The sequence below is a fragment of the Acinetobacter sp. ACZLY 512 genome, assembly GCF_023614015.1.
Lineage (GTDB): Bacteria > Pseudomonadota > Gammaproteobacteria > Pseudomonadales > Moraxellaceae > Acinetobacter > Acinetobacter soli.
On the sequence record NZ_JAKIVI010000009.1, the window covers coordinates 1 to 115,343 of the forward strand.

A 115,343-nucleotide genomic window follows, 5' to 3' on the forward strand; every position below is an offset into this window, starting at 1 on the left:
ATTCTCTTAATGATCTTCTCGATGATTCGTCATCATCAAGCTAGGTCGGCTATGTTACTCTAAATCTCTTCAAAGTCAACAGGTAATTTCGATATTTTTAAAACTTTATCTTCAAACCCACAACCTAACCACTCAAGCCAAGTTACTGTTTTTCAACAAGTTTCTATCTGCATCACCGCCGATGGATGTGCATTCTACACTATTTCTCACCCCTTGCAAGCTTGTTGGACTAAAGTTTTGATTGCATGGCTATATTTTGAACCAAAAATAATATAAGTTATTATTTTATATAGTTTATTTATTTTAAATGTTTTTTCTCACATTTAATTTTGTTTCAGATAGGCCAAAATCATCTGGCATAATTCCTGTTTAAGCTTTTGTTCTTCAATTAAAAAGTCGTTACTACTGACATAACGCATCATGGTAAATAAGGTGCTGTTGATGATCACAAAGGATTTATGCTTGAGTCTTTCAAAATCCCATTCGGGATAAAGCCGATTAAACACATAAAGACCGACTTCGAAAAAATGCTGTTCTAATATCTGAGCAGCTTTTGAATGGTTGTATTGATGCCAGTGTTTAAGTACCTCGATAAAAAATCCCTGATCGGCGTTCATTTTATCGAATCCAAATTGAATACTCAGTGGAATCAGGTATTCAATTTCTAATTGCTCTTGTGCAACTACCAGTTTTTTGAAGGTCTGCCCCAGTTGTTCACTTTTACGTAATAGTAGCTCTTGAATAATTTCTTCTTTGTTCTCAAAGTATTGGTAAATTGATCCGACACTGATACCAGAGCGCTCTGCAATTTTAGGTGTCGTGACTTGATGTAGGCCGTATTCTGCAATACATAATTGGGTAGCCTCCAAGACAGTATCGACCAGATAAATCGCGCGTTGCTGCTGGGGTTGTTTTCTCATAAATCGCCTGTCTCAAATGCGAATTGAATGCGAATAATTATTCGTATTAGAGTTGATTAAACATTAATCAGGCTGAATGTTCAATGCAAACTCTTGTACCGTCCAGATTAGCTTCATTTGATCATATGTCGAAATCACGCTGGCTGGGGCATGTTTTATCCTATATTTGTAAGCGCCCCATTCAACCCAACGTAAAAGAGTATAGAGAACTCGCGGAAGCGTTAGTGACGGGTGATCCCGCCATGGACAAGGTGATCGATTGGCTGATGCAAAATCCTGCCGAACACCGACAGCTTTTTGAGACGGCGCTCTTTGAAGGCCTTGATGCGCTAGCTGAGCCCATTCCAGAACTGATTGAGTTTTTTGAGCAGATTATGCATCCGCCTGCATGGTTCGATGAAAGCCGTCTAAATGATGCAGTGATTTTCACGCATCGACTGGGCGTCAATAACGGCTTTATTCTGCGCGATTTGTCTTTGATGGTGGGCTACTTATATCCTGGATTTAACCGTCCGTTGATTCTCACTGGGGCATTGAAAAAACATGCCGGTAAACGCTTGGCGGAAACCACAAAATGGTGGGTTGAAATTACCGAGATTGATGGTTTAAAGCGCTTTGGATCAGGTTTTACCTCGACCATTTACGTGCGCTTTATTCATGCCCTGGTTCGGCATCAATTGTCGCGCTCAGAAGAATGGGATACAAAAAAATGGGGATTACCGCTCAATCAGTTTGATCTGGCCATGACCAATATCGCCTTTAGTGGTGTGGTGTTATTGGGTATTCGGGCGCTGGCTGTATTTCCGAATAAGCATGAGGTAGCACAATTTTTACATTTCTGGAAATATGTAGGCTGGCTGATGGGGGTCGATGAAAAATGGCTGGTCGATAACGAGCGCGATGCTTGGCGTTTATTGTACTGGATGCAAGATGCTCACCCAGAATCGGACGAATCGAGCTTGGCACTTGGACAAAGCCTTTCAAAGGAACCTTTTGAACGTCGTTATCAGCGTATGCGTAGTTTTCAGCAAAAGCTGGCGTATCATATGCATCTTGAAATAACGCAGTTTTTTATTGGGCGTAAACGCATGCACAAACTGGGCTTGGAAGAGCGCCCTGCGGCATGGTTTGCTTACTTCTTAATTGTGCGAAATCTGATTTTACATACCAGTGCGAAGTACCTGCCCAAAGTGGACCGTTTTTTACTTCGACGCGGTCGAATTGTACAAAAGTTTGGTATGCATTTATACCAAAACGAAGTCCAGTCACTCAGTGATATGCACAGTTAAAAAAGGGAGCCATGCTCCCTTTCTTTTCATCTGTTATTGATGGGCTGCACCACCCGAATGAGATGAATGATCCATATTCATATCTTTCATGTCCATATGCATTTCCTCATGTGAAGTAGTAGCTGAGGCTGCTGCATTTTGCTCAGTTGCTGGCGCCATGGCAGGTGCTGTTTTAAAAGCATGCTGCTGGGTGTGCATTTTCTGCTGACTCGGCATGTAATCTGGCTCATTGTTCACCGCCAGATAAAAAACGCCCATAAATATTAGACTCAAGATAAAGGCCACGATCAGCAGCTTCCATCCCCACACTGATTTTTCGGGTGACAGTTTTTCACTCATGTTCATCTCCTATAAGAAGAGGCTGATCTCACGTTTTCATCCTCTTCTATATTTAGTCTATAAAAAATGCAAATCTTAGAATTTCATACTCACGCGCGCCCAATAATTACGCCCGCTGTTGTTAAACTGTTCGTTAGCAGCATAGCCAAATAAGGCTGCTCCCGATTTATTCAGATGTTCGGCATAGGCTTTATCGAGCAGATTATCAATCCCCACAGCAAAATCGAGTGTTGGACTGTATTGATAAGCTGCATTAATCGCCAGCGTACTAAAGCCCTTACTTTTACCGATATCATAACCTACGATATTGCCTTCATTGAGACTAATTCGGTTTTGCTTGGCGACTGCGCGCCACAATAGCCCTAGACTATAGCGATCTTGCACATAACGCAGATTGAATCGGCCTTCGAGCGGTGCAATTTGAGGCAAAGGCTTACCGTCGCTGGTATTTTTGCCCCATGCGTACATGGCAGATAGATCGGTTTGAAGATGATCGGTCAGATGATAACCGATTCCTGCTTCTGCCCCTGCAATGGTGGCATCGATACTACGTGCTGGTAAAATGCTGACACTGCCGTTTGGATTGGATTGATACGGCACCAAAATAAAATCATCGATCAATCCAGCATAGGCCGATGCCCACGACGTTAAGGCACCCTGTTCAAATTCAAAGCCTAAATCAAGCTGTGTGGTCTTTTCGGTATCAAGATAGTTCAGTAGCCCCTTTGATACGCGAGAGATTTCCCAATAGTCTGGACTACGCTCAACATACCCAATGCCTGCATAGGTTTTAAGCCCGTGTTCTGGCAATGCATGTTCAATTCGCACAAAGGCACTTGGATTGGTGTCTTTACGCTGTTGATCATTCGCAGCATGATTCACTTTTACTTGATCGATACGACCACCCGCAACCCATTTTGTCTCTGGCGACAAGGTATACGTCCACTCGGTAAATGCACCATAGCTTTGATATTCTAGGTCACGCTTTAAAGGTGGAATTGGGTTGGCATCGCGCATATACATATTGCCTGCGTGCTGATTATGCTGAGAATCCACACCAGAAATAGCACTAAAATTGCCCCATTCGGTGGTCACAGCCGTACGTGCATTAATCGTGCGGCGCGTCACTTCCATAGCCATCGGCATCATTGGCGGTGTGCGCAGTTTAAAGTTGTCCATCACATGATCGTTGTAGCTATAATCGATCTGCGCTTCAACTTTCTTGATCACATCAGTGATATTTTTTTGCTCGGCATGCAGCCCTAGGCTTTCACGTCTAAATTGTGTGCCATCCATAGTTCGGCCAGCATAGGCTGACTCCCCATCGCTTGCGCCTCCCCGTAGCTCAAGCCAAGTATCTTGAGTCGGTTTCCAGCCTAAAGCTAAATCGGTGCTCCAGCGCTCCCATTGGGATTGCACTGTTTTACCGTGGCCATCTTGATAATTTCCGGCTACTGAACGATTGGCATTCAAGCGTGCATATTTGCTTTCGTCACCTACGGCAGCTTCAATATTGTGATCAAGCCGACCAAAGGAGCCAATCAGTACACTGGCCTGTCCACGATAAGGTTTATCAGCACTTAACTGCTCAGGTTCGCGTTCAAAAAGGACTGTTGCCGCCGAGCCAGGGGTGGCATACAACACAGTTTGCGGGCCTTTAATCACGGTAATTCGATCATAACTTTCAGGATTAATGTAGGAGGTTGGAGAGTCCATCCGCGCTGGACAAGCCCCCAAGTTTTCGGTGCCATCGGTTAGCATTTTAATACGTGAACCAAACATGCCCCGAAAGGTCACATCACCGTTAGTACCGCCATTTTTAATAGCGTTAAAGCCCAGAATACTTTGTAGATAATCTGCACCATCAGTGGCCGGAACGGGCTGAATGGGCTGTTTGGGATCTGCCTGAACAATCAAACCATTTGAACGCGTTGTTTCTTGTGCAGTTACCACAATTGGCGGCATCTGTGTCGTATCAGTTGCAGATTGCGTTTCGGCAAATGCAGATGTGGTGGCAAGTAGCATCGCAGCCGTAATCGGCTGTAATAAAAATTGAGGCTGAGTCATGTCTGTATCTCAAAAACATAAATACGCGCTATGCCTGATACGTCTTATGCGTATTAGGCCAGAAAAACATACGAGGGATAAAACCCCGCAACGAAGCGTGATTTATGCAAATACAGGCGGTGCCCGACCTTGAGGAAGTAAAAATAGACGTTGAAGCGCGTAATAGACGTGTCGAAATGCTTGCTGGAACGCCAGCAAACGCACTTGAATGCGAACCAGTATTTCTTTTACATCCAGTTCGGGCGGTAAAATTAAATGGCCATAGACGGTGCAATATTGACACTGATGATTGAGATCATGATGATCATGAGCTGGCGCCGATTGCGCTTTTTCGAGCATGCTGGGCATATGCTGCATGTGTGAATCTGCATGCGACATGGCCTTATGATGCTGAAGCGCCGACAGATCAAAAGTTTGGGCAATGGTTTCACAGACCGGAGCAATCTGATACTGCTTCGGCAATAACGGCTGTAAAAAAACCGCAATCTGTAATAACACTGCGGTGAATCCCAGCAGCAGCCCAATTTTAAACAAGTCCAGCCTTCTCAGAAATTTTACCGTTACAGTATAACAAAACCCAATCGAAATTGGGTTTTATTGGTGCATTTTGAGCGATTAACGTTTGACAGCGACCTTCTCTTTCTGGCGTGTCAGTTTTTCTACTTTCTCACGCGCTCGCTGACGTTTAAGTGGAGATAGATAATCGACAAACAGCTTTCCGCTCAAATGATCCATTTCGTGCTGAATACAGACAGCGAGCAAACCATCGGCCTCGATTTCAAATGCCTCACCATCAAGATTCAACGCTTCAATCTTGACGCGTGACGGACGGTTGACTTTGTCGTATATTTGAGGAACAGACAGACAGCCTTCTTCATAAGCCTGTGTTTCGTCTGTTAATGGGGTGATTTTGGGGTTGATGAAAACCATTGGCTGATCTTTTTCTTCAGATAAGTCCATGACAATCAGCTGAATATGACGATCAACCTGAGATGCAGCCAAGCCAATGCCGGGTGCTTCATACATGGTTTCTAGCATGTCTGATGCCAGTTGGCGGATTTCATCTGTCACTTCTTCGACAGGTTTTGCAACGGTGCGCAGGCGTGGATCAGGAAAACTCAAGATCGGTAATAAGGCCATAGTGTCTCCTCATTCGTGCCATTGATTAGAAAACCCAAAGAAAGGCAACTCGAAATAAAAATGTATGTATTGCCGTTATTATAACGCAAATACAGACCTAATTTTTAGGAATTATGATAATGAACATGGTTTTAAACGGCTTACGCACGTTTTCTCATTTGGGGCTTAAACAATACGGTTTCGCGCTGGCCATCTGTGGTGTAGTGGGCATATCGAATGCCGAAGCTGCAACGCGCAATCACAATCCACCCTCACTCAAGGCAGGTGCACCGCATGTCTATGTGGTCAAAAAAGGGGATACGCTTTGGGATATTTCTGGAAAATTTTTAAAAAAACCATGGCGATGGCCAGAGATCTGGGCCAGTAACAAACATGTGAAGAATCCACACTGGATTTATCCAGGCGACCGATTGCTGCTGTGTACGCTCAATGGTCGACCGCTCGTTGGACGAGATATGGGGGATGGCTGTGAAGGAATTATTCGTCGTTATACAGGCCGCACCACCTTACCCCCACAAGTTCGCATTGAAGAATTAAAAAATAGTATTCCCGTCATTCCGCTAAGCCAAATTCAGCAATGGCTGGAGCGCTCGACACTTGTATCGGCGGACGCTATTGAGTCTGTGCCTTATGTTGTGGGCACCACTGATCAACGTGTACTGGCTGCCAAAGGTCAAAAAATCTTTGTGCGGGGTCAGGGCCTACAAAATGGTCAGCGTTATGCGATCTATCATGAGGGTGAGCCTTACACCACCCTAGATGAACACGGCAAAAAGCGCATTCTGGCCGTCGAACTGATTCAGGTGGCTTCGGGTATTGCAGTGCAATCTGAACAAGAGATCACCACGCTCGAACTCACCGACACCTATAACGCAGAAACACGTCGTGGCGATTTGGTCATGCCAGAGCAAGATGCCATGTTACCAACATTGTTTTATCCAACCGAAGGCAATGAAATGGTGGCAGGTGGCAAGATTGTTCGTGTTATGGGCTCCATTGCCACAGCAGCACGCAATAGTGTCGTGACGCTTAATCGAGGCTTGAACCAAGGTGCCAAAGTAGGACAAGTACTCGATATTTATGCGCAAGGCGAAAGCGTCAAAGACCCGAAAACGCATGAACTGATCAAACTTCCGAATCAAAATATTGGAAGTTTGATGATATTTAAAACCTTTGATGAATTCAGTTACGCTTACGTACTCGAGAGCAACTTACCCATTAAAGTCGGGGCAGAAATTCGCCCTCCTCAAGATGAAGAATAAAACAATATTATTAATAGACTTATGATGAAACAATTTTCTGCGCACCATCGCCATACCATTGCAGTATGGTCATTGGTGCAACACTCACTCTCAAGTTTTAATACCTTAGTTCGTCATTTTGGCGATTGTGAAACGGCGCTTGAACCTCAGAATCTGGCCAAGTGGCAACAGTTAAAGCTACATGCCAATCATCTAAAGCGAGCTGCGGAATACGCAACACCAGCGGGGCAATCGGCATTTTCAAACTTGCTTGCGCACATTCAGCAACACACTGATTTTATTGTTACGCCAGAAGATCCACTATATCCGGCCCAGTTGATGCCCTATACCGACAAGCCTCCAATTTTATTTGGTCGTGGTTCGGCTCAGCCCTTATTACAGCCACAAATTGCCGTGGTGGGCAGTCGTAAACCCAGCCCACATGGTCGGCAAGTGGCCTATGACTTTGCCTATTACCTCAGTGAAAAAGGATTTTATATCACCAGTGGGCTTGCACACGGCATTGATGAAGCAGCCCATCAAGGCAGTGTCATGCAGCAACGGGCGATTGCAGTGGTCGGAACTGGATTGGATCGATGTTATCCGGCAGGGAATCGTACATTATACGAGAGTATTGCTTCGCAAGGCGGTGCAGTCGTCAGCGAGTTTTTGCCGGGCACACCACCGTTAAAGGCCAATTTTCCACGGCGCAACCGTATTGTGAGTGGCTTAAGTTTAGGCGTGTTGGTGGTAGAAGCCAAAAAAGAAAGTGGCTCACTGATTACCGCGAATCGAGCTGCTGAGCAAGGTAAAACGGTCTTCGCGATTCCGGGACATATTTATAGTGAGTTTCATCAAGGCTGCCATCAATTGATTCGAGAAGGAGCAATTTTGGTGGATCATCCAGAGCAAATTCTGGAAGATTTAGCGCTTCCCACACATTGGCATGCTCAATCTACGGCAGCAGTCTCGGCCACCTCTACCCCTGAAGATGTATCCGATGCCTTGGCTGTTCCCGAAGAGCTGATTCCGCTTTATCAGCGCTTAGACTGGACGGGACAAGACCTCGATCAGTTGGCACAGCAGTTTGAAGGCTCGACCGCAGAGCTGACCGGTCAACTCATGGAACTTGAACTGTTGGGACTGTGCATTCAACGGTCGGGACGTTATCTACGTTGTACTGGCGGGTTTTAAGGTTCACAATAGCGTTATTTTTAAATTTGGAGATGAATTATGCTGACCACCTCCGTTACGGAAGCAGCCCAATACCTGACACAGGGCGATGTGCTGGCCTATCCGACCGAGGCAGTCTGGGGCTTGGGCTGTGATCCCTTCAATGAGCAGGCATTTCATGAAATTCTGCGTTTAAAGCAGCGCCCTATTGAAAAAGGCGTGATTTTACTGGCCGGAGATATTTCACAGGTCGAGCATCTACTGGATGAACTTGATCCAGATATTCGCCAGCAAGTTATTCAAAGCTGGACACAGCGCGGCGTCGATGAGCGCGCCACGACATGGTTATTGCCGATCCATTCACAGCAAATTCCCGCTTGGATTACAGGTCAACATCATCAGGTGGCTGTTCGGGTGTCTAATCACCCACTTTGTATGGCACTGTGTCATGCCTTTGGCGGCTTTATTGTCTCGACCAGTGCCAATCCGGCAGGACTTGAACCTGCGCGCTCACTACAGGAAGCTTCCGCCTATTTTGGGCAGCAATTACATTATTTAAATGGTGATTTGGGTTTAAGCCAGCAGCCAAGTCGGATTCTCGATGCCAAAACTGGCGATGTGATTCGCAACTAAATGAATGAACACTCAAATGTAAATAATTATCTTTAATTTATATTATACAGATCTGTCTATCTAGCTACCTAGATAAATGGACAGACAAAAAAAAGCTCAGTCATATGAGGATGACTGAGCATAAAAAGGGATGTGTATCAATCACATCCAGAGGGTTCAACAATCTGGAAGTAGCAACAGTACACTTAAAAAGTGACTGTTTTTACAGTGCGCGTAGTATGAAAGAAACAACTCATTAATACAAATATATTATTTATCTTACATATAATTAGAATAAGTTCGAATCAATTTGAATATTTGTTTAAAAAGTTAATTTATATTGATCTTTTTATTCAAATTTTATAGAAAACTGATAATTGTTTAATTTTTAAACACATCCTGTAATCATAGTGGAATTCGATAAGTCATCACATCGTGTCAGAATATTTTTTACTTAAATTTATTCAGACAAAAGAGAGCACATAAAAACCCTGTTCATATGCTCCCACCCTGCCCTTAGCACTTAAAAGTGATAATCCACTCTTACCATAGGTGTGCTCGCAGTGGCCCCCTTTCCGGCAAAACCATCAGTATCGTTACCGAATTTGTTTTTCCAGTATTCGTAACCTGCACCCGCACGTAATTTGCTGTCTTTTAGCCCGATCAATCCGCTCATGTCATACATAATGCGTGCATCGATGTGGGTTTCCGCTTTGGTATCGCCACCAGATTCATTTTTTCCTTTAGCATCAATCCACAGTGCATAGCCTTCAAAGGACAGCGGTGTTTTTGCAATCGGAATGCCCCACGTAAACTGTGCTGCCATATGTGTATCGTAAGTATAACGACCCGTTGAGTAACCAAATCGTGGCGTATCAGAAGACGGATCATTACTTTCAAATAGTGCCAGCACACTAAAATCTAAAAAGCCCGGTACATCAAAGCGAACCGTTGGGCCTACCACCCACATGCGCTTTTTCGAGCCATAACTGTCATTTTTGGTATTCCAGTCTAACCCCGCGGTCAAACCTGCGCCACGTATATAGCCGGGTACCGCCAAATCCTTTTTAAACAGTGCACCTGCATCCAGATAACGGCGTATTACCACATAGGCTTCTTGGGCACCTTTACCACTTGACTGGGTACTGTTGGGCTCATCATCTGACTGAAGTAAATCGACATTAAAAAAGTTGGAGCCATATTTATCACCACTGGCATGGGTGAGATTAAAAATCTGCTTGGTAATATCAATTCGATCGCCTGCGGCATCATTTTTATAAGGTTCTGCAAATTGAGTACCGTAGCGCCAGCCAATTGAGGTATCACTCCAGATGGCTGCATCTGCGACTTGCATGGCGCCCATTCCCCCCAGAATAGTCGCGAGGCTTCCCATCAGTTTTTTTAATGATCTGCCTTGTTGTACTGCGTTCATTACACACTTCCCCTGATCCACTTCCTTAAGTAAAAGCACTGGCTATTTATCTGAAGATGCATAGCGATGGCTGTTTGACATTCGCTTAAATGGCTTGCAAAACGATGTCGCCCGCTGATAAAGGCAAGTTTCCTACCAAAGAAATGATTATTGAGAATCTGCAATGTTGCTTATGCAAAAAATGCCATAACACATGTCTATCACGCATCCATATTGGCCATGATAAATAAGAAAAGAAGCGCCAGCAGATGATGATCTGATGCTCGCGCCTGATCAGGGATGCGCATTATGATGATACAAAGGAATTTAGTTTAAGACGTGACTGTCGTTTCGAAGTACCGAAATAATCAGCTCACGAAACCAGCGCTGTTCTTGTGAACGATGTAAACGCTCATGCCAGAGCAAGAAATACGGAATCTTGGGGAACTTGACTGGCGCATCGACCACTTTGAGTGGCAGCAATGCACTATAATGGCGAGAGAATGAACGCGGTGCTGAAAAAATCGCGTCAAATTGCAGCAGCATATAGGGAATCATGCCGAAGTATGGCACATAGGCCACGATATTACGTTTGATTCGTTCTTTGGCCAAGTACAGGTCAATCACGCCACGCTGACCAACGGTATATGGCGTTGGGGCAATATGGTCGGCTTGTAGATAATCGTCAAGTGTTAACGGCCGTGCAGCCATTGGATGCGATTTACGCATCAGGCACACCACTTCATCTTCAAACAGTGGTGCAAGGCGCAAATATTCGGGTGGCTGCGGCCAGTTACCAATCACGGCATCATACATCCCGCTTTCTAGTGCATGGGTATAATCTACATCGTGCGCCATCGAGTGCATGATCACGGTGCAATGCGGCGCTTCTTGTCGTACACGACGCAACACTTCACCCAGCGCAATTGCGTTGAGGTAATCCGGCGCGGCAATATTAAAGACTTGACGCGACTCGGCCGGATGAAAATGCACCTGCTGTGTGGCAATCAGTTCCATTTGCGCCAGTGCTTGACGCACAGGTTCAAGTAGCGCTTCACCACGTTCGGTCGGGGTCATGCCATTACGACTACGAACCAAAAGCTGATCGCCGGTAATGTCTCTGAGTTTTTTGAGTGCGGTACTGATGGCAGGTTGGGATTGATTGAGCCGCTTGGCCGCATTGGAGACGCTTTTTTCAGTTAATAGCACATGCAACACCTGCAAAAGATGTGCATCTAAAGCTTCCCATTTGTTGGCTGGATTAATCACCGCTGCGTCCTGATTTTATTCGTTACATGTTTAGCGTATTCAAGTTTTATACCAAATGGACAATTCTAAAACTCATCCAGACGATCAACCACACGCCCTCAATCAGTACACTACCATTTACTGCATGTTTTGCCTATTCTGCCATCGTATTGAATACACTGCCACACCACGCTGTCCATTCAGATACTCGCCCGCATAAGTTGAAGATACAGTTAAATTAAAAAGAAAGCGGATCTTTTAAGACGAGGTATTTTGTACGATGACAGGCGCATTTTTCTTTTGTGCCATCACAATGCCGACCAAAATCATCATGCCACCAATAGTATGAAATAAAGTCCATTGCTCGGCTAACCATAAACTGGCAATAATTGCAGTAAACACTGGCATTAAATTCATAAAAATACTGGTACGATTTGGCCCGATGTGTTGTACCGCCAGCATCCACAGCAACGGCGCCAGCAATGAAGGAAAAATACCCGCATAAAGTAAGCTCGGTGCATTTCGTGCATTAATTGCATCTAGACCAAAATACATTAAAAACGGGATGTGATAGAGCAAGGCAAAACCGATTTGCACATATAGACTAATCAGTAATGGAATTTTGAGCTGCCATTTTTTTAAGAATACACCATAAAAGGCATAGAAAAAGACAGCCACGACCATGAGTAAATCACCCGAATGACCGCCCATATTGAGTAGCGTAGTAAAATCACCTTTGCCTAAAATATACAGCAGACCTAAAAACGAAATGATACTGCCCACAATCGCAAATCGATTGGGAATATCTTTTAAAATCAGCATTGAAACAAAGATGGTAAACACGGGAATGAATGCATTGACAATTCCCATGTTGGTGGCGGTAGTATAATGCGCGGCGGTATAAGATAAGCCCTGATACAGCACCATCCCGAAGGCACTCAGTATGGCAAGCTGGCCCAAATGCCGGCGGACCAAAGCACGTTGCGCCCAGACTTTGAATAGCATGAAAGGCGTCAGCACAATAAAGGCTATGAGCCAGCGGTAAAAACTGATGCTGGCCGGCTCAATCAGATCGACCGCATAACGCGTAACGGCAATATTCATCGACCAAATCAGTACTGCAATTAAGGGCAATAAAAAAGCCCACCACTGGGTTTTTGCGATCTGATTCATGCTGCTCTCTGTATCCTGAAGATACGATTATTGTCGATAATGACGGATGAAATTGAAATATCGCATTTCAGACATTTATATCGCGTGATCGCCATGCGACTGTACAAACAAACACCAGCTCTGCATAGCGTACTTTACTACCGCTGTGAGTTGCGCTAGATCTGCACCATCACGTGCCTGTAGCGTAAGACCCTGAAGCAGCGTGGCATAAAAATCGGTCATGGTTTCAATCGGAGCATTGGCGGGTAAATCACCATCGATGATGCCCTGTTGCAAGCGCTCCAATAATTTGTGTTTGGTTTTCAACCGTTTTGACAACAAGGTGTGCTGAACTTGCTGGGTCGATTCGGAACAGTTCATGGTCGCCACCACCAACATACAACCGGAAGGCTTATTGGGTTGCAGCAAACGGTTCAGATTGTCATAAAAATACAATTCAAAGGCAATTTTGGCAGTTTTGGCTTGTTCAAAAATACGCTCGATGGGACATGCCTCATGCGCTAAATAATAATCGATGCTTTTATAAAACAAAGTCGCCTTATCGCCAAAGGTACTATACAAGCTCGGGGCAGTCACATTTAATGCCTGAGTCAGATCATTGATTGAGGTCGCCTCGTAGCCATGTGCCCAAAACAGCAGCATCGCTTTTTCAAGCGCTTGCTGCTCATCAAAGCATTTTGGGCGCCCGCGTTTTTTTTTGCACGGCACGTCTTGATCCTGCTGCTCAAAGCCATTTGCTACATCTGTCATAAACGCCACGTTTATTTTTATAACAATCACTATTAAATTACTTGACGCTGGTGAATTGTTCAACTATTTTATTTTCATAATGATCACTATTAAATTATAAATTAGATCGATCACACGCTTTGCATCTCCCAAAATTAGGATATTCATCATGAATGCGCTTCATGCTCAAGAGGCTACGCCCTCTCGTCCCACTGGTGGCAGTTGGCTCGCCATACTCGCTGTTTCAATTGCGGCATTTGCACTGGTGACCAGTGAGTTTTTACCTGTCGGGGTACTCAATGACGTGGCCACTGATTTGAATATCTCGGTGGGTACTGCCGGATTGATCATCACGCTCCCCGGCGTCATGGCGGCGCTGGCGGCACCATCACTGCCGGTTATTTTTAAACAGCTCGATCGTCGTTATGTACTGATTGTATTGACCGCCATTATGGTACTGGCCAATGCCTTGACTGCCTTTGCAGACGATTTTAACGTGCTGCTTATCAGCCGGATGATTCTGGGCATTGCCATTGGCGGGTTCTGGGCCACGGCAATTGCATTGAGTGGTAAATTGGCGCCTGCCCATTTACCAATTGCCAAAGCTACCGCCGTAGTGATGGCCGGTGTGACCTTAGCCACGGTACTGGGCGTTCCCATTGGCACGTGGTTAAGCGAATTTTATGGCTGGCGTAGTGCTTTTGGTATTACTGCCATCATTGGTTTTGTGGTGCTGCTGTTACAGCTACGTTTTTTACCGGTGCTGGTTCCTGAATCATCGATTCGACTTCAAGACCTACCAGTCTTATTGCGAGTGCCTAAAGCACGTAACGGCATGTTAATTGTGCTATTGATGGGTTTGGCACACTTTTGTGCTTATAGTTACCTCGCACCTTTTTTTAAACATATTGCAGGATTCGACGGCACCACCATCAGTAGTCTGCTTTTGCTATACGGTATTGCGGGAGTATTTGGTAATGCCTTTGCAGGCTATAGTGGTAATTTGAATATTCGCTACACCATGGCTTTTGTGGGCGTATGTTTTGCGGTTGTTTTCTTTAGCTTTCCCGTCTTTGCCATTCATGAAGCCGGCGCGATGATTTTAACTGCGTTATGGGGCTTTGCCTTTGGTGCATTTCCAACTTCGGCCAATATCTGGATGTTTGTTCATGCGCCTAAAGCCGTCGAAAAAGGCATGCCACTGTTCGTCGGGATGTTTCAGGTCATGATTGCGACAGGCTCTTTGATCGGCGGCTATGTAGTTGACCATTTTAATGAAAATATCTTAATTTATGGTGTGCTCAATTTTGTTGTATTGGCCTTAATTGGTTTATTTACCTTAGTTAAAGGTTTAAGCAATCCAAAGCTTCACTGCGAACAGTAAATTTTTTCGGATTTCTCATATGGATTTATCTTCCGTATCATCTGCCGCAGCGATGCTCAAAGAGCAGATTGATATCCATGAGTTTTTCTTTCACCCCCACGATGAAGTGCTTACACATTCATCGCTTTGGGGGGATTTTAATTTTAGCTTGAATGGACTGCTGCAAATTCAGGTCGAGCAACGGACATTTTTCGCACCACCCAATTACGGTGTGTGGCTACCACCACGGACCACACATTGTTGTCTTAATATCGATCAGCCGACACATTTTGTGTGTATTCGGCTACATCCTCAGCTTTCCGCGAAATTGAGTGATTGCCCAAAAACACTCGAGATCCAGCCATTTTTTCATGTCTTGGTAAAAGAGATTCTAGATCCGACACGTGATCATTCCGAGCAAAGCCGTCTGCACTTATTACAGGTATTGCTGGATCAGCTCCTGACAGCCAAACAATATGATCATTATTTACCAGCGTCAGCGCATCCCGTACTGGCACCGATTTTAAATGCTTTGGCCGATGCCAAACGCTTTGCTCAAAGCCTACAGCAAATTCTTGATGATTTTGAGATTAGCGAGCGACATGCGCTGCGCTTATGTCAGCAAGAGTTAAACATGGGGCTCTCTGAATGGCGCAATCGAGCCAAAGTGGTATACGCAGTTGCAAAAATTCGTCAGGGTGATTCAGTCAAACGTATTGCGCTTGAGCTGGGCTATCATCAAAGCTCGAGCTTCATCGCATTTTTTAAACGTTACACCGGACACACACCCGTACAGCTTAGAACGGGTTAATCCCAAATCTTAACGATCTGTTTCATCACAAAATTATGCTATACATCGCATTTAAACATGTCATCGTATGATATGCCTGAGCGCCCTCAATACATGCTCTTGTAAGCTTATTTTTACTCTTTCTTTTGCATAAGGATTCGATATGAGTCAGTCGGTTTATCATATTCCTGTTCAAGACATTCAAGGCCAAGCGGTCGATCTTGAACAATACCATGGCCAAGTACTCTTGATTGTGAACGTTGCATCAAAATGTGGCCTCACGCCGCAGTACGAAGGACTCGAAGCACTGTATCAAGCTAAAAAAGATCAAGGTTTAACCATTTTAGGCTTTCCGGCCAATAACTTTTTGGAACAAGAGCCTGGAACGAATGAAGAAATTCAGCAGTTCTGCTCTTTAAATTTTGATGTGAAATTTCCATTGTTTGCAAAAATTTCGGTTGCTGGTGAAGACAAGCATCCGCTTTATCAAACTCTTATTCAAGCACAGCCCGAACGTATTGGAGAAGGCCCGTGGTGGAAAGACTTGGTTGAATATGGTCTGACCCCAAATGAACCACCAGAAGTGCTATGGAATTTTGAAAAATTTTTAGTCAGTAAAACAGGCGAAGTCGTTGCCCGTTTTGCACCCGACATTACCGCAGATGATCCTCGCCTGATTGATGCCATTAATCAAGAATTAGCCAAATAAGCCATTCTATATGAGGCATGCCGCAGGTATGCCTCATGCATTCTATCCTCTAAAAACAATACTTTTACAACATGACCTTCATATTCTGCTAAATCGGGCATGCTCTAATTGTAGAATTAACAATATGGCGCCATTTGAAGTTTCTGTTTGATAATGTGGATGTCATATGGCTTTGGATGGAAAAAATGATGATGCCTACACCTTTCGCTGCTAAATTTTCTTTGCTTGTGCTGAGCTGTAGCATATTGTTTGTGGGGTGTGATCAACCACCCGACGCGGAAAGTACAGCGCGTGAGCGAAGCATGACATCGGCCAATCAAGACAACATGCCTATCGATAATCAAGGTAGTGATGATGCCCTCAACAATGAAGAACGCTCATCGACCACGAATCTATTTTACTTGCTTCGCGACGCGGCAGATTTGCAGCTTAAAGTAGGTCAAGACATGCAAAAGTTACAAGCGACGCAAAGCCAGCTTGAAACTGCACTTCAAGAACAAGACCCGCAGGCCGCACAGCAAACATTATCTCACTTTAAAACCCAGTTGACCCAATTCAATGACAATCTCAATCAGTTACAACTGAAGAGCCCAGAAGTTGAAAAATTACGTCAACAGCTGATCAATACCAATGAGCAGCTGTTACAGAGCGATCTGTTTCAACAGACATTGAACTGGAAAAAACAGGATATTGTGGCTATTCAGCATCAGCTCAATACGCTACAAACTGAAATGCTGAAACTGGCTGCCCTAATTGTTAATCCAAACTCGACGGCTTCAAGCACAGACTCTAAATCTTAAAGCGCCCTAGAGATCGTTCAGACTAAGACAAAGTTGATAACTGAGTTGCTGCTCAGGCAATAGTGTTTGTTGCTCGGTGGCCACCTGTGCAGCCTCAACACAAACAAATTCTTGCCAGCTTTGAGGTGCTAAATCGGCCATGCGCTTGGTTTTTTCAATCCATGGGTTCCACACCACCGCACTTTGTGCAGATGTCTCAATCACAATTTGTGTTGTAGACGAGTCATCTAAGCGAAATTTTCCTTTCGTGAGCGGATAGATCTGATCGGTTTCACAATGAAACTCAAGCGAAGCAGTATCCTGCTGCTTGATCTGATGACCATCTAGTTGATCGATGTAAGAACACCCTTCAACGCCATACAGTCGGGTACGTTGAGTCTTGACAGCAAAATAACTGTGCCAAGCAAAACCGAAGCTGATCGGATGGAGATCTAAGTTATTCAATCGAAAGTTGAGTTCAAGGGTTTGCCCCAACCGGATGTGCATTTCAAGACAAAATGCGGCATCCCAATAACGACGAGTCGCAGCATGATCACGAAGTTCAAAGGTCAAGCTGTGTCCTTGACCCTGTTGATATTGAGCATCTTTGAATTGCCACTGCATATTTCTGGCAAAGCCATGTGCAGGATAGTCTGTTTCAATTGCATGCGCACCAAACCATGGAAAACATAGCGGAATGCCACCACGAATAGCCTTTCCTGCTACAAATGAATTACGATCTGAGAGCCAGAGTACATCACGCTGATGTTGCTTAGAATAAAATTGTAGAACTTGCGCACCCTGTAGAGCCACTTGAGCCGTACAAAATTCATTGTCGATCTGCAAGACCTGAAGCGCATCTGGTCCCAACGATGCCCACTGAAGGCCCGTGATGTTTTGAAACGCCATATCTGTCATGTCCTCTGCTGCACCTATTTGCAACAGAGCTTAGCGCAAAGCTTGGCTAAACAACAGACATAAAAAAAGCCACCTGACGGTGGCTTCTTCAATCCAAAATCGTGGCTTAAAGCGCGCGATTCTTGATTTTACGAATCGTTTCAAGCTGAGCTGCAGTTTCTGCAAGCGCAGCAAGTGCAGCAGCAGAATCCAGATCACTCTTCTGATTGGCAAGCAATTGCTCGGCGTGCTTACGCGCTTCAACAATTGCTGCTTCATCTAGGTTGTCAGCACGGATTGCAGTATCTGCAAGCACGGTCACAACGTGAGGCTGAACTTCTAACACACCGCCTGATACATAAACGATTTCTTCTGTACCATTTTCCAACTGAACGCGGATCGGTCCTGGTTGGAGCAAGGTTACCAGTGGCGCGTGTCCAGGTAAAATACCCAACTCACCACCTGCACCTTTAGCGATCAACATCGTAACTTGTCCAGAGTAAATTGACTCTTTCACACTTACGACATCACATTGCATCGTCGCCATGAGAACCTCCTAAATTAGAGTTGCTAATTAAAGTTTCTCAGCTTTAGCAATTACTTCGTCAATACCACCCACCATGTAGAACGCTTGTTCTGGGATGTGATCGTATTCACCAGCTAAAAGACCTTTAAAGCCACGAATCGTTTCTTTAAGTGGTACTAATTTACCAGGTGCACCCGTAAATACTTCAGCAACGTGGAATGGTTGAGAGAAGAAACGTTGGATTTTACGCGCACGGTAAACAACCAACTTATCTTCTTCTGCCAATTCATCCATACCCAAGATCGCGATGATGTCTTTAAGCTCTTTATAACGTTGCAATACGTTCTGTACAGAACGTGCAATTTCATAATGCTCAGCACCAACAACCAATGGATCTAGCTGACGTGAAGTTGAGTCAAGTGGATCGATCGCTGGATAAATACCAGAAGATGCGATGTCACGGCTCAATACAACAGTTGCATCTAAGTGAGCAAACGTTGTTGCAGGCGATGGGTCAGTCAAGTCATCCGCAGGTACGTATACCGCTTGGATCGATGTGATCGAACCAGACTTAGTCGACGTAATACGTTCTTGAAGTACACCCATTTCCTCTGCAAGTGTAGGCTGGTAACCTACTGCAGATGGCATACGGCCTAACAATGCTGATACTTCAGTACCTGCAAGTGTGTAACGATAGATGTTGTCAACAAACAACAATACGTCACGGCCTTTACCGTTTTCATCTTTTTCATCACGGAAATATTCCGCCATGGTCAAACCAGTCAACGCTACGCGTAAACGGTTACCTGGTGGCTCGTTCATCTGACCATAGACCATTGCTACTTTGTCAAGAACGTTAGAATCTTTCATTTCGTGATAGAAGTCGTTCCCTTCACGGGTACGCTCACCAACACCAGCAAACACAGATAAACCTGAGTGAGCTTTCGCGATGTTGTTGATCAACTCCATCATGTTAACGGTTTTACCAACACCAGCACCACCGAACAGACCAACTTTACCACCTTTAGCAAACGGGCAAAGTAAGTCGATGACTTTAATACCAGTTTCTAAAAGATCAGTAGAAGCTGCTTGTTCAGCATATGAAGGTGCTTGACGGTGAATTGGCAAACGCGCTTCAGTCGCAACTGGACCTGCTTCATCAATTGGGCGACCCAAAACGTCCATGATACGGCCAAGTGTAGCCGGACCTACTGGAACAGAAATCGGTGCATTTGTGCTGGTTACGTTAAGGCCACGTTTAAGACCTTCTGTAGAACCCATTGCGATGGTACGAACAACACCATCGCCAAGCTGTTGCTGAACTTCTAATGTAGTTTCAGTACCGTCAACTTGGAGAGCGTCATAGATCTTAGGAACGCTATTGCGCTCAAACTCGACGTCGATTACCGCGCCGATGATCTGAATGATACGACCGCTACTCATTGCTGTCTCCTCAATTCAAACTTAATAATGTTAAACGGCAGCGGCACCGCCAACGATCTCGGAAATTTCCTGAGTAATCGCGGCTTGACGCAGCTTGTTGTAAATGAGTTGTAGGTCTTTAATCAATTGTCCTGCGTTGTCTGTCGCTGCTTTCATTGCGACCATACGAGCTGATTGCTCACATGCAACGTTTTCAATTACACCTTGATAAACCATCGACTCGATATAGCGAACCAACAAACCATTTAACAATTGTTCTGCTTCTGGTTCGTAGATATAGTCCCAACCATAAGTACGGTTGAGGTTATCGCTTTCTTCTGCTGGTGCTAAAGGAACAAGTTGTTCAACTTTAGGCTGCTGAGTCATTGCATTGACGAAGCCATTTGACACAAGGTAGATACGATCTAACTCGCCTTTGTCAAATGCATCAAGCATGACCTGTACTGAGCCTGTCAACTGTTCAAGACTTGGCGCATCGCCAAGCTGGGTCGTTGCACCAAGCACTTTACCGCCGTAATTCTTAAAAAACGAAACCGCTTTTTGACCAATCAAAGCAAATTCAACTTCAATTGACTGCTGTTGTTGTGCTTTGACATGCTGCACAACTTTCTTGAACAAGTTAATGTTCAAGCCACCTGCCAAACCACGATCTGAAGACACCACGATATAGCCAACACGCTTAACAGGGCGATCAACCATATAACGATGTTTGTATTCAGGGTTTGCTTGGACCAAGTGAGCAATTACACGGCGCATATTATCGGCATACGGACGGCCTTGGGCCATGCGCTCTTGCGCACGACGCATTTTAGAAGCAGCCACCATTTGCATCGCGCGAGTAATCTTTTGCGTGCTCTTGATACTGGCTACTTTGGCGCGAATTTCTTTTAAATTTGCCATACGCTTAACCTAGTAGTCGAAAGCTCTTTCGAGCCTTCGAAGGTTGATCCGTGAACCAAACTTAACTAAAGATAAACTTAGTAAGTTTGAATCGCTTTGAAGCTCTCAATACCTGATTTGATTGCTGCTTCGATGTCTTTGTTGTAATCACCAGTTTCATCGATCTGTTGCATCAAAGGCGCATATTCAGAACGGAAGTAAGAAATGAGCGCAGCATCAAAGTCTACGATTTTCTTCACTTCTACGTCAGCCATGTAGCCTTCGTTAGATGCATAAACAGAAACAGCTTGGTCTGCAATTGAGTAAGGAGCATATTGTTTCTGCTTCATTAACTCAGTTACACGTTGACCATGCTCAAGTTGTTTACGCGTTGCTTCGTCAAGATCAGAAGCAAACTGAGCAAACGCAGCCAATTCACGATATTGTGCAAGAGCGGTACGGATACCACCAGACAATTTCTTGATGATCTTGGTTTGAGCTGAACCACCAACACGCGATACCGAAATACCCGCGTTCACAGCAGGACGAATACCCGCGTTGAACAATGATGTTTCAAGGAAGATCTGACCGTCAGTAATCGAAATTACGTTGGTTGGTACGAATGCAGATACGTCACCCGCTTGAGTTTCAATGATTGGCAATGCAGTCAAAGAACCGGTTTGACCCGTTACTGCGCCATTCGTGAATTTCTCAACGTAGTCAGCTGAAACGCGCGAAGCACGCTCAAGAAGACGAGAGTGAAGATAGAATACGTCACCTGGATATGCTTCACGACCTGGTGGACGACGAAGAAGCAATGAGATTTGACGGTAAGCAACAGCTTGCTTAGACAAATCATCATAAATGATCAACGCATCTTCACCGCGGTCACGGAAGTATTCACCCATTGTACAGCCTGAGTACGGTGCCAAGTACTGCATAGCAGCAGGATCAGCAGCCGCAGCAGCGACAACAGTGGTGTACGCCATAGCGCCAGTTTCTTCAAGCTTACGCACTACGTTTGCGATGGTCGATTGTTTTTGACCAATTGCAACGTATACGCATTTAATGCCTGAATGTTTCTGAGCGATGATCGCATCGATCGCCATTGCTGTTTTACCAGTTTGACGGTCACCAATGATCAACTCACGCTGGCCACGACCTACAGGGATCATGGTATCAACTGATTTATAACCAGTTTGAACAGGTTCGTCGACCGATTGACGCCAAATTACGCCCGGTGCTACTTTTTCAACAGCATCAGTTAATTTCGCATCAATTGGGCCTTTACCATCAATTGGGTTACCCAAAGCATCTACGACACGGCCAAGAAGTTCAGGACCAACTGGCACTTCAAGTACACGACCGGTACAACGAGCTTTTTGACCTTCTTGAAGGCTTAGGTAGTTACCTAAAACAACGGCACCCACTGAATCCTGTTCTAGGTTCAGTGCCATACCAAATAAGCCGCCGTCAAATTCGATCATTTCACCGTACATTGCGTCAGCAAGACCGTGAATGCGCACGATACCGTCAGATACCATGACGATGGTACCTTCGTTCTTCGCGGTCGCGCTGGTGTCCAGATCGCCTATACGCTGTTTAATGAGCGCACTGATCTCGGATGGATTCAGTTGTTGCATTGCGCTATTCCTCAATCTTTTTAAAGTTCAGTCTTCTTTTATGCATTATGCAAGAAGACGAGTCCGCATTTTTTCAAGCTTGTTCAGCGCAGAATCATCTATCACTTGATCGCCTGCACGAATAACAACACCTGCAATTAATGCAGGCTTCACTTCTACTGCGATCGTCACAGAGCTGTTATAACGCTTTTCGAGAGCAGTTTTTAACAGTTGTTCTTGTTCAGCAGACAATGGAAATGCCGATTCAATCACGACATCTACCACGTTGTTATTCTGTGATTTAAGCTCTTCGTATTCTTCTGCGATTTCTGGCAAAAGAATCAAACGATCATTATCAGCAAGAAGCGTCAAAAAATTTGACACTGCTTGTGATTGATCTTCACCTAAAATTTTAGCGAAAAGCTCAACTTGCTCTGAAGGAGTAAGTTCAGGACGATTCAAATAAGCGGAAAATGCTTCGTCTTGCACCGCTGCACTGAGCACTTGTAATGCTGTGGACCAGTTATCTGTCGCACCCTGCTCAGAAGCGTAAGCAAAAGCTGCTTTAGCGTACGGGCGTGCCAACGTCAAGAGTTCAGCCATACTTCCCTCGCTTAAAGTTTAGCAGCCAGCTGTTCAAGCATGGCAGCATGAGCTTGTTGATCAACTTGCTGGCTCAGAATTTTTTCTGCACCATCAACTGCCAAAGCAGCCACTTGTTGACGTAATTCTTCGCGAGCAGCATTGATTTCTTGATCAACAGTCTCTTTTGACTGTTGACGAATACGTTCACCTTCAGCAGTTGCTTGGGTGCGCGCTTCTTCAATCAATTGTGCTGCACGACGGTTCGCTTGTTCGATCAATTGAGCCGCTTGTGCTTTAGCAGCATCAAGCTCTTGCTTAACTTGCGCCTGAGCATCAGCGAGATCCGCCTTTGCTTTTTCAGCAGCATTTAAGCCATCAGCGATTTTGCGCTGACGCTCACTAATCGCATTGATTAGTGGTGGCCAAACGAATTTCATGCAGAATGCGACGAAAATCGCAAATGCAATCGCTTGACCAATCAATGTGAGGTTAATATTCATAGCAATTCCTCAAAATGGTGGATTTCGGAATTAAGATGATTAACCTACAAACGGATTAGCGAAGATGAAGAACAAGCCAATACCAACACCGATCATAGGCACAGCATCAAGAAGACCTGCGATTAAGAACATACGAGTTTGAAGTTGTGGAGCAAGTTCTGGTTGACGAGCAACAGCTTCTAAAAAGCGACCACCTAAAAGACCAAAACCAATCGCAGTACCTAAAGCACCGAAAGCGATCAAGATAGCAGATGCAATTGCAACTAGACCTAAAGTGAGTTCCATGAAAAATTCCTCAGAGGTTAGGTTATTACCAAATTAAACTAAAAATTGTACCTAGCTATCCCTATGATAACTAGGGATAAACCATTAATGCTTTTCGCTTGCCATGCTCAAGTATACGATGGTCAGCATCATGAAAATGAATGCCTGCAACGTGATGACGAGAATGTGGAAGATTGCCCAAGGCACGGACAATGCCCATTGAATCCAAAACGGTAAAAGTGCGATCAAGATGAAAATCAACTCACCCGCATACATGTTACCGAAAAGTCGTAGAGCCAATGAAATTGGTCGTGCAAGGAAAGTTACCAATTCCAGAATTAAGTTCACTGGAATCAACAACGCTTTTGCAACTGGGTTACTTGGGTTAAATGGGTTAAGTGCCAATTCACCAACAAATCCGCCAATGCCTTTCTCACGAATGCTGTAAAACAAAATCAGCACAAATACAGACAGCGACATACCTAGGGTAATGTTCGGGTCAGTAGATGGTACGATTTTGAAATAAACATGGTGAGGGTCCATGCCAAACACGTGTGCACCAATAATTTGAGCCAACATCGGCACCCAATCCACAGGGATAAGGTCCATCAAGTTCATGAGGAAAATCCACACAAAAATGGTCAAAGCAAGAGGCGCAATCAGACGTGATTTACCATGGAAGGTATCGCGAACGCTGGAATCAACAAACTCGATAATCATTTCGATTGCAGATTGGAATTTTGATGGCACATCCGCTTTTGCAGCTTTTGCAGCACACCAGAAAACCAAACAGAAAATGATACCAAGGCCGATTGACCAACCCATCGAGTCCAAGTGAATAGCAGAAAACCCCATTTCTTGAGCTTCTTTTGCATTCTCAGCCAATTTCCAAGTTCCGTCCGGCATTTTGCCATAGGTCAAATTGGTCAAGTGATGCTTGATATACTCTGTCGAAGTAAGGGCATGTTCTTCAGCAGCCATAAATCACACCTGGTCAATGTCAATTACTAAAAAGAGTAGACGAATCTCGCAAGCTGCTTGATATCTCGTCACACTCAAAAAATTTTTCAACTTTTGATGTGCCTAAACTCGTTTTTGTAGACGTGACACCCAAAACGGAGCGACCCACGACATGGCTTGAACGAGAATAAAACCACAAAACAATGCCACCGGTGATAACGGTTTGACGTTGCTTAAAATTAAAATAAATCCAACGATCACGATTGCAAATTTTCCCAATATGCCTCGATACATATTGGAGAGAACCTGTCTAGATGCTCTAGCTCCAGCTGCACGGAATGACTGCCAACAAAAATATACGTGTGCAATCCAGCATACAAAAGCCCCCAAAGCAGCACTTAGTGCAGCAGTTGAGTCTTTCACTCCCCATGCAATCAAGCTAGAAACAGGGATCATTAATGCTTGTAAGAAGACCATTGCTTTCGCTAATCGTCGGTCAATCAAGCGACTAGGTCGGCTCATTGTTTATCCACTCACAGCATGAATGCTTGACAAGTTTCGCAGTTGATCGTTTTTAATCGCAGGCATTATAGAGCCCACCCCCTAAACATGCAATCATTTCCCGACCTAAGTCATGTTTTTTTCTAAGATTGCTTCGCGCTTCAAGAGTGGGAAGCGCTTCACAATAATGTGCTTATTTGCTTGCTGTTTGCACACATTTCACGGTTTGACTGGCCAGTTTCTGCCAAGCGACGACAAAGTCATTTTCACCTGTCAGACTTTCGTCTACCGACTCAAAGACAATTGGGCTAAGTTTTTGATATTGGTTTTTGCTGGCATGTGCTTCGGCCATGAGGCACATTCTCTCACTTGGACGATTGTCATTTAAGTATTTGATTTGACCTACTGTTGGTGCTACATGTGGATCATCCGTCAGTGCACCGGCAAATTTAAGATTCAGTGAGCGCTCTAGATATTGGTAGGCATCGTGATACGACCAGTAAGGTTTTGGAGCGGCAGTACTGTTGTACTTTTGCGCAGCCTGTAGCATGTCTCGGGCAAACAAGCGTGCGTTATTCCAGTATTTGGTTTTGTTTTCTGGCATTTGCTGCGAGCGTAATGCCGCAATAAAGAAGCCAATACGTACCGCATTATTAGGATCGAGCCATACATGCGTATCGATGGTATTGGCAATGGGTACCCCACGCGTGGTTCGTTGCGGGAGTGATGTGCCAATCTGGGAGTTAATGATGGAAACTGCTTTTGCGTTATTGTCGAGCAATTTAGCCAAAGGTGCTTCATGCGCCTTACCCAACCAGATCACCAAAGACGCATCTTGTATGGCTTTGCGGTGTGCAGGCGTCAACTGAACGTCATGCCCGGATTGATTGCTTAATAATAGTTGTGGTTCTTCCACGCCTGCCGTAATTTTTTGGGCAATCAAATATAAAGGATGAGTAGATACCACCAAGGGACCTTGTGCCCAACTGGCAGCACTTAAAAGAGTCAAACAACAAATCAGCACAAAACGCAACATGAGCAAATTAAAACCTAGATCTGGAACTGTGTTATATTATAACAAAATTGCAAAAATTCCTAAGCCTAATCGTAACATCTATGAGTTCATGTTAATATTTGATAAAACTACGAGGTTGTCTTATGAGCTCCTGTTCCCACGAACATCACAATGCATTACATGGTGTCCATGACCATCACAATGTAGCTGCGCGTCTGGCTGAAGCAGAAAGCTTATGTGCCGCAGCGGGAGCACGCTTAACACCATTACGTAAAGAAGTTCTGGAACTGATCTTAAATGCATCGGGTCCGATGGGTGCCTACGACTTGCTTGCGAAAATTAAAAGCGATTCTGACCGCCCTGCTGCCCCGCCGACAGTTTACCGAACGTTGGATTTTTTACTTGAAAAAGGTCTAATCCATCGTTTGACGTCAATCAATGCCTATATTCCTTGTTGTCATCCACGTGAAGGGCATCAGGCTGCATTCCTGATTTGTACCGAATGTCATGTGGTAAAAGAAGCATCTTCTCAAGGCCTTACCAGCCAACTCAATCAGCTGGCCGCCTCTGATCAGTTCAGTGCGCAGCATACGATTATTGAAATTTCTGGAAAATGTCAGCAGTGCACCCAGCCGCGTTAACCTCTGAGCTTATTCGCTTAGATGGAATTTTTGTTCATCGCGATGACAGAGATATCCTTAAAAATATTGACTTTGCCTTGCATCAAAATGAAATTGTGACCTTGATTGGTCCCAACGGTGCAGGAAAGTCGACTTTAATTAAAGTATTACTGGGCATTACCAAGCCCACGCAAGGCAAAATCCGCACCGCCAAAAAACTCAAGATGGCCTATGTGCCACAGAAATTCAATCCTTCACACAGTTTACCGCTGCGGGTAAAAGATCTGCTCGACCTAGAAAAGTGCAGTAAGTCGTTGCGGGATGAAATTGTCCAAGATACGGGCATTGCCAAATTGCTTTTAGCTAAAGTACAGCAATTGTCTGGCGGTGAACGACAACGTGTGCTGTTAGCACGTGCGTTATTGCGTCAACCGGATATTTTAGTTCTGGATGAACCAATGCAAGGTCTCGATATTCAGTCAGAGGCCGAGCTTTATGATTACGTACGTAGTCTTCCCGAGCGCTATGGCTGCGCTATTTTGATGGTGTCGCATGACTTACAATGGGTCATGCAAGGTACACAGCGCGTGATCTGCCTTAATAAACATATTTGTTGTAGCGGCTTGCCTGAAAGTGTTCAGCAACATCCTGAATACTTGGCAATTTTTGGCGGTCAGCGCGTGCCCTATCAACATCATCACGATCATTGTGCTCATGGCGACCATGTGGAGCCTTGTACGCATCTCGATCACCCTCATATTCATCCCGAACCGGAAGCTTAATCCATGACCGAGTGGCTACAACTCCTCCTTCCCGCATGGACGATGGGCACTTTACTGGTATTTTTGACCGCGCCGTTGGGCTGTCTGATGCTGTGGCGCAGAATGTCCTTTTTTGCAGACACCATGGCCCACGGCACGTTACTCGGTGTTGCGGTGGCAGGTGCTCTGAGTTTACCGTTATGGTTTGGCGTCACCCTGCTGGCTTTGTTGCTGGTGGGTATTTTATGGGTCTTACATGATCCACGCTTACCCAACGATGCTTTACTGGCATTGTGTTCAGCGACGCTACTCTGCTCAGGATTATTGTTTATTCAATATTTACCTAGCTTACGCCCTGAATTGCTCAGCTACTTATTTGGCGACCTGCTCACCATTAGCTGGGATGAGTTACCAATCTTTGTAATCGTGATTGGTTTTGCGCTGTGCACTTTGTATCGGTATTGGCAAGCACAAATCCAGATCGCGATTGATCCAGATATCGCCATTAGTGAAGGTGTAAATGCCAAATGGCAACGCTTGATTTTCATGTTGCTGTTGGCCTTATTTACAGTGCTTGCGCTACGTGCTGTAGGTTCTCTGCTGATGGGCGCTTTACTGGTTATTCCAGCCTTGACGGCACGTCTGGTGGCGCACTCCCCTAAACAAATGGTGATCTGGACATTTGTGTTTGCTCAACTGGGTGTGAGTATTGGACTCTGGTCCAGCGCGGGCTTAAACATTGCCACAGGCTTAAGTATTGTAATTTGTATGTCGATGTTGTTTATCGCAATTTTTCTGGTTCAAAAAATTAAGGCGCGCCGTCAGCAACCTAAGTATTTATAAGTATTAGTTTAGTGCGTTTGATTGACCATGCTCAGCAAGAGCGCTGCGCCACTAAACATCACCGCAAAGCTGCGATTCATATATTTTTGCTGTCGCGGTGAGCGCAATAAGCGCAGCACCTTGGCAGCCAATCCGGTGTATCCCGCCATTACAATCAAATCGATCAGCACCATGGTTAGGGCCATAATGCCGTACTGTGGTGCTTGCGGGCGCGCTAGATCAATAAATTGTGGCAATACCGCGAGTAAGAACACGATCGCTTTTGGATTACTGATATTGACAACAAAACCCTTGAGAATCAGACGCTGACGAGAAATTTCAAGTTGCTCGGAATGAATCTGAATCGATTGAACAGGCGCCGTCCATTGCAAATAGGCCAAATAGAGTAAATAACCGATTCCAAACCATTTCACCAGTAAAAAAGCCCACGGTGTTGTGGTAAATAGTACGCCCACACCGGCTGCAACAATTCCAATTTGCACCAAAAGTGCTAACTGTAGGCCAAGTGCGTTCCAATAGCCACGACGAAAGCCATAATTCAAACCACTCGACATTGAGGCGATCGCACCTGCGCCGGGAGATAGACTAATCACCCAACACGCCAGCATATAGCCTATCCAAACTTGAAATGACATAACCTGAACATAAAGCAAAAATGGGATTATACCTGTTGTATGAATCCGATTCTAATCATCGATAAAAATATCGCTACCGCGTATTTAATATGCAGCAAAGATACGGCACAATAGAGAAATATTGAATTTAAATAATGCTTTAGGAGTCACTGGTGACTGCACAATCTGTCATTCTTCCCCTACCCTCAGATCATGCGCGTTTTATTGTTTTGAACTTGGGCAACTTGTCGGTAGAAGGCTTAAAGAAACAATTACAGGCTTTATTGACAACCCGCGATCGATTGATCACACAACATCCCAATGCGCAGATCAAAACAGGTGTAGCATTTGGTGCAGCTTTGTGGAAACAGCTTTATACACAGACTCCTGAAGGGTTTAAGACACTTGAACCGATTCACGGTGCTTTTCATATGCCCGCAGTGCCCACCGATGTGCTCATTCATATTGCCAGTACTCGAGCAGATATCTGTTTTGCTTTAAGTCAGGCTTTTTTTGAAGGCATACAGGATCAAGTAGAAGTTTTGGATGAACGTGTATGCTTTAGATACTTCGATGGTCGCGATATCACGGGCTTTATAGATGGCACTGAAAATCCACAGTTTTCAGACGATCGTGCAGAAACAGCATTACTGGGTGATGAACATACAATTTTTACAGATGGAAGTTTTGTTTTCGCACAGCGTTATGCGCATGACCTTGAAAAGTGGAAAAAACTCAAAGTTGATGCGCAAGAACAGGTGATGGGACGCACCAAACTGGAATCTATTGAACTTGATGACGATGTAAAACCAGATAATGCCCATGTTGCACGAACAGTGGTAGAAGATGAGGAAGGTGAAGAATTAGAAATTCTGCGCCATAGCCTGCCTTATGGCGATGGAAAAGGCGATCAAGGTTTATTTTTTATTGCCTATACCAAAGACCTGAGCAGAATTGATCAAATGCTAGAGCGTATGTTTGGAACCAGTGGCGATGGTATTCATGACCGACTGCTGCATTTTGTGACACCACTGGATGGTGCGTATTATTTTGCACCGAGTGAAGAGGTGTTGGAGGGTGTTTTGGAGGATAAATAGTTATCTTTCATCCAGTCTGAATCATAGTCTTGAAACAATTAAGAAAAACCTCGTTTGTTTTAATTAAGGTTTTTCTTAATTTTAACAAGCTAATTAATTCTATATTTAAATATAACAAATCATATATATTACTTAATAATTCTTTAAGAATACAATTCGCTCTTTTGTCATTTTTGTTTGGCATGCTAATGCCTCGAAATGACTTTCTCGTCCGTACTCTTCTTCATTTGCAACACATAAATTTTCTTTCTTCTTAATCCAATTTCTTTGAGATATTTTCAATTTGATTCTATCTTTTTCAGATAATTTTTCCATTTTTTTCTGATAAATAAAATTTAAATCTTTATCGACTTTTTTAAAATCAATAAGAAAACAATTTAATATATCATTAAAAACCACACTATTAGGTTTACATGTCACAATATCTTGATCTGCATAGACACACGAAGACATCAAAACTGATAAAATTAAAATTTTTACTTTCTTATTCAAATTTAGCATATTCTTAATCTTATAATTTTGATAATATTAAAAAACTTAGAACCATCCAATTCAAGAAAATTACTTAATAAATAATTACAATCAACATAAATAAGATTCAAAAATAATTAAGAAAAAATATTTATTTTTTTCAAAACCTCATATATATTTAAGTAAATATAATTACAGAAAATTTATATTTTTTAAATTTATTTCATAATTATAAATTCTAGAAAATTCAGTAATCTTTTTACTCTTAAAGTTTAAGTAATCAACGCTATACAAAACATAACCTTGGGGCATAAATACATACTTACCAGTATTTTTTCCATTAATCAATTCATTCATAGTATAATAAACCTCTGGCTTTTCTCCAGTATCATCGCCATATTCTTTCTTTATAATTTACGAAATTTTTATAGCTTTCAAATAAGGATAGTATTTAACTTCACTAATATTTGGATAATTTTTAGAAACTAATAAAATTGAATTTTTTCAATTTGACAAACAAAAATAGTTGTCTTTCGAGTTGGCATTAAAACTAAGAAAAAAGCAAGTAAAAATAAATACTTAAATTTCATAAATTTTCAATCCTTAGCTTTGCAAATCCTTTTGCTCTATCTGCACCATACCCATCTATTTCTATATCTAATTTTTCTCTTTCTGAGTTAATCCAAAGAAAATTTTTAAATATTTTCATTTACCAAATATTAAAATTATGATTTTCAATAGTTTTTATCCAACCATTTTTTTATTGAAGCAATATTTTTATAATTGTAATAAACTTTCCCCTCAGCCATACCTTCAAATCCTTCTGATTTTTCATCAAATATATGAGTTATATTTTCCAATAAAACCTGATTGTTTGAATCAATTTTATAAAAATTAACCTTATAAACAAAACCTTCCATTTGTGGACTACAGCAATAATATGCAGAATTAAGAGTTATTAATAATGGCTGTTTATTTTTTTTCGACTTATATATACTAACAGCTAAAAGCTGAGGATCTTCCTTAGCAGCAAAATCATAATATTCATTCAAAAATTTTGTCTTTTTTGAATTCCCAATATAACTTTTTAAATATATACCTTTATCAGATTTACACGTATAATTATAAAATTTATAGTCATTTTTCTTAAAAACACTCAAATTTATTGTTTCTTTCTTATCACACTTATCACCCGCAATTAAATTAGAAGAATATATTATTGAAAATACAATCAAAAGAACACTTATTAGTTTTTTTTTCATCTTGTAAAAACTCCTAGTTAAATAAAAATCTTGATTGCCAGAGCAAAATGTGTACGACGTTGAGAGTATGAGTCTGTAGCTTTATTAATTACTTTTGTAATAGCATCCACTTGTGCTCCAGTAGCTCCTTTATCAGCTATCTCATATAACTTATATTTTAACCAAAATCTAATAGCTGATCTAACTGCATATTTTGGCTGTTCAATTAATTTTGGGTTCTTTACAAAATCTACTTTTTCATCCGACCATATTGTCGAGTACATATTAGTTAAATCTTGATAATTATTTTTCCCTGTTAACTGTTTCAACCCCCTGCCCAGATATTTCCAACCATCACCAGGCGATGTATTACCTAACTTATATTGTGCATCTCGATAGTTATCATCATACATACGATTTGCAATTACTTCGCCATTTGCGGGTCCTTTTCCTTTTTATACCCATCAATTTCAGCTTGTTTCGGGTGCGTTTTATAATATCCAATTTGCTTCAATGCCGTAGCACCCATATATTCAACTTGTTCTCTCAATGAGAAAGATGCTCCTACCTCTTGTCTAACTTGCGCCATAAAATGAGCTTGTCTTAAACGAGTATTCAATTTATAGCCTATTAAATCTCTATTCAATTCATCTAAAATTGGTTGCATTTTAGATGAAGAAACACCTAACCACTGCCAGAGCGTATGTTTGGGACCAGTGGCGATGGTATTCATGACCGACTGCTGCATTTTGTGACACCACTGAATGGTGCGTATTATTTTGCACCAAGTGAAGAGGTTTTGGAGGATATTTTGGAGGGTTAGAAAAATTAAGGAGAAGTTGATGGTTTCAATTTCTCCTTAATCACATTAATTTTCTTTCTTAGCCTTTAAAACACCTATAGTCTCACAACCTAATGTAGATGAAATACATTTAAGATTAGCATTCAAAGTAACCTTGAATGGTGAAGTTTTTCCATCTTTATAAGTTTTAACATTTGCAAGATACGTATACAGTCCTTTCTTAGCATCATATGTTACCTGATCACCCATGAGTAGATCTGTTTTCTCATTACCTTCATCACTATTAGAGAGTATTACTGGTATTTCAGTGAAATTATTATCTTTTATATTATATAGATAAGTTGTGACCTGAAATTTTTTAAAAGGAACTCTAACATAATCGATAGTACCGATTTCTTTTACTCTAAAAGCAACGATACTTTTATCATAATATAGCAAACTAAAATCAACATTAGACTTCAAAGGAGTTGTTGTTTCAAATAAATTATATACATATTTTCCATTTAAAACTTGCACCCCATATTTCTTTAATGTGTAGGTAATATTTTTCTTTGTTTTTTTAATATTTCCAAAATCAGTTAATTTTATTTTAAAATTGGGGCTAATAACAGAATATTTATTATACGTATCTATATATTCGACAGGTGAATTAATTTGAGTAGCATCTTGTAAATAATCACTCCATGAAGGATTTTCTTTTGCATAACCGATATTAAAACAAACACTACCAGCAATTATAATATTCAAAAAATATAATTTATTCATCACAATAAATTCAGATAAAACTATAAAAATAGTGATGATAAAACACCACTATATTTTATTAAAAAATTAATTTAAAATGACTTTAATACCATTAAAATATACATTCTGACTACTATCTATTTTAAACGACTTAACTTCACCCAATGCCTTGGTTTTAAATAGACCATCTAAAAAGTAGGATAAATATATATTTTGTTGCTCACTATCGCCTTCACTATATTTCAAAACATATAAAATTTTATTACCAGTAGAAGCATTAATGTAAGTTGTATCAAATCCTTTTTCATTTACAAGAAAGCGAAGGTCACTATTTTTATCATTCTTTGATATTTCTTTTAGCCTATCAACTGTTAGGATATTTTCTTTACACTTTAATCCATTACACATAAATTTTTTCTTGTCAAATGAAATTGGAAGATTTTCATTTTCATATTTTATGATTTTTTCTTTTTGTACCTTTTTAAAAAAACTGTTATCATTTGGATTGAACGTATAACATTCATTTTCAACATTTACATTATTATCTTGATATGAGAATGTTGTACCTGACAGACAAACTTTATTATTATTTTGATTAAATTTAATAATTGAAGGCTCAGTGGCGATTTCTTCCAATCTATCATTAACAAAATAACCAACAGATTGCTCTAATGGATATACTCTTTTAGTTGTTGGATCTAATACAACAAAGTATTTAATTTTCCTAGGTACACCTTTTCCAGTATCTCTTTCCTTATCAATTATTAAAGCGAATTTATTTTGATCAAAGTTTGCTTTTTTGTTCAGTGAATCATTATAAAGCTTTAGATAATTATTTGAGCAAAAATCAATATAACCTTGCTCAAAATTACATTTTAAAACTTTTTCTCTTGTAATAACTTTGGTAGGAACTATTTTCTTTTCACTGTCAAAATCTTGATTATTTTCTTTAGAAAATCCACAACTTGACACTACTAAACCAATAGAAAATATCATTACTGTTTTCAAAAATCTCATTTCACATTTCCTATTTGCTTAAATGAACTGATTTAATTTTTTCAAAAATGGCTCTTACTTTAGCCGTAGAATGGCTATTGGCTTTATTTGTAGCGGATTGATGATATCCTATAGTGCCGTCTGATACATTACCGAATTTATTCTTTTCACCGCTAGGGAGAGCAATTGAGGCCCACTCTTTTGAAGCATCAGTCATTGCCTGATCGACTGTGACACTACCATTTTCAATAAGTGCTTTAATTGAACGTCGATTCAACAATAAATATTCCCTAAACACCTTCTCTTGCATATCAATGTCATATAATTCTTCACCAGACAATCCTAACGCTTTTTTAGCAGCTAAAAGTGTCTTTGGGATTGTCTGATATTTTCCAGTCGCAAAACGCCTACGCTCATCCTCCCACGTATAATTTTTTGAAGCATCTAGTAATTGATTAATAGTCTTTTCTGTTATTGTTCCAGCTCTATCATTCATTTTACCGAATTTAACTCTTTTACCTTCTGGTGCTCCAGCATTCCAAGCTTCGTAGCTTCCTTCACCACTTGCGATAGCATCCCCTAGCTCTTTTACCAATTCCATTATACTTTGATTATTGCTTACTGAAGAGCTCGGATTAAGTATTTTTCCACTGCAATTTAGAATGTTAACTTTATTTTTTCTACAAAACTCACTCAGAGTACCATTTACTATTTTTTCAACATTCGTGCCATAATGAGCCAAATCTTGTATATTTAAGTTCTCATACCATAAAATATCAAAATGTACCCAACCTGTTGCTCCTTGTCCCCTTGATTCTAAAAAAATACGATTACCAGCTCTTGTTCCTGTAGGAGCTGCATTCATATATTTCATAAATATTTTTTCTCTGACCAGATTAAGCTTACTACTATCACTGATGAGTACATCAATAGCAGCACCACTCATATGATTTACTGTCTGTCGAGATTGCCTACTTGAGTTATGCCCTGCATTATTCTCAATGCATCGATAACCTGAACTTATACCTGTAATTCTTACACCTAAATCTTTTTCTTTTTCTAAATAGAAATGAACAGCTTTTAAAATCCACATTGTAGATCTATGCATTCCTGGTGCCTCGACACCTAAAACTTTATACTGTTTTTTTCTACCAGCACCAAAACCTTTACATTGAGCACCACCACCAAATTTTGCACAAGGACAAGCTATGGCTTGCATATATTTTTGAATAGGATACTTCTGATTAAATTCATCTAAAGCAGAGATGACAGTTCCACAAATTTTTCCCGTCTCTGGTACTCCCATATAGTCACGTTGGAATTGCTTAATACATTCTGCAGTAAGATCGGTAAACTCATCCGTAGGTAAAGCGCCCCCAAAGCCTGCCAGACGTATATTCACCTCTCGAATAAGGTCACTCTTACCACTTGAAATACATTGCGGATTGGTTTTACATAAATTTGAAGCATCTGCCTTAGGAGTTCCACCATCCTGACTACGATCGTCAACCGTCAATATCTTGGAAGTAGAGTTTGTAGTTTCATTCAGCTTTTTCTTGGCTTCTTCATAGAGCTCATTTACCTGATCGAGGATTTTACTGCCAAAATTTGTTCCAAAAGCTTCTTGTTCCTGCTCTATCTGAGGTGTTGTATTAGAAGGCTTAGTAGGTGGAGTCTGTGATGGTTTCGATTTAGTACTGGCCGAAGGTTGTGATTTCTGCTGAGTAGCTGGTTTAGACTTGTCTTGATGTGTATGATTTCCAGTAGCAGGAATATTTACAGGTAACTTAATAACTTGACCTATACTAATCTTATTTGGATCATCTATTTTATTCAGCCGCTCTAATGCTCGGACAGTCGTATGATTTTTTTGAGCTATTTCAAATAAAGTTTCACCCTTTTTTACAACATGTGTTTTTCTTTTATATTGTCCACTATTACCCTGATTTTTTAATGTTTTTAAATCTAACATTATCTTTGGGCTTGTAATTTTTACGATCATACGGTCTTTAGACATTACAAAGCTTTGTACTTTAACCATCAAGCCATTAAACATACTTTTAATATAAACATCTAAAGTCGTACCTTTATCTCGGCTAATTTCGACAATACATCCTGAAGAGTTTGTTGCTCCAGCAGCAATAACCTGTCCTGTTCTCTGATTTTTTACTTCATATTGTGCCTTTGAGATGGGACGACCAAATAAGTCTAAGATTTGTATGGTAACTAGTGATTTTTTGCTCACTTCCAATCCCTTCTTTCTATATTGTTATCTGAATCTGAATCATTCAAATTTTGATCAATCATGAGATCTTCCTCATCAAAACCATCAATGACCAATCCCCATTCATCATTAGAGCCAACAAGTACCTGAACTTTTTCTGGATCTGGAGTGCTGATTTTGCCTGTACGCCCATGTTCGTCTATTGATCCTGAAGTAAATGAGCTTGTTTCAGGAACAAAAGCTTTATAACTGAGTTGACTAAAATCATTCGCCCAGAACAAATCATAAATATCTAAACGGTTACTAAAAATTGGAGTATTTGGCAACTCGGGTACTTCATATGAAACTTTTTCACCACTGGTAAACACATGCTGTCCTGATTTAACCTCAAACTTACCACCTGTCTTGATAAAAACTCCATTTCCATTGACGATCAACTGAGAACCGCCAGCTTTAATATCAATTTCTTTAGTACTGGTTAGTTCGATCTTATCTTCGGTAGAAATCAGCTTAATCACTTTTTTGGCAATAATATCGACTAAATCATCTTGCGCTTGTATTTTAACTGCGCCTTTTGCTGCATAAGCACTCAGTCCCTTTTGTGCAGCAAACAAACTTACTTTATCTTGTGCATGACCAATAATATTTTTCTGTGCGCTCAAATTAATTGAGCCACTGGCACTCTCAGCAATATCCTGAGAGGCTTGTAAAATAATATTTTCAGGGGTGGTTAATGCAATACCGTTTGGTGATGCCAGCAACATAAGTGCTTGTCTAAAAATTTTGCCCTGCTCTTTTTGTTTGGTATCGGCGCTACTTTCTAAGCCTCGTGTATATCCTTCCATAAAACCTTGCAAAGTACTCAAAGCTTTAGATGGCGTGACTTCTAATTTTGTGCCTTTAGTAAAAGTTCCACACTCGCTCATCAAATCAAAATCCCTGATATCAGCATGAGCAAGCACTTTTCCAACATCTTGGATACTTTCAAATGGATTTTTCTGGATTTTATCTTTAATCCCTACCAATTGGCCTTTGATGAGATCCGTTCCATGCTCTTCCACATTTTCAATAAAGGCTTTTAGATTTTCTAATGCATCCTCATTACTCGCCAAGAATGTATCAAGCTCTTCTATAACGCCTTTTGAGTCGCTTCCCAAACGTCCAATATCTTCAATAAAACCACCACACCCCTTTAATGCTTGAATGGGATCTTTATTCAAATCATCTTTAAACAAATTTAAGGTACGCTCTAAAGCCTGACCTGTAGTTTTTAACTCAAGCGATTGAATAAACTTAGGTAAGCGATCAATGACATTTAGTGCGTCAGTTTGCTGTTTGAGGGCAATATCACTCAGCATTTTCATACTTTCATGACCCTGAACCAGTAACGACTGTACCTGAGCAGCTTCTAAATGATCAGCAATGGCTTGTTCCTGCGCATAAGTACTAATAAGCATACCCTTACCAGCACGAACCGCCCCATAATGATCAGTTCTCAGTTCAAAACCTTCCCCACGTCCCTGACTGGTTTCTTCGTTCTTTGGGTGGCTCAGATTTCCCAAATTTAGTTGGCTGGTACCATGACTGCTTTGTAGTTGTGCACTAATCTGACCCGTTGTGTCATCAAAACGTAACTGATTAAATCCATTTCCTGCGACTTCTTTGGAGCGAATTCCACTCAGGTTTCGCGTGGCAGGCAACTGGCCTTTTACATCAAATTTTGTAGGCGAGCGTTGTCCTTCATGGATACGCCCAATCACAAATGGCCGATCGACGTGACCATCAAAGAAATCGATGACCACCAATTCGCCTACACGCGGTAAAAATCTGGCGCCATATTGCTCACCAGCCCATGGTGTGAGCACATCGACCCAAGCCGAATCTGTATCATTTTCGTTGGAGCCCGCACCAGTATCATGCGCATGGTCTTCTGCTCGGGTAAATAAAAACCGAACCTTAATGCGCCCCCATTCATCCACGTGAATTTCTTCATTTTCCGATCCGACCACTCTTGCTCGCTGTGGATATACAGCGGGACGATGCACCAAAGGCTGATAATCGGGCACTAACTTGATTTGACGACGAATCAAGGACAACTGATTACCTTGACGCTCCTGATTTTGTAAAAAATTTAATGTTGAAGTAGGTTGAAGCCGTTCAACCTGCTGTTGCAGTGCTTTGGGCAAATTATTCTGATTGTAAAATTGCTTTTCATAAATCAAAAATTGTCGGTCTGCGCGCTCATGCGTATCTATTTCGGGATGTCCCGTCAGCTCAAACCAGTATCCGACCTGCGCGTCACGTACGCTGCTATGTGCAGTAAAATATTTGGCCTGAAACTCTTGATAGGCGGTCATATTCTGATTCAGTTTTTCGATTTGCTGCGCACTAGAAATGGTTGCTTGATCGGCACCTGTTAAATCGGTTGTCCATGCAGGTTCGATCGACCAAGCCTGTTCTAGACTTAAACTTTCGTTACTGTGCTGTTCACTGTGCAGATGCGCACTTTGAATCGATCCGTTTCCTTCATCTTGAATCAAGGCATCGGCTTGCCAGCGTTGTAGATATGTCGCGGTAGATTGTAATTGGCGATGCGCAACAAGCTGTGTCATGCTGTCAAAATATTCGGTGGCATGGCTGCGATGAAAACGAATCACTCCACGCTCAAGGGCTAAAAATGGCTGATTGTGATCAATCAATCGGAGTTTTTGAGGCGCCATTTCTTGCAAAGCATGTGCAACCACAATATGTTTTTCATCCACCAACCAGTTTATCCCTTCACTTCGCCATAAACGTGTGAGAAATTCATAGTCAGTTTCATTCATTTGTATACTGAGCGGGCGAATATCGTAGTCTTGGCTCAGACCGCTCAAATCAAGCGTTAAACTTGCTGCAAACAAGCGACTTTTACTTTGCCATTCTTTAAACAGAATTTCGCTGATTTCGGGTACACTTTTATTGATAAATACACGGCTGTTCCGCCGTTTATGCCAAAGTGCAGTCGGATCTTGTAAAGTCAGCGTGTAAATAGTTAGTGCACCATCACTTTGCCCTTGTGTTGCACGGGTAATAATGCCAGATGTTCTGGCGAGCGCACCGCTATCGGTCACTTGATCGACCGCCACCCGACATCCAATAAATTGTTTTAATGCGATGTGCGCATTGGTGGAAAGACAAGTCAGCTCAACACTTAAGCCATCATTTAGGGCATGTTTTCCCTCAATCCGCTGTAAAAAAACCTGCGCATTTAAGGCAGCATGACTAAATTGTACATGCACAGCACGTTTTAATGCCCCCAGCCCGAGCTGTTCTAACACCCCATTCATATTGCTTAACATGATATAAATTCGTTTTTTAGTTTTATTGATATCAATTGCAAGCCATTCTAAAAAATACAGACCGTTTCGTCTATAGTTATTCTATACGGCCCAATAAAAACCCCACATTCGACTTGGCAAATGTGGGGTTCAGGCTTGATCTATATTCGATTAGAACGGTACGCGTTTATAAGTACGGTATTCAGGCTTCCAAAATTCTTTTTCGATATTGGCAAGCAAGACCTCATCGGGGATATTCAGTGCAACACCGTCTTCAATTGCCGCTTGAGCAACCTTAAATGCAATACGCTTCGATACCGCCTGAATCTCTGAAATCGCAGGCAAAAGATCGGCGTTTGGATCATTTAACAACGGCGAACAATCGGCCAAGGCATTGCTGGATGCCATCAACATATTGTCAGTCACCCGTTTGGCGCCAGAAGCAATCACCCCCAGACCAATCCCTGGGAAGATATACGAGTTATTACACTGTGAAATATTGTAGAGCTTGCCTTGATAATTTACAGGTGCAAACGGACTGCCGGTTGCAATGAGGGCTTTGCCATCTGTCCACTGAATAATATCTGCTGGCACGGCTTCAACACGTGACGTCGGATTCGACAAAGGCATCACGATTGGGCGCTCTGAATTTTCATTTAGTGCACGGATCACTTCTTCAGTGAAAAGTCCCGGCTGCCCCGAAACACCAATTAACACCGTCGGTTTAGCATTTTGAACCACATCGAGGAGTGATATCACCTCTTCCACATTACCCCAAGCCGAGACAGTGTCCGCTTTTTGTGCCAGCTTGCGCTGGAAGTCGAGTAAGTTGGGTTGGTTTTCTGTGATTAAACCAAAACGATCCACCATAAAGACACGTGCACGAGCCTCATCATCGCTTAGACCTTCAGCCACCATTTGTGCCACAATCTGCTCGGCAATACCACAGCCTGCAGACCCAGCGCCCAAAAAGGCAATTTTCTGATCTTTCAGCTCTTTACCTGCCGCACGACTTGCTGCAATCAGGCTGCCGACTGAAACCGCAGCAGTGCCTTGAATATCGTCGTTGAAGCAGCAGAATTTATCTCGGTACTTGGTCAACAATGGCATTGCATTTTTTTGTGCAAAATCTTCAAACTGAATTAAAGCATCTGGCCAACGACGGCGAATAGCAGTCAGAATCTGATCCACAAACTCATAGTATTCATCGCCACTGATACGTGGTTGACGCCAGCCCATATAAATTGGGTCGTTTAGCAATTGTTGATTGTTGGTTCCCACATCAATGGTAATCGGCAACGTATAAGCAGGACTGATACCACCACATGCCGTATACAGCGACAGTTTTCCAATCGGAATCCCCATACCGCCAATACCTTGGTCACCTAGACCCAAAATTCGTTCGCCGTCAGTGATCACAATCACCTTCACATTGCGTTTATTGACGTTTTGCAAAATATCGTCGATATGCTCACGGTCTGGATAAGAAATGAAGACACCACGATGACGACGGTAAATATCCGAAAACTCCTGACACGCCTCGCCTACGGTTGGCGTATAGATAATTGGCATCATTTCTTCCAGATGATCGTTGATCAAACGGTAAAAAAGTGTCTCGTTGGTGTCTTGAATATTTCGTAAATAAATATGCTTGTTGATCGCGTCGTTAAATGTTTCATATTGTTGGTACGAGCGCTGGCTTTGTTCTTCGATAGTTTCGATCACATGAGGAACTAAACCGTGCAAATTAAAATGGCTACGCTCTTCCTGAGTAAAAGCCGATCCCTTATTGAGAAGTGGGAGTTCGAGGAGGGTATATCCTGCATAAGGAATATAGAGGGGGTGTTTATTCGTATTGGTTTCAGCTGTCATTGCCTATCTCGTGTTTAGGGACTATTGCCCTAAAGGTTACTCGTCTATTTATCTACTGCTATAGCTTAAGCTTTTTTTAGGCAAAACAGGTATTTCGAAAATTTATAATGATATCGTTTACATTCAGCGCTCAAATAAGATTTACTTCATAATCCAATTTTATTGTTTTTATTGCCTGAAAAATCCAAATTGATCGGTCTATGGCAAAGCGTCCACTTTGATTGTCGGGAAATACAAGAATCCGAACAAGACCCTCACCTAAATCAGTCAAAATTTGCTATATTGGGCGTTTTTCTGCGACACATTCCTTTTAGATCGATATGAATACCGCCATACAAGCCGCTTTGGATCATGCAGTGCAGTCTCTTCAACACGAAGGGATTCTTCCATCAGATTGGATCAACAACAGTATTTTGACGCGTACCAAAGACCGAAGTCACGGTGACTTTGCATCCAATATTGCAATGGTTGGCGCAAAGGCGGCAGGAATGAAACCACGTGATCTTGCAGAAAAGATCATGGCAGCATTGCCAGAAGTGGCGGACATCAGTAAAGCCGAAATCGCAGGCCCAGGATTTATTAATTTCTTTTTAAATGCTGATCAACGCTTTGCTGTGCTGGATCAAATTCAAGCGCAAGGGTCGAAGTTTGGTCAGACTCAAGTCAATGCCGCGAAAAAAGTACAAGTCGAGTTTGTATCGGCAAACCCAACCTCAAGCCTGCATGTGGGCCACGGCCGTGGTGCAGCCTACGGCATGACTGTTGCGAATTTGCTTGAAGCAACAGGTGCCCAAGTTGATCGTGAATATTACGTCAACGATGCGGGCCGTCAGATGGACATTTTGGCGACATCGACCTACTTACGTTATTTAGAATTACTTGGTCAATCTCTGGTTTTCCCTAAAAACGCCTATCAAGGCGACTACGTTAAAGAAATCGCGCAAAGCATTATCGATCAAGACGGCGATGCTTACGTGCACCCTGTTGCAGCGGTGTACCATGATGTGCCTGAAGATGTTCAGTTCGCAGCAGAACTCGATGCAGAGGGCAATAAAGTCGTTGTTTCTGGGGACAAAGAAAAACATATTGATGGCTTAATTGCCAATGCACAGCGCCTGACAGGTGAAGGCTATCGCGTGTTTCATCAAGCGGCACTCAAAGCCATCTTAGATGACATTAAAGATGACCTTGAAGAGTTCGGTGTGACCTTTAATCAATGGTTTAGTGAAGCATCACTGAATCAAAAAATTGATGAAGCGTTACAAACACTTGATCAACGCGGCTTTTTATACGAAAAAGACGGCAACATCTGGTTTAAATCGACTGAATTTGGCGACGAGAAAGATCGTGTTGTCAAACGTCGTAACGGTCAAACCACCTACTTTGCTTCAGACATTGCTTATCATCTCGATAAATTACAACGTGGCTATACCGATATTGTCGATATCTGGGGTTCAGATCACCACGGCTATATCGCACGTGTGAAAGCTGCAATTGATGCCATGGGCTTTGATTCATCTAAACTGACCGTATTGCTGGTGCAGTTTGTGAGCTTATGGCGTGGCGGTGAAATGGTACAGATGTCATCACGTTCTGGACAATTTGTGACCTTGCGTGAACTGCGTGAAGAAGTCGGTAACGATGCCGCACGCTTTTACTATGTAATGCGCAAATCGGAACAACACATCGACTTCGATTTGGATTTGGCCGTATCGCAAAGCAAAGACAATGCCGTATATTACATCCAGTATGCGCACGCCCGTATTTGCCGCATGTTGGAAAAAGCACACAGCAACCAGATCGCGTTTGACCGCACACAAGCTCGTCCATTGGCAGAGCGTTTAAACCTCGATGCCGAAACGGAAATTCTGGCCAAACTGGCTGCTTATCCAGACATTTTGGTACGTGCTGCAAATGCCTACGAACCGCATCAGATTGGCAACTATTTAAAAGAATTGGCAGCGCTGTTCCATGGCTGGTACAACGAGCACAAAGTCTTGAATGACGACGATCAAACGCTTACACAAGCACGTTTATTGCTTTCAGTAAACGTACAGCAAGTTTTACGCAACGGCTTAGAATTGCTGGGTGTATCTGCACCAGAGAGTATGTAAGTTCGTTGATTGAAAGCGATCTGAGACGCTGTATTACAAAGAAGCCAAACAATAGTGTTTTGGTTGTTTAGGCTTCTATGTTATTGGTTATGTGGTAGAAATTATAAAGAGGATGTCCACGTGTTTGGAAAAACGCAACGCGGTGTATCTGAACGACCGAACAAGCCCAAGAAACCGTTAGTGCCTCGCTGGTTAGGTATGGTGGTGGCGATCTTGGTGCTGATGTGCATTGCTGTCATGCTGATGCTGTGGAAGCCGTGGAAACCTGTTTCGACCAAAAATGAAGTTACTTCGACCCATTATCAAGAAGAAGACACCAATCACGATTATCGCTTCTATGATCTGTTGCCTCAACAGCAAATGACGCCGATTCCGGATCAGGCTGTTCCAGAGACCAAAGATCAAAATGCTGCGGTGATTGTAGAAGCACCGCGAGAAAGTGCGGCCAGTGCGCCAACTGCATCGGGTAGTACAGCAAATGTGACTGCGGCGCCTGCGCCACAGCCTGCCAGCTTTATTTTGCAGGTGCGTAGCTATGCAGATCCTGACAGTGCTGATGCTCGTCGTGCTGAAATTATTTTAAATGGACTGTCTGCGGATGTGGTCAAAACAGTCGAAAACGGAAAAACATGGTACCGTGTGATTTCAGGGCCATATGAAACACAAGAAGCAGCTTTAGGTGCTCAACAAACCTTGCAACACAGCGGCATCGACTCGATTGTCGTGAAACGCTAAGACTGAACATGCTTTACATCCAAAGAACGCTTTACGCGTTCTTTTTTTATCGCAATTTCACTTTCAAAGCTTAGGCCCGTTGATTGGATCGGATAAATGGCAATCCTTTGGGCTGGATAAACAGAATTAAATTACCAAGTAAAATCAGCATCACCCCGAATACTGCACTCCACGTCCACTGATAACCTTCAAAAAAAGTTGAAATGGTCAGTGCCACCAAGGGAAACAGCAAGGTGCTATATGCCGCAGGCCCTGCCCCGATCCGCCGGATCAGCATAAAATAAATTGAAAACCCCAGTACAGATCCAATCAGCGCAAGATACATCAAGGCAGACCAACCGACCACTGAACTCTCAGGTAAATATGATTGGCCGGTGAGCGCAATGATGACAGCCATCACGATGGCACCGTAGAGCATGGCATAGGTATTGGTGGTCAGGACATCACAGCCTTGTTTCTGATGACGCAAACTAATCATATTCCCCAAAGAAAAACCATAAGTCCCCAATACACACAGTAAAATTGCGCTCACGGTTTGCCAGTCGTTTTGCGTCGTTGCTAGGTCGTGCCAAAATAAAGCGATCATACCCAACAAACCACAGATAAACGCAGGCAGGAAATAGGCTGAAATTGGCTGACGGAAAAAGAAATAGCTATTGAGTGTGTTAAAAAGAACCGCAATAGAAAAAATAACGGATTCCAGACCGCTGCTGATGTAACGCACGGCGATGTAAAAGCAGATAAAATTTAAACTAAAAATACATAAGCCTTGTAACAAGCAGAACAGGTGATCATTGAGTTTCAGGCGAGTCAATCGTCTTGAAATCAGGAGCGCCACCATCAAGAGTGCACCCGCAATAAAAAACCGCCAAAATACCGCAACAACCGGCGCGATTTCAGCACTTTGCAAGGTAATTGCGATCCATGTCGTTCCAAAAATCAGCACCACCAAGGCATATAACACCGCGTTCATTACAATCTCTTTTTATCCAGTGTGCTCAACAGTATCCGCAGTGCTCATTTTGAACGCTTTCGCATATTTGCGGCCACTTGCCTAATCTTGCGTTTTTTTACGAGACAACTTTTATCAAATGATGAAAAAAAGGATAAAATCACAGCATTATTATTTTTAATTCGCTACCGCATTTGGCATGAACTATCAAACCCTGTCGCAGTTGCAACAGCATAAAACCAAGTTACTCGATAGCCTGCAACTGGGCTCGGGTATGCAGTTGGCTGCTTGGCAAAACCAGCATGACCGGGTAAGTGTATGCAGTGATCACCATACCTTGAGTTTATATATCAAGGGCGGCTATGAAAGTTATAAAAAGACCCCACAGGGATGGCGTAATGGTGGTGGGCCAGATCGCTTTTGTTTAATGCCTGAGGGACAAGCCTCGACGTGGGACATTCGTGATCATCTGCGTTTTGTGCATCTGTACTATACCGATCAACATTTAAAGCATGTCGCAGCACAAATTTGGGACAAAGAACCCGCGCACATCGAATTGGCAGAACAAAGTTTTGTCGAGGATGTCCAAATCAGTAGCTTATATCGGCATTTTTTGCTCAATTGTGATTGGCAAGATCGCAGCAATCATTTACAGCTTAGCCATAGCGCCAGCTTACTGCTGATCTCTCTATTACAGCGTTATAGCAACGTAGAATGGCAATTACCGCGAGTGAGCGGTGGGCTGGCGCCGTTTATGCTTCATCGGCTAAAAGCGTGGATAGACGAGCACCTTGCAGAAGCCATGACCTTGGCAGACATGGCAGCACAGACCGAACTGAGCGAATATCACTTTGCCCACATGTTTAAGCAGTCGACAGGCGTCTCACCGCATCAATATGTATTACAACAACGCTTGCAACGCGCGCATGACTTGGCGCTTCACTCAACCCAACCGCTTACCAACATTGCCCTGCAATGTGGTTTTAGTTCTGCCAGCCATTTTAGTACACGTTTCAAACAGTACTATGGCTATCGCCCTTCCGAATTACGGCTTGGGCGAGCCATCCCCGATTAATAATCCCCTTTCTCTTTGGCACGCTGATAAGCCGGGCGCGTTTCAATTCGCTTCAAAAATGCCCGAATATTTGGAAACTGCCCAGTTGTTCGGGTTAGCAACGCATTCAGCGGAAAGCTCATTTGAATATCGGCAAAGCTAAATTCTCCAGCAAAGTAATCGTGTTTAGATAAATACTGCTCGATAAAGGCAATATGATCTTTTAACCGTGGGCCAATAAATCCGGCTTTAACGCCATCGGTAATTTTATTGGCGACCGGTCGAATAAAAAATGGAACATTTTTACCCACATTATTCATCACCAGTTGAAACACCAGCAACGGCATCAGTGAACCTTCGGCATAGTGCATCCAGTAGAGATATTGAAATGCATCGTCATCTTGTTGTGGTTTAAAACGTTGTGCCGTATCAAATTTGGTTTGCAAGTACTCCAGAATTACAGCCGATTCTGCAATGGTACGTCCGGCATCTTCTAAAATAGGCGCTTTGCCAAGCGGATGTACGCGTTTGAGCTCAGGTGGTGCTGCAAAACTTGGCAGTCGTTTGTAAAGCTTGATCTGATATTGCTGCTGGAGCTCTTCAAGTGCCCATACAATACGAAATGAGCGTGATTTTTCTAGATGGTGAATCGTCAGCATGAGATTTTCTTTTAGTCCTGATGTGTCTGATCTGTACTCTCAGTTATAGCATTAAGCCCATGACAATGGCATGGACTTAACTGTAAAGTCATTTCATTGAAACATCATGATGGAATGATGATTCTCATCTCAACACTGCGCTGCAAGGTTTTAATCACTAATCTATTAACTGCACTTCGGGCAATACAACTTATTTGGATGCTCTCATCTGATCTGGAAAGGCAGGCGCTTCTAGTCGCGGACCATCATAATCTGGAATTTCACCAAAACGTGAGTCGTGATTGATCCATTGGTCACGGGCTTCACGTAATTCCTCGGTGGTACGTCCAACCAGATTCCACCACAATAAAATCGGTGTTTTAAATGGCTCTCCCCCGATCAGTAACACCCGATGACCTTGTGACAATTCAATCTCAATTTCGCTAGCACCAGATTCGAGGACCAGCAGATTGTCTTGAGTGAGTTCGTGGCCATTGATCCATGCATGACCATCCAATGCCAAAAAACCATATTCGAATGTTGGATTCAGTGAAATACGTGTTTTGGTGTCTGCCTGTGCAGTCATGTCGACGCCTACCAGAGGTGTATGCACAGCCACAGGTGACTGTTTCTCCAGAAACTCGCCCACCAGTACCGTAAACTTGATCTGATCTTGTTCTGTGTGCGGCAGATTCGGATAATGATCAAATTGTGGCGCCATATTGCGTTTTTCATCAGGCAAGGCAATCCATAGCTGAGCCGCATGCATTTTGGTCTCATGCTCTGGTGCTACCTCGGTATGCGAAATACCGTGCCCGGCTGTCATTAAATTAACCTGATACGGACGGATTAACTGTTTCGTTCCCAGACTATCGGTATGCATAATGGTGCCTTCGATCATCCAGGTAAAGGTTTGCAGGCCAATATGCGGGTGTGGCCCCACATCCAAGCCATCGCCTTGCGGAAAATGTACAGGCCCTGCATGATCTAAAAAGCACCATGCACCTATCATGCGTTTGTGACGGCTGGGTAAGGCACGTTTGATGACCGTGCCTTGACCGATTTCTGCACGACGAATGGGAAATTCCTGAATTGATTGAGGGGCGGATGATTCGCATTGTTGTGAATCAGAGATGTCCGTGTCATGGTTGGTGGTCATAGTTTTTTATCCTTTATGATCTTTAATCATATTTTTTCTTTTCATCGGTGCTGAAAAATGAGAAGTATCTTTGAGCATAGCCTGTCTGGTCCATCGGGTCTTTGGTGGTTAAGTAACTATTTGAGGGCTTGGCTTGAATCACAAATATCGATTCTTTCAAGCCATTTTTAGCTCATCTCTTGACGTACTCTCGCCTCTCATTTTTCTATCAGTTTCTTCTTCTATCTCGACATAAAGCGCATAAAAATAAATTCATTCTTTGCTATTTTTCAATTAAATTGAAGAGCCAAAATTTTTAATTAGATTTTCTAATTGATCCACTCTGTACTTTTTTATTGAAGCGTCAAGCCTTATGACTCGTCGAAATGTGTTGGTTTTACTTTGGGTGCTTCTTCCTGCGTTGCTTACAGCATGCATTTTATCCATTGCTGGAAATCCTTCCGATGGTATTCGCCTCGGCTTACTCTCACTTCCAGGAGCATGGCTGATTTATCGTGCGATATCACGCACTCGGTTGGGTTGGAAAGTGGCAGCTATTTGTTGGTGGCTGGTTTTTCTCGGCGATGCCAGTTTGCGTTCATTGAGCTGGTTTGTGTATCAAAGTGATACCGATGCTTATTTTATTGTGCAAGCGATTGCCAACACCACAGCGCAAGAAGCGCTTGAATTTCTTCAATTGCATGCTCAAACGCTACTCTTGGCGAGTTTGGCATTTAGTATCGGTTTTATCAGTTATTTCTGGATCTGTTTTAAACCTACTTTCCGCAACTTATCAGCGCATGTGTTTCAGGTTCGACTCAATCGTTATTTGTGTTCATTTTTAGGTGTATTGGCGCTAGCCAGTTATCTGATCGAGCCATCGCGTGCCCAGCATCCGATGCTCTATTGGACAGACTATTATTCTAAAATTCAAAATTTTAAGCAGCAGATCGAGACTCATCAGCAGATACACGATGTATGGCTGGAAACTGCCAAACATAAGTTGGTGCTCGATAACCAGCAGCCTCAGTCGCAAACGCATACCCTATTGATCACCGATAGTGTCACTAGCAAAAATTTTGGTGTGTGTGGTTATCCGCGTAATACCACGCCAGAGCTAGAAAAATATAGCAGCTCTTTTAAAATTTTCTGTCAGGCCTTTTCACCAGCGGCATCCACTATTGGCGCACTGAAAATGAAACTGACCGAGGCTCGTCACGTCGAGCAAAGCCAGTATGCCACCGAAAGTGTGCTGGCTTATGCCAAGACTGCAGGCTTTAAGGTGTACTGGATCAGTAATCAAAATGACAGCTATATTTCCTCGCTTTTTGGTTCTTTTGTTGATGAGCAAATTTATACCAATCATCGCTCAGGACGTAGCAGTCATTCTTTTGATGAAAAGATTTTGCCAGTGTACCAAGAAATCTTAACGCGTCCAGAACCCAAAAAACTGATTATTGTGCACATGCTCGGTGCACATCCAAATTATCAGCTCCGCTATCCGCAGCAGTTTGATCGCTTTTCATCAGAAAGTACCGACGCTGTGGAATCACAGCTAGAACAAAATGATATTGGGATGCTGGTTCAACAGCAGCGCAATTATTACGACAACAGTATTTTATATCAGGACTGGTTGATTGGTCGTTTCTTCCAGACCTTACAAAAAAATGATCACGCACAGCGGCGCTCATTTGTTTTTGTATCCGATCATGGCAACGAAGTGGGTCATGAGATCGATTTTGCTGGCCATAGTCCAAATACGCAAGCAGGCTATCAAGTGCCTTTAGTTGTTTGGCACAATGGAATAAAAGACACGGGCGTCAATTTAAACTCACCCATCAATACTGCCGATGTGGATCAAATGATGATGGAGCTAATGGGCTTACATGAGCGCAATCCACACACGCATGATTCATTGCTCAGCCATAATTATTTATTTCATCCCTCTTCGAACTGGCCCTACTGGAAAGCGACAGCGTCGTCTTAAAATTACCACCGACTTAAAAGAAAAAAGAGCGCCAATTGGCGCTCTTTTTTTTAAACTTTAAGGGATTTCAACTTCACTACCACAAGCAAAGCTCTTGTCGTAAATTTGGCAAAATGCGATGCATTTTGAAAGCCCAAATTTACTCCCATTCAATGGTTGCAGGGGGTTTAGACGACACGTCGTAGACAACACGTGAAACGTCTTTAATTTCATTCATGATACGCGTTGAGATCTTATCGACCAATTCGTATGGCAGGTGTGCAAAACGCGCGGTCATGAAATCGACTGTTTCTACAGCACGTAACGCAATCACCCATGCATAACGACGACCGTCTCCGACCACGCCCACAGATTTTACAGGTTGGAACACAGCAAATGCTTGTGCTGTTTTATCGTACCAACCGCTGGCACGTAATTCCTGCATAAAGATGTCATCGGCAAGGCGAAGAATATCGGCATATTCTTTTTTCACTTCACCCAAAATACGCACACCCAAACCAGGACCTGGGAATGGATGACGATAAATCATGCTATGTGGCAAGCCCAATGTGGTGCCCAGTTTACGCACTTCATCTTTAAACAAGTCGCGTAATGGCTCAACCAAATCAAACGCCAAGTCTTCTGGTAAACCGCCCACATTATGGTGCGATTTAATCACATGCGCTTTACCTTGTTTGCTGGCGGCAGATTCAATCACATCAGGATAAATTGTGCCTTGCGCCAAGAATTTCACACCGTCAAGTTTACGTGCTTCTTCTGCAAACACTTCAATAAACTCACGGCCAATAATTTTACGTTTTTTCTCTGGATCAACTTCACCAGCCAACGCAGTCAAGAAACGCTCTTCAGCATCGGCACGGATCACACGGATGCCCATGTTGTCTGCAAACATTTGCATAACTTGATCGCCTTCGTTTAAACGAAGTAAACCGTTGTCGACAAATACGCAGGTCAGTTGATCGCCAATTGCCTTGTGCAGCAATGCTGCCACCACAGATGAATCGACACCACCAGATAAACCGAGCAATACTTTTTCATCACCAATTTGCTGACGCAGTTGCTCTACACGCAAATCGATAATGTGTTCAGGTGTCCAGAGGCCGCCACATCCACAAATTTTGTGAACAAAGTTAGACAATAATTCTGCACCTTTAGCGGTATGTGTCACTTCCGGATGGAACTGCACGCCATAAAAACGGCGCGTTTCATCAGACGCAGCCGCAAACGGACAGCTTGGTGTACTTGCAGTAGTCACGAAACCTTCTGGTAAACGACCGACTTTGTCGCCATGGCTCATCCAGACATGCAGCTGGTTCTCACGATCTTGTAAATTACCGATCAGTGGATCACGGTGCTGGATATCCACTTCGGCATAACCAAATTCATGCACAGTACCCGGTACTACTTGACCGCCCAGTTGCTCTGACATGGTTTGGAAACCATAACAAATCCCCAATACCGGTACACCAAGCTCAAAAACAACTTGAGGCGCACGTGGACTACCTTCCACATGTACACTTTCAGGTCCACCCGACAAGATAATGCCGTTCGGATTAAATGCACGAATGTCTTCTTCAGACATATCAAAAGCATACATTTCAGAATATACGCCGGCTTCACGTACACGACGCGCAATCAGCTGGCTGTATTGAGAACCGAAATCCAAAATTAAGATACGATCATCAGTAATGTGAGTATTGGTTGTCATGATTACACAACTATGCAAGGCAACGAGAGAAGCGCAGTATTCTAACATTTTTCACTGTACCGCGCACGCTCTTTCCTTCAACAATCAAACTCGCTAAAAGAGTCGATGAAATACAAGGATTTACTTAATTAATGTGCGTGCGTATAACGCTCGATTTGAATCACCTCAATATCGGTCGGTTTATAGCGATGTGTATCGACTTCACCCACCACACGAACATGATCACCGACCTTCAAATTGGCCTGTCGCCATAGATCATCGTCAATCTCCACACCAATGCGACCGGTCGCATCTTGAAACTGATAATGATCGCCTTTGAGGTGCTGGGTAATCTGTCCAATCAGAGTAATGCCTGTTTCGTCTTTAAGCTGAGCGATTTGTTGCACATTCACTTTATTTTTAGCCGCTTCTTGAATAATCACATGATCATCCTTACCCGCAAAGGCCATCGATGAGGCCGCTAAACCGACCATAAGCGACAATAACGTCGTTGTTTTTTTCACAGATCATCTCCTTTTATTATTCAACTCGTTGTGATCTAAACAGAATTTCACGAGATTGTCGGGTAGAGATTTGTAAGAGGCAAATCAAGTCGCTTGATCAATGTTACTTTTCAATTGCGGTATCGATACTAAACTTGCCTGCGCCATGTAGCATCAAGAAAAATAACCCACCTGCCATCGCAAAGTTTTTCATAAAGTTAATGGCTTGTGCACTATCGGCGCCTTCATGAAAAATAAATGCCGTGATGATGCTAAAAATTCCTAGACCAAACGCTGCAAAGCGGGCCTGAAATCCAAACAGCAACGCCAGACCACCACCAAGCTCTACCAGAATCGTTAGAGGTAATAATGCTCCCGGCACTCCCATAGACTCCATATAGCCTACTGTTGCAGTATAAGCAGTCAGTTTGCCCCAACCCGCTACGATAAAAATATAAGCCATCAATACGCGGGCCACCAAGCTGACCACACCATTTACACCGTGATGAGCGACTGCATTTTTAACGATAACATTTGGATTAAACATCAGATATACCTCATTATTTGAACATGTTTTGGAATACTGAGATTCTAAGTAGAATTATTTTTGCAATAAACATTATTAAAAATACAAATTGTTCTATTTTGAGAACAATAAATCTCTTTCAGATTGTTACTTTATCGTACTGACTTTCCGGTACAGCACTGTTAGGATTTGGATACAATTTTGCACTTTGATGCCCCATGGAACTCTTCGATTTTATTTTACATGTTGATGACCACCTCCTTGAATTCATTCGAAATTATGGAGTCTGGATCTATGCCATCTTGTTTCTGATTATTTTTGTAGAAACTGGTTTGGTGGTCATGCCGTTTTTACCAGGTGACAGTTTATTATTTGCAGCCGGTGCGCTGGCTGCCTCAACCGGTGCCATGGATCCTTGGCTACTGGGTTTGCTGTTATTTATTGCAGCGGTGCTGGGTGATACGTTGAATTATCACATCGGACGCTTTATCGGACCGCGTGTGTTTGAAATGAACTCTCGTTTTATCAACAAGTCACATTTGGTCAAAACCCATGCTTTTTTTGAGCGTCATGGCGGTAAAACCATTATTTTTGCACGCTTTATTCCGTTTGCTCGTACCTTTGCGCCGTTTGTAGCAGGCGCAGGCAGTATGAATTACAAATTTTTCCTAAGTTATAACGTCGTGGGTGCCTTTTTATGGATTGGCTCGTTTATTACGCTTGGGTATTTGTTTGGCAATATGCCTGTGGTCAAAGACAATTTCACGCATTTGATTTTTGGCATTATTATTTTAAGTATTTTGCCTGGCGTGATCGGGTTTGTACGCCAAAAATATCTAAATAGACGCCAAACCTTGCAAAAATAAACGCTTAAAAGAATCTAAAAATCACCGGAAGCATACAGACCACCAACAGCAAGGCAGAACCTTTATACAAATGTTCTGCCCGCACACCACGAACATTTCCTGCCAGCAAAGCACGCCCAAAACACATCCAAAAGAACGCAACAGGCAACAAAATCAGGCTAAACAATATAAAGACATGCACGGTATTGTAGAGCGACTCCCAAGTTTCGGGCGGGAAAATACCCGCAGCAAACAGTAAGGCTTTCGGATTTTTTAAACTGGCAAAAAAGATCTGACGTGGTTTAATCGAGATGTGTTGCTGACTATGACGCTCAAGATGTGAACTTTTCCATAAATTAAATGCCAGCCAAATGACATACATGGCACTAATGGTATGCAAAATCGGAATCAAAGCAGGCCAGATGGGTTCACCCAAGTGAATAAAAATGGCCCAGAGGCTAATGCCATAAATGTATCCCAGCCACTCTGCTGGCACCGCATAAGCTGTTTTTACAATACCTTGCTGGTGGGCAGCACTGGCCAGCAGGGCGTTGGTTGGCCCTGGAATCAGCAGTACCGCGATCATCGCGATGACAAAAAACCAACTCTCAATCATGCAGTATCCATAATGATGAAGAAGCAGCACACCTTATAGGAAAGTCATTTCATCTGACAAGTTTTATACACTGACCGCACAGAAAAATCGACACAAAAACAGCAGTACTATTTTATAAGATTTTAATTTTTATAAACAATTTTAATAATATTTTGAAAAACTTAATTTTCGGTTTTACACTAAACTTGTGCGTAAAACCGAAGGCTTACGATAAAATCCTTATCGTTTGCCGGTCATAATCGGGCAATTTTTAAACTGTGCAGCTTGAGCAATCGCCTGCTGCTGGCCCAAAACACGAGATAATTCCGTGTTTTTGGTTTCAGATGACTGACCAAGATTAACCGAAACCGACGGTCCAAAGCCCCAACCGCCACGTCCCCAACCACCACCGAGCCCTAAGCCAACACCGACACCTGTACGTTTGGGTGTTTGTACGCCGCTGTTAATATACGTCTGAATCCGATTGTATTCACTTTGCAATTGCGAGCAATTAAGTGATTGATACTGCGTAGGTGAAACGTAGGTGGGTTTTACAGTGGTTGCACATGCACCGAGCAGTAAACTAGCGGCCACTAAAGGCACAACATTTAAACCTTTCATATATGATTCCCTTTAAAGCGATTCGATTTCCCTGAACAACGCTTGATAGGCCAAGGTCAGTTTATGTTCAGGTGCCAAATGAACCAACGGCAAGTTCTTTAGATGTGATTCCTTCATCAATACTGAAGGCGGCAACATATGATTGAGTACAGGTAAGCCTTCATCTTTCAATTGTTGCACCACTTCGCGTGGAAGTTTGGCTTGTGCCTGAAACTGATTGACCACAATTCCTTCAATTTCGAGACGATCATTATGATCATCTTGGGTTTCGATCACATTTTCAATCAATGTTTGTAACGCACGTTTGGAAAATACATCACAATCAAAAGGGATCAGGACACGATCGGCCGCGATTAATGCCGATAAAGTAAAGAAATTGAATGCGGGCGGCGTATCAATATAAATCCGGTCATATTGACCAGCAAGTGAGATAATCGCGTCACGCAATTTATAAATTTTATGCTTGGACTCAAGCGCATGTTCAAGACTACCCAGTTTTGGGCTAGCCGGAAGCACATCTAATTGAGGAAACGCGGTTGGATGAATAAAACTGTCGAGCCCTTTGGCACGTGATTTCAAAAGTGAGCCGATGGCATTGCCAATCAAGCCCTTGGGCTGATTTCCACCGAGTACATCGTCGTAGAAATTTTCAATATTGGGCTCAAGTACGGGTTTGTCTGCCGCATAGGTGGCCGCTTCACCCAGCAAATACTGGGTGGAGTTGGCCTGTGGGTCAAGATCGATTACTAAGGTTTTAAAATGCTTGGCACTGATTGCGGCCAGATTTACCGTAATACTGGATTTTCCAACCCCACCTTTTTGATTGAATACCACTCTTGTCAGCATACTTCCCCCGCTTCGTGTTTATTTTTCTTTCGTACACAGTTTAACCCAGCATACGAAATAAAAGGAAAAGTATGTCAAACAATTAGTTAAAAACTGGTTTGATGATCACCAGACTCATGATTGCCACAAATGCAATCGCCCCCAAGAATAATCCGGCACGGCGTTGGACCAGCAAAATTTGATTATCCTTTTTAAAGGCTTTCATGAGCGATGACAACAGTACCAAAAACAGAACCATCTTGGCATAAAACCAAGGCTGAACCTGAAAATGCTTCATAAACAGCAATACAATACCCGTTATCAGCACAATGCTATAACTTAAATGTTGCAAGGCTGTGAGCGGCACACGGGCAATTGGATTGGGCTGCTGATTTTGCATACCGATAAATAAGGTGAAAGCACGAGCAACAAAGACGACCAGTGCGACGGTCACCGCAGTCATATGAATTATTTTAGTGATGAGATGCGCATCCATATTTTATCACCTCAACGTTTCGGTGCATGTGCACAATCTGGGCTATCAGGTGCCTGCCCTTGCCACTCTTGAGGAACATAAGCATGAATGGCCAAAGCGTGAATACGTGCCGGGCTCATTAAATCGGCAGCTAGCGCATAAACTTTCTGGTGACGCTGTACCAAACGTAATCCTTCAAATATCGGACTGACCACCACAACTTTAAAATGGCTTTCTTTTCCCGGAAAATATCCTCCATGACCGGCCGACTCATTGATGACCTCAAGATGAATAGGATTCAGTGACATCAATCGCTCTGTTAATTGCTGTTCAAGGCTCATGCGTTTTCCTTTTATAGATTCAACTTCTAGGCAGTATATCGTGTTCTCTCTGTTTTCATTGATCATTTATTGAATACCCGCCCAAGAAATCACATTCATTTTCGATCACCTCTTAGCCGATACGGGACGTTTTAAGCTTATACTGCCTTTATTTTATTCAATCAGTCGATTTATTTGCATAAAGGTGTTGACCCTTGTTTTTCTTAATGTATTATAGGCGGCACGCGGGAATAGCTCAGTTGGTAGAGCACAACCTTGCCAAGGTTGGGGTCGCGAGTTCGAGTCTCGTTTCCCGCTCCAGATATTTTTTGTGAAAGTTTTTGATTAAAACTGCTCATTTTGCGGGAATAGCTCAGTTGGTAGAGCACAACCTTGCCAAGGTTGGGGTCGCGAGTTCGAGTCTCGTTTCCCGCTCCAGATTCTAAAAAGCCCTCATCGAAAGATGAGGGCTTTTTTTATGCCGTTTATAACGATATGTAGTACTATGATTGTAAAGCAGACTCAAATCTAGAAAACGTTTAAAATTAATTACTCGATGGTTGTTTTAAAATAAAGAAGGGCCTAACAATATGACTAAAGTTAGGACCCTGAAGAATCAAATGTGAGGGTATTACTTCACAACAACAGAAATACCACCTGTGTTCACTGCACCCACTGCTGAAGTACTAATACCATTGATCCGGTTCACTAAGCCCGCGGTATTGACCGATGCATCAATTGAACCTGAGTTGTAGGCAATATTTGCAGCGCTATAATTGCTGAGTGTTTCATCGAGTGAGTTTTCAAAGTTAGAGCCATAAGCAGAGTTAAACGCACTGCCGTAAGAACTGCTATTTGAATACCAGCCCCAACCTGAAGATCTTGTAGCGCCTCTAGCTGCAGCCATTGATGCTGATTCTGCACCTGAACTAGCAGCACTCAAACTTCCTTGTTCCAAATAAATATCGCCAGTGTTGGCTGCACCTAAAGCAGATGTTTCAACTGCAATGGTACTTCCCACATTTTTGAGTGAGTTGAAGGCTCCCAAAGTATTGACAGATGCATCTACATCACCTGTATTCACAGCAACATTAAATGCGGTACTGGTCGTACGATCTGCATATCGTGCTAATGCGTTAATAATACTTGTTGCACCTGAATTAACGCTGATCTGCATAGGGGATGCATTCGCCATAGCTGCGGTTGAAAGGAAGGCTGCGGCTAAGGCAATTTTTGTGATAGTCGTTTTCATAGTTGTATTCCTTTTTTGTTTTGAAGTACTCCTCGCTGAGTACTTCTTTTTTATAATGGTAGCGAGCCCATTTACTGCAAATTCTTTAGTCGCGCTGACTGCTCGACCAGTAGTTGTCTTCAAAACCCGGTACCGCATCGGTCAGGAGTTTTTCTTGTTCAGCATCACTGTTTTCTGGAACCACTTTCGCTGGTGGCGTAACCGCTGGTTTCATGCTGATGTACTTGATCAGATCTTTCTTATTCAGTTCAGAATCGCCATCTGGATTACTAATCAAGTTCGATTCTTTTTCCTTCATGGGCTGTATATCTTTATTGGGTACATTGGCCGGTTTATTTTTTTCAGTCGACGGATTTGTTTTGGTCAGTGACGATTCTGTCACGCCACTGGTCACTGGTGTTTTTTGCTGCTGTGTCTCTTTATATTTGTAGAGTGCCACCGAACTCTGAGTGAGGCTTAAACGCCCAAATTCGGGTGGAATGGTGTTACGACAGCCTTCAAATGTGGATGGCGGCACGACCTGACTGAGCAGCTCAAATGTGGCCAGATTGAGCATTTGACGCAGTGCAAAATTGGTTGCTTCACGTTCACCTTTACCAATTTGAATGTTTAAAAGTGTTCGTCCTGCAAAACGACCCGCGCTAATCCCGTAATCTTGCGCGACGATTTGTTTTTGCAAAGATACATTCCCCACCACTTTACTGGTGCGTGCATCGGTTAAGGACAAATCAAGACCAACGATAATCCGGGTCTGACTGTAATTTGGCCCTACTCCACCAATTTGCATATCAAAACCACCACCTGGGATAAAATCCAAACTATTAATACTGCCTGTCACGTAGTAATTAGAAGCTTGAATCATACGCGGATCACGAATGCCCCATTTGGCTTCACTTTCAATAATGCGTGGGTCACGTCGGTTGAGTAAACTCACACCCGCGCGGAACAAGGCCGACTGCACCATATCTCCTGCACCTTGAGTGACCAATTTACCTGTGCCACCGTCAGTCACGACGTCCTTACCTGTCTGATCTAAAATGGCACCTACAGAAAAGTTGACGTCATTGCGTATTTGACCTTTTAAGCACGACAATGCCATGTCAAAAGGAGTAAAAATGTCTGTAATTGCTGGCCCTTGAACGAGACTTACAGGTTCTTTATTTGAAACCGCTAAGCCAGTACAACCGCTCAGGAAAGCGCTGAAAAATATCGTGGTACCCACCGAAGATATTTTGATTTTATTGGAAGTAAGATTCAGCATAGTGGTACGTCCGAGTGAGTGCTTAAATTAGGGCAATTCTGATTTTGTTGTTGTGTACTCGAATTGATTGACCCTTCATTAAAGGCAGAGGTTGAAAGTTTTATACCACTGTTATTTGAACCATTAATTGTGAGTGAGTTCGTCGAGGTATCGAGTGCTCCAATCGACGTTGAACTGGTATTGTTTTGCGTTTCAATATTATTGGTGGTATTTACATTGTTGGTGGTATTTAACGTTGTTTTTCCCAAGCCAGAATAATAATCAGAATCCATAAGCTCAATTAAATTGGCTTGATAAAGGTTTTCACTAGATCGTGTGCTTGATGCTTTCCAGCGGTAGCTCCAGTCATCGGTAGCATGTGTATTTCCTAGAAAACACAAACATATTAAAGCGACATTGATTGCTGATAGTTTCATAATCTTTACCGTCCTTTTTTATCTAGATCTTTTTCTAATTAGCTTCCTTCCACAGTTAATAATTCTAGAAAATAATTTTTTCAAATACAAAGCAAATAAAATAAAGCAACCTAAAAACACAATTTACCTTCAATCTATTTAAAGCATATATTATTGTTTTAAATAATATTAATATATTTTAAAAACAGTGTAACAAATTATTTTTAAAATAGATTCTCGTAAAATTAAAATATAATTATCAATAAAATAATTTGTAAAAAAATCATTAATCAAATTTAAAATTGATTAATTTTTTATTAAAAAAATATAATTTTAGAATTAAGTTTATGTTTTATATCAAATTTTTAAAAAAATGAAACTTAATAAATAACATTATTAATATATTTATTATTATCTAATTGTTACTTTTTGATAATGAATCTTATTTCTAATATTGTATGAATCAAATAATTATTAAGAAATCATTAGAAATTTATTTAATATAAAAATTAAATAACTAAAAATAAAATTTTTATATGAAGAATACTTTAATTATACTTTAAAATAAAATCAAAATTTTAATCACTAATAATTTAACCTATAAATATCAAAAAAGATATGTTATACCATAACAATTTAAATACTGACTTTTACTTGAATTGCCCTTTAGTTAATATTTTATTTAAAATACAATCAACTAGGAAATAAAGTTTATCAAAAGATAAAAATATTTTTATAGAATTGAACGCATCATTAACATCTTTAAAAAAATTATTATTTTGAATCTTAAAAATATTCTATATTTATTGTCTATATTTAAATGAAAGATACATTGATTTAAGTTTGAATCGTTTTAATTTATTAACGTAACGCTCATCAATTTCTTTTTGAAATTGGAGCAATCTCGATCTGGTTAGCTGTAATCTTCCATAAATGCTATTGATTATGATTACATTTTTAAACTTCATAAAATCAAATTTACCTGATTAGACATTGATCTGATAAAAGCTTAATTCAAGTTAAAGAGTTGAGTGCGTAGTTATTCAAATTAAATCGATCTCCATACAACTATAAGATTTAATTAATTTCTTTAACAATTTTGGATTCATATGAACAGAACTTAATCAAACCATCCAAACTGATAAAACATGTCAGCTTAACTTGTATTCTTATACCTTATATCTTTTCGATGCGATCATCAGTATAAAATTAAAATTAATCGATTAGCTTTGTATATCTTCTTGTTTAAGATTTTTTCTAAATTGTAAGGGTGTAATATTCATCCAAGATTTGAAAGCACGTTGAAAAGCACTTTGTTCAGAATATCCAAGCAGATCTGCGACTTGATTAATCGTAAGTTTCTCATTTTCAAGATATGTAATCGCTAATTTTTTTCTGACTTTATTTACACATACGTTAAAGTTTAACTTTCTTTGAAAAAGTTTATTTTTAAGTGTATGCGTTGAAATATTTAAATAATTTGCCACATTATTTAAGGTGATTTCTTTGATACAATGCATAATACATATTTCAAGTCTTTGCTCAAAATCGTGATTTGAAGGCAAATCTAAAATATGTCGATTTGCTTCCTGTTTAAGTATCTTATATAAAATCGGATCCTTTGTGGGTAAGCGTATACTTTCTAAATGGGAAGCTGACATCACAACAGAAATAATTGGGCTGTTGAAATGAACAGGACATCCTAATATTTTTTCATAAAAATCAGAATTTTCCGGCTTATCGTAATAAAATGAAATCTTTTCTAATTTTAATTCTTGTGGATCAATAATTTGTCTAGCAATCTCAATATAAGTAAAAACAATGACCTCATCGACTAAGAGACCAGCTTTTTCATGAAAATCAGACCATACAAACTCAATCAGGTCATTTTTAACTTTTAAACTACCCGAATTGTAATCTACAATTAAACGCTCATAGTAAATAAAATCCATAGCAGCTTGATATAAATTTTCCCGTGCAAGAATGAGATAACCTGTTAGCCCAGCACAGGAAATATTTGCATGCTTTGTAATTTTAATACTTAAATCAGGAACAGGATATTGTTCATAAAGTTCATAAATAATTTTTTGCCATGTCGAAAAGGGTACACGATCATAAATATTATTGAGTGATAAATAACGAGAATCATGAAAATAAGATCTACAGCTTTCTGGAACTTTTAAATGGTAAGATTTACAAAAATCCACAATCATGAGTAATAAAAGTACATTCACCGAAGTTTTTATCATTAAATTTCATTCTATTTGGGATTAAGTTCAATTAAAAAATGAGTAAGTTATACTTACATTAAGATTTATTTAAACTTATAGTAAAGATATTTAAATGAATATGCAAAGCCATCGTCTCCAATAAGGCTAAAATCGATCTGCTTCATTTGGTCAGGGATATGATCGATTGGGTAAACCTGTCGAGATTTTGGCGCAAGCATCTGTTCAAGGTTTGCCTGAACTGGTATTGAATGTTGGTCTGATCTTAATATCATTTCGGAAAAAGAAATAAAGTATGCACTCGGATTTTCACTGATCAAATACTGTTGACCATCTATTGTCTTAAAAGAAAATTTCAGCTGCGCTGCAACAGCTTGAAGATCCATTTTTGGAACTTTTTTAGGTCGATAAAAAAGTTTTAACTGCGTTTGCATGGTGAGATCAAGTTGGTTGTCGGTATTCGAACCGGTGAACACTGACGATTTTCCCGGTACCTCATATAAATTGAGCCAAAATTGTGATTCCTGATCTGTATCTTGTTTTTCACCTGTGTAGATAATCTTTAAAACCTGTACAGCTCCACTCTGCATTTTAAAGACAGGAGGATTGATCAAAAAAGGTGCCTGTTTTGTATTTGGATCTCCAGCACCATCATCCACCCATGCTTGTACCAATACTGGATAATGATTTTTATTGACCACAATAAATGATCGAGATGATTCAGAACTATTGTAAATCACACGTGTATTTTCAGGAAGCAATCCGGCTAGTGCGGCCTTACAGGTATACATACAGCAACTTATTAATATAAAACAGAAGATTTTCATTGTATCTTGACCAGTACTGTAGCAGTGGCATATACCCTTCCTGCTGTAGCGGCACCTTTGGGTAGTTTCTTCAAAACTGCACGATAAGGAATTCGGTATAACGTATGGTTGGCTACAGGCGAACCGATCACTTGAGCATTTTGCGTCAGTGAGTACCAGCCAGCCGAATTTCCGCTTGGATAATTAATTGCACTGTAACAGTATCCACTACATCCTGTTCCAAAGGTGGCTGGAAATGTACCCGTTAAGCCTGGCTGGCCCACAAAATTCATTGTGGTGTTATTGGCTGGGTTGGTCAGATAAATTCCGACATTTTGAGCTAAGCTCGGATCTTGTCCGTATTGGTTTGAGATTAAGGCACTCACTCCTGTAGAGGAATTGACCAAACCTAAGGTTTGCGCGGCATCGTAACTTGAAGAGGAGACCTGTATACCGATGGCATTTTGACCCGTTGAGGTTTCTCGTTGAGCATTATTATGACATTGTACCTGTACCTCAAAATCTGCTGAAACCTCTCCTCCATCGTTCAAAGCCTGCGTATTGGTTTTCGGAAAATTCACCACAGGTGTGGTAAAAGTAGTTAAGCATGAATTCGATGGCGGGCTCATACTTACTGCATTATATAATGTGTAACCAATACCATTATCCGCTCCCCAGAAAGCGAAGTTCGTTGTATGACTTTCTCCAATTTCATCGTGACCAAACGTGACAGGTTGTGGACCAATACCATTGGTTTTATTACTCAACTGAATATACGCTGCTGGGCCCAAGTAACTATATATTCCACTAGATAGCCAAGGCTTAACCACGCCTGTGTTGGTTTCAGGATTGGTTTGTATGCGTATTAGCTCTGCTTGTAAGTTTGGAATATGTTTGAGTCGAATACAAATTTTACCCACCGCACAGCCATTTGCACCTGAGCCAGTTTCGTAATTCACGGGAATATCCTGATAATATTGAGTAACGACCTTTCCCGCCATCGTTAATCTAAGACCAAGAAGCTGTGCCGCGGTATAAAATACACCAGATTGCCCACCTGCATCCGTTGCCGCAACTTCGGTACGACCACCGTAAAAATCATCTCCATTGGTTGAGACAAGAAAGGTGATGTAGTTCTGGTCGCCCTCATCGCATGTCCATAGAATAGACTCTGAATTGGCATTTCTTGCACGAAACTCTGTTGGTGCAACCACCGTACTGGCAATCACGCTACCTAATGGCTGTATCGCCTGATTCATTAGTTGCACATTACCAAATCGAATTTTTGCCGCACTCCAGTCATCTGTTTCCAGGTATTGAGGTGATCTATTCATTGTGCATTGTGCCCAGCCTTGACTAGACACTAGCAGTATCAATAGCGACACAAAACTTAAAACTATACGTTTAAAATGTGATTGAAGACCTGTATGAAGAAGGAACATTTATTTATTCTCCATATTGCACACAGCGCTCAATTTAATTAGTGGTTGGCTTAAATCGACATCGGAGATCGTATAGGGTAACGAACAACTTGAAGTTCCCTGCTGATCACTCCAACGCAAACGTAATATTCCTTTAGGCTGTGCAACACGCAGATACATTTGTCCGCCTTGACCGACCATACCAATAACCTCTTCTTCAGCATTGAATACATCTGTTCCCATTGGAATGATCTGTTGATTGTTCAAATGGCTTTGGATTAATACGTTGTATCCTGTCCGAGTCAGAAATTTGATTTTCACACTCGCGCCTGCATACGGTGCAACGCGCTGCTCTCCACCGATGAGCTCAATATTATTTGCAATACCTTGTGGATCTAAAATGATACTGTTATATCGATAGGGACTTAAACTTGGGATTAGTGCATAACCAAAGCGATCAATTTTACTATAAGGTGAGCTAATGACTTTGGCTCCTTGGGCCCCTTTCGCCTCAACCAAACCAAAGGTATCTGTTAAGTAAGGCCCTAAGGTCACTCCACCTGAATGTAATGCGACAGCGCCATTTGCACTGATTGAATTTTGCCAGTACTGATGACTATAGGCACTATTGACACCCACCTGAAGTGATGCAAAGCGTTTATAAAGGCCTGCAGAATAAGTGGTATCACTATGATCGGAAGCTCCGTTTACACCGATGGTATAGTTGAGGCTGTAATCGGGATCAAGCGCGCCATTCATAGCAAGCTGATAATTTTCATTGTTTTTGCTTTGATTATAATAGGCACTCAATGTTGGGCGTAACGGATTTCGGGCTTTACCTAAAGGAATATGAATACTAATGCCACCAAAATTATCTGAATATTCTTCTTTGACACGATCACCACGTACGGCATAGGTTTTTTGACGTGTATAGTTAAGATTGAAGCTCATAATACCGATACTTTTACTGAATCCAGCCTGAAACGATGTGTCACGTTTACGCTCATCACGATAGTTTTGAGTTGAACCTGCTAAATAAAAACTACCAAGTTGACCAAACTGCTGGCTTAAATTAATTTGAAAACGCGAGCGTTGTAGATATGTATTTGAAACCCAATCTCCCCCTTGCTTGGTCGCATATGCTAATCCGAGTATGTCTCCTAGCTCGCGATAACCTTCAGTTGAATATCGATATCCAGCTATTGCAATAGTCGTATTGGTCGGTTGAATGGTCTTACTGTAATTAATATTGGCCATCCAGCCATCTGTTGTATCTTTGCCTGAAGAGGTCGTGATATCAGCACGAGAATAGGTGATGTTAGTTCCGAGCGCGCCCAAAGTAGATCCCCATACGCCACCAAATAAAAGCGCTTGATAATCCTGACTTAAACGGAAACCTCCATTCACCGTGATGCTGTTATTTAAACCATATTCATAATTAAAATCTGAGAAGTAAGCCTGTTGTGCGTGATCCAGATCAGTTTTTCCCATTGAAAAGTTATAGTTATAAAGACCTGCACGTAAAGAGTTAGGAACGGCAGCATATGGAATGTCATGCACATGGACACTGCCATCGGCCTCTGTAACGACCGCCTTTAAATTTCCTTCAAAATTGGTCGGATACAAATCTTTAATTTCAAAAGGCCCCGGGGCAACATTTATCTGATAAATCTCGCGCCCGTTTTGTTGTATCGATACTTTTGCATTGGTCTGTGCGGTGCCACGAATCACGGGTGCATAACCTCGCATTGAATCTGGGCGCATCCGCTCATCTGTTTGCAGACTTAATCCCAAATAAGGTAATGTCGAGAAAAATTGTCCCGAGCCATATTGCTGGCCTAATGTCAGTACAGACGTCAATGAATTGATGGGTCGCTGTAGATAGCTTCGAATGTGATTCCATTGAGTATGATGGTCATTATCAATTGAAAAATTACTTTGCTGACGATACTGCCATTTTCCAATATTGGCACCCGCGTTTAAGCTTAAAAAACCTGACTCATAGTTTTGTTTGCTTTCAAATCTGTTTTCTGTGCGGTAGTAATTCGCAGAATAATTTAAAAATCCAATACTTTGTCCTGCATCAAGCTCTTCAGGATTGACATATCCTCTTGGAACACTTCTTAAATACTGCTGAGCAATATTTAAATCCAAGCGTAAATTGGCATAATCAAAATCGATTTGACTACCTGGTGCGATCTGAGCCAGTTTTAGACAATCTTCTTTGCTACTTGTATTTTGACCCCGAGTTCGGCTTTTCTGGAACTGAAGATCACCCACAATATTTGCCTGATCTAATAAGGCATCAGTCCAGCAGGCATCTACTTTGCCAGGCTGATCTGGGTCATCTATAAATCTGATTTCACGTCGACCAATCAAATGTTGATTGACATATAGATCGACTGTGTATGATCCAGCCTGTAATACACTAGACTGATTGAAACGATCGATTAACTCTTGATTTAGGCCTGTTCCCTTAAGTAACTTGGCATCGAAAGTATATAACTCTTGAGATGAGCTCAGCTCTGAAACAGGGGTATTGGCATATAACTGATTTGAATGAAAGAGCAATGAATGAATTGCAACCGATAAAACGGTATGCGCTGTTATAGCCGAGGTATGCTTCATCATCAACTGGCCTTATCGATCATGCTGAGCTGCGATTCGCTGATTGACAGGGGCTCCGTAGTCATTCACTAAGCGTAAGCTCACCTCAAGATCAGCACCGTTATCTATCGATCGATCCAACTTCCAACGAGCGGTCGTTTTAGGCGGAATCATCGCTATATCAAGTGCTTTTGCAGTCTGCGCGTTTTTTTTGACAGTGGCATGAGTTGGCGTGATGTAATAACCACTTGGATTATTCACTTCAAGCCATGTGGTATCTTGATCTTTCACCAATAAATAGGTCAGGGTGTTAAAAGAATCCTCTGGTTGCCCTACAATTGTTTTTGGACGATAAAAAACTTTTAAGCGACTTTTAACCAATAAGACCAGCATATTTTGATCAAGTTTGTTTTTTTCAAATGCAGGTATTTGCTTAAAATTTAAGTAAAAAATAGATTCTCTATCGGCAGGCAAATGTGTGTCGCCTGTGTAGACCATCCGTACCATTTGTCCGCGAGATGGATCAATACGGAAAACCTGAGGATTGACCATGAAAGGAGCATCTGCAGTTTCAGGCGTCGATTGAGGGTTGTTTTGATCTAACCAGATTTGAACAAGATAACTCTGATCTTTACTGTTACTAAATTGCAGCGTTTTTTCTTTTTGTTCAGCCGGGTAAATCACGCGAGTACCTGTCATCACCACATTGGCGTATACCAACGATGTATTGCACACGAAGCTTGCGATTAACATACTGAACCAAAGTTTAGAGGCTTTTTTCATGGTTTATCCTTTTCTTGTCTTTTTATCAAAAACGCCATGTCACCATAGTTATGGCACATGGCGGATCATTAAAAATCGATTAAGGATAGATCACTTCATAATCAGCAACTGCCGTGACCGAGCCGGCTGTCACCTTATCTTTTGCATAATATTGCGCGGTCATATTATAGGTAGTAGTACCTGATGATGTGGTTTGCTTCGCTGTAGTGGCAATTCCGTTATTAAAAACCAGTGGAGAACTGCCAGCACTTCCATTTAAAAGCTGAATTGAAATATTTGTTGCACTACCAGTTGCGCTTGAAACGCCTAAATTAGCACCATCAGGATTATGCGCGGTAAAAACGTACCGCAACGTCATCCGCAGTTTGGCTACACCCTTTAATATTGATACTAAAAGGCGTTGCACCTGCAGTTTTTCCAGCAGCAGTTAAACTTCCTGCACCAACAGTCGGTAGCGTAATCGTTGGCGAAGCAGAGCTTCCAACATCGACGGTACAGGTGTTTGAATCAACTGTGCCAGTAAAGGTAATTGTATCGGCAGCCACTGCTCCCTGCATAACACCAATTGTCATGAATGCGCCAATCAATAATTTCATTTTCATTTAAAGAGCCACCCTTTTTTAAAAAGTTAAATCGTTTTAAAAGTACATACCAAATTCACTTTCTAAACAAAAATGTGATGTGTTTGGTACGAGGGCTTAAGCTAACGAAAAAAAACAAAAAAATATTGACACTAAAAATTTAAAAATTGACATCAGTTATTTAAACAAATGAGATGCGAATACATCTTGATTCGCAGTAAGATCGACTTTCTTTTTGAAATATTTTCTGAGAAATCATGTTTTATTTTGCGTATTGAGCACGAGATTTAATACAATTTGAAGAGCATACGCCAGACGATGCTCTTCAATGGATCATTTCTTTTAATTTTGCATCAAACGTTTCACGCGAGGCTTATACATAAACTGATAAGTAAAGCCCAAAATAATCAACCAGAGCGGACTCACGTAAAGTGCTTTAAGGGTATCGGGCTCTAATGCCAGAATCACCAACGTAAACATCAAAAAGCCCAAAACCACATACGACATCAAAATACCGCCTGGCATCTTAAACGTCGATTGGGCATGCAACTCAGGGCGCAGCTTACGATAACGCAAGTAGCACACCATGATCATGCTCCATACGCTAATAAACAAGATCACGCAAAGTGAACTGGCCAGCGTAAAGGCCTCCATGGTATTGGGCACAAAATATTGCAACGCGGCACCTGCCATAATAAACAGGCAGGAAAACAGTAAGCCATTGGCCGGTACTGCACGGCGCGATAACTGTGCAAATGCCTTAGGGGCTTGACCATCACGTGATAAACCAAACAACATACGGCTGGTCGAAAACACACCGCTGTTCATCGAGGACATCACCGAAGACAACACCACCAGATTCATGATGATGGCAGAAGTCGGAATACCTGCGTACAAAAACAGCTCTACAAATGGGCTTTTATTGGCACTGATCTGATTCCAAGGCGTCACCGACATCACCACAAACAATGCCAATACGTAAAATAAAATAATGCGGATTGGGATGGCATTGATGGCTTTGGGAAGATTTTTTTCAGGATCTTTGGTTTCTGCGGCAGTCGTACCGACCAGCTCGACCCCAACAAAAGCAAAAACTGCAATTTGAAAGCCAGCCAAGAAACCTTCAACGCCTTTAGGAAACATTCCCCCTGCGGACCAGACATTACTGATCGATGCCACAGCGCCGGCAGGAGAATGAAAATGGCTAAACACCATGTAGCCACCGACGCCGATCAATCCGACAATCGCCAGAATCTTAATCAAGGCAAACCAGAATTCGATTTCACCGAACAGACGCACGGTTAACAGATTCAGCCCGAGCACCAAAAACACACATGCTGCGCTAATGAGTGCCTGCCCCATTGGCGTAAAGGTGGTGCCATCGGGTAACCAGAAACTTAAATAGTTGATAATGGCAGCCAGATCGGCGATTCCGACCAGTACCCAGCCTAACCAGTAGGTCCAGCCCAGATAATAACCAGCGCCCGGACCGAGCAGATCATGCGCCATATCGACAAAAGACTTATAATGCAGATTCGCCAGTAACAATTCGCCCATGGCACGCATTAAAAAAAAGAACATGACGCCAATGATCATGTAAATATATAAAATAGAAGGCCCTGCCAGCGAGATCGTTTTCCCTGATCCCATAAAGAGGCCTGTTCCAATGGCACCGCCAATCGCAATCAATTGTAAATGACGATTCGACAGTTTGCGCTGAAGCTCATGGGGTACATGCTCAGCGTCGCTATGACGTCCTGTAGTCATAAGGTCACATCCTTTTTGAATTTCCTCTTTTAAACCCAGCCATTTTTCCTTTTGTTTGGGATCGCCTCACAAAAATACTGAAAACAGCGGGATCTAACGCTCCTTGTGCCCGTCATTCACTTCAACATAAAGGGAAATACGGGTCTTAAATTGTCAACGCCAGCACACGAATGTACTGGCGGATATAAAATTAAGCTTGTGCCGCAATCACGGCAATTTCGATGAGCCAGTCTGGATTGACCAGATCGGCCTGAATGGTGGCCCGTGCGGGTGTGGCCAGTCCATCGAGCCATTCGGTCCAGATTGTATTCACCTGTTGAAAATCATCAAGATGCTTTAAAAACAGTTGCGCAGAAAGCAGACGGGATTTGTCGGTATGGGCTGCGGCCAACAAAGCATCGATAGTTGCCAGAATTTCTCGGGTTTGCCCTTCAATCCCTTGCTCGGTCTGCTTCGGAACCTGACCAGAGAGATACACTACGCCATTAAAAATGGTGACAGCACTCATTACCGCGGTGGTATTGATGCGCTGAATATCGTTGTTCGACATGCCTATATCCTTATGTTTGTATAATAAATGGAACGCGTGCCGTCACAGCACACATGAGTTCATAACCTACGGTGCCCGAAGCCACTGCCACTTCATCGATGGATAAAGTTGCACCAGTTTTAGACCTGCCCCACAGCACTACCTCACTTCCGACAGTAGCCTGTGGTACAGGCGTCAAATCGACTGCCAGCATGTCCATACTAACGCGACCAACGGTACGGGTACGCACGCCATCTACCAGAATAGGCGTACCTGTTGGCGATATACGTTGATAACCATCGGCATAACCACAAGCCACAATACCGATCTTGAGTGGGCGGTCTGCCATAAAGCTTGAGCCGTATCCCACAGTGTCATTGGGCTGTAAATCTTGAATGGCCAGCAACTCACTACGTAGGCTCATCGTGGGCTTGAGTGTCCAATGGTCGATTGAATGTGCCGGATAATCTGGTGCGCTGCCATAGAGCATGATGCCGCTACGGACAACATCGGAGTGCAGCGGATGGCGTAGAATCGCGGCACTGTTACTCACCGATCGTGGGCCCGCAAGCCCCTCAACCGTTTGTTCAAAAATACGTTGCTGATAGTTAATCCCAGATTCGCCAAAACGATTGCCATCTGCATCGGAAAAGTGCGTCATGTGCGTGATACTGGCCACCTGCGGTAATGCATGCAGGCGCTGCCACGCTTCGCGATACGCCGCAGGCTGAAAGCCCAAACGGTTCATGCCGCTGTTCATTTTTAAATAAACATGAAACTGCGCTGATGCAGGATGACGCTCGATCCATTCAATCTGGCTCAGGTGATGTACGGTAAAGCTGAGCTGATCTTGCGTGCAATCGTATAAATCTTGCGGTGAAAACACACCTTCCAGTAACAATATTGGCCCGGTCCAGCCCAACGCCCGAATGCGTTTGGCTTCGGCAAGATCAAGTAGTGCAAAACCATCGGCGGCGCTTAAGGCCGGATATACGCGTTCGATACCATGACCATAAGCATTGGCTTTAACCACGGCAAAGACCTGACTGTCTGGCGTGGCGTTTCGGGCAACCTCAAGATTGTGTGTTAAGGCATCCTGATGCACAACGGCATGAATGGGACGTGGCATAGTGAATCTTCCCTGAGGTTTAAGATTTAGGCTGCGCTAGAATAACGTTGCAGCGAGAGCCCTTCGGTACTGATATCGGTTTGATGGTTCAGCACAATGTCACTGATCAACTTGCCAGAGCCACAGGCCATGGTCCAACCCAAAGTGCCATGTCCGGTATTGAGAAATAAATTTTTAAAGCGGGTCGCACCAATAATCGGAGTGCTGTCTGGTGTCATTGGGCGTAAACCTGTCCAGAAAGACGCTTCTGCCATATTGCCGCCCGGGAATAAATCTTGAGTCACCATCTCAAGCGTGGCGCGTCGGTCTTGATTCAAGCCAAGATTAAAGCCACTCAGCTCGGCCATCCCTCCCACACGAATACGCTGGTCGAAACGGGTAATGGCGATCTTGTAGGTTTCATCGAGCACGGTCGACTGCGGCGCGAACTCAGGCTGCACAATCGGGATTGTGAGTGAATACCCTTTGACTGGATACACCGGCAGATTAAGTTCAAGCGGTTTTAAAAAGTCACGCGAATAACTACCAAATGCCAATACATAACGATCTGCTGTTAGAGTTTGACCATTAACGCGCACGCCTTTGATGCTATCGCCTTCGACCACCAAGCCTTCGACCTGCTGATTAAACCGAAAATCGACGCCTAGTGCTTTGGCTTTGTTGGCCAGCGCATTGGTAAACAAATAACAGTCGCCAGTTTCATCATTTGGCAAGTGCAAACCACCGACCAATTTATCCTGAGCATGTGCAAGTGCCGGCTCGACTTGAGCAAGTCCCTCGCGATCAAGTAGTGCATAACCAACGCCACATTCTTCTAGCACCTGAATGTCACGCTGCACTGCTTCTAATTGTGCTTCGCTACGAAAAATCTGCAAGGTTCCCTTAGCACGGTTCTCATATTCGATACCTGTGGTTTCACGCAATGCTTTGAGGCAGTCACGGCTGTATTCAGCCACACGCATCATGCGTTCTTTGTTGGTGGTATAGCTGGCTGGATTACAGTTTTTAAGCATTTGCGCCATCCACTGTAACTGCCACATGCTGCCATCGATATTAATTGCCAAGGGTGCATGATGTTGAAACATCCATTTTACCGCTTTAAACGGAATGCCCGGCGCTGCCCACGGGGTAGAGTAACCCGGTGAAATCTGACCGGCATTACCAAAACTGGTTTCTTCTGCTGGCCCCGCCTGACGGTCTAATACCGTAACCTGCGCGCCTTGTTGCGCAAGGTAATAAGCGCTAGCCACACCAATAACACCACTGCCCAAAACAATTACACGCATGTCCGTTCCTTCAATCCGTATTAGGTTATTTCACTAGTATATTTCTGGTTAGATAGTTAATTTCACTGATTTAAACGCTATAATTTAGGTAATTTTAAGAATTCGTCGTGCAAAAAAACGAAAAAAAGGAAATTTCTTATGCGTGCACTAGACCGGATTGATCGGCAGATTTTAGATATTCTGCAAAAGGAAGGGCGCATTGCCATCAGCGAACTGGCTTCACGGGTCAATTTATCGACCACGCCTTGCTCCGAGCGGGTTAAGCGGCTAGAGCGCGATGGCGTGATCACAGGCTACCATGCACGGCTGAATCCGGCGTATGTCGATCGGAATCTATTGGTCTTTCTGGAAATCAAGTTATCGGCAAAATCGGGAGATGTATTTGATCAGGTCGCACGTGACTTAGTGGCGATTCCTGAAGTGTTAGAATGTCATCTGATTTCGGGGGAATTTGATTATCTGGTCAAAGCACGCCTGAAGGAAATGAGTGCCTATCGCCGCTTGCTCGGCGATCTACTTAAAAAACTGCCCTCCTCGGCGTCTTCACACAGCTATATTGTGATGGAGGAAATTAAGGAAACCTTGTTTTTGGACGTTTCACGTCTGTAATCACACGACTTAATGAATTCTTAAAAAATCAAGCATCACTTTGCAAACCACACCCAGTCGTGTGGTTTTTTTAATTATCTCCAGTTAATATGCGTCTTTTTGGTGCAAAAGTATAAATACAGCCATCATTATTACAAAATTCATAATTTAATTATGTATTGCATAATTAAAATGAGTTTAGTATGCTCATTCATATAACGCAGTATCAGTTGGACGATACGTCGTTAAAAAAATGAAGCAGGACGGCGATTTTGAGTTTCAATAATTTCCTTTGAGCGCAATCGTCTTTTAAACCTAGAGTGCTACCCCGATACAATTTTAAATTGGTTGATTGTATTGGTGATGCCTATTCCTTAGCCCTTTATAGGCTCTGTAGCATTCTATGTTTAAAAATCTAAAGCGATCCAATGAGTGGATTCGGTAAAAATCGATAATGAGGACGGAATAAGATGGATATTTTAGATAACCCTTTGGAGCTATGCGGGTTTGCATTTATAGAGTTTGTTTCCAAAGAAAACGAACTTGATCTGATTTTTAAAACCATGGGGTTTACCCAAGTTGCACGTCATAAATCAAAGAAAGCATTCCTTTGGCGTCAGGGCAATATCAATATTATTTTGAATTATCAACCTGAATCTTACGCATCTTATTTCTTTAATGAACATGGTCCATCGGCCTGCGCAATGGGCTTTCGTACCCATGATGCCGCCAAAGCATTCAACAAAGCACTCGAACTGGGTGCCGAGCCCATGTACAGCAAAATCGGCCCGATGGAATTAAATATTCCAGCCATTAAAGGCATTGGTGGTATGCCAATCTTTTTGGTCGATCGTGACATTTATGAAAATGATTTTGAATTTATCGATGGTATCGAGGCAAATCCTGTCGGCACGGGTTTAAAAGAAATCGATCATCTGACGCACAATGTCTATAAAGGCCGCATGGACTACTGGGCTTCTTTTTATGAAAAGATTTTCAACTTTCAAGAAATCCGTTATTTCGATATCAAAGGCGAGTATACGGGCCTGACCTCTAAAGCCCTGACCGCGCCAGACGGTAAAATCCGCATTCCACTCAATGAAGATTCAGACAAAGGTAACGGTCAAATTGCAGAATTCTTAGCCGATTTTAACGGCGAAGGGATTCAGCATATTGCCTTTATTACAGATGATTTACTGGCCACATGGGATAAACTCAAGGCGCTCGGGCTGAACTTTATGACTCCACCGCCTGCCACCTACTACGAAATGCTGCCAGAGCGCTTGCCCGCCCATGGCGAACCGACTGAAGAGCTACAAAAACGCGGTATTCTACTCGATGGCAGCACGCAAAATGGCGAGAAAAAACTACTGCTTCAGATTTTCTCTGAAAATATGATTGGGCCGGTTTTCTTTGAATTTATTCAGCGTAAAGCAGATGACGGTTTTGGCGAGGGTAATTTTAAGGCGTTGTTTGAATCGATTGAGCGTGATCAGATTCGTCGTGGTGTACTTCAAGTATAAGCATTTAACACCCGAAATCACCTGATACTCCACTGCACTTTGAATGAAGCGCAGTGGATTTATTTTTTGTGTTTAGCGGTTTTGCAAAAAACGATTGATCGCCGTCACTGCGCTTTTCAGCTCAGCCAACTTTTCGCTTTGTGCATCTAGCGGCAAGAACATTTCAGTGTCGATGGCCACAATACAAAACTCCAATACACCCTGTGCATTAAAGACAGGCAGCCCCACAGCATTAATCCCCACCAGCAAATCGCCTTGTGCCAGTGCCATGTGTTGCTCAAGAATCGAGGTTTTGAGGGCTAAAAATTCATCCCAATTTTGTGGTTTAAGCGGATAGCTCGACTGTGCCGCGGCTTGCCATTCCAGTTCCATAAGTGGACGCACCACATGTTCGGGCATAAATGAGGCAAAGACTCGGCCCGATGCCGAATTCACCAATGGCATAATCGAGCCGACTTTGGTCACAATGGCAATGGGGTGATTCGACTCCATGGCTTGTACTACGAGCGGTCCACGCGGTGACCATTTACTAATTTGAATGCTACAGCCAATTTTGGCCTGCACATCATAAATCATCGACTGAACAAGTTGCAGCGCGTCGGTATGTTGAATACAATTCAGCCCCAATCGCCAAGCCTGATCGCCCAGTGCATACTGGCCATCTTCAAGCTGCTTGGCATAATCCATACGAATCAGGCTCACCAGATAACGGTGCACTTTTGCAGGATGCATGTCTAATTTGTGCGATAAGTCTTTTAAAATAATGGGATGCTGATGGTCGACCAATGCATTCAACACACTCAAACCCACTTCAAGCGATTGAACCCCACCCGATAATCTTTCTTCAACCATTGATGCACTCTTTTAAGATGAAATTCTCAAGCATATGCAGTGTTCCGATATTTTTACAAGACTGCATAAACGTGCTGACATCATGCCTGACATTGGTCAAAACTGAAATGCTCTTTTTTCATTTATGCCACGACTTTGCCCCGATTCCAGCAGATTTCACGACACAGTATGCCGCTATAGCACCTTTGAAAATCGGTTAATTATCGACAGATTTTGATTTTTTTTGGTTTAAATTTATGATATACGTAATTTGTTTTAAAAAAATTACACGACATGGATGAGAATAAGCATATGTCACAGCAAGAGCAAGGTCGCCTCAAACCCGGTTTATCCAATCGCCATATTCAATTAATTGCGCTGGGCGGTGCGATTGGTACGGGACTATTCCTCGGTATTTCACAATCGATCAAACTGGCAGGGCCTTCGGTTATTTTGGGTTATGCCATCGCGGGTCTGATTGCCTTTTTTATGATGCGTCAGCTTGGTGAAATGGTGGTACATGAGCCGGTCAGTGGCTCGTTTAGTTATTTTGCCAATAAATACTGGGGACGCTTTGCCGGGTTTATTTCGGGTTGGAATTATTGGGTGTTGAACGTGCTGGTCTGTATGGCCGAGCTGAGCGCGGTTGGCCTGTATGTACAGTACTGGTGGCCCGCCATTCCAACATGGGTTTCAGCACTGGGCTTTTTCATTCTGATTAACGTGATTAACCTGCTCCACGTGAAACTTTTTGGTGAAATGGAATTTTGGTTTTCAATCATCAAAATTGCCGCCATTTTGGCCATGATTGCCTTTGGTTCTTACTTGCTGGCCACTGGAAGCGCAGGACCTCAGGCACAGATCAGCAATCTCTGGGCACTGGGTGGCTTCTTTCCACATGGCGTAACCGGCCTACTGATGGCCATGGCCGCGATTGTATTTGCCTTCGGTGGAATCGAACTGTTTGGTATTACCGCAGCCGAGGCACGTGACCCGAAAAAAACACTCCCTAAAGCCGTCAATCAGATTATTTACCGGATTCTCATTTTTTATATTGCGACGTTGTGCGTGTTACTGGCACTGTTTCCATGGAATCAAATGGCACAAGGTGGCAGTCCATTTGTAATGGTATTTGCCTCACTCAATAGTCAAGGTGTCGCGACAGCCCTCAACTTTATTATCTTGACTGCGGCCGTATCGGTTTATAACGGTACCAGCTACTGTAGTAGCCGCATGTTGCTGGGTTTGGCCGAACAAGGCAATGCCCCTCAATTTTTGAAAAAAATTAATTCTCGCGGCATTCCAGTTTATGCAGTCCTACTCTCTGCCTTTGTCACTGCACTCTGTGTATTGCTCAATTATCTGTTCCCAGAAAAAGCCTTTGCATTTTTGATGATGCTGGTCGTGGCGGCTATTGTGATTAACTGGGTGGTGATTTCCTTTACCCATTTAAAATTTCGTCAGCAGCTTAAACGTACCCATGTGACATCGCATTTTCCAAGTTTGTTCTACCCCGTGACCAATTATTTATGTATGGCTTTTATGCTTGGCATTTTGGTGATCATGAGCCTCACGCCCGACATGCGTCTTGCCGTCTGGCTGATTCCAGCATGGCTCATTTGCTTAAGTCTGGCGTATTGGATTCAGCAACGAAAAGATGCCATGCGCAGTGCCGCATTGACATTTGAGTCTGAAAATTCATTTAAATAAACTCAATAGTGTATTTAGAAAAAGTCGAAAGGTTTTGTAAAAATAATTTTCAAGGCGGTCGTATTTCAGCATGGTGCTACTTGGCGCTTACTGATACATTAGTTCAGTTTAAGCGGAGATCCCGCTTAAGACTGTCACACTCCAATAACACACAGTTTGAGCTTAACTGTGGAATGAAAGGACTTTTTAATGTTTCAACATATCCCACCGTATGCAGGCGATCCAATTTTATCGCTTATGGAACAATTCAATGCCGACACGCGTGAAGGTAAAGTAAATTTAAGTATCGGGCTTTATTACAACGAAGATAGCATTGTGCCGCAACTTGATACCATCATGGAAGCACAAAAGCGTATCGAACCAAAGCAAAATAAAACCAAACTGTATTTGCCTATGGAAGGGTTCAAGCCTTACCGTGATGCAATTCAAGCCCTACTTTTTGGAAATAACAGCCCGGCGGTACAAAGTGGACGTGCCGTGACCATTCAAACGCTCGGTGGTTCAGGCGCATTGAAAGTGGGTGCAGATTTTCTTAAAAACTATTTCCCGAATTCTGAAGTATGGGTCAGCCAGCCAACTTGGGACAACCATGTGGCAATCTTTAATGGTGCCGGCCTTAAAACGCATTACTATCCATATTTTGATGCTGAAACACGTGGTGTTGACTTCGATGGTATGCTCTCTACCCTCAAACAGCTTCCGGCGCAAAGCATTGTGCTTTTACACCCATGCTGCCATAACCCAACCGGTGCAGATCTGACGCCAGCACAGTGGGATCAAGTGATTGAGGTTTTAAAATCAGGCAATCTGATTCCTTTCCTAGACATTGCCTACCAAGGTTTTGGCGAAGGTATGGAGCAAGATGCGTATGCCATTCGTGCGCTTGATCAATCGGGAATGAATTTTATTGTCAGCAATTCATTCTCTAAAATCTTCTCGTTGTATGGCGAGCGTGTTGGTGGTTTGACATTTGTATGTGACGATGCAGAAAGTGCGCAATGTACGTTTGGTCAGTTAAAAGCCACTGTACGCCGTATCTACTCAAACCCACCAACGACGGGTGCATGGCTGGTCGATCAGGTGCTAAATGATGCAGCGTTGAACCAACAATGGCAAAACGAAGTAAAAGATATGCGCGAGCGTATTCTTAAAATGCGTCAAATCTTGCGTGATGAGCTTACAAAAGCACTTCCTGAGCGTGACTTTAACTACCTGCTTGAGCAAAAAGGCATGTTTAGCTACACCGGTTTAACTGGTGAACAGGTCGATCAATTACGTGAAGACTATGCGATTTACCTCGTGCGTAGTGGTCGTATCTGTGTTGCAGGCCTCAACATGAGCAACGTATACATCGTGGCCAAAGCAATGGCAGAAGTTCTGGCCAAAGAAACTGCACAAGCTTAATCTGAATCGTCGCTGTGTTGCGTATGCAGCACAGCGGACGTCTATTTATACCGTCGTTGTTACAGCATTGAATTGTTTTTCATATAAAAATACTTATATAGTAAATTCATAACTCATTATCGTATGGACAATAATGCTTCAAGATCAACAAAAATTTATCCAGATTTTAGGTTGGGTGGCAACCTTTACGGCCATTTGTATGTACGTTTCGTATATTCCACAAATCATGAATAATCTGGCTGGACATAAAGGAAATCCGATTCAACCTTTTGTTGCAGCAATCAACTGTTTATTGTGGGTCATTTATGGACTCAAACGCAAAGACTATCCGCTTGCGGCGGCCAATGCACCTGGTATTTTGTTTGGTGCCGCAGCATGTTTCACTGCACTTTAATTTCACTATTATTTTGTATAAATATTTGAGTAAAAAAACACCCCTCCATGTGGAGAGGTGCTCAATACGTTTCAATTTTAGAAACGGAACTGTTTTAGATCGAGCGGAATTTCGATCCCAATCGATGCACCCGCATCGTTGCCGTGTACATCTGAATCACTTACCCAGCCATTAATCTTCAATGGCAAATCCGGCTTAATGTAATGCGTCCACGTTAAGTCGAGTGCTTTGACTTCGTCTTTTTCAGGGAAAGCACGGTTAATTGCGAGATTAGATTGATTGACTTTTGCCAGTAAGACGCGCCCGCTAATTCGGTTCATGACATCTACACGAATATCGCCGCCCACCGAGTACATCTGACCATCACCACCGATGGCATGACCTAGCGGATAACCATGCTGGTAATAGCCGTCTGTATATTGGTGATGGTTATAGCTATAACCCCATACATCACCATTAGTACGGGTATCTGCCCACTCCGCATACAACTGATAAGGCATATTACGTAGGCTAGAGGAATACTCTGCACCCGCCAGATATAGTTTTCTCGATGGCAAGAAACCAGATTCATCTTCACCCACATACTGACCATAAAGGCTGGCAGGAATATTGAGCAAAGGTTGTAAGTTTAGGCGCCCGTCAAAACCCGCCAACTGGTTAGAGGCATTACTGTCATTGACACATCCCCTATCGTTACATTCATTGTCCTTACCAATCAATGCATTCCAGTAAGCTTTAAAACTACTAGGTTGACCTTGACCACCAATTTGAATTGCTCTTGAAGCACCCAATTCTAAATAAGGTAACGGCTGCGCTGTCAGTCTCATACCGATAAGCTTGGCATCAGGTACAGCGGTGTATTTGTCGAGCTGACCGCCAAACACTTGGTACTGCCACGGCCCAATCCATGACAGCCATTTGGTTTCAAATGCTTTTTGTTCGGCACGTTGCACTGTCACGCCATAAACCGGGCGGCTGGCATCGCCTCGAATCAAGCTGCCGTCATGTCCTGGTCCCCACCATGTTGGAATCTGGCCTGCAATCACCCACTGGTTCCAGAGTTTGCCGGCCAAATACGAGCCTTCGACATTGACCTTACGGCCGTTATCGATTTGCTGATCTTTTTCGCCATTTACGCGTAATTTACCATCCCAGTTTTCACCACCGGCATTTACTTCCAATGATGCAACATATTGTGCTTTTTGCTGATCACCAAACGCTTGAGGTAAATTTTTCTGATCGGTTTCGGCAAATAATCCGAGTTTAACCGGTGTCTGATCGGCTTTTAGGGCATTGACGACCGAATTGAGTACGCGCTGTTGATTCTTGTTTTGCACCTTAGCATTTGCAAGGGCACGCTGGATTTCATCACCACTTAAAGGCCATGTCGATGTGCTGATTTGAATCACACCTTGCTGATTCAACCAGTTTAAATCCGTACGCAAATCTTCATTGTTCAGCACAATGCCTTGGGCAAAGCTAAGCGCTCCCCATCCCATTAACGCAGAAAATAAAATAGTTTTTCTAAACAACATGACCTGGTCTTTCTCTAGTTTATTATATCTCGTTCACCTTAATTTTTTTCTTTTGCTTTTGCAACCTTAAAAAAAATGGAAATGTAAGGGCACAGTGTGTGATAGCTGCATAAGACAGACCCGTTTAGATTTTTTTTGATTTCCCCCAATACTTTAGCTTGGAGGTATGACCAATACCGACATTAAAACTATTGGTCGGATCTAGATGCTGATAAAACTGTGCCAGCGCTGGCTTGGCGATATATAAATGACCCACGTTGTGCTCGGCAGGATACTCTGCCCGGCGCGCATCGAGTAAGGTCCACATTTCGTGCTCCATCGCTAAGGGATCTACGCCTTTTTTGACAATATAGTCCTGATGAAAAACATGACAGAAAAAATGACCGTAATAAAGTTTATGTAAGATTTTGGCTTCAAGATGGGCCGGCAACTGCTCCACCCAATCCCGATCATTGCGTCTTAAGGCAATATCTAAGGCAACAATATCCTCGACTTCATTTAAATGTGTATCGCGGTAGCGAATTGCTGCCCCTGCAATCGCAAAACGGTGCAAAAATGCTTTACGGCCTTCATCTTCATCACATAAGAAAAAAGCACCAGACGGATGTACAGCAAAATAGTCATGTAAAAATGTCTTTACAGCAGAAACCGATTGCTGCTCGATTCTTAAAATAAGGTGATGTTCATAACGATCTCGAAACTGATTCATGCGTTCAGGTAAATGATTGGGCAAACAATAGGTCACCGCCTGCAACAACTGATCAGTCCAACCTTTTAGCTTAAAACGCTCCAGAACCCCGTCTATTTTATCTTTTAAAGCAAAGGCCTTGGGTACATTGGCCGTTCCGAATTTTTCAATAAATAAGAAAGTGTCCTTGCCGTATTTTGCACCAATATCATAGGCATCACGATGAATATATTCACCTGCAATGGGAAGACTCGGTAGTGTGGTCAGCAACGCACGTCTGAGCGCGGTCAGATCATCGGCATCGTTGGTTCCGATATAAAACACCTGACTCTCGACTTTGGCGAAGGTATCTAGCCGTACCGCAAAGACGCAGATTTTTCCGGCAGAACCGGACGCTTCAAACAATCGCGATGGATCGGCATTAAAACGCGCCGGACTATCGGCATCGACTTGCGTTACATCGTGGCTATAATGCGGATCGGAGGCATGCCCCACATTGTCTTGAATATCTGAACCGCGATATTGCTGCGTTTCAAGCCGTGTCAGAATCTCTTCAGGTGTATCGCCAAGTGCAATCCCAAGATGATTCACTAACTGAAGCTCGCCATAAGCATCGACTTGTGCATATAACGCCAACTCGGTATAGGCCGGTCCGCGACGAACCAAAGCCCCTCCCGAATTGTTACATACACCGCCTAGCACCGAGGCTCCAATACACGATGAACCAATAACCGAGTGCGGCTCACGCTGAAAAGGTTTAAGGGTCTGTTCGAGTCGATCTAGTGTCGCACCCGGCAGACAGACCACCTGCTCACCATCACGAATGACCTGAATCCCTTGCAAACGTCGGGTACTTAAAAGCACCACAGGCCGGTCGTAATCTTCACCATATGGTGTAGAACCTCCCGTCAGGCCAGTATTGGCGGCCTGCATGATCACAATACAATCTGCATCGAGCACCGCCTGTAAAACACGCCATTGTTCGAGTAAACTTCCTGGACACACCACGCCCAACACCTTGCCTTCACCAAATCGTCGTCCCTGTCGATACTGACGGGTCTGCTGATCACCAGTCAAAACATAAGACTTGCCCACAATCTGTTGTAAGTGCTGAATCAGTGATGTCGTGCTGTGTGGCATGTGGAATATCCTTTTAGAAGCTCAATGCTTTGTTCATTTCGACCAAGCAAGATGAATCAATGTCGGCAATGCGCTTAACACCGGTCAGGGTCATGGCCACTCGCATTTCTTTTTCAAGTAAATCGAGTAAATTAGACACACCCTGCCCCCCTTGCGCCGCCAGTGCATAAACAAATGCACGTCCGATCATGACGCTATCTGCGCCAAGGGCCAGCATGCGCACAATATCCAAACCATTGCGAATACCTGAATCGGCCAAAATGGTTAAATCGCCTTTGACTGCATCGGCAATCGCAGGTAGGGCGTGTGCCGAAGACAGTACGCCATCGAGCTGGCGTCCACCATGATTAGACACCACGATCCCATCGGCACCAAATCGAACCGCATCTTTGGCATCTTCCGGGTCTAAAATGCCCTTAATAACCATCGGGCCATCCCAAAAATCACGAATCCATTCTAAATCTTTCCATGAAATAGACGGATCAAAATTATTGCCCAACCAGCCAATATAATCTTCAAGCCCGGTCGGTTTTCCTAAATATTTTGAAATATTGCCTAAATCATGCGGACGACCCAGCAATCCCACATCCCACGCCCAATGCGGATGCATGACCGACTGTAAATAACGGCGTATGGCTGCATTCGGGCCACTCATACCTGAATGGGCATCTCGATAACGTGCACCTGGCACTGGCATATCGACGGTAAAGACCAAGGTCGAGCAGCCTGCCGCTTTGGCACGCTCCAAGGCATTTTTCATAAAGCCACGATCACGCAGCACATAAAGCTGAAACCACATCGGACGCTGAATGGCGGGCGTCACCTCTTCAATCGGACACACCGAAACCGTCGAAAGGGTAAAAGGAATGCCCTTTTTATCTGCCGCCACGGCTGCTTGTACCTCGCCACGACGGGCATACATGCCTGTTAGCCCGACTGGAGACAATGCCAGCGGCATCGAAAGCGTTTCGTTAAATAATTGGGTTTCGAGGCTCAATGCCGACATATCTTTTAATACACGCTGGCGCAGTGCGACGTGAGCTAAATCTTCAACATTTCGTTTCAGCGTCGATTCACTATATGCGCCGCCATCGATGTAATGAAATAAAAACGGCGGCAAACGGCGTTGCGCCGCTTCGCGATAATCATTTGAAGATGAAATAATCATGCTGAATCAATCCTGTTTAAACGAGTAGCACGTTTCTGGCGAGCGTCGTCTTCGTCCAGTGCACGTACCTGATGGATGACAAATTCGATATGACCACATACCGCATCACGCGCAGCTTGCGCATCTTGGCGGTCGATGGCATCCATAACCTGAAAGTGCTGATCACTGAGTAAATCGGCGCTTACAGGATGGTTATAAACTTTTTTTCGGCCCAAAAAGACGTTGTATTGCAGCAGGTCAAACAGGCTGCGCATCATTTGAATCAGCACCGCATTGTGCGATGCTTCTGCAATGGCCAGATGAAAATTGGCATCGGCCACCGCTGCCGCCGCAGAATCGCCACGCGCCTGATGCTGTGCAATTTCATCAAAATACTGATGAATTTTGGCACGATCTTGTTCGGTGGCTCGCTGTGCGGCGTACCATGCCGTACCGCCTTCCAAAATAAGCCGTGACTCCTGCACATCGAATCGATACTGCGGATCTTCTTCAAGCAGTAGACTAATGGGCTCGACGATGTGCTGTTGTGGCCATGTTTCGGGCAAATGCACGATATAGGTACCATCTCCCCGACGGCTGGCCAGCACCCCCAAACTATTGAGCTGCTGGATGGCTTCGCGTAGTGAGGGTCGCGAAATTCCCAGACTGGTGGCCAGTACACGCTCGGCAGGCAAGCGGTCGCCTTGTTTCAGGTTACGTTGCTCAATGAGCGCCTGTAACTTTTGTACCACCTGGTCAGAGACTCGCATACTTTTTCCTTATATCGTGAGTTTAGGGAATCATCCACGGCACAATATACGCCTGTACCGTCACAATGATGCCCACAAAGATGGTAAATATGATGCTATGTTTTACCGTAAAACGGAACAAATCCGATTCTTTGCCCACTAAACCCACCGCAGCACAGGCAATCGCAATTGACTGAGGTGAAATCATTTTACCTGTCACGCCGCCACTGGTGTTGGCTGCTACCAACAGCACCTCAGGAATACCGATCTGCTGGGCGGTGGTGGCTTGTAATGCCGAAAACAAGGCATTCGATGAGGTATCCGAACCCGTTAAAAACACCCCTAACCAACCTAAAAATGGCGAGAAAAAGGTAAACGCATGGCCCGTATGCGATAAAGCAAGCGCCAAGGTGGCAGACAGTCCAGAATAGTTGGCAATAAATGCAAAAGCCAAGACCATCCCGATTGAATAGATCGGTACTTTTAGCTCATTTAAGGTTTCGCCAAAGGTCACCACGGCCTGCTTTGCATTCATTTTCAAGAAAATGATGGTGATCACTGCGGCAATAAAAATGGCTGTTCCGGTGGCAGAAAACCAGTCGAACTTATAAATTGCATCGTAGGGAGTATGCTCTGGCACAATCGGTGGAACTTTTTCGACCCATCGATGTAAGCCAGGTACTTCAATCTTAAAAATCCAGTGTTCCAATGCACCGCCTTTAGCAAACAATGCTTTAAATGGCTTGATGCTCCAGAGGGTGACCATGAGCGTCAGGATCATAAATGGCGACCACGCCTTGGCAATCTGACCTACGCGGTAATGTTGTACAGATTGGGGGGCAGTTTGAGTGTCTTCGGTCTGTTCGAATCTAAAAATATGCTTGGGTTGCCAGAATTTAAATAACACCGTCAAACTGACTAAGGATGCAATCGCAGCCGTAATGTCCGGTAGTTCAGGCCCCAAAAAGTTTGAGGTCAGATACTGCGCAATCGCAAATGCTCCACCGCCCACCAAAACCGCAGGCCATGTTTCTTTCACGCCACGCCAGCCATCCATAATGGCCATAATCCAAAACAGTACAATGATCACCAGAAAAGGCAGCTGACGCCCCACCATCTGGCTGATTTCCATGGTATCGACCCCAGAAACCTGCCCTGCCACAATAATTGGAATTCCCATCGCGCCAAAAGCCACTGGTGCGGTATTCACAATCAAACACAGGCCTGCGGCATAGAGCGGTTTAAACCCTAAACCCATCAGTAATGCCGCGGTAATGGCAACAGGGGCACCAAAGCCTGCTGCACCTTCTAAAAAGGTACCAAAGGCAAATCCGACCAACAGCATCTGAAGGCGCTGATCTGCGGTAATTGATAAAATACTGGAACGAATGATGTCGAACTGTCCGGTTTTGACCGAAACTTTATATAAAAATACCGCTCCCAGAATAATCCACGAGATCGGCCATAATCCGTAAAAAAAGCCATAAATCACTGCACCAAAAGCCATTGCTGCTGGCATTTGGTAAAAAAACAATGCAATTAAAAGCGCCAGCACCACCGTAATGGTCCCCGCAACACTGCCTTTTAAACGTAATACGGCAAGTGCGATAAAAAAGAAAATAATCGGAATCAGCGCGACCAAGCTGGATAGCCAGATATTATTTAGGGGGTCATAGGCTTGTTGCCAAACATGCAGCATTTTCATCTCCTTGAAATGCCGAGAATCATTTTGTTTTCAGGAAAAATGCTCCTGCAAACCAGTCAATACATTTAAATTGGTCATACCAATTTAGCTTTAAGCAAAAATATGCTAGGGGATTTCTATTTTTTGCATACTAAACCAGCTAAAATAGAATCTCAATGCTTATTTTAAATTTAAATTGGTCATACCAATATGAAGTAAAGGACATCGCTTGTCTTCTTGGTCATCACGAAACACTGATGTAGGCATGAGGCCAAGCATCCATCTACACGACAACTCCAGACGCAGATTGGTTGAAAATCCTAATCGATTGATTGGGTTCAATGTTATGATGAACACATGAATACTTTGCAAAGAGCCGTCGGTTTTCCCTTCTTTTATTTTGAATGGTTAAGGACAACACAACATGTTTGATCTTGATAGCCGATTACTCAATATTTTTTATCATGTTTATAAATCCAAGAGTGTTTCGACGGCAGCCGATGCGATTGGTGTGAGTCAACCGACCATCAGCAATGGCTTGATCAAAATTCGCCAGCATTTCGGCGACCCGTTGTTTTTACGTGTGGGCAATGAAATGATTCCCACCGAATTGTCCAAGCAAATTTTTCCGCTGATTAGTGAAGTGATCAACAAAGTTGAAAGTATTAATAATTTCAGTGTGAATTTCGATCCTTCCAAGTCGGATTTGCTGTATACCTTGGCCATGACCGATGTGTCGCATCTGGTGTTGTTGCCACAAATTACTCAGTTTTTAAATAAAAATGCGCCGTTTATCCGGCTGAATGTCCGTCCGATTAGCTCAGAAACCAGCTATCAAATGGCAAATGGTGAAATCGATCTGGCCATTGGCTTTCTGCCTCAGCTCGAAGATGGTTTTTATCAACAGAAATTGTTTTCACAGCGTTATGTGGTGATTTCCCGTAAAAATCATCCACGCCTGCAAAGTGACCGCATCAGTATTGATGATTATATTCGTGAAATGCACATCGATATTGATGCTGGTGCTGGGCATTATCACATCGAAAATGAGCTGCAAAACAAAGGCTTAAGACGCAACGTACTCATTCGATTACCCAGTTATCTAGGTGTAGGGCTGGTGGTCCAGGAAACCGATGCGATTGCCACCGTACCGTATTATTTGAGTCAGGTCTTACTGGCACGCGGTAACCTGCAAATTTACGATGCACCGCTTGAGTTTCCCACCTATAGCATCAAGCAGCATTGGCATATGTGTTGTCATCACAAGACCAGCCATCAATGGTTTCGTCAATCATGCTATGAAATTTTCAAAACCATTGCTTAAACATCAAATTGTGAATTCAAGCCGTTATATTTTGATGCAATTTACCGTATCAGGCTTTTAACGATCTGGTTTAAACGATCATATTCTTTTCATGTGGCTTGGGTATAATGGGCGCACATAATTTTTTTAATATCTAATTCAAGATGACAACACTCACCTGCTTTAAAGCCTACGATATTCGAGGCAAACTCGGTACAGAACTAAACGAAGAAATTGCTTACAAAATTGGCCGTGCCTATGGTCAGATTTACCAACCTAAAACTGTCGTGGTCGGATGCGATGTCCGTTTAAGCAGTGAAGACCTCAAACAAGCCACTATTCGCGGTTTAAACGATGCCGGTGTCAATGTACTTGATTTGGGGATGACCGGTACTGAAGAGGTCTACTTTGGCGCTTTTCATCTAGATGTTCAGGGTGGTATTGAAGTGACTGCAAGTCACAATCCGATGGACTACAACGGCATGAAGCTGGTGCGTGAAAATGCGCGCCCTATCAGTGCTGATACTGGTTTAAAAGAAATTCAGGCACTTGCTGAAAGCAATGAATTTCATGATGTTGCGGTCAAAGGCACCACACAAGCGTACAACATCTTGCCAGAATTTATTCAGCACTTACTGACTTATATTGATACCAACAAAATCCGCCCACTTAAATTGGTGGTCAATGCTGGTAACGGTGCGGCAGGCCACGTGATCGATACACTTGAGCAAGAATTTAAAAGCCTGAACGTGCCAGTTGAATTTATCAAGATTCATCATGAAGCTGATGGCAGCTTTCCAAATGGTATTCCGAACCCATTACTGGTTGAAAACCGTGACAGCACGCGCAATGCAGTGATTGAACATCAGGCAGACATGGGGATTGCATGGGATGGCGATTTTGACCGCTGTTTCTTATTCGATGAAAAAGGCCAGTTTATCGAAGGCTACTATATTGTTGGCTTGCTTGCACAAGCATTCTTGTTGAAACAATCAGGGGAAAAAATTGTCCACGATCCACGTTTGGTCTGGAACACCCTTGATATTGTCGATGCTCATGACGGCGTCACGGTTCAATCTAAATCGGGGCATGCATTTATTAAACAAGTGATGCGTGAACACAATGCTGTTTATGGCGGTGAGATGAGCGCGCATCATTACTTCCGTGATTTTGCTTACTGCGACAGCGGCATGATTCCTTGGTTATTGGTATTAACCTTATTGTCTGAAACACAGCAATCGTTATCGACATTGGTTGAAAACATGATTGCCAAGTTTCCATGCAGTGGTGAAATCAACTTTAAAGTGGCCGATACCCAAGCCACCATTCAAAAACTATTTGATCACTACAATGATCAAAATCCCGAGATTGACCGTACCGACGGTGTGAGCCTAGACTTCGGAACATGGCGTCTGAATGTCCGCGCCTCGAATACTGAGCCGCTATTGCGCCTGAATATCGAAAGTCGTGGTCATGATCAGGCAGCTCAACCGATTCAGCAGTATGTCGATGAAGTTACTGCACTGATTCAGGCCTAAGCCATATCCACAAAAAAGGCGATTCCAAGAATCGCCTTTTTTTATTTCTCAAACATTACCTTGCTTGCTTGAGCGCCGATGCATTGGCCTGCTCTAAATCATAGAGTGTGTAGTCTTTTTTATGCAAACGACTTAAATAGCCGACCTGCTCTCTGGCCTTATCGACTTGTCCATTTGCCAGCAATAATTGCGCGTACTTTTGCATATTGTAAGGTGTGGCTTTGTTGTAGACCATTTTTTCAATTTGATTCAGCTGTTGCAAACTCAACTGAGCCACCGGACTTAATTTTAACCAGTCTAAACGCTGATCAAACTCGGTGAGAACCAAGATCTTGGCACTGCCCCAAATCTCAACATTGGGCGGCTGCTTTTTGATAATTCTGACACTATTGAGTTTATATAGGCTGTAATCGCGCCAGATCAGTGCCAGCAGAATAAAACCTGCAAGCCAAACCACACGGGTGATACCACGCGGTAACGCGTACCATTTCTGATCGGGTGTCTGCGCTTGAATTAAGCCCATCAAAAAACCAACAGGCAATAAAAAATAAGCGTATTGCAGTGGATACTCCAACAAGGCATGAATCAACACGGCTGCCACCATTAAACTGGCCACAATCGACTCGATACGCTTGCTATGATAATTCAGCCAAATCATCCACAGTGTGAAATACACTAAAATGAGACCACCGAGTACTACACCATTCCAGACCAGAATATCCAGCACCACATTGTGCGAGCTATTAAACCAAACGTGAATTTTGTTGAATGGCATACTCGACAGTTCAGCCAGGCTGGTCTGATTCCATCCATACCCTGTCCATGGCTGCTGCTGAATGGCGTGCAGCATCTGTTCCCAGATGCCGATGCGTTCATGCCCAGCGCTGGCGCGCTGCATGATGCTTGAGGTCTTGACTACATCGGTCTGATTTAAACTCTGGATCCATCTGGTCAATCGCGGAAACGCCAGCCCCACAGCAAAAAATCCAACACCCCACAGCATGATCCAGCCACGGTTGATACGGGTTGGATAACGCCAAGATTTATACGCCCAGTAAACCAGAAAAAATAGTCCGAATACCCAAGCGGTACGTGACTGGCTTAAGGTAATAGCAAAAATGATTAAAGCTGCGACTGGCCAGAGATAACGCAGTTTCATGGCCTGCGTTTCTGCCAAATACAAACATGCCAAAAGCCCCATAATCAGAAAAGTCGACATATTATTGGGCTGGGCAAAATTTGCATAAGGCCGATGGCTATAAAGCGTCATCACGCCCGGCACATGGGCTTCTAAGTTCAGCCATTGCACACACGCGATCAGACTGGTGGTCAATGCAACGGCATAGAGTACATAACAGCATTGGCGTAAGGTCTGCTGCTGATCTGTATGGGTTAAGCTGAGGTTATACCCTAACAGCACTGCGTACCAAAACCCCAATAAATATGCGGTGGAGAGAAGTGCAGCGCTTAGATCGATGACTAAGCCAAAACCCCATTGTAACAATGGAATAAAGACAATCGGCAAGCCAAGCAACTGAATGCGTGGCAAGCGGAGCGGTTGTTTTAAAAAGACAGTGAGTAAGGTGAGCAAGGCAGCGAAACTGAGCATTTCACTGGCAAAAGTCAACCATGGATAGCTATGATCGGGCGAAAGCCAAGCGAGACTGATCAGAACGGCGGTCAGAAGAAACAGAACAAAGCGCATAATCGCCACTACAAATTCGGATTGAGGCTATTATACACACGCCATGAATGACCACCATCCTTCGGGGTCATTCAAAAAGCTGAATTAAAAACGAAGATTTAATAACCTTGAGGATTCTGTTTTTGCCAGTTCCAGCTGTCTTTAAGCATATCTTCAAGTGTGTATTTGGGTGCCCAGTCCAGTTCATTCATCGCACGCTGATTATCGGCGAACGATGTCGCCACATCACCTTCACGACGCGGTGCAAATTCAAATGCAATGGGCACGCCATTGACCTGTTCAAAGGTATTTTTCACCTCAAGTACCGAAGAGCCTTGCCCCGTTCCAATATTCCACGCTCGGCAACCTTGAGCATTCAAACGGTTATTGAGCGCACATAAATGCGCATTCGCCAGATCGACCACATGAATATAATCACGTACGCCTGTACCATCGGCCGTGTCATAATCCTGTCCAAAAATCGACAGTTTTTCACGTCGACCAACCGCCACTTGCGTGACATAAGGCATTAAATTGTTTGGAATCCCCTGCGGATCTTCACCAATACGGCCACTTGAGTGTGCCCCCACCGGATTAAAATACCGCAACAGGGCAATCGACCAGCGAGCATCGGCCAATGCTAGCTTTTGTAGCATTTGCTCAACAATCAATTTGGTATAGCCATAATTATTCGATGGCATGCCTGTTGGCATATCTTCGTTTAACGGCGAGCTATTGGCTTCATCATATACCGTTGCAGACGAGCTAAAGACCAGTTTAAATACACCTGCACGCGCCATAGCATCGACCAGGTGAATACTTCCAGCAATATTATTGTCAAAATAAGTCAGCGGAATTTGCTGGCTTTCACCGACGGCTTTGAGTCCGGCAAAATGAATCACGGCGTCGATTTGAAACTGTTTAAACACCTGATCCAGTATTTGACTGTCTCGGATATCTCCTTCAACAAACTCCAGCGATTTTCCTGCGAGCGCTTCTACACGTACCAACGCTTCACGTGAGCTGTTAGACAGATTATCCAATACCACAACATCGTGATGCGCCTGAAGCAGCTCCACACAGGTATGCGAGCCAATATAGCCCGCGCCACCCGTTACCAAAATTTTAGCCATCTGTTTTTTCCAACAAAAACTCGATCAACCCTTGTGTTGATGCATCCAAATGTGTGACTTCCGCCGTTTGCCCATTTAAAATCGGCAACAGTTCATTGGCAATTTCTTTGCCTTTTTCGACGCCCCATTGGTCAAATGGATTGATGTCCCAAATGACCGATTGTACAAATACTTTATGTTCATACAACGCAATCAATTTACCCATGGTTCGAGGTGACAGCTCTTTTAACAGCATGGTGGTACTTGGCTGATTACCTTCATACTGTTTATAGGCAGGAAGCTGTTCGAGTTCTTCAGGATTGAGCACCTGATTACCAAATGCCAGTAAGCGTGATTGCGCCAGACAGTTCGATAGCGCCAGTAAGTGCTGATCAATCAGCGTATCGGCAGTTTTGGCATAGGTAAAGTGGTTGGCATTATAACGTTTGATCGGCGCAATAAAGTCACAGCTCACCGAATGTGTGCCCTGATGCAGCAACTGATAAAAGGCATGTTGCGCATTCGGTCCAACTTCACCCCATACAATTGGACAAGTGGTATGTTCTACTTTATGGCCATTACGCTGAGTGGATTTACCGTTCGATTCCATTTCCAGCTGTTGCAGGTACGAAGTAAAGTATTTCAGGCGACCATCATAGGGTAAAACAGCATGGGTATTTAGCTTGAGATAATTGGTATTCCATACCCCAATTAATCCCATCAAAACCGGAAGATTTTGAGAAAATTCGGTGTTCTGAAAATGCTGATCAATATTGTGTGCACCGTCGAGGAACGCTTTAAAACCCTCAACGCCAATAGTCAGCGCAATCGGCAAACCAATACATGACCATAATGAATAACGTCCTCCAACCCAATCCCATAGTAGGAGTTGCTTGTCTGGATGAATACCCCATTCGGTCATTTTTTCAGGTTTGGTCGATACCCCGATAAAGTGGCTATTAAGTACCGCTTTTTCACGCCCGAGTGCTTTTTCCAGCCATTTACGCGCCGTATGTGCATTGGAAAGTGTATCAATGGTTCCAAACGATTTGGATGAAACAATAAATAAGGTGGTTTCAGGACGTAGCTGGTGCAGCATATCGGAGAGCTGACTACCATCCATGGTGGAAACAAAACGAATATTGAGTGGTTTTGCAGTTTTGACTTTAAAGTCGGAGAGCGCATGACTGACCATTAAAGGGCCAAGATCTGAACCACCAACCCCAATATTCACGACATCCTGAATGACTTCACCTGTTGCACCGCGGTACTGTCCTGCATGGATTTTATTGACCAGATCATACATCCGGTCAAGCTGCTCACCCACTTGTGCAGCAAGCTCTGGGTAAGTTTTATCATTTTCAGGTAAACGTAATGCCCAATGCATGGCTTCACGCTGCTCGGTATAATTGATTTTATTTTTTGAAAATAAGGTATCAATCCATTGCTTGAGCTGCTTTTCTTCAGCAAGCTCGACCAATGCATCGAGAATCGACGCATTAATCCGTTGTTTACTAAAATCGAAGACCAGATCGTCACAGCCTACACAATACTTGGTAAAACGATCCTGTTCCATTTCAAACAATTCATTTAAATGAACTGCTTCGTGCTGATCCATCAGCTGGGCAAGTTTTTGTTGAGGTGTTAACACTGTTTTCCTCGGAAAGTGCTCGATATTCTTATTCATAATCGACCTATACCCTCATAGGCAAACCCTTGTTGTTTTGTATAGATCGGATCGTAGACATTACGTCCGTCTAAAATAAACGGGTGAGCCATCAATTGTTGAAGTTTTTTATAATTTAAACTGAGATACTGTTTCCAGACCGTCAACACGCAAAGCGCATGTGCACCACGGGCTGCTTCATATTGATCTTCACACAAAATTAAATCGTCACGTTTTCCATATAGGCTTTGAATCACTTCAAGTGCCTGAGGATCATGCAATTTTACAGTTGCACCTTGCGCCCACAAAGCCAATAACATGCTATGAATAGGAGAATTATGAATATTAGAGGTATTCTCTTTAAACGCGGCACCCCAAATGGTAATCACTTTACCTTTTAGATCACAGTGATAATAATTCCAGAGTTTACGAAACAACACTTCTTTTTGTTGCTCATTGATCTCCCAAACCTGTTCGAGCAAGCGACTTCTCGCTCCACTGCCCGAAACCACGTTTGATAGCGTCAAAATGTCATGCGAAAAATTCTCGCCACCAAAACCAACACCAGCAGATAAATAGGCCGATCCAATCCGGGTATCTGCGCCCATACCTTCTTTTACGTTAGCAATATCAATGCCAAGCTTCTCAGCGACCATGGCTAGATCATTCATGTAACTGATACGAGTAGCTAACATGCCAGAAATACTCAGTTTGGTAAATTCGGCATCTAAAATCGGCATAAACAAATATTGGTGATTAAAGCGAAAAAAAGGTCGAAGCATTTCATGCATGATCGTTTTGCTGTAATCGGACTCTACCCCGACAATCACATGCTTGACGCTCAATACGCTATTGATCGCATTACCTTCCTGAATCATGTCGGGGAAATACACCCAATGATCTTTAGGAAGGTTTTGCTTGAGTTTTTCGGTACCATGTAAGCCAAAAGTTGAACCATTGACCATCAAACGCGGATGAATTATCGGGCGCGCATTAAGGCGCTGGGTCACCTCAAGGCCTTTTTCAAGTTCTGTTGGACTAAAGCAAAACAGGTAGGCCTCGATATCAAGCGGAATAGATGAAAATGAACAATCTTTTAAAAAACCGACTTGTCGTTGCTTGAGCAGCAGACGATTGACATCCTGCTCTTGGTAGGTCTGACAGACGAGTTGCTCTTCATGGCCCGTAAAATCATGATCGGTACACCAAAGGACTTCATTTCCGCGCTCTGCAAGTAATGCAGCCATAACGCCAGCATGAAGTGTGGTCCCAAAAATTGCTATTTTCATTCTCATCTACGCCGAAATTTCAAAGTGTTAAATATCGAGCTCTTGTATCAGTTTTTTAAAGTCTTGCCCGAGCTGTGGGTGTTTTATACCATAATTGAGTACTGCTTTCAGATAACCTAATTTACTCCCGCAATCGAAAGTTTGACCTTGCATACGGTATGCTTCAACAGTTTCCACCTTTTGTAACAAGGCAATTGCATCGGTCAACTGAATTTCATTGCCTGCACCTTTAGGCGTTTGTTCTAACAATTGCATAATCTTTGCCGGTAAAACGTAACGACCCACTACAGACAAATTTGATGGTGCAACATCTGGTTTTGGTTTTTCAACAATTCCTTTCATTACTTCACTCTGGCCCTCTTGAGGTGCCTGAGCTACGTCAACAATGCCATATTGATCTACCAAATGATCAGGCACTGCTTCAACCATAATTTGTGCCGCATGAACTGCATCGAAACGTGCGATCATTTGCGCCAAATCATTTTGATTATTTTTCGCTTCTACCAAAACATCTGGCAGTAGAACTGCAAAATCATCTTCACCCACAATACTTTTGGCACATAATACGGCATGTCCAAGACCTAAAGGTTGAGGCTGACGAACGCTGACAATACTTACACCTTCAGGAACAATATGACTAATTTCTGCCAACAAGTCATACTTTTTTTTCATCTCGAGCGTGGTTTCAAGCTCAAAGTTGCGATCGAAGTAATTTTCGATAGACGCTTTAGAGGAATGTGTCACTAAAATAATTTGCGTAATTCCAGCTTCAACTGCTTCGCGGACTACATATTCAATGGCAGGGCGGTCTACCACAGTCACCATTTCTTTGGGAATTGACTTACTTGCAGGTAAAAATCGAGTGCCTAGGCCTGCGACTGGAAGAATTGCTTTTTTGATCATTATGTTCACTTGTTTAAGTTAAAAAACTTTGATTCAGATAAATCGATACTTTAGATTTTAATGAAAAGATACATCAAATAATGATGTATCTTTTTCTAGTATGCTGCTTTATGGATAAAACCATGAAAAATCGTGAGAAAAATAATTCTGATGTCTAACCAGATACTCCATGTTCGAATGTATTCAAGATCACACTCAATACGACGTTCCATTTTATCTAATGTATCGGTTTCGCCGCGCCAGCCTCGAATCTGTGCCAATCCCGTAATCCCGGGTTTTACTTTATGGCGGAGCATATATCCTGGAATTAATTTACGATATTCCTCGTTATGCGCCACAGCATGAGGACGTGGTCCCACAATCGACATATTGCCTAAAATGACATTAAAAAACTGCGGCAATTCATCGAGCGATGTTCTACGTAAGAATTTACCTACTTTAGTCACACGTGGATCATCTTTAACGGCTTGTTTGACCACAGCACCATTTTCCATCACTTTCATGGTTCGAAATTTATAGACTAAAATCGGCTTACCATTTAGGCCATAGCGAATTTGCTTAAAGAAGACAGGACCTGAAGAATTCACTTTGATGGCCACTGAAACAACCAGAAGAATAGGCGAAATCAGCATTAAAATTAGTGAGCCGATCACGATATCTTCAATACGTTTGAGAAAGTCATTGATTCCGTCAATACGTGAATCAAATAAGGGAATTACAGGCGTTCCGTTGATATCTTCCACGCGAGAGTATAGAAAATCGTAAGAGAACAGATCGGGAATAATCACCGCAGAACAGGTCGAATCGGCCAACATTTCCAGCAAAGACTCAACCTGCTTCATGTTATGTTGATCAATCACGATATAGACTTTACGAATATCTCCGGTCTGAATTTTTTCAATTGCGTCTTGGATACCACCATGAAAATTGGTTTTATCAAAATCGATGTTAAAAGAAAATAGACCAATTGCATGATAGCCAATCCATTTCGACTGGCTTAAGTCTATAAAGAGTTTGCTGGCTTTAACTGAATCACCAATCACCAAAATATCTTTAGATTGATTAACAAGTTTATAATATATTGAATTTAAAAGACGAATTGAAGCACGTAAAAGTCCCATAAATACAATCAGAAGGAGCATAACTTCTAGAAAAATGACAGCTTTAACTTGGACAAATAGTGCACTAATGAGAAAAAATAAAATCACACTTAACGAGATATTTTTGACACATGAGATAAGTTCACTTGAAAAGCTCATCCCTCGCCAAGAGCGATAAAAATCGGTCACGCCACCCAGCAATTGAAAAATACTGACGATACTTAAGAATGCCAGTAATGTGTAATTTGTGATCGGAAGTCCATTAATTTTAAAGACAACATACAATCCAAGGTAAATGGACACGACATCGGAGAATCTTTGTAAAATTGAAACATAAGATGCATTTAATCTTGAAGCCATCTTGGACCTTTTAAGTAAGCTTATATTTTATTTCAAAAAAAAGCTGTATGCCGTAATCAAAAAAACAACTTACAGGAAAGTATGATCTTACTTTCTATTTATTAAAGACTTATCTACAAAAAAAATTTCTATACTTTTATAGATTCAGCTCGGCATAGGCTACATTTTCTAATACTTATATTCAATAGCGAAAATGGATTTATGCATCTTTAGATCTTAACAAATAACGCTCGTTCAAGCGTTATTTGCACTATCCCGGCACACTTTTAGTCACATAAATAGAGAGTTAATTATGGTTTGAGAATTTAATTCTTTAATTTGACTAAATGATTACAATAAGCTGCAACATATAGAATGATCTAGCTCACCACAACTTTATCGCTGCGTTTGTAACCATCCACATAGCATTCTAGCTGATCCAAAATGCCATCCAAATCATTTCGGTGCGTATAACTATGCTGAATCAGTTCCATTAGGCCCTTAATTTCATTTAATGCAAACTGCTTTTCAAATGACTTTACAATTCGCTCATGAGCAGTGGGCTGTACATTACTTCGCTCAATCAACAACTCTTCATAAAGCTTTTCGCCCGGGCGTAAACCGGTGTAGTGAATTTCGATATCGCCTTCATCATCGGCATGCTCTTTGAGTTTAAGGCCACTTAAGGCAATCATTTGTGCAGCCAAATCTCGGATTTTGACTGAATCACCCATTTCAAGCAAAAATACATCTCCCCCTTCACCCATGGCACCCGCCTGAATCACCAGAAGTGCCGCTTCGGGAATGGTCATAAAGTAGCGTGTTACCTCGGGATGCGTCACAGTAATCGGGCCACCCGCTGCAATTTGCTTTTTAAAAAGTGGCACCACCGAACCCGAAGAGCCCAATACATTACCAAAACGCACAATACTGATGCGGGTTTTTGGCTGTGTGGCAGCAACTGCCTGACAATACAACTCAGCAAGACGCTTGGATGCGCCCATCACATTGGTCGGGCGAACCGCCTTATCGGTCGAGATTAGTACAAAGGTTTCTACCTGTGCAGCAACGGCTGCATTTAAACTTTTAGCAGTCCCGACACTGTTATTGCGTAGACCTTCTATCGGATTGGCCTCAACCAAGGGCACATGCTTATAAGCCGCGGCATGATAGACCGTCTGTACCTGATACTGCTGCATAATTCGGGTCAGTTTTTTTTCATTAAATACCGAGCCCAAAATCGGCAGCACATTGCTGGCAATCTGCTGTAATTCCTGATGAATGCTATACAGTGAAAATTCGGACTGCTCAAACAAAATCAATAATGCTGGTTGGCGCTGTAAAATCTGCCGACACAGTTCTGAGCCAATTGAGCCTCCTGCTCCTGTCACCAGCACGACTTTAGCGCGAATATTTTTATCGAGCAGTTCGACGTTGGGAGGAACAGGCTCTCGCCCCAGCAAACTCTCGATATCCACTTCGCGAATATCCGAAATTCTCAGTTGTCCGTCGATAATCTGCTCAACACTCGGAATTTCCCGCACCGGTAATGCCAGCGACTCCAGCTTTTGAATAATTTTCATTTTTTGCTGACGTCCAATCGAAGGAATCGCCAGCAAAATCTCATGCAAATGAAAGCGCTGTTTGAGTTGTAGCAACTCATCTGGCGCATACACTTTCAGCCCTTGAACCATCTGGCCTTGTAAGCCCGGTTGGTCGTCTAAAAAGAGTACCGGAATATGATTTGAAGAGCGCTCTAGCACCAGCGCCATTTGTTGGCCCGCATTGCCCGCACCATAAATGGCAACACGGGTTTTTTCAATATGACTGTATAAGGTATTGTTAATAACAATACGGATACAGGCCCGACTACACCAGACCCATGCAAACAATAGCGACCCAAAAATGATGGGAATACTCATCGGTACAAAGGCGAGTCGTAATTTGGCGACCACATAAAGCGCGATCATGTTCAGTAAGACTGCCAAGGCCAGACGTAAAATAAAGTTTTCGTTAAAACTGCGAATCACGGCGCGATAAACACCCGTCAACCACAAACAACCTAACCCAAGCACAATGACCAGAAGCGGCCACCAGCTCATTCCTGCCATAATTGGGGTTTTATAATTAAATAAACGAATGGCAAACGCAAACCACATCAGAAGTGGCAATACACAAGCATCGATCAGCAGCAACAGCGTTTTTTTCTGCAGACGACCGAGTCCAGATAAGTAGTTGAGGTAAATCTTGACCATGCCTGTTTTCATTTGAGTTGCCATTGCGTTGGTCACTGGGTCTGCGTACACGCAGCATCTAATTGCTCAAGTACCTGCTGAATGGCACTCAAGGTCTGCTGTATATTGTCTTGGGTTAAGGTTGGATGCACCAAAAACATCAGGCTGGTTTCCCCTAAAGCCCGTGCATTGGGCAATCGCTGTGCAGGGCGCCATGGCGTATGGTCAAAAGCATGTTCGAGATAAACTTCAGAACATGAACCACTGAAACACGGCACGCCCAGTGCGGTAATTTCTTGCATGATTCGATCACGTGACCAACCCGGTGGCAATTGTTCTGGCACCACCTGTACATAACATTTGTAATAGGCATGTACTGTATCGACGGCAGGTTTTACCACCAAAAAATACGGCGAATTTTCAAAGGCTGCCAAAATTTGCATGGCATTTTGGGTACGCAGCAACGTCCATTCGGCCATTCGTTTAAGTTGAATGCGCCCAATGACCGCTTGCATTTCCATCATACGCCAGTTGGTTCCAAAGGAATCATGTAACCAGCGAAATCCGGGTGGATGTGGGGTGTGATACACGCTGTTATAGTTTTTACCATGATCTTTATAGGCCCACATTTTTTTCCAAAGATATTCGTCTTGTGTGGTGACCATACCGCCTTCACCCCCGGTGGTCATAATCTTGTCCTGACAAAACGACCATGCACCAATATGCCCAATTGCACCCGCAGATTTACCTTTATACGATGCACCATGTGCCTGCGCACAGTCTTCAATCACATAAATACCGCGCTCTTGTGCCAGTTGCATAATCGGGTCCATATCACACATCCATCCCGCCAGATGGACACAGATAATGGCTTTGGTATTGGGTGTAATGACAGCCTCAATGGTGGCTCTAGAAATATTCTGAGAATCTAGCTCCACATCGGCAAAAACCGGATTGGCACCCGCAGTGACAATCGAGCTGGCCGAAGCCAAAAAGGTACGTGATGTGACCACCACATCGTCTCCTGCACCGATATCTAGCGCCTTTAGAGCCAAATCTAGTGCAGTGGTGCCATTGGAAACTGCGACCGCGTAGGCAGCGCCCGCCCATGCGGCAAATTCTTTTTCAAAATCACGGCAATGTTGACCCGTCCAGTAATTGACCCGATTGGAGAGCAGCACATTCGAGACTGCATCCGCTTCTTCTTGGGTAAAACTGGGCCATGGGGCGAAGGCAGTATTTAACATGCTGAAGGTCCTGATCTTGATATCTTGATAATACGGGCTGGATTACCCACCACCGTTGCGCCATCGGGAACGTCGTCGATGACGACGGCCCCCATTCCCACCACAGCGCCACGACCAATCATTAATGGCCGAGTGGAGGTTCCCTGCCGCAGCATGGCGCCAGCACCAATATAGGCGTGATCACCAATATGCACATTGCCGTTGCACTTGACCGACGGTGCAAACGTGACGTAATTGCCAATCACACAGTCGTGTGCCACATAACTAAAATAATTGGCATGAAAGAAATCGCCTACACGAATATTCGAGCTGAAATGCACATGATTGCACAGTACGGCGCCTTGCCCAATCTGCACATCATCCATCTGGATCTGGGTCGCAGCCCATACACTCCAGTGCTGAAGCGAGTGTTGTTCGAGCTTTTGTACCAGTCGTTCACGTATCTGGCTGTTGGCGATGGCAATACAGACATATTTCGCTGTCGCTTCAAGTGCCACAAATGCATCGAACGTCAGCACACGGTGTCCATTGACCCATTCGGCCGATTCGGCATCATCGATAAATACCAGTTCGTAAGCACTCTCTAAATCAGCCGCCTGCAACTGGGCACGCGCCAGCGGCATGACACCGCGCCCAAAACCACTGGCGCCATAAATGGCATAAAGCGTTTTAAGGGGTTCGCTCGTCATCTTTTGGATTTCCGGTAAATCGTGTCATGGTCACGGCCTCAGACTGATTGATGCCTTCTTTAATGAGCACCTTTTTGACGGTCTGTAGCATGATTTTAAAATCAAGCCAGATCGACTGATGCTCGACATACCAAGTATCGAGTTTAAATTTTTCCTGCCAGCTAATCGAGTTACGCCCATTGACCTGTGCATGGCCGGTCATACCCGGGCGTACATTGTGCCGCTTGGCCTGCTCTTCGTTATACAGCGGCAAGTATTCCATTAACAATGGACGCGGTCCGACAATACTCATGTCGCCTTTAATCACATTCCATAGCTCGGGCATTTCATCTAGGCTGGTCGAGCGCAGCATCTTGCCAAAGGGTGTGAGTCGCTGATCATTGGGCAAAAGCTGCCCAGAGGCATCACGTGCATCGGTCATGGTGCGAAACTTGATCATATCAAAAGGTTTGCCATGCAAACCTGGACGTGTCTGACGAAACAGTACAGGTGAGCCCAAATTTTTACGGACTTTATACGCCACATACAGATAAAGCGGCGATAAAACCACCAGTGCAGTGGATGCAATCACAATATCAAGGCTTCGTTTTAGCATGACGGCTTCACACCCATTTCGGTCAGCATGTGTGCATTTACCCGATGCACATCATATTTAGTTAAAGCAATTTCTCGAGAACGTTGTCCCATATCTTCTACTCGCGCTGGCTGGTCGATACACTGCTGCATCGCATTCACCAGCGCATCTACCGATTTTACTGCAACCAGATGGCCATTTTCACCTTCAATCACGGTTTCACGGCAGCCCGGTGCATCGGTGGTAATAACGGCACGGCCCATCGCCATGGCTTCTAGCACGGTACGTGGCGTACCTTCACGATATGAGGGCAATACATAGACCGATGTTGCGGCAATGGCCGGACGAACATCTTTGAGTTTACCCCAATACGTGACGCGTTGCTCTTGCACCCATTGATCTAGTTCTTTTTGGTCAATTGCAGACGGATTCTGGTCAATCCAGCCCACCAGATGAAATTCGATCTCGGGATGCGTGGCTTTAATTTTCGCAGCAGCAGCGGCATATTCTCGCACACCTTTATCGCCGAGCAAGCGTGCGATCAATAGAAACGCCACTTTCGGCTGCCCGTTTGCCTGTCTTGGCAATTCAACCTGATCAAATTTAGCCAGATCAACCCCTGAGCCATTGACAACCACGGCAGGCTTATTGTGTTCGATCAAATTCATATGTCGAAACAGTGCCAGATCGTCTGGATTTTGAAAAAAAACCTTATCGCTATAGGTCAGGGCTTTTTTATACAGGCCGTGCACAGCACGCTGAAACAAACTTTTGGCCTGCCCCTCACCACGCTGAAATGCATAGCCCAATCCGGTAATCAGAGCAAAGCGCTGTGGCACGCGAGCAAGCCATGCCGCCCATGTGCCATAGATCACGGGTTTAATGGTATAAGACAACACCATATCTGGCTGTACCCGACGAATCACGCGATATAACGCAAATAGCGTGTTCAGATCGGCCAGCGGATTGGTGCCTGTACGCTGCATGGGAACTTCAAGCACCGTATAGCCTAACTGTGTCAGTGCTGTCACTTGTTCGGGGAAATCGGCATGATTGGGCGCAATCACGACAACTTCATGTCCTTGTGCGGCAATGGCTTCTAAAAGTTTGCCTCGAAAGTTGAGTACCGACGGCAAATAACTGCTAATCATTAAAAATTTCATTGGCAAGAGGCCCAAAGTGCTGCGTATTGGTCCGCAACATGATCAAGACTAAACTGTGCAGCAACACGTGCACGCGCTTGGGTTTTTAAAATCTGTTGGTCTGTATCGGACAATTTAAAATAATGCGTTACTGCATCGGCCAATGCATCGACATCACGCGCAGGGACCACATAGCCAGTCTCTTGCACAATGAAGCCTGCATCGCCCACATCGGTGGTCACACAAGGCACACCCGAAGCCATCGCCTCGATCAGTACCGTTGGTAGGCCTTCGGTAATTGAGGTCATCACCAGCAGATCCAGCCCTTGGTAAAAACGTGGCATATCGTGGACTGGCCCGAAGCATATCACTTTATGCGGTGCAATCTGATAGCGCTGCATCAGCGCGGCAATCTCAGGCTGCTCTGCCTCTACGCCCTTACCCGCCAGATGAAAGACCACAGGAAGCGCTTGCAGCTTCGCGATCATGGCAAATAAATACTCGAAACCTTTGGCAGCATGGTAGCGTCCGGCAAATCCAATCACCATCGGCGTGTGGCGCTCGGCTTGAGTATGAAAGTCTTGCAGTGTAATTCCGTTAGGAATCACACAGCCGCGTGCCGAGTGAAACCCAAATTGTTGATGCTGCTGAGCCGCGGCATGCGCACAATATACAATGGCCTCGGGGCGAGCCGAAAGACGACGACTCAGCAGTAAAGCCAGTTTGGTGCTGCGTGACTCATCTTTGAGCGCAGCCAAGGAGTGATGAATCCCCCATACAATGGGGGGATGCGACGCCCAACCCAAACAGGCCAACGAGACCAGCACATTGGCATGGTACATCCAGCACTGGATCAACGCTGGCTGAAGCGCTTTGATCTGCCGGCGCAACTGTAGCAAACAAGACAAAGTATTGATGCCATTCCAGTGCAATGCCTTCACCGATGCACAACGATCTAGTGCAGCCTGATAAATATCATTGACCCGCATCAGCGCGATCACATGATGTTCGTGCTCGGGCTGTGCCTGAATCAGACGTGAGAGCATGCTCTCTGCGCCACCCATCGCAGAAAAGTTCGTAATGACATGCAACACCTTCATGCGCTGCCGCTCCTAAATCAGGGCCAGATAGGCCTGTGTAATGGCATCCAAGCCATAGACCTGTTCTGGATGTTGAGCCCGATCTGTCTGAATATCACCCTGTAAAACCTTAAACAGTGCATCGCTCAGTGCCGCCTGATCCTGATTGGGTACCAAAACACCGTAGCGCCCCTGCTCCAGAATTTCACGTGGCCCACTCGGACAATCGGTCGACACAATATTGAGCTTTAAAGCCAATGCCTGAATCAGCGCACCGGGTAATCCTTCCCATTTTGAGCTCATCACATACACGTCGGCCTTGGCCATGTATGCAAATGGATTGGCACGAAAGCCCGGCAGTGCCACATATTGTTGAAGCCCTAAAGTATGAATCAGGCTCTCTAACTCAGCGCGCTGCTCACCTTCGCCCAGAATGAAGAGATGTGCCGGCGTGCGCTGGATCAGCTGAGCAAACGCATGCAGCAACAGCGGATAATTTTTGGCTTCGGTTAATCGCCCAGCCGCCACAATCACAGGCATGCTACGCTCGGGCTGGAACCAAGGCTCTTCAACTGCTGCTTGGGCCAGTTGGTATAGCTCCGGCGTAATCACGGGATCGTAAATCACGTGTATTTTCGGCAAGGCAGTACCCAAATACTGCTGCATATCGTCGGCTACGCCCTGCGATACCGGAACCAAAACATCACAGCGCTGATACACCCAGCGCATCGCGCTTTGTAGCAACCACTTTTTTAGGCCAGTACGATGTTTTAAATTCACACTGGCTGTACTGGTTTCGCGGCAAATCAGGCGAGTTGTGATACCCGATAACTGTTTTGCCCAATACACCATAATATTGGTGTGGGTCATGGTGCTAATCAGCGCATCGGGCTGTACCTGCTTGAGCCATGCCACCAATGGCCGCGTCATGTACTTCACCTGACCACAGGCCAAATCGACCAAATGCACAGCAGGAGACAACTCGGCTTTGAGTTTGGATTTTTCGCCTGCAAGATTGACCGCAATGACATAAGTTTCCAGTCCGGCATTGGCAAAACCGTTGGCCAGCAATACCGCGGTACGTTCAGCACCGCCGCCGCCCAAAGTCGGAATGATCAAGGCTACTTTTTTCATTGCGGACGTTTCCTATACAGCACAATGTGCGTGAGTAAATACACAGCCGATACCATATACACCAGCATCAGGGCCCAGCCTAGGCTTTCTATGCCCTTGCCTAAATACACAATCCAGTAGGCACCCGACAAAAAAAACAAGATGAGTGAAATGAGATTGCCGAGCACAAAAATACGCGAAATCCGTAACGATACCACAAGCCTCGACAGCAACACACACGGCACATAAAACGGAATATACAGCAGCAAATACTTTAGAATATAGGCCACCTGTACCGTGCTTTCGGCACTAAAGCGACCACGCTCGAACACCAGCGCGACAATAGGCTCTACAAAAAAATACAGCGGCAACAGCAACAGCGCAAACACCACAAAGCTCAAAGCCGCCAGCTTCAATCCTTCGCGAATTCCGTGGGCAGAGTCTTTTACAATCTGCTCGGCAATATGCGGGAACAACACCGAATTAATGATAATGCCCACCAGCATCAGGCCCGTAGACACCAGTTTGGTGGCATAGTTCAAACTCGCCACCTGCCCATCGCCTAAATAACCCGCCAGATAATTTGAAATGACTGGTAATAAACCCAAAATTGCCGATGAAAACACAATCCAGAAAAAATCTTGTATCAATGGCCGATGCTTATAAAAGAGCGCGCTACGCGGGCGCTGCCACTGAAACGCGATCTGCCGGCGTAAGGTCAGATACTGCCCCGCCAAACGTAGCCCAAAGCCCAAATACCAGCCGCAGGTGAGCAACAGTGCCGCAGGAATCTGCTGAATGCTGAGTAGCACAATGGTGCCCAAAGGAATAAATAGCGAAAATAGATTGTTGATCAGGCTTCGTTTTTCGGCATTTAGAATGCTGTCAAAATAAGAGGTCAGACCTTGTACCACAATCATAGGCGCAAGCAGCAGGCCTATGGTGATGATTTGCTGATTTTTTTCGGGTGTGGCATGCAAAAAAAATGGCTGTAACAACACACTATATGCCACACAAACCCCACTGAGCAGCACTAAAAACAGCAGGTTCAGCCCCATCATTTCGGAGAAAAACAGCGCTTGCGCCTGCTCAGCCTTGGCCTGCAAATAGGCAGGCATAATGGTGGCATTGATGGATGAGCCGTATAAACTGACCAGATACAGCGGAACGCTTAAGGCCAGATAAAACACGTCAATCTGACTGGATACCCCAAAGTGATAGGCCACCAGCATTTCTTTGACAAAGCCTAATGCACTAACAGCCAGGCCAATTAAGAGTACCAGTGCAGACGACGACAGAAGCTTTTTATACATTGAAATCAGGTTAAATCCTGCACATACCACTGCATGGCCTGTTCAATACCCTGTGCAAATTTATGTGTCGGTACATAACCCAGTAAGTGACTAATTTTGGAGATATCCGCTTGAGAGTGTCTTACATCTCCTGCACGGAACTCTCGATGTACCGCATCTTTTGCGTATTGCACCTGATTATTCGCAAGTGCATTACGAATTGCCTCAAACAACTGATTGAGCGTGGTACGGTCACCGACTGCCACGTTGTACACCTGATTCTTGGCCGCTTCTGATGAGGTGGTTGCAGCCAACAGATTGGCTTGTACCGTATTTTCAATAAAGCAGAAATCGCGACTGGTTTCGCCATCACCGTTGATAAACACATCTTGGCCCTGAATCATGGCTGCAGTCCATTTTGGAATAACCGCCGCATAGGCACCATTTGGATCTTGGCGCTGACCAAAGACGTTAAAATAACGCAGGCCGATACACTCAAAGCCATAACTACGTGCAAAGACATCGGCATAGATTTCATTAACATACTTGGTAACCGCATAGGGTGAAAGCGGCTTGCCAATATTGTCTTCAACTTTAGGTAATGCGGGGTGATCACCATAGGTAGAGCTACTGGCAGCATAGGTAAAGCTTTTCACCTGCGCATCTCGAGCCGCGACCAACATATTTAAAAAGCCGCCAATATTGACACTATTGGTGGTAATCGGGTCGTCTAATGAACGTGGTACAGAACCGAGTGCAGCCTGATGCAACACATAATCGACGCCCGCACATGCCGCATGACAAGTGTGTAGATCGCAAATATCGCCTTCCATAAAACGAAAATTGGCCCATTGTTCAGCGCTGACCAAGCCTTGAACTTCATCTAAATTGTGCTGATGCCCTGTGGCAAAGTTATCTAGCCCCACCACACGCTGGTTTAATTTCAGCAAGGTTTCGAGCAGATTTGAACCAATAAAACCTGCAACCCCTGTTATCAACCATGTGCTAGGTGTCGCTTTGAGCGACGTACACAGATCTTGATAAGCCGTCATGATGATCTCTCCACTTAACCGCACTACAACTTACAAACGGATATCCGACTGGGCGTGTTCCAGTACATATTTTAAATCGTAGACCACATGATTGGCGCGTCCTAATGCATGAATTGCTTCACTACCCATCGCTTTAAACTGATCATGAGCAACCGCTAAAATAATGGCATCGTAACGACCTTGCTCAGGCTGGGCCACCAGATCAATCGCGTATTCATGACGCGTTTCTTCAGCATCTGCCCACGGGTCGTAAATATCGACCTGCATATTGAAGTCTTTTAGCTCTGTCATGATATCGACAATTTTGGTATTACGAATATCGGGACAGTTTTCTTTAAAGGTCAGGCCCAAAATCAGTACCTTGGCATCTTCAATCTGGATGCGCTTTTTATTCATGGTTTTGATGAGCTGATTGGCCACATACATGCTCATGTTGTCGTTTAAACGACGGCCTGCCAGTATAATTTCAGGGTGATACCCAATGGCCTGTGCCTTGTGGGTCAGGTAATACGGATCGACCCCGATACAGTGGCCCCCAACCAAGCCCGGACGAAACGGTAAAAAGTTCCATTTGGTGCCCGCAGCTTTGAGTACTGCTTCGGTGTCGATGCCCATTTTATTAAAAATAATCGCCAATTCATTAATCAGGGCAATATTGACATCACGCTGGGTGTTTTCAATGACCTTGGCTGCTTCGGCCACCTTAATGCTTGGTGCCTTATGGGTGCCAGCTTCAATAATCAATTGATACACTGCATCGACATAATCTGCAATTTCAGGGGTAGAACCCGCCGTGATTTTTAAAATATTGGTCACACGGTGCGCTTTATCGCCAGGATTGATACGCTCGGGGCTATAACCCGCAAAAAAATCCTGATTAAAGCTTAAACCCGACACTTGCTCTAAAATCGGCACGCAGACATCTTCGGTTGCGCCTGGAAATACCGTCGACTCATATACCACCACATCGCCTTTTTTAAGTGCGCGACCAATGGTTTGTGACGCTTTGATGAGCGGTGTAAGATCTGGCTGTTTAAACTGGTCAATCGGAGTGGGTACAGTCACAATAAAGAAATTACAATCTTGCAAATCTGAGACATCGCACGAATAGTGCAAATGCTTGGCCTGTTGCAGCTCGCCTGCACTGACCTCAAGCGTATGGTCTTGCCCCTGCTGTAGCTCGCTGATGCGTTTTTGATAGATATCAAACCCGACGACAGCAACATGCTTGCCAAACTCGACGGCCAGCGGTAAGCCCACATAGCCCAAACCAATGATAGCAATACGAAGATTTTGAAGATCTAGAGGCATGCAAGACGACATAAACGTTGATTATTCTGTGAATAGATGCAGTTATTCTACAACATTCTCCATGCCGGAATGTGTCATTTTTTTCGTTATACTTTTATTAGAGATTTTTAATAATAACAAGAAATATAAAGCAGAGTTTACAATTGCGAAGCAAAGCACTTTTTTGTAAATCTACGTAAATTTAATCACAATTAACATCAAAATATTTTTAAAAATTAATATCTTAACAATGTTGATATATGTAAAATAAAAATCAATAAAGTATAGGATTACTTTATGATTATAGAGGGTTTCGCATTGAAAGCTGAATTTGAGTTTTTGGTAAAATTGACACAGTCCAATTCTCTGGATGTGAGATTAGCTGCAATCGGTGCGATAGCCAAAACCACCCAGCATAAAGCATTTGTAATTAGTACCTTATCTAACATCATCAAATTTGGTAGTGCAAAAGAAAAATGTGCAGCAATTCAGGCACTCGGTGAGCTAGGAAGCCAAGATGCGATACGCATTTTGGTGGATGAAATACAAACCCCAAATAACCACTCTATTAAAAAATTAGCTATAACTGCTTTGGGTGAGGCGATAAAAAATATGGAGGTAAATGAATTACAAGAGGACAAAACAGGCCATGAACAAAAACTAAAATTAAGAGTTATGTAGGTATTACTTGCCTAATCAATTGTAAGATCAAAGTAAGTATTACTTAAGACAAACCACTAAGTGGTACCTCATATTATTAGAATAATAAGATTCCTAAACAGCAATAATTCGTGTATATCTATGCGTGTATTTAGGTACATATATCAATTATAGGTTTAACATGACAACTAAAATCTTACCTGTCATTATGGCAGGTGGTAGCGGCACCCGCCTATGGCCCTTGTCACGCACACAATATCCGAAACAATTTTTAAAACTTTCTCCAGATGGCTACACGTTATTACAAGCCACCCTTTTACGTTTAAAAAATCTTGATTGTGCAGACCCAATTCTGATTTGTAACGAAGAACATCGCTTTTTGGCCGCAGAGCAAATGCGCGAAATTGGCATAACCGCCAAAATTATTTTGGAGCCTGAAGGTAAAAATACAGCGCCCGCGATTACGCTGGCGGCACTGTACCAGACCCAACAAGCAAAAGACTCAGATACCATCATGCTGGTGTTAGCAGCAGATCATGTAATTACTGAGCAAGCGCAATTTGAACACAGTATTATGCAAGCGCTAGAACTTGCAAAACACGACAAACTGGTCACCTTTGGTATTGTGCCTACACATGCCGAAACTGGCTATGGCTATATCGAAAAAGGTAATGCAGCGCTCAATGGTTTTCAGGTACAGCGCTTTGTAGAGAAGCCCGATGCCGCCACAGCCGAGCAGTATTTAGAGAGCAAGAAATTTCTGTGGAACAGCGGCATGTTTATGTTTAAAGCCGATGTTTATTTAAACGAACTGCAAAAGTATGCGCAAGATATCTACAGTTCGTGCGTTGCTTCAATGCAAGACACCAAAGCAGATCTAGATTTTGTCCGGATTGATAAAGAGGCTTTTAAACAGTGCCGTTCTGAATCGATTGACTATGCTGTGATGGAGCAAACCCAAGATGCAGTGGTGGTGCCACTCGATGCCAACTGGAACGATGTCGGCTCTTGGTCTGCGCTTTGGGATATTCAAAATAAAGACGACCAAGGTAATGTGATTCAGGGTGATGTAATTACTGTAAAAAGCCAAAATAACTATGTCTTTAGCGAAAGCCGTTTGGTGAGCTTACTTGGCGTTGACAATCTGGTCGTGATTGAAACCAAAGATGCCATACTGGTTGCAGACAAATCTAAAGTACAAGACATTAAAAAGATTGTTGAAACTATTAAAGAACAAGGCCGTACCGAGCATTTCTGTCACCGTGAAGTATACAGACCATGGGGCAAATACGACAGTATCGACCATGCAGAACGCTATCAGGTAAAAAGAATTACAGTGAAACCTGGCCAGAAACTTTCGATCCAGATGCACCATCATCGCTCTGAACATTGGATTGTGGTGAATGGCACCGCTAAAATTCATAAAGGAAAAGAGTCATTTCTACTCACAGAAAATCAGTCGACTTATATTCCTTTAGGCGAGATTCACGCGCTTGAAAATCCAGGTAAAGTTCAGCTAGAACTAATTGAAGTGCAATCGGGTTCTTATTTGGGCGAAGACGATATTGTAAGATTTGAAGATCTTTACGGTCGTTGTTAAACAACAGTTAACCTATTCAAGCCGCGCGAAATGCTCGGCTTGAATAATTTTAAACTATTGCATCGATTCTTTTTTGGCAACCCATTTCTGCTGAACATACTGCTCAATTTCAGTGTGAAAGCGCTGATTGGAAAACTTTAAAGCCTGATTACGGCAGTTTTCTGGCAAAAATAAATCACAATTCCGCTCAAAATCTTCAACTGCCGTAATCACACTTGAGACTTCCTGCTTATCAAAAAAAGCGCCCGTTGGATTTGCAGAGTGAATCGAATTGATGGTTTCTAATGCCCCACCTTTACCAAAAGCAATCACGGGTGTGCCGCATGCTTGAGACTCAACAGGTGTAATACCAAAATCTTCTTCCGCTGCAAATACAAAGGCTTTAGCGCGCTGCATATGATCTTGCATCACGCTGTTCGGTTGATACCCTAAAATTTCGATATTAGATGTCGCTTTAGACTTGATTTTTTGCATATCTGGGCCATCCCCAATCACGACCAATTTTTTATTGGGCATATGAGAAAAAGCTTCAACAATTAGATCAATTTTCTTATAAGGCACCATACGTGAAGCGGTAAAGTAAAAATCATCTTTGTTTTCACGTAGTGTAAAGCGATCTGTATCTACAGGTGGATAAACCACATCTGCATCGCGGCCATATACCTTATGAATACGACGCGCAATAAATTTAGAGTTTGCAACAAAGTGATCTACCCCATTGGCGGTGCGGTAGTCCCACATCCGAATTTTGTGTAATAACCAACGTACAATAATGGCTTTTATGCCCTTTGTGAGCCCCAACTCACGTAAATACTGATGCTGTAAGTCCCATGCATAGCGTATAGGCGAGTGAACATAGCTAATGTGCAGTTGGTCTGGCCCCGTAAGCACACCTTTGGCTACTGCATGGCTACTCGATAAAATCACATCGTAGGCAGAGACATCTAACTGCTCAATGGCTAAAGGCATAAATGGAAGATAATTGCGGTATTTTGTTTCAGCTTTAGGAAATTTTTGAATAAATGTTGTTTGGGCGTGTTTACCTAAAAAATGCTGTCGACTTTCATCGCTTAAAAAATCAATCACAGCAAATAGGTCTGATTTTGGGAAAACTTTTAATATTTCAGTCATTACGCGCTCAGCACCCGCATAGGTGACAAGCCAATCTGCAACTAAAGCTGTTTTTGGTTCTGTTATCATAGGAAGCTCTTACTCATCCATAATTTTGCAAAAAAATTGAATTTTTGAAGTTAGCAAGTATATACCATTTATATTCCGATAGGATTTCATTATAATTCGAGGTAATTAAAATCTCGTTTAATAAAATTGTATGTTAAATCAACAAAATAAAGTAATTTTCGATACACGTTGGTTTGGAGAGCATGGTATCGGGCGTTTTGCGACAGAAGTTTATGACGAAGATTTCTTTCAGCCAATAAAATTAAAAGGCAACCCTGTATCAATTTTTGATGTTATTAAGCTTACTATATATTTGTTTTTTAATAAAAACTTCTTTTTTTCACCAGGTTTTAATGCTCCTTTTTTCTTTTTACATCGAACAGCAATTACTATCCATGACCTCAACCACATAGATGTAGATGCCAATACATCCTTTTTAAAGAAACTCTATTACAACATTGTTCTTAAACGGGCATGTAGAAAAGCGGCACTAATATTTACCGTCTCTGAGTTTTCAAAAGGCAGAATTGTAGACTGGTCGGGTATCAATCCAGATAAGGTGAAAGTAGTATATAACGGTGTATCGAGTGCTTTTCATAAAGATGTGCAGCCCTACCTACCGGGTTTTCCGTATATTTTTATAGTGGGTAATCGAAAGCTACATAAAAATGAAGACCGAGCTTTAAGAGCTTTTGCACAGGCAGATATAGATAAAAATATCCATGTTTTATTTTCGGGTAAACCTTCTGATCAATTAGTAAGTACAGCGAAAGAGCTTCAAATTGAAGATCGAGTTAAGTTTCTCGGGCGATTAAGTGAAGATGAGCTGGCATCTACCTACAAAGGCTCACTCTGCCTACTTTTTCCATCACTTTATGAAGGTTTTGGGCTTCCTGTAATTGAAGCGATGGCATGTGGAACACCTGTAATTACCTCAAATACGACCTCGCTTGTAGAAATTGCTAACAATAGTTGTGAACTAGTAGACCCAACAAAAATTGATGAAATGACTCACAAAGTTGAATTGGTTATTAATGAATTAAATAAAAAAAACTTTACTAGTCAAGGATTTAAAAACATAAAAAAATTCAATTGGGAGCAGTCTAAAGCTGAAATTAAGAAAAATTTGAATAATTTAGAAGCTAAAAAGGTTTATTAAATTGATGTTAAATCCCCAAATAAACTTAAATAAATTAATGCTGATATTTTTTTGTATATATATCTTAATTGGAAATACAACAAGATTCTCAGCTCAAATAAACTTTTATGAAATATTTTTAATATTTATTTTCAGTTTACATATCATAAGAAAAAATATTCATATTAAAAGTTTCTTAGTTATCTTAACATTAATATTATTAATATTGATTTCTTTAACAATTGGAATAATAAAAACACCTGATAATATTGAAGGTGTATTTTATTCTTTTAGACTAATGCTAATGCTAGTCGCAACATTCAGCATTGGATATACACTAAAAGACTACGAAAAAATTGTTAACTTTAAATATATTGTTAACACATATATTAATGTATATATAATATTATCAATTATTTCAATCTTAATATTAATTGCTTTTCCTGAGTCAACAGAATTATGGGGTTTTCTATCATCAATTGGTATATATTTCAATGGTGATCCACATATCAATAGAATCGTATCAACATACTTCGATCCAAATTTTTTTGGAAATATATTATTATTTCCATTTTTACTATGTTTAATAAATTTCCAAATAGATTCTAATAAGACCAATTTAATAAAATTAAGCTTATTGTTATTTGTTTTAGTATTTACTTTTTCAAGATCGGCAATTGCTTCAATACTTGTACTATTCGGTTTCTACTATTTATATGAGTTATATAATGTTATAAAAAAAAGAAAGTTATCAAAGAACTTCTTTTATTTGAGTCTTTCGATTTTAATAGTCAGCCCAATAATACTGTCGTCCTCATATATAAACCAAAGAATCATTGAGAGATTTTCATCAACAACTTCAACAGATGACTCAACTTTAGCACGTTTAGACTCTTTTAGAGTTGGAAATGAAATCTTTATGAATAATCCATTACTAGGTTCAGGATATGGATTTACACAGCAAGAGCAAGTTCTGTTAAGAGGAAATATAGGTTCTGGAATAGATTCTAGTATTCAAAATATCTTAATTAGTTTTGGGATAATTGGTTCTCTTATTATATTATTTATTTTATTATTTTATATTTTTGAAATATTGAAAAAATATAAGAATAAAATAGATTACGAAAAAAAAATAGCTTACTTTTTTATTATATATTTTTTGTGGTCTATCTTCTTTCTATCAAATTTTAACCAACTAATTTTTTATCCATTTTGGTTACTACCAACGCTAGGTTTTGGAATTTTTCTGGTTATAAGAAAGTAGCTATAATACGTCAACGTATAATGTATATAAAATATACGTTGACTTGGTTTTTTAAATTTTATCATTTAAGCTTAAAATAATTTGTTTGATCATTTTTAAGCTCTTGATTTAAATTAAATAATTTTTTTGATTGATCAGAAAGCAAATGGTCATCATTAAAAAAATTCAAAAAGTCTTTTACAAATTTTTCAGAATTATTTCTATCCGAAGTTTTTATTATTTGATCAAAGTGTTGTAAACCTAACATAGATTCAGGTGTTGAAAAAATAGGGAGGCAGTATGATGCTGCTTCTAAAACCTTAATCTTAATACCTGAGCCCAAAACAACAGGTGAGAGAAAAACACGACTAGAAAGAAAATATTTAATTAGTGTTTCATCATCAACCCTACCTAAAAAATTTAAATTTTTAGGAATATCGCTATGAAGATTTAAACTCTCACTGGATAGGCCACAAATATTAATAATAATTGAAGGATCGAGTTTGATTAAAATTGGAGCAAAAATATTAATTAACCATAATGTCGCTTCCTTATTAGGATAATGAGCAGATGAGCCAAGAAAAAGAACACTTCTATCAGTTACATTAGCAAGACTCCAAGTTTTCTGTTTTAATTTAATAAATTCA

At 42.8% G+C, this 115,343-nt stretch carries 104 protein-coding genes, 2 tRNA genes and 3 pseudogenes (1 of these 109 running past the window's edge); 31 read left to right on the forward strand and 78 right to left on the reverse strand.

Annotated features, from left to right (window positions below; translation table 11 throughout):
• Positions 1-323: 323 nt before the first annotated feature.
• Entirely contained in the window at positions 324-920 is a 597-nt protein-coding gene (locus L2096_RS10700; protein ID WP_004941493.1) for a TetR/AcrR family transcriptional regulator, read from the reverse strand.
• A gap of 83 nt (positions 921-1,003) precedes the next feature.
• Between L2096_RS10700 and L2096_RS10705 the strand changes: the two genes are divergently transcribed.
• Positions 1,004-2,209, forward strand: coding sequence for an oxygenase MpaB family protein (locus L2096_RS10705; RefSeq protein ID WP_250365385.1), 1,206 nt, complete (start codon positions 1,004-1,006; stop codon positions 2,207-2,209).
• Between the two features lie 198 nt (positions 2,210-2,407).
• Here L2096_RS10705 and L2096_RS16155 read toward each other — a convergent pair.
• The 4 genes and pseudogenes from L2096_RS16155 to def form a co-directional block, all read right to left on the reverse strand.
• Positions 2,408-2,548, reverse strand: a pseudogene (locus L2096_RS16155) (hypothetical protein); the annotation flags it as partial.
• Positions 2,549-2,623: 75 nt separating this feature from the next.
• Positions 2,624-4,615 carry a TonB-dependent copper receptor gene (locus tag L2096_RS10715; RefSeq protein WP_250365386.1) on the reverse strand — a complete coding sequence of 664 codons (1,992 nt, stop codon included), beginning with the start codon at positions 4,613-4,615 and terminating at the stop codon, positions 2,624-2,626.
• Between the two features lie 102 nt (positions 4,616-4,717).
• On the reverse strand, positions 4,718-5,149 hold the full coding sequence (locus L2096_RS10720) for a DUF2946 family protein (RefSeq protein WP_076033608.1): 432 nt from the start codon (positions 5,147-5,149) through the stop codon (positions 4,718-4,720).
• Between the two features lie 81 nt (positions 5,150-5,230).
• On the reverse strand, positions 5,231-5,755 hold the full coding sequence (gene def, locus L2096_RS10725; RefSeq protein WP_004944209.1) for a peptide deformylase: 525 nt from the start codon (positions 5,753-5,755) through the stop codon (positions 5,231-5,233).
• A 119-nt stretch (positions 5,756-5,874) separates the two neighbouring features.
• Between def and L2096_RS10730 the strand changes: the two genes are divergently transcribed.
• The 3 genes from L2096_RS10730 to tsaC are packed head-to-tail and all read left to right on the forward strand — an operon-like array spanning position 5,875 to position 8,802.
• On the forward strand, positions 5,875-7,017 hold the full coding sequence (locus L2096_RS10730) for a LysM peptidoglycan-binding domain-containing protein (RefSeq protein WP_104125337.1): 1,143 nt from the start codon (positions 5,875-5,877) through the stop codon (positions 7,015-7,017).
• A gap of 21 nt (positions 7,018-7,038) precedes the next feature.
• The gene (dprA, locus tag L2096_RS10735) at positions 7,039-8,190 is read left to right on the forward strand and encodes a DNA-processing protein DprA (protein ID WP_250365387.1); all 1,152 of its coding nucleotides are present in this window, start codon (positions 7,039-7,041) and stop codon (positions 8,188-8,190) included.
• Positions 8,191-8,229: 39 nt separating this feature from the next.
• Positions 8,230-8,802, forward strand: coding sequence for an L-threonylcarbamoyladenylate synthase type 1 TsaC (tsaC, locus tag L2096_RS10740; protein WP_004941519.1), 573 nt, complete (start codon positions 8,230-8,232; stop codon positions 8,800-8,802).
• A 502-nt stretch (positions 8,803-9,304) separates the two neighbouring features.
• On the opposite strand, the gene L2096_RS10745 is transcribed toward tsaC, so the two are convergent.
• The 4 genes from L2096_RS10745 to L2096_RS10760 all read right to left on the reverse strand — a co-directional run bounded on the left by L2096_RS10745 (position 9,305) and on the right by L2096_RS10760 (position 13,363).
• Positions 9,305-10,213 (reverse strand): outer envelope protein, encoded by a 909-nt coding sequence (locus L2096_RS10745; RefSeq protein WP_048763958.1) that lies wholly within the window; start codon positions 10,211-10,213, stop codon positions 9,305-9,307.
• A gap of 306 nt (positions 10,214-10,519) precedes the next feature.
• The gene (locus L2096_RS10750; protein ID WP_004941523.1) at positions 10,520-11,461 is read right to left on the reverse strand and encodes a LysR substrate-binding domain-containing protein; all 942 of its coding nucleotides are present in this window, start codon (positions 11,459-11,461) and stop codon (positions 10,520-10,522) included.
• A gap of 237 nt (positions 11,462-11,698) precedes the next feature.
• Positions 11,699-12,613, reverse strand: coding sequence for a DMT family transporter (locus L2096_RS10755; RefSeq protein WP_004941526.1), 915 nt, complete (start codon positions 12,611-12,613; stop codon positions 11,699-11,701).
• A 75-nt stretch (positions 12,614-12,688) separates the two neighbouring features.
• A complete protein-coding gene (locus L2096_RS10760) occupies positions 12,689-13,363 on the reverse strand; it encodes a TetR/AcrR family transcriptional regulator (RefSeq protein ID WP_048763959.1) in 675 nt (224 codons plus the stop codon).
• A gap of 148 nt (positions 13,364-13,511) precedes the next feature.
• Between L2096_RS10760 and L2096_RS10765 the strand changes: the two genes are divergently transcribed.
• The 4 genes from L2096_RS10765 to L2096_RS10780 all read left to right on the forward strand — a co-directional run bounded on the left by L2096_RS10765 (position 13,512) and on the right by L2096_RS10780 (position 17,004).
• Positions 13,512-14,726: an MFS transporter gene (locus L2096_RS10765; RefSeq protein ID WP_250365388.1), complete on the forward strand. Its 1,215-nt coding sequence runs from the start codon at positions 13,512-13,514 to the stop codon at positions 14,724-14,726.
• A gap of 19 nt (positions 14,727-14,745) precedes the next feature.
• Complete coding sequence (locus L2096_RS10770) at positions 14,746-15,516, forward strand: AraC family transcriptional regulator (RefSeq protein WP_250365389.1); 771 nt, start codon at positions 14,746-14,748, stop codon at positions 15,514-15,516.
• 142 nt (positions 15,517-15,658) lie between these two features.
• Positions 15,659-16,204, forward strand: a complete 546-nt coding sequence (locus L2096_RS10775) for a glutathione peroxidase (RefSeq protein ID WP_004944233.1) — start codon at positions 15,659-15,661, stop codon at positions 16,202-16,204.
• Between the two features lie 185 nt (positions 16,205-16,389).
• Positions 16,390-17,004, forward strand: coding sequence for a PM1805 family lipoprotein (locus L2096_RS10780; protein ID WP_048763975.1), 615 nt, complete (start codon positions 16,390-16,392; stop codon positions 17,002-17,004).
• Positions 17,005-17,010: 6 nt separating this feature from the next.
• Here L2096_RS10780 and L2096_RS10785 read toward each other — a convergent pair whose 3' ends face one another.
• The 11 genes from L2096_RS10785 to L2096_RS10835 form a co-directional block, all read right to left on the reverse strand.
• Positions 17,011-17,892: a D-hexose-6-phosphate mutarotase gene (locus L2096_RS10785; protein ID WP_250365390.1), complete on the reverse strand. Its 882-nt coding sequence runs from the start codon at positions 17,890-17,892 to the stop codon at positions 17,011-17,013.
• 115 nt (positions 17,893-18,007) lie between these two features.
• The gene (locus tag L2096_RS10790) at positions 18,008-18,427 is read right to left on the reverse strand and encodes a F0F1 ATP synthase subunit epsilon (RefSeq protein ID WP_004941547.1); all 420 of its coding nucleotides are present in this window, start codon (positions 18,425-18,427) and stop codon (positions 18,008-18,010) included.
• A gap of 27 nt (positions 18,428-18,454) precedes the next feature.
• Complete coding sequence (atpD, locus tag L2096_RS10795; RefSeq protein ID WP_004941550.1) at positions 18,455-19,849, reverse strand: F0F1 ATP synthase subunit beta; 1,395 nt, start codon at positions 19,847-19,849, stop codon at positions 18,455-18,457.
• A 30-nt stretch (positions 19,850-19,879) separates the two neighbouring features.
• Positions 19,880-20,749 carry a F0F1 ATP synthase subunit gamma gene (gene atpG / locus L2096_RS10800; protein ID WP_004941554.1) on the reverse strand — a complete coding sequence of 290 codons (870 nt, stop codon included), beginning with the start codon at positions 20,747-20,749 and terminating at the stop codon, positions 19,880-19,882.
• Between the two features lie 77 nt (positions 20,750-20,826).
• A complete protein-coding gene (gene atpA, locus L2096_RS10805) occupies positions 20,827-22,371 on the reverse strand; it encodes a F0F1 ATP synthase subunit alpha (protein WP_250365391.1) in 1,545 nt (514 codons plus the stop codon).
• Between the two features lie 45 nt (positions 22,372-22,416).
• Complete coding sequence (locus L2096_RS10810) at positions 22,417-22,953, reverse strand: F0F1 ATP synthase subunit delta (RefSeq protein WP_004941560.1); 537 nt, start codon at positions 22,951-22,953, stop codon at positions 22,417-22,419.
• An 11-nt stretch (positions 22,954-22,964) separates the two neighbouring features.
• Positions 22,965-23,435 (reverse strand): F0F1 ATP synthase subunit B, encoded by a 471-nt coding sequence (locus L2096_RS10815; protein ID WP_004941564.1) that lies wholly within the window; start codon positions 23,433-23,435, stop codon positions 22,965-22,967.
• Between the two features lie 39 nt (positions 23,436-23,474).
• Positions 23,475-23,720 (reverse strand): F0F1 ATP synthase subunit C, encoded by a 246-nt coding sequence (gene atpE / locus L2096_RS10820; protein ID WP_000424060.1) that lies wholly within the window; start codon positions 23,718-23,720, stop codon positions 23,475-23,477.
• An 84-nt stretch (positions 23,721-23,804) separates the two neighbouring features.
• Positions 23,805-24,680, reverse strand: coding sequence for a F0F1 ATP synthase subunit A (gene atpB / locus L2096_RS10825; RefSeq protein ID WP_004941567.1), 876 nt, complete (start codon positions 24,678-24,680; stop codon positions 23,805-23,807).
• Between the two features lie 102 nt (positions 24,681-24,782).
• Positions 24,783-25,181: an ATP synthase subunit I gene (locus L2096_RS10830; RefSeq protein WP_004941569.1), complete on the reverse strand. Its 399-nt coding sequence runs from the start codon at positions 25,179-25,181 to the stop codon at positions 24,783-24,785.
• 172 nt (positions 25,182-25,353) lie between these two features.
• Positions 25,354-26,196, reverse strand: a complete 843-nt coding sequence (locus tag L2096_RS10835; protein ID WP_004944248.1) for a metal ABC transporter solute-binding protein, Zn/Mn family — start codon at positions 26,194-26,196, stop codon at positions 25,354-25,356.
• A gap of 122 nt (positions 26,197-26,318) precedes the next feature.
• On the opposite strand from L2096_RS10835, the gene L2096_RS10840 reads away from it, so the two are divergent.
• Genes L2096_RS10840 through znuB form a run of 3 tightly spaced genes read left to right on the forward strand, consistent with a single transcriptional unit; the run spans position 26,319 to position 28,399 of the window.
• The gene (locus L2096_RS10840; protein ID WP_004941573.1) at positions 26,319-26,816 is read left to right on the forward strand and encodes a transcriptional repressor; all 498 of its coding nucleotides are present in this window, start codon (positions 26,319-26,321) and stop codon (positions 26,814-26,816) included.
• Positions 26,789-27,577: an ATP-binding cassette domain-containing protein gene (znuC, locus tag L2096_RS10845; RefSeq protein WP_208477244.1), complete on the forward strand. Its 789-nt coding sequence runs from the start codon at positions 26,789-26,791 to the stop codon at positions 27,575-27,577. The genes L2096_RS10840 and znuC overlap by 28 nt, the downstream gene beginning before the upstream one ends.
• Positions 27,578-27,580: 3 nt before the next feature.
• The gene (gene znuB / locus L2096_RS10850) at positions 27,581-28,399 is read left to right on the forward strand and encodes a zinc ABC transporter permease subunit ZnuB (protein WP_250365392.1); all 819 of its coding nucleotides are present in this window, start codon (positions 27,581-27,583) and stop codon (positions 28,397-28,399) included.
• 8 nt (positions 28,400-28,407) lie between these two features.
• Here the strand turns inward: znuB and L2096_RS10855 are convergent, their stop codons facing one another.
• A complete protein-coding gene (locus L2096_RS10855; RefSeq protein WP_208477243.1) occupies positions 28,408-29,034 on the reverse strand; it encodes a LysE family transporter in 627 nt (208 codons plus the stop codon).
• Between the two features lie 152 nt (positions 29,035-29,186).
• On the opposite strand from L2096_RS10855, the gene L2096_RS10860 reads away from it, so the two are divergent.
• Entirely contained in the window at positions 29,187-30,110 is a 924-nt protein-coding gene (locus tag L2096_RS10860; protein ID WP_208477242.1) for a Dyp-type peroxidase, read from the forward strand.
• Positions 30,111-30,242: 132 nt separating this feature from the next.
• Here L2096_RS10860 and L2096_RS10865 read toward each other — a convergent pair whose 3' ends face one another.
• From L2096_RS10865 to L2096_RS10880, 4 genes are all read right to left on the reverse strand, one after another.
• Positions 30,243-30,611, reverse strand: coding sequence for a lysozyme inhibitor LprI family protein (locus L2096_RS10865; protein WP_250365393.1), 369 nt, complete (start codon positions 30,609-30,611; stop codon positions 30,243-30,245).
• Between the two features lie 704 nt (positions 30,612-31,315).
• The gene (locus tag L2096_RS10870) at positions 31,316-31,843 is read right to left on the reverse strand and encodes a hypothetical protein (protein ID WP_208477240.1); all 528 of its coding nucleotides are present in this window, start codon (positions 31,841-31,843) and stop codon (positions 31,316-31,318) included.
• A gap of 17 nt (positions 31,844-31,860) precedes the next feature.
• Positions 31,861-32,235 carry a glycoside hydrolase family 19 protein gene (locus L2096_RS10875; protein WP_250365394.1) on the reverse strand — a complete coding sequence of 125 codons (375 nt, stop codon included), beginning with the start codon at positions 32,233-32,235 and terminating at the stop codon, positions 31,861-31,863.
• A gap of 11 nt (positions 32,236-32,246) precedes the next feature.
• Positions 32,247-32,570 carry a hypothetical protein gene (locus tag L2096_RS10880; protein WP_250365395.1) on the reverse strand — a complete coding sequence of 108 codons (324 nt, stop codon included), beginning with the start codon at positions 32,568-32,570 and terminating at the stop codon, positions 32,247-32,249.
• Between L2096_RS10880 and L2096_RS10885 the strand changes: the two are divergent.
• Positions 32,520-32,645: pseudogene (locus tag L2096_RS10885) on the forward strand (Dyp-type peroxidase); the annotation flags it as partial. The gene L2096_RS10880 and the pseudogene L2096_RS10885 sit on opposite strands and share 51 nt — an antisense overlap.
• A gap of 45 nt (positions 32,646-32,690) precedes the next feature.
• Here L2096_RS10885 and L2096_RS10890 read toward each other — a convergent pair.
• The 5 genes from L2096_RS10890 to L2096_RS10910 form a co-directional block, all read right to left on the reverse strand.
• Positions 32,691-33,389 (reverse strand): hypothetical protein, encoded by a 699-nt coding sequence (locus L2096_RS10890; protein WP_250365396.1) that lies wholly within the window; start codon positions 33,387-33,389, stop codon positions 32,691-32,693.
• A 66-nt stretch (positions 33,390-33,455) separates the two neighbouring features.
• Positions 33,456-34,385, reverse strand: coding sequence for a hypothetical protein (locus L2096_RS10895; protein ID WP_208477237.1), 930 nt, complete (start codon positions 34,383-34,385; stop codon positions 33,456-33,458).
• A 10-nt stretch (positions 34,386-34,395) separates the two neighbouring features.
• On the reverse strand, positions 34,396-36,609 hold the full coding sequence (locus L2096_RS10900) for a LysM peptidoglycan-binding domain-containing protein (RefSeq protein WP_250365397.1): 2,214 nt from the start codon (positions 36,607-36,609) through the stop codon (positions 34,396-34,398).
• Entirely contained in the window at positions 36,606-39,926 is a 3,321-nt protein-coding gene (locus L2096_RS10905) for a type VI secretion system Vgr family protein (protein ID WP_250365398.1), read from the reverse strand. The genes L2096_RS10900 and L2096_RS10905 overlap by 4 nt, the downstream gene beginning before the upstream one ends.
• Positions 39,927-40,076: 150 nt before the next feature.
• Entirely contained in the window at positions 40,077-41,777 is a 1,701-nt protein-coding gene (locus L2096_RS10910; RefSeq protein ID WP_004941592.1) for an NAD-dependent malic enzyme, read from the reverse strand.
• Between the two features lie 320 nt (positions 41,778-42,097).
• On the opposite strand from L2096_RS10910, the gene argS reads away from it, so the two are divergent.
• Entirely contained in the window at positions 42,098-43,891 is a 1,794-nt protein-coding gene (gene argS / locus L2096_RS10915) for an arginine--tRNA ligase (RefSeq protein ID WP_111812311.1), read from the forward strand.
• Between the two features lie 120 nt (positions 43,892-44,011).
• The gene (locus L2096_RS10920; RefSeq protein ID WP_004944264.1) at positions 44,012-44,626 is read left to right on the forward strand and encodes an SPOR domain-containing protein; all 615 of its coding nucleotides are present in this window, start codon (positions 44,012-44,014) and stop codon (positions 44,624-44,626) included.
• 70 nt (positions 44,627-44,696) lie between these two features.
• Here L2096_RS10920 and L2096_RS10925 read toward each other — a convergent pair whose 3' ends face one another.
• Positions 44,697-45,599, reverse strand: coding sequence for a DMT family transporter (locus L2096_RS10925; protein WP_250365399.1), 903 nt, complete (start codon positions 45,597-45,599; stop codon positions 44,697-44,699).
• Between the two features lie 178 nt (positions 45,600-45,777).
• On the opposite strand from L2096_RS10925, the gene L2096_RS10930 reads away from it, so the two are divergent.
• Complete coding sequence (locus L2096_RS10930; RefSeq protein WP_250365400.1) at positions 45,778-46,653, forward strand: AraC family transcriptional regulator; 876 nt, start codon at positions 45,778-45,780, stop codon at positions 46,651-46,653.
• Here the strand turns inward: L2096_RS10930 and L2096_RS10935 are convergent.
• Positions 46,650-47,291, reverse strand: coding sequence for a glutathione S-transferase (locus L2096_RS10935; protein ID WP_250365401.1), 642 nt, complete (start codon positions 47,289-47,291; stop codon positions 46,650-46,652). The two genes, L2096_RS10930 and L2096_RS10935, sit on opposite strands and share 4 nt — an antisense overlap.
• A gap of 190 nt (positions 47,292-47,481) precedes the next feature.
• Entirely contained in the window at positions 47,482-48,429 is a 948-nt protein-coding gene (locus L2096_RS10940) for a pirin family protein (RefSeq protein WP_250365402.1), read from the reverse strand.
• Between the two features lie 352 nt (positions 48,430-48,781).
• Between L2096_RS10940 and L2096_RS10945 the strand changes: the two genes are divergently transcribed.
• The gene (locus tag L2096_RS10945; protein WP_250365403.1) at positions 48,782-50,395 is read left to right on the forward strand and encodes a phosphoethanolamine transferase; all 1,614 of its coding nucleotides are present in this window, start codon (positions 48,782-48,784) and stop codon (positions 50,393-50,395) included.
• Between the two features lie 139 nt (positions 50,396-50,534).
• Here L2096_RS10945 and guaA read toward each other — a convergent pair whose 3' ends face one another.
• The 3 genes from guaA to L2096_RS10960 all read right to left on the reverse strand — a co-directional run bounded on the left by guaA (position 50,535) and on the right by L2096_RS10960 (position 53,132).
• Complete coding sequence (guaA, locus tag L2096_RS10950) at positions 50,535-52,103, reverse strand: glutamine-hydrolyzing GMP synthase (protein WP_004941614.1); 1,569 nt, start codon at positions 52,101-52,103, stop codon at positions 50,535-50,537.
• Between the two features lie 128 nt (positions 52,104-52,231).
• Entirely contained in the window at positions 52,232-52,576 is a 345-nt protein-coding gene (locus L2096_RS10955) for a NirD/YgiW/YdeI family stress tolerance protein (RefSeq protein WP_039910161.1), read from the reverse strand.
• Between the two features lie 133 nt (positions 52,577-52,709).
• Positions 52,710-53,132, reverse strand: coding sequence for a DoxX family protein (locus tag L2096_RS10960; protein WP_004941621.1), 423 nt, complete (start codon positions 53,130-53,132; stop codon positions 52,710-52,712).
• Positions 53,133-53,329: 197 nt separating this feature from the next.
• Here L2096_RS10960 and L2096_RS10965 point away from each other — a divergent pair, with 197 nt between their 5' ends.
• The gene (locus tag L2096_RS10965) at positions 53,330-53,977 is read left to right on the forward strand and encodes a DedA family protein (protein ID WP_004941624.1); all 648 of its coding nucleotides are present in this window, start codon (positions 53,330-53,332) and stop codon (positions 53,975-53,977) included.
• 4 nt (positions 53,978-53,981) lie between these two features.
• On the opposite strand, the gene L2096_RS10970 is transcribed toward L2096_RS10965, so the two are convergent.
• The 5 genes from L2096_RS10970 to L2096_RS10990 form a co-directional block, all read right to left on the reverse strand.
• Positions 53,982-54,572: a LysE family translocator gene (locus L2096_RS10970; RefSeq protein WP_004941627.1), complete on the reverse strand. Its 591-nt coding sequence runs from the start codon at positions 54,570-54,572 to the stop codon at positions 53,982-53,984.
• Positions 54,573-54,791: 219 nt separating this feature from the next.
• Positions 54,792-55,172 carry a hypothetical protein gene (locus L2096_RS10975; RefSeq protein WP_004941629.1) on the reverse strand — a complete coding sequence of 127 codons (381 nt, stop codon included), beginning with the start codon at positions 55,170-55,172 and terminating at the stop codon, positions 54,792-54,794.
• Positions 55,173-55,184: 12 nt separating this feature from the next.
• Positions 55,185-56,018 carry a ParA family protein gene (locus L2096_RS10980; protein WP_104125352.1) on the reverse strand — a complete coding sequence of 278 codons (834 nt, stop codon included), beginning with the start codon at positions 56,016-56,018 and terminating at the stop codon, positions 55,185-55,187.
• Positions 56,019-56,100: 82 nt separating this feature from the next.
• On the reverse strand, positions 56,101-56,493 hold the full coding sequence (locus L2096_RS10985) for a SirB2 family protein (RefSeq protein ID WP_250365404.1): 393 nt from the start codon (positions 56,491-56,493) through the stop codon (positions 56,101-56,103).
• 11 nt (positions 56,494-56,504) lie between these two features.
• The gene (locus L2096_RS10990) at positions 56,505-56,813 is read right to left on the reverse strand and encodes a BolA family protein (RefSeq protein WP_025095898.1); all 309 of its coding nucleotides are present in this window, start codon (positions 56,811-56,813) and stop codon (positions 56,505-56,507) included.
• Positions 56,814-57,037: 224 nt separating this feature from the next.
• On the opposite strand from L2096_RS10990, the gene L2096_RS10995 reads away from it, so the two are divergent.
• Together L2096_RS10995 and L2096_RS11000 are read left to right on the forward strand one after the other, a co-directional pair.
• Positions 57,038-57,113: transfer RNA gene (locus L2096_RS10995), tRNA-Gly, on the forward strand.
• A 41-nt stretch (positions 57,114-57,154) separates the two neighbouring features.
• Positions 57,155-57,230: transfer RNA gene (locus L2096_RS11000), tRNA-Gly, on the forward strand.
• A 193-nt stretch (positions 57,231-57,423) separates the two neighbouring features.
• Here the strand turns inward: L2096_RS11000 and L2096_RS11005 are convergent.
• From L2096_RS11005 to L2096_RS11070, 13 genes and pseudogenes are all read right to left on the reverse strand, one after another.
• Positions 57,424-58,044: a hypothetical protein gene (locus L2096_RS11005; protein ID WP_104125353.1), complete on the reverse strand. Its 621-nt coding sequence runs from the start codon at positions 58,042-58,044 to the stop codon at positions 57,424-57,426.
• Between the two features lie 85 nt (positions 58,045-58,129).
• Complete coding sequence (locus L2096_RS11010) at positions 58,130-59,305, reverse strand: CsgG/HfaB family protein (protein ID WP_151815580.1); 1,176 nt, start codon at positions 59,303-59,305, stop codon at positions 58,130-58,132.
• Complete coding sequence (locus L2096_RS11015) at positions 59,299-59,721, reverse strand: hypothetical protein (RefSeq protein WP_004941648.1); 423 nt, start codon at positions 59,719-59,721, stop codon at positions 59,299-59,301. Before L2096_RS11015 ends, L2096_RS11010 begins: the two co-directional genes overlap by 7 nt.
• A 1,202-nt stretch (positions 59,722-60,923) precedes the next feature.
• Complete coding sequence (locus tag L2096_RS11020) at positions 60,924-61,949, reverse strand: helix-turn-helix domain-containing protein (protein ID WP_250365405.1); 1,026 nt, start codon at positions 61,947-61,949, stop codon at positions 60,924-60,926.
• A 65-nt stretch (positions 61,950-62,014) separates the two neighbouring features.
• On the reverse strand, positions 62,015-62,719 hold the full coding sequence (locus tag L2096_RS11025) for a fimbrial biogenesis chaperone (protein ID WP_171494927.1): 705 nt from the start codon (positions 62,717-62,719) through the stop codon (positions 62,015-62,017).
• 32 nt (positions 62,720-62,751) lie between these two features.
• Positions 62,752-64,068, reverse strand: a complete 1,317-nt coding sequence (locus L2096_RS11030; protein WP_250365406.1) for a fimbrial protein — start codon at positions 64,066-64,068, stop codon at positions 62,752-62,754.
• Positions 64,069-64,176: 108 nt separating this feature from the next.
• Complete coding sequence (locus tag L2096_RS11035) at positions 64,177-66,786, reverse strand: fimbria/pilus outer membrane usher protein (protein WP_250365407.1); 2,610 nt, start codon at positions 66,784-66,786, stop codon at positions 64,177-64,179.
• A gap of 9 nt (positions 66,787-66,795) precedes the next feature.
• Positions 66,796-67,545: a fimbrial biogenesis chaperone gene (locus tag L2096_RS11040; RefSeq protein WP_250365408.1), complete on the reverse strand. Its 750-nt coding sequence runs from the start codon at positions 67,543-67,545 to the stop codon at positions 66,796-66,798.
• Between the two features lie 79 nt (positions 67,546-67,624).
• A pseudogene (locus L2096_RS16105) lies at positions 67,625-68,147 on the reverse strand (fimbrial protein).
• Positions 68,148-68,468: 321 nt separating this feature from the next.
• Positions 68,469-69,893, reverse strand: a complete 1,425-nt coding sequence (locus tag L2096_RS11055; protein WP_119689732.1) for an amino acid permease — start codon at positions 69,891-69,893, stop codon at positions 68,469-68,471.
• A gap of 190 nt (positions 69,894-70,083) precedes the next feature.
• Positions 70,084-70,443 carry a RidA family protein gene (locus L2096_RS11060; protein WP_250365411.1) on the reverse strand — a complete coding sequence of 120 codons (360 nt, stop codon included), beginning with the start codon at positions 70,441-70,443 and terminating at the stop codon, positions 70,084-70,086.
• Between the two features lie 10 nt (positions 70,444-70,453).
• Positions 70,454-71,551: an alanine racemase gene (gene alr, locus L2096_RS11065; RefSeq protein WP_250365412.1), complete on the reverse strand. Its 1,098-nt coding sequence runs from the start codon at positions 71,549-71,551 to the stop codon at positions 70,454-70,456.
• Between the two features lie 26 nt (positions 71,552-71,577).
• On the reverse strand, positions 71,578-72,837 hold the full coding sequence (locus L2096_RS11070) for a D-amino acid dehydrogenase (protein ID WP_250365413.1): 1,260 nt from the start codon (positions 72,835-72,837) through the stop codon (positions 71,578-71,580).
• Positions 72,838-72,975: 138 nt separating this feature from the next.
• Here L2096_RS11070 and L2096_RS11075 point away from each other — a divergent pair, with 138 nt between their 5' ends.
• Positions 72,976-73,446, forward strand: a complete 471-nt coding sequence (locus L2096_RS11075; protein WP_004941677.1) for an Lrp/AsnC ligand binding domain-containing protein — start codon at positions 72,976-72,978, stop codon at positions 73,444-73,446.
• Between the two features lie 449 nt (positions 73,447-73,895).
• Positions 73,896-74,948 carry a 4-hydroxyphenylpyruvate dioxygenase gene (hppD, locus tag L2096_RS11080; protein WP_250365414.1) on the forward strand — a complete coding sequence of 351 codons (1,053 nt, stop codon included), beginning with the start codon at positions 73,896-73,898 and terminating at the stop codon, positions 74,946-74,948.
• A gap of 72 nt (positions 74,949-75,020) precedes the next feature.
• Here hppD and L2096_RS11085 read toward each other — a convergent pair whose 3' ends face one another.
• The gene (locus L2096_RS11085) at positions 75,021-75,800 is read right to left on the reverse strand and encodes an IclR family transcriptional regulator (protein WP_151867618.1); all 780 of its coding nucleotides are present in this window, start codon (positions 75,798-75,800) and stop codon (positions 75,021-75,023) included.
• Between the two features lie 291 nt (positions 75,801-76,091).
• Here L2096_RS11085 and L2096_RS11090 point away from each other — a divergent pair, with 291 nt between their 5' ends.
• The 3 genes from L2096_RS11090 (at position 76,092) to L2096_RS11100 (ending at position 79,287) form a co-directional block, all read left to right on the forward strand.
• On the forward strand, positions 76,092-77,489 hold the full coding sequence (locus L2096_RS11090; RefSeq protein WP_250365415.1) for an amino acid permease: 1,398 nt from the start codon (positions 76,092-76,094) through the stop codon (positions 77,487-77,489).
• Positions 77,490-77,678: 189 nt separating this feature from the next.
• On the forward strand, positions 77,679-78,893 hold the full coding sequence (locus L2096_RS11095) for an amino acid aminotransferase (protein WP_151795262.1): 1,215 nt from the start codon (positions 77,679-77,681) through the stop codon (positions 78,891-78,893).
• 133 nt (positions 78,894-79,026) lie between these two features.
• Positions 79,027-79,287 carry a SemiSWEET family transporter gene (locus tag L2096_RS11100; protein ID WP_004941693.1) on the forward strand — a complete coding sequence of 87 codons (261 nt, stop codon included), beginning with the start codon at positions 79,027-79,029 and terminating at the stop codon, positions 79,285-79,287.
• Positions 79,288-79,364: 77 nt separating this feature from the next.
• Here the strand turns inward: L2096_RS11100 and L2096_RS11105 are convergent, their stop codons facing one another.
• The 5 genes from L2096_RS11105 to lldP all read right to left on the reverse strand — a co-directional run bounded on the left by L2096_RS11105 (position 79,365) and on the right by lldP (position 86,251).
• Complete coding sequence (locus L2096_RS11105) at positions 79,365-80,822, reverse strand: capsule assembly Wzi family protein (protein ID WP_250365416.1); 1,458 nt, start codon at positions 80,820-80,822, stop codon at positions 79,365-79,367.
• A gap of 124 nt (positions 80,823-80,946) precedes the next feature.
• Complete coding sequence (gene dld, locus L2096_RS11110) at positions 80,947-82,650, reverse strand: D-lactate dehydrogenase (RefSeq protein ID WP_250365417.1); 1,704 nt, start codon at positions 82,648-82,650, stop codon at positions 80,947-80,949.
• A 13-nt stretch (positions 82,651-82,663) separates the two neighbouring features.
• Positions 82,664-83,818 (reverse strand): FMN-dependent L-lactate dehydrogenase LldD, encoded by a 1,155-nt coding sequence (lldD, locus tag L2096_RS11115; RefSeq protein WP_250365418.1) that lies wholly within the window; start codon positions 83,816-83,818, stop codon positions 82,664-82,666.
• Complete coding sequence (gene lldR, locus L2096_RS11120) at positions 83,815-84,567, reverse strand: transcriptional regulator LldR (protein WP_004941703.1); 753 nt, start codon at positions 84,565-84,567, stop codon at positions 83,815-83,817. Before lldR ends, lldD begins: the two co-directional genes overlap by 4 nt.
• Before the next feature lie 22 nt (positions 84,568-84,589).
• Positions 84,590-86,251 (reverse strand): L-lactate permease, encoded by a 1,662-nt coding sequence (gene lldP / locus L2096_RS11125; protein WP_171076855.1) that lies wholly within the window; start codon positions 86,249-86,251, stop codon positions 84,590-84,592.
• Positions 86,252-86,654: 403 nt separating this feature from the next.
• Here lldP and L2096_RS11130 point away from each other — a divergent pair, with 403 nt between their 5' ends.
• Positions 86,655-87,554 carry a LysR family transcriptional regulator gene (locus tag L2096_RS11130; protein ID WP_004941710.1) on the forward strand — a complete coding sequence of 300 codons (900 nt, stop codon included), beginning with the start codon at positions 86,655-86,657 and terminating at the stop codon, positions 87,552-87,554.
• A gap of 143 nt (positions 87,555-87,697) precedes the next feature.
• Positions 87,698-89,071: a phosphohexomutase domain-containing protein gene (locus L2096_RS11135; RefSeq protein WP_250365419.1), complete on the forward strand. Its 1,374-nt coding sequence runs from the start codon at positions 87,698-87,700 to the stop codon at positions 89,069-89,071.
• Between the two features lie 55 nt (positions 89,072-89,126).
• On the opposite strand, the gene L2096_RS11140 is transcribed toward L2096_RS11135, so the two are convergent.
• The 16 genes from L2096_RS11140 to tviB all read right to left on the reverse strand — a co-directional run bounded on the left by L2096_RS11140 (position 89,127) and on the right by tviB (position 108,897).
• Positions 89,127-90,776: a PglL family O-oligosaccharyltransferase gene (locus L2096_RS11140; RefSeq protein WP_076033326.1), complete on the reverse strand. Its 1,650-nt coding sequence runs from the start codon at positions 90,774-90,776 to the stop codon at positions 89,127-89,129.
• A 98-nt stretch (positions 90,777-90,874) separates the two neighbouring features.
• Positions 90,875-91,888, reverse strand: a complete 1,014-nt coding sequence (gene galE, locus L2096_RS11145) for a UDP-glucose 4-epimerase GalE (protein WP_250365420.1) — start codon at positions 91,886-91,888, stop codon at positions 90,875-90,877.
• Entirely contained in the window at positions 91,881-93,554 is a 1,674-nt protein-coding gene (gene pgi, locus L2096_RS11150) for a glucose-6-phosphate isomerase (protein ID WP_004941722.1), read from the reverse strand. The genes galE and pgi overlap by 8 nt, the downstream gene beginning before the upstream one ends.
• Positions 93,551-94,822 (reverse strand): nucleotide sugar dehydrogenase, encoded by a 1,272-nt coding sequence (locus L2096_RS11155; RefSeq protein WP_151867625.1) that lies wholly within the window; start codon positions 94,820-94,822, stop codon positions 93,551-93,553. The genes pgi and L2096_RS11155 overlap by 4 nt, the downstream gene beginning before the upstream one ends.
• 27 nt (positions 94,823-94,849) lie before the next feature.
• The gene (galU, locus tag L2096_RS11160) at positions 94,850-95,725 is read right to left on the reverse strand and encodes a UTP--glucose-1-phosphate uridylyltransferase GalU (protein ID WP_048763202.1); all 876 of its coding nucleotides are present in this window, start codon (positions 95,723-95,725) and stop codon (positions 94,850-94,852) included.
• Between the two features lie 95 nt (positions 95,726-95,820).
• On the reverse strand, positions 95,821-97,128 hold the full coding sequence (locus L2096_RS11165; protein ID WP_250365421.1) for an undecaprenyl-phosphate glucose phosphotransferase: 1,308 nt from the start codon (positions 97,126-97,128) through the stop codon (positions 95,821-95,823).
• A 416-nt stretch (positions 97,129-97,544) separates the two neighbouring features.
• Complete coding sequence (locus L2096_RS11170) at positions 97,545-99,419, reverse strand: polysaccharide biosynthesis protein (RefSeq protein ID WP_048763228.1); 1,875 nt, start codon at positions 99,417-99,419, stop codon at positions 97,545-97,547.
• A 32-nt stretch (positions 99,420-99,451) separates the two neighbouring features.
• Positions 99,452-100,645 (reverse strand): DegT/DnrJ/EryC1/StrS family aminotransferase, encoded by a 1,194-nt coding sequence (locus tag L2096_RS11175; protein ID WP_250365422.1) that lies wholly within the window; start codon positions 100,643-100,645, stop codon positions 99,452-99,454.
• On the reverse strand, positions 100,639-101,334 hold the full coding sequence (locus L2096_RS11180) for an acetyltransferase (protein WP_004944365.1): 696 nt from the start codon (positions 101,332-101,334) through the stop codon (positions 100,639-100,641). The genes L2096_RS11175 and L2096_RS11180 overlap by 7 nt, the downstream gene beginning before the upstream one ends.
• Positions 101,315-101,929 (reverse strand): sugar transferase, encoded by a 615-nt coding sequence (locus L2096_RS11185; RefSeq protein ID WP_004941746.1) that lies wholly within the window; start codon positions 101,927-101,929, stop codon positions 101,315-101,317. The genes L2096_RS11180 and L2096_RS11185 overlap by 20 nt, the downstream gene beginning before the upstream one ends.
• On the reverse strand, positions 101,923-103,071 hold the full coding sequence (locus tag L2096_RS11190) for a glycosyltransferase family 4 protein (protein WP_250365423.1): 1,149 nt from the start codon (positions 103,069-103,071) through the stop codon (positions 101,923-101,925). Before L2096_RS11190 ends, L2096_RS11185 begins: the two co-directional genes overlap by 7 nt.
• Positions 103,068-104,150, reverse strand: coding sequence for a glycosyltransferase (locus L2096_RS11195; protein WP_250365424.1), 1,083 nt, complete (start codon positions 104,148-104,150; stop codon positions 103,068-103,070). Before L2096_RS11195 ends, L2096_RS11190 begins: the two co-directional genes overlap by 4 nt.
• 12 nt (positions 104,151-104,162) lie before the next feature.
• A complete protein-coding gene (locus tag L2096_RS11200) occupies positions 104,163-105,263 on the reverse strand; it encodes a glycosyltransferase (RefSeq protein WP_250365425.1) in 1,101 nt (366 codons plus the stop codon).
• Positions 105,260-106,555, reverse strand: coding sequence for a lipid II flippase MurJ (locus tag L2096_RS11205; RefSeq protein ID WP_250365426.1), 1,296 nt, complete (start codon positions 106,553-106,555; stop codon positions 105,260-105,262). The genes L2096_RS11200 and L2096_RS11205 overlap by 4 nt, the downstream gene beginning before the upstream one ends.
• Before the next feature lie 5 nt (positions 106,556-106,560).
• On the reverse strand, positions 106,561-107,586 hold the full coding sequence (locus L2096_RS11210) for an NAD-dependent epimerase/dehydratase family protein (protein WP_250365427.1): 1,026 nt from the start codon (positions 107,584-107,586) through the stop codon (positions 106,561-106,563).
• 30 nt (positions 107,587-107,616) lie between these two features.
• A complete protein-coding gene (tviB, locus tag L2096_RS11215; protein ID WP_250365428.1) occupies positions 107,617-108,897 on the reverse strand; it encodes a Vi polysaccharide biosynthesis UDP-N-acetylglucosamine C-6 dehydrogenase TviB in 1,281 nt (426 codons plus the stop codon).
• A gap of 276 nt (positions 108,898-109,173) precedes the next feature.
• Here tviB and L2096_RS11220 point away from each other — a divergent pair, with 276 nt between their 5' ends.
• Both L2096_RS11220 and L2096_RS11225 read left to right on the forward strand, forming a co-directional pair.
• Positions 109,174-109,557, forward strand: a complete 384-nt coding sequence (locus L2096_RS11220) for a HEAT repeat domain-containing protein (protein WP_250365429.1) — start codon at positions 109,174-109,176, stop codon at positions 109,555-109,557.
• A gap of 160 nt (positions 109,558-109,717) precedes the next feature.
• On the forward strand, positions 109,718-111,136 hold the full coding sequence (locus L2096_RS11225; protein WP_250365430.1) for a mannose-1-phosphate guanylyltransferase/mannose-6-phosphate isomerase: 1,419 nt from the start codon (positions 109,718-109,720) through the stop codon (positions 111,134-111,136).
• A 54-nt stretch (positions 111,137-111,190) separates the two neighbouring features.
• On the opposite strand, the gene L2096_RS11230 is transcribed toward L2096_RS11225, so the two are convergent.
• Positions 111,191-112,336, reverse strand: a complete 1,146-nt coding sequence (locus L2096_RS11230) for a glycosyltransferase family 4 protein (RefSeq protein ID WP_250365431.1) — start codon at positions 112,334-112,336, stop codon at positions 111,191-111,193.
• A 130-nt stretch (positions 112,337-112,466) separates the two neighbouring features.
• On the opposite strand from L2096_RS11230, the gene L2096_RS11235 reads away from it, so the two are divergent.
• Positions 112,467-113,474, forward strand: a complete 1,008-nt coding sequence (locus L2096_RS11235; RefSeq protein ID WP_250365432.1) for a glycosyltransferase family 4 protein — start codon at positions 112,467-112,469, stop codon at positions 113,472-113,474.
• A gap of 4 nt (positions 113,475-113,478) precedes the next feature.
• Positions 113,479-114,717, forward strand: coding sequence for an O-antigen ligase family protein (locus L2096_RS11240; RefSeq protein ID WP_250365433.1), 1,239 nt, complete (start codon positions 113,479-113,481; stop codon positions 114,715-114,717).
• A 61-nt stretch (positions 114,718-114,778) separates the two neighbouring features.
• Here L2096_RS11240 and L2096_RS11245 read toward each other — a convergent pair whose 3' ends face one another.
• A protein-coding gene (locus L2096_RS11245; RefSeq protein WP_250365434.1) for a glycosyltransferase crosses the window boundary here: on the reverse strand, positions 114,779-115,343 show its end. 617 nt of this gene lie beyond the right edge of the window; only the last 565 of its 1,182 coding nucleotides appear in the window; its start codon lies beyond the right edge, outside the window; it ends in the stop codon at positions 114,779-114,781.

Excerpts from the sequence above, each read along its gene's own strand:
- L2096_RS10700 (WP_004941493.1), bottom strand. The coding sequence starts at position 920 with ATGAGAAAACAACCCCAGCAGCAACGCGCGATTTATCTGGTCGATACT.
- L2096_RS10705 (WP_250365385.1), top strand. The coding sequence starts at position 1,004 with ATGCAAACTCTTGTACCGTCCAGATTAGCTTCATTTGATCATATGTCG.
- L2096_RS10715 (WP_250365386.1), bottom strand. The coding sequence starts at position 4,615 with ATGACTCAGCCTCAATTTTTATTACAGCCGATTACGGCTGCGATGCTA.
- def (WP_004944209.1), bottom strand. The coding sequence starts at position 5,755 with ATGGCCTTATTACCGATCTTGAGTTTTCCTGATCCACGCCTGCGCACC.
- L2096_RS10730 (WP_104125337.1), top strand. The coding sequence starts at position 5,875 with ATGAACATGGTTTTAAACGGCTTACGCACGTTTTCTCATTTGGGGCTT.
- dprA (WP_250365387.1), top strand. The coding sequence starts at position 7,039 with ATGATGAAACAATTTTCTGCGCACCATCGCCATACCATTGCAGTATGG.
- tsaC (WP_004941519.1), top strand. The coding sequence starts at position 8,230 with ATGCTGACCACCTCCGTTACGGAAGCAGCCCAATACCTGACACAGGGC.
- L2096_RS10745 (WP_048763958.1), bottom strand. The coding sequence starts at position 10,213 with ATGAACGCAGTACAACAAGGCAGATCATTAAAAAAACTGATGGGAAGC.
- L2096_RS10755 (WP_004941526.1), bottom strand. The coding sequence starts at position 12,613 with ATGAATCAGATCGCAAAAACCCAGTGGTGGGCTTTTTTATTGCCCTTA.
- L2096_RS10760 (WP_048763959.1), bottom strand. The coding sequence starts at position 13,363 with ATGACAGATGTAGCAAATGGCTTTGAGCAGCAGGATCAAGACGTGCCG.
- L2096_RS10765 (WP_250365388.1), top strand. The coding sequence starts at position 13,512 with ATGAATGCGCTTCATGCTCAAGAGGCTACGCCCTCTCGTCCCACTGGT.
- L2096_RS10770 (WP_250365389.1), top strand. The coding sequence starts at position 14,746 with ATGGATTTATCTTCCGTATCATCTGCCGCAGCGATGCTCAAAGAGCAG.
- L2096_RS10775 (WP_004944233.1), top strand. The coding sequence starts at position 15,659 with ATGAGTCAGTCGGTTTATCATATTCCTGTTCAAGACATTCAAGGCCAA.
- L2096_RS10780 (WP_048763975.1), top strand. The coding sequence starts at position 16,390 with ATGATGATGCCTACACCTTTCGCTGCTAAATTTTCTTTGCTTGTGCTG.
- L2096_RS10785 (WP_250365390.1), bottom strand. The coding sequence starts at position 17,892 with ATGGCGTTTCAAAACATCACGGGCCTTCAGTGGGCATCGTTGGGACCA.
- L2096_RS10790 (WP_004941547.1), bottom strand. The coding sequence starts at position 18,427 with ATGGCGACGATGCAATGTGATGTCGTAAGTGTGAAAGAGTCAATTTAC.
- atpD (WP_004941550.1), bottom strand. The coding sequence starts at position 19,849 with ATGAGTAGCGGTCGTATCATTCAGATCATCGGCGCGGTAATCGACGTC.
- atpG (WP_004941554.1), bottom strand. The coding sequence starts at position 20,749 with ATGGCAAATTTAAAAGAAATTCGCGCCAAAGTAGCCAGTATCAAGAGC.
- atpA (WP_250365391.1), bottom strand. The coding sequence starts at position 22,371 with ATGCAACAACTGAATCCATCCGAGATCAGTGCGCTCATTAAACAGCGT.
- L2096_RS10810 (WP_004941560.1), bottom strand. The coding sequence starts at position 22,953 with ATGGCTGAACTCTTGACGTTGGCACGCCCGTACGCTAAAGCAGCTTTT.
- L2096_RS10815 (WP_004941564.1), bottom strand. The coding sequence starts at position 23,435 with ATGAATATTAACCTCACATTGATTGGTCAAGCGATTGCATTTGCGATT.
- atpE (WP_000424060.1), bottom strand. The coding sequence starts at position 23,720 with ATGGAACTCACTTTAGGTCTAGTTGCAATTGCATCTGCTATCTTGATC.
- atpB (WP_004941567.1), bottom strand. The coding sequence starts at position 24,680 with ATGGCTGCTGAAGAACATGCCCTTACTTCGACAGAGTATATCAAGCAT.
- L2096_RS10830 (WP_004941569.1), bottom strand. The coding sequence starts at position 25,181 with ATGAGCCGACCTAGTCGCTTGATTGACCGACGATTAGCGAAAGCAATG.
- L2096_RS10835 (WP_004944248.1), bottom strand. The coding sequence starts at position 26,196 with ATGTTGCGTTTTGTGCTGATTTGTTGTTTGACTCTTTTAAGTGCTGCC.
- L2096_RS10840 (WP_004941573.1), top strand. The coding sequence starts at position 26,319 with ATGAGCTCCTGTTCCCACGAACATCACAATGCATTACATGGTGTCCAT.
- znuC (WP_208477244.1), top strand. The coding sequence starts at position 26,789 with ATGTCAGCAGTGCACCCAGCCGCGTTAACCTCTGAGCTTATTCGCTTA.
- znuB (WP_250365392.1), top strand. The coding sequence starts at position 27,581 with ATGACCGAGTGGCTACAACTCCTCCTTCCCGCATGGACGATGGGCACT.
- L2096_RS10855 (WP_208477243.1), bottom strand. The coding sequence starts at position 29,034 with ATGTCATTTCAAGTTTGGATAGGCTATATGCTGGCGTGTTGGGTGATT.
- L2096_RS10865 (WP_250365393.1), bottom strand. The coding sequence starts at position 30,611 with ATGCTAAATTTGAATAAGAAAGTAAAAATTTTAATTTTATCAGTTTTG.
- L2096_RS10870 (WP_208477240.1), bottom strand. The coding sequence starts at position 31,843 with ATGAAAAAAAAACTAATAAGTGTTCTTTTGATTGTATTTTCAATAATA.
- L2096_RS10875 (WP_250365394.1), bottom strand. The coding sequence starts at position 32,235 with ATGTATGATGATAACTATCGAGATGCACAATATAAGTTAGGTAATACA.
- L2096_RS10880 (WP_250365395.1), bottom strand. The coding sequence starts at position 32,570 with ATGCAGCAGTCGGTCATGAATACCATCGCCACTGGTCCCAAACATACG.
- L2096_RS10890 (WP_250365396.1), bottom strand. The coding sequence starts at position 33,389 with ATGAATAAATTATATTTTTTGAATATTATAATTGCTGGTAGTGTTTGT.
- L2096_RS10895 (WP_208477237.1), bottom strand. The coding sequence starts at position 34,385 with ATGAGATTTTTGAAAACAGTAATGATATTTTCTATTGGTTTAGTAGTG.
- L2096_RS10905 (WP_250365398.1), bottom strand. The coding sequence starts at position 39,926 with ATGTTAAGCAATATGAATGGGGTGTTAGAACAGCTCGGGCTGGGGGCA.
- L2096_RS10910 (WP_004941592.1), bottom strand. The coding sequence starts at position 41,777 with ATGACAGCTGAAACCAATACGAATAAACACCCCCTCTATATTCCTTAT.
- argS (WP_111812311.1), top strand. The coding sequence starts at position 42,098 with ATGAATACCGCCATACAAGCCGCTTTGGATCATGCAGTGCAGTCTCTT.
- L2096_RS10925 (WP_250365399.1), bottom strand. The coding sequence starts at position 45,599 with ATGAACGCGGTGTTATATGCCTTGGTGGTGCTGATTTTTGGAACGACA.
- L2096_RS10930 (WP_250365400.1), top strand. The coding sequence starts at position 45,778 with ATGAACTATCAAACCCTGTCGCAGTTGCAACAGCATAAAACCAAGTTA.
- L2096_RS10935 (WP_250365401.1), bottom strand. The coding sequence starts at position 47,291 with ATGCTGACGATTCACCATCTAGAAAAATCACGCTCATTTCGTATTGTA.
- L2096_RS10940 (WP_250365402.1), bottom strand. The coding sequence starts at position 48,429 with ATGACCACCAACCATGACACGGACATCTCTGATTCACAACAATGCGAA.
- L2096_RS10945 (WP_250365403.1), top strand. The coding sequence starts at position 48,782 with ATGACTCGTCGAAATGTGTTGGTTTTACTTTGGGTGCTTCTTCCTGCG.
- guaA (WP_004941614.1), bottom strand. The coding sequence starts at position 52,103 with ATGACAACCAATACTCACATTACTGATGATCGTATCTTAATTTTGGAT.
- L2096_RS10955 (WP_039910161.1), bottom strand. The coding sequence starts at position 52,576 with ATGGTCGGTTTAGCGGCCTCATCGATGGCCTTTGCGGGTAAGGATGAT.
- L2096_RS10960 (WP_004941621.1), bottom strand. The coding sequence starts at position 53,132 with ATGTTTAATCCAAATGTTATCGTTAAAAATGCAGTCGCTCATCACGGT.
- L2096_RS10965 (WP_004941624.1), top strand. The coding sequence starts at position 53,330 with ATGGAACTCTTCGATTTTATTTTACATGTTGATGACCACCTCCTTGAA.
- L2096_RS10970 (WP_004941627.1), bottom strand. The coding sequence starts at position 54,572 with ATGATTGAGAGTTGGTTTTTTGTCATCGCGATGATCGCGGTACTGCTG.
- L2096_RS10975 (WP_004941629.1), bottom strand. The coding sequence starts at position 55,172 with ATGAAAGGTTTAAATGTTGTGCCTTTAGTGGCCGCTAGTTTACTGCTC.
- L2096_RS10980 (WP_104125352.1), bottom strand. The coding sequence starts at position 56,018 with ATGCTGACAAGAGTGGTATTCAATCAAAAAGGTGGGGTTGGAAAATCC.
- L2096_RS10985 (WP_250365404.1), bottom strand. The coding sequence starts at position 56,493 with ATGGATGCGCATCTCATCACTAAAATAATTCATATGACTGCGGTGACC.
- L2096_RS10990 (WP_025095898.1), bottom strand. The coding sequence starts at position 56,813 with ATGAGCCTTGAACAGCAATTAACAGAGCGATTGATGTCACTGAATCCT.
- L2096_RS11005 (WP_104125353.1), bottom strand. The coding sequence starts at position 58,044 with ATGAAAACGACTATCACAAAAATTGCCTTAGCCGCAGCCTTCCTTTCA.
- L2096_RS11010 (WP_151815580.1), bottom strand. The coding sequence starts at position 59,305 with ATGCTGAATCTTACTTCCAATAAAATCAAAATATCTTCGGTGGGTACC.
- L2096_RS11015 (WP_004941648.1), bottom strand. The coding sequence starts at position 59,721 with ATGAAACTATCAGCAATCAATGTCGCTTTAATATGTTTGTGTTTTCTA.
- L2096_RS11020 (WP_250365405.1), bottom strand. The coding sequence starts at position 61,949 with ATGATAAAAACTTCGGTGAATGTACTTTTATTACTCATGATTGTGGAT.
- L2096_RS11025 (WP_171494927.1), bottom strand. The coding sequence starts at position 62,719 with ATGTATACCTGTAAGGCCGCACTAGCCGGATTGCTTCCTGAAAATACA.
- L2096_RS11030 (WP_250365406.1), bottom strand. The coding sequence starts at position 64,068 with ATGAATAGATCACCTCAATACCTGGAAACAGATGACTGGAGTGCGGCA.
- L2096_RS11035 (WP_250365407.1), bottom strand. The coding sequence starts at position 66,786 with ATGATGAAGCATACCTCGGCTATAACAGCGCATACCGTTTTATCGGTT.
- L2096_RS11040 (WP_250365408.1), bottom strand. The coding sequence starts at position 67,545 with ATGAAAAAAGCCTCTAAACTTTGGTTCAGTATGTTAATCGCAAGCTTC.
- L2096_RS11055 (WP_119689732.1), bottom strand. The coding sequence starts at position 69,893 with ATGACTACAGGACGTCATAGCGACGCTGAGCATGTACCCCATGAGCTT.
- L2096_RS11060 (WP_250365411.1), bottom strand. The coding sequence starts at position 70,443 with ATGTCGAACAACGATATTCAGCGCATCAATACCACCGCGGTAATGAGT.
- alr (WP_250365412.1), bottom strand. The coding sequence starts at position 71,551 with ATGCCACGTCCCATTCATGCCGTTGTGCATCAGGATGCCTTAACACAC.
- L2096_RS11070 (WP_250365413.1), bottom strand. The coding sequence starts at position 72,837 with ATGCGTGTAATTGTTTTGGGCAGTGGTGTTATTGGTGTGGCTAGCGCT.
- L2096_RS11075 (WP_004941677.1), top strand. The coding sequence starts at position 72,976 with ATGCGTGCACTAGACCGGATTGATCGGCAGATTTTAGATATTCTGCAA.
- hppD (WP_250365414.1), top strand. The coding sequence starts at position 73,896 with ATGGATATTTTAGATAACCCTTTGGAGCTATGCGGGTTTGCATTTATA.
- L2096_RS11085 (WP_151867618.1), bottom strand. The coding sequence starts at position 75,800 with ATGGTTGAAGAAAGATTATCGGGTGGGGTTCAATCGCTTGAAGTGGGT.
- L2096_RS11090 (WP_250365415.1), top strand. The coding sequence starts at position 76,092 with ATGTCACAGCAAGAGCAAGGTCGCCTCAAACCCGGTTTATCCAATCGC.
- L2096_RS11095 (WP_151795262.1), top strand. The coding sequence starts at position 77,679 with ATGTTTCAACATATCCCACCGTATGCAGGCGATCCAATTTTATCGCTT.
- L2096_RS11100 (WP_004941693.1), top strand. The coding sequence starts at position 79,027 with ATGCTTCAAGATCAACAAAAATTTATCCAGATTTTAGGTTGGGTGGCA.
- L2096_RS11105 (WP_250365416.1), bottom strand. The coding sequence starts at position 80,822 with ATGTTGTTTAGAAAAACTATTTTATTTTCTGCGTTAATGGGATGGGGA.
- dld (WP_250365417.1), bottom strand. The coding sequence starts at position 82,650 with ATGCCACACAGCACGACATCACTGATTCAGCACTTACAACAGATTGTG.
- lldD (WP_250365418.1), bottom strand. The coding sequence starts at position 83,818 with ATGATTATTTCATCTTCAAATGATTATCGCGAAGCGGCGCAACGCCGT.
- lldR (WP_004941703.1), bottom strand. The coding sequence starts at position 84,567 with ATGCGAGTCTCTGACCAGGTGGTACAAAAGTTACAGGCGCTCATTGAG.
- lldP (WP_171076855.1), bottom strand. The coding sequence starts at position 86,251 with ATGAAAATGCTGCATGTTTGGCAACAAGCCTATGACCCCCTAAATAAT.
- L2096_RS11130 (WP_004941710.1), top strand. The coding sequence starts at position 86,655 with ATGTTTGATCTTGATAGCCGATTACTCAATATTTTTTATCATGTTTAT.
- L2096_RS11135 (WP_250365419.1), top strand. The coding sequence starts at position 87,698 with ATGACAACACTCACCTGCTTTAAAGCCTACGATATTCGAGGCAAACTC.
- L2096_RS11140 (WP_076033326.1), bottom strand. The coding sequence starts at position 90,776 with ATGCGCTTTGTTCTGTTTCTTCTGACCGCCGTTCTGATCAGTCTCGCT.
- galE (WP_250365420.1), bottom strand. The coding sequence starts at position 91,888 with ATGGCTAAAATTTTGGTAACGGGTGGCGCGGGCTATATTGGCTCGCAT.
- pgi (WP_004941722.1), bottom strand. The coding sequence starts at position 93,554 with ATGAATAAGAATATCGAGCACTTTCCGAGGAAAACAGTGTTAACACCT.
- L2096_RS11155 (WP_151867625.1), bottom strand. The coding sequence starts at position 94,822 with ATGAAAATAGCAATTTTTGGGACCACACTTCATGCTGGCGTTATGGCT.
- galU (WP_048763202.1), bottom strand. The coding sequence starts at position 95,725 with ATGATCAAAAAAGCAATTCTTCCAGTCGCAGGCCTAGGCACTCGATTT.
- L2096_RS11170 (WP_048763228.1), bottom strand. The coding sequence starts at position 99,419 with ATGGTCAAGATTTACCTCAACTACTTATCTGGACTCGGTCGTCTGCAG.
- L2096_RS11175 (WP_250365422.1), bottom strand. The coding sequence starts at position 100,645 with ATGTTAAATACTGCCTTCGCCCCATGGCCCAGTTTTACCCAAGAAGAA.
- L2096_RS11180 (WP_004944365.1), bottom strand. The coding sequence starts at position 101,334 with ATGACGAGCGAACCCCTTAAAACGCTTTATGCCATTTATGGCGCCAGT.
- L2096_RS11185 (WP_004941746.1), bottom strand. The coding sequence starts at position 101,929 with ATGCTAAAACGAAGCCTTGATATTGTGATTGCATCCACTGCACTGGTG.
- L2096_RS11190 (WP_250365423.1), bottom strand. The coding sequence starts at position 103,071 with ATGAAATTTTTAATGATTAGCAGTTATTTGCCGTCGGTACTCAACTTT.
- L2096_RS11195 (WP_250365424.1), bottom strand. The coding sequence starts at position 104,150 with ATGAAGGTGTTGCATGTCATTACGAACTTTTCTGCGATGGGTGGCGCA.
- L2096_RS11200 (WP_250365425.1), bottom strand. The coding sequence starts at position 105,263 with ATGAAAAAAGTAGCCTTGATCATTCCGACTTTGGGCGGCGGCGGTGCT.
- L2096_RS11205 (WP_250365426.1), bottom strand. The coding sequence starts at position 106,555 with ATGTATAAAAAGCTTCTGTCGTCGTCTGCACTGGTACTCTTAATTGGC.
- L2096_RS11210 (WP_250365427.1), bottom strand. The coding sequence starts at position 107,586 with ATGACGGCTTATCAAGATCTGTGTACGTCGCTCAAAGCGACACCTAGC.
- tviB (WP_250365428.1), bottom strand. The coding sequence starts at position 108,897 with ATGCCTCTAGATCTTCAAAATCTTCGTATTGCTATCATTGGTTTGGGC.
- L2096_RS11220 (WP_250365429.1), top strand. The coding sequence starts at position 109,174 with ATGATTATAGAGGGTTTCGCATTGAAAGCTGAATTTGAGTTTTTGGTA.
- L2096_RS11225 (WP_250365430.1), top strand. The coding sequence starts at position 109,718 with ATGACAACTAAAATCTTACCTGTCATTATGGCAGGTGGTAGCGGCACC.
- L2096_RS11230 (WP_250365431.1), bottom strand. The coding sequence starts at position 112,336 with ATGATAACAGAACCAAAAACAGCTTTAGTTGCAGATTGGCTTGTCACC.
- L2096_RS11235 (WP_250365432.1), top strand. The coding sequence starts at position 112,467 with ATGTTAAATCAACAAAATAAAGTAATTTTCGATACACGTTGGTTTGGA.
- L2096_RS11240 (WP_250365433.1), top strand. The coding sequence starts at position 113,479 with ATGTTAAATCCCCAAATAAACTTAAATAAATTAATGCTGATATTTTTT.